Annotated in this window: 96 protein-coding genes (2 of these 96 cut by a window edge); 39 read left to right on the top strand and 57 right to left on the bottom strand. The window is 59.3% G+C overall.

Annotation, left to right across the window (positions count from 1 at the left end):
• The 9 genes from aauS to IEQ42_RS10225 all read right to left on the bottom strand — a co-directional run.
• On the bottom strand, positions 1–338 hold the 5' end (the start) of the coding sequence (gene aauS / locus IEQ42_RS10265; RefSeq protein WP_210703433.1) for a two-component sensor histidine kinase AauS. The gene continues 1,564 nt to the left of window position 1, outside the view; 338 of the gene's 1,902 nt are visible here — the first part of the coding sequence; its start codon is at positions 336–338; its stop codon lies off the left edge, out of view.
• A gap of 155 nt (positions 339–493) precedes the next feature.
• Positions 494–1,228: an amino acid ABC transporter ATP-binding protein gene (locus IEQ42_RS10260; RefSeq protein WP_042560754.1), complete on the bottom strand. Its 735-nt coding sequence runs from the start codon at positions 1,226–1,228 to the stop codon at positions 494–496.
• Positions 1,225–1,896 carry an amino acid ABC transporter permease gene (locus tag IEQ42_RS10255; protein WP_210703432.1) on the bottom strand — a complete coding sequence of 224 codons (672 nt, stop codon included), beginning with the start codon at positions 1,894–1,896 and terminating at the stop codon, positions 1,225–1,227. The genes IEQ42_RS10260 and IEQ42_RS10255 overlap by 4 nt, the downstream gene beginning before the upstream one ends.
• Positions 1,896–2,642: an amino acid ABC transporter permease gene (locus IEQ42_RS10250; RefSeq protein ID WP_210703431.1), complete on the bottom strand. Its 747-nt coding sequence runs from the start codon at positions 2,640–2,642 to the stop codon at positions 1,896–1,898. Before IEQ42_RS10250 ends, IEQ42_RS10255 begins: the two co-directional genes overlap by 1 nt.
• A 190-nt stretch (positions 2,643–2,832) precedes the next feature.
• Positions 2,833–3,747 carry a glutamate/aspartate ABC transporter substrate-binding protein gene (locus IEQ42_RS10245; RefSeq protein ID WP_210703430.1) on the bottom strand — a complete coding sequence of 305 codons (915 nt, stop codon included), beginning with the start codon at positions 3,745–3,747 and terminating at the stop codon, positions 2,833–2,835.
• A 500-nt stretch (positions 3,748–4,247) separates the two neighbouring features.
• Positions 4,248–5,783 (bottom strand): glycerol-3-phosphate dehydrogenase, encoded by a 1,536-nt coding sequence (glpD, locus tag IEQ42_RS10240; protein WP_210703429.1) that lies wholly within the window; start codon positions 5,781–5,783, stop codon positions 4,248–4,250.
• Between the two features lie 295 nt (positions 5,784–6,078).
• Positions 6,079–6,834: a DeoR/GlpR family transcriptional regulator gene (locus tag IEQ42_RS10235; RefSeq protein ID WP_007916700.1), complete on the bottom strand. Its 756-nt coding sequence runs from the start codon at positions 6,832–6,834 to the stop codon at positions 6,079–6,081.
• Between the two features lie 95 nt (positions 6,835–6,929).
• Positions 6,930–8,432 carry a glycerol kinase GlpK gene (gene glpK / locus IEQ42_RS10230; protein ID WP_210703428.1) on the bottom strand — a complete coding sequence of 501 codons (1,503 nt, stop codon included), beginning with the start codon at positions 8,430–8,432 and terminating at the stop codon, positions 6,930–6,932.
• Between the two features lie 77 nt (positions 8,433–8,509).
• Positions 8,510–9,361, bottom strand: a complete 852-nt coding sequence (locus tag IEQ42_RS10225; protein ID WP_210703427.1) for an MIP/aquaporin family protein — start codon at positions 9,359–9,361, stop codon at positions 8,510–8,512.
• A 362-nt stretch (positions 9,362–9,723) separates the two neighbouring features.
• Here IEQ42_RS10225 and ybaK point away from each other — a divergent pair, with 362 nt between their 5' ends.
• Positions 9,724–10,194, top strand: a complete 471-nt coding sequence (gene ybaK / locus IEQ42_RS10220) for a Cys-tRNA(Pro) deacylase (RefSeq protein ID WP_042560747.1) — start codon at positions 9,724–9,726, stop codon at positions 10,192–10,194.
• 98 nt (positions 10,195–10,292) lie between these two features.
• Positions 10,293–11,075, top strand: a complete 783-nt coding sequence (locus IEQ42_RS10215; protein ID WP_210703426.1) for a PhzF family phenazine biosynthesis protein — start codon at positions 10,293–10,295, stop codon at positions 11,073–11,075.
• A gap of 76 nt (positions 11,076–11,151) precedes the next feature.
• Here IEQ42_RS10215 and IEQ42_RS10210 read toward each other — a convergent pair whose 3' ends face one another.
• Both IEQ42_RS10210 and argF read right to left on the bottom strand, forming a co-directional pair.
• Positions 11,152–12,261 (bottom strand): ABC transporter ATP-binding protein, encoded by a 1,110-nt coding sequence (locus IEQ42_RS10210; protein WP_210703425.1) that lies wholly within the window; start codon positions 12,259–12,261, stop codon positions 11,152–11,154.
• Positions 12,258–13,178, bottom strand: coding sequence for an ornithine carbamoyltransferase (argF, locus tag IEQ42_RS10205; protein WP_042560744.1), 921 nt, complete (start codon positions 13,176–13,178; stop codon positions 12,258–12,260). The genes IEQ42_RS10210 and argF overlap by 4 nt, the downstream gene beginning before the upstream one ends.
• 404 nt (positions 13,179–13,582) lie before the next feature.
• Here argF and IEQ42_RS10200 point away from each other — a divergent pair, with 404 nt between their 5' ends.
• The 3 genes from IEQ42_RS10200 to grxD all read left to right on the top strand — a co-directional run bounded on the left by IEQ42_RS10200 (position 13,583) and on the right by grxD (position 16,552).
• Positions 13,583–13,873: a hypothetical protein gene (locus IEQ42_RS10200; protein WP_210703424.1), complete on the top strand. Its 291-nt coding sequence runs from the start codon at positions 13,583–13,585 to the stop codon at positions 13,871–13,873.
• Between the two features lie 134 nt (positions 13,874–14,007).
• Entirely contained in the window at positions 14,008–16,113 is a 2,106-nt protein-coding gene (locus IEQ42_RS10195) for a molybdopterin oxidoreductase family protein (protein ID WP_115147781.1), read from the top strand.
• Positions 16,114–16,210: 97 nt separating this feature from the next.
• A complete protein-coding gene (gene grxD / locus IEQ42_RS10190) occupies positions 16,211–16,552 on the top strand; it encodes a Grx4 family monothiol glutaredoxin (RefSeq protein WP_150592783.1) in 342 nt (113 codons plus the stop codon).
• Between the two features lie 171 nt (positions 16,553–16,723).
• Here the strand turns inward: grxD and bfr are convergent, their stop codons facing one another.
• On the bottom strand, positions 16,724–17,197 hold the full coding sequence (gene bfr / locus IEQ42_RS10185; RefSeq protein WP_042560739.1) for a bacterioferritin: 474 nt from the start codon (positions 17,195–17,197) through the stop codon (positions 16,724–16,726).
• Positions 17,198–17,397: 200 nt separating this feature from the next.
• Positions 17,398–17,616 carry a bacterioferritin-associated ferredoxin gene (locus IEQ42_RS10180; protein WP_003227725.1) on the bottom strand — a complete coding sequence of 73 codons (219 nt, stop codon included), beginning with the start codon at positions 17,614–17,616 and terminating at the stop codon, positions 17,398–17,400.
• Positions 17,617–17,929: 313 nt separating this feature from the next.
• Here IEQ42_RS10180 and IEQ42_RS10175 point away from each other — a divergent pair, with 313 nt between their 5' ends.
• Complete coding sequence (locus tag IEQ42_RS10175; RefSeq protein WP_003227723.1) at positions 17,930–18,532, top strand: peroxiredoxin; 603 nt, start codon at positions 17,930–17,932, stop codon at positions 18,530–18,532.
• A 73-nt stretch (positions 18,533–18,605) separates the two neighbouring features.
• On the opposite strand, the gene rnt is transcribed toward IEQ42_RS10175, so the two are convergent.
• On the bottom strand, positions 18,606–19,283 hold the full coding sequence (gene rnt, locus IEQ42_RS10170; protein WP_042560738.1) for a ribonuclease T: 678 nt from the start codon (positions 19,281–19,283) through the stop codon (positions 18,606–18,608).
• Complete coding sequence (pyrC, locus tag IEQ42_RS10165; protein WP_210703423.1) at positions 19,280–20,326, bottom strand: dihydroorotase; 1,047 nt, start codon at positions 20,324–20,326, stop codon at positions 19,280–19,282. The genes rnt and pyrC overlap by 4 nt, the downstream gene beginning before the upstream one ends.
• Positions 20,327–20,486: 160 nt before the next feature.
• On the opposite strand from pyrC, the gene IEQ42_RS10160 reads away from it, so the two are divergent.
• Together IEQ42_RS10160 and IEQ42_RS10155 are read left to right on the top strand one after the other, a co-directional pair.
• Entirely contained in the window at positions 20,487–21,395 is a 909-nt protein-coding gene (locus tag IEQ42_RS10160; protein WP_210703422.1) for a flagellar protein MotY, read from the top strand.
• 129 nt (positions 21,396–21,524) lie between these two features.
• Positions 21,525–22,742 carry an argininosuccinate synthase gene (locus IEQ42_RS10155; protein WP_042560735.1) on the top strand — a complete coding sequence of 406 codons (1,218 nt, stop codon included), beginning with the start codon at positions 21,525–21,527 and terminating at the stop codon, positions 22,740–22,742.
• 133 nt (positions 22,743–22,875) lie between these two features.
• On the opposite strand, the gene IEQ42_RS10150 is transcribed toward IEQ42_RS10155, so the two are convergent.
• On the bottom strand, positions 22,876–23,592 hold the full coding sequence (locus tag IEQ42_RS10150) for a hypothetical protein (RefSeq protein ID WP_210703421.1): 717 nt from the start codon (positions 23,590–23,592) through the stop codon (positions 22,876–22,878).
• 516 nt (positions 23,593–24,108) lie between these two features.
• Between IEQ42_RS10150 and IEQ42_RS10145 the strand changes: the two genes are divergently transcribed.
• Positions 24,109–24,735 carry a response regulator transcription factor gene (locus tag IEQ42_RS10145; protein WP_042560733.1) on the top strand — a complete coding sequence of 209 codons (627 nt, stop codon included), beginning with the start codon at positions 24,109–24,111 and terminating at the stop codon, positions 24,733–24,735.
• A gap of 90 nt (positions 24,736–24,825) precedes the next feature.
• Here the strand turns inward: IEQ42_RS10145 and IEQ42_RS10140 are convergent, their stop codons facing one another.
• The 8 genes from IEQ42_RS10140 to metG all read right to left on the bottom strand — a co-directional run bounded on the left by IEQ42_RS10140 (position 24,826) and on the right by metG (position 31,849).
• Entirely contained in the window at positions 24,826–24,999 is a 174-nt protein-coding gene (locus IEQ42_RS10140; RefSeq protein WP_115147783.1) for a PA3496 family putative envelope integrity protein, read from the bottom strand.
• A gap of 108 nt (positions 25,000–25,107) precedes the next feature.
• On the bottom strand, positions 25,108–25,746 hold the full coding sequence (gene nth, locus IEQ42_RS10135; protein WP_047302889.1) for an endonuclease III: 639 nt from the start codon (positions 25,744–25,746) through the stop codon (positions 25,108–25,110).
• A complete protein-coding gene (locus IEQ42_RS10130; protein WP_210703420.1) occupies positions 25,743–26,324 on the bottom strand; it encodes an Rnf-Nqr domain containing protein in 582 nt (193 codons plus the stop codon). Before IEQ42_RS10130 ends, nth begins: the two co-directional genes overlap by 4 nt.
• Positions 26,321–26,926: an RnfABCDGE type electron transport complex subunit G gene (locus IEQ42_RS10125; RefSeq protein ID WP_210703419.1), complete on the bottom strand. Its 606-nt coding sequence runs from the start codon at positions 26,924–26,926 to the stop codon at positions 26,321–26,323. The genes IEQ42_RS10130 and IEQ42_RS10125 overlap by 4 nt, the downstream gene beginning before the upstream one ends.
• Positions 26,923–27,906 (bottom strand): RnfABCDGE type electron transport complex subunit D, encoded by a 984-nt coding sequence (locus IEQ42_RS10120; RefSeq protein WP_210703418.1) that lies wholly within the window; start codon positions 27,904–27,906, stop codon positions 26,923–26,925. Before IEQ42_RS10120 ends, IEQ42_RS10125 begins: the two co-directional genes overlap by 4 nt.
• Positions 27,893–29,101, bottom strand: a complete 1,209-nt coding sequence (gene rsxB, locus IEQ42_RS10115; RefSeq protein WP_210703417.1) for an electron transport complex subunit RsxB — start codon at positions 29,099–29,101, stop codon at positions 27,893–27,895. Before rsxB ends, IEQ42_RS10120 begins: the two co-directional genes overlap by 14 nt.
• A complete protein-coding gene (locus tag IEQ42_RS10110) occupies positions 29,098–29,667 on the bottom strand; it encodes an electron transport complex protein RnfA (protein WP_210703416.1) in 570 nt (189 codons plus the stop codon). The genes rsxB and IEQ42_RS10110 overlap by 4 nt, the downstream gene beginning before the upstream one ends.
• Before the next feature lie 130 nt (positions 29,668–29,797).
• Positions 29,798–31,849, bottom strand: a complete 2,052-nt coding sequence (gene metG / locus IEQ42_RS10105; RefSeq protein ID WP_210703415.1) for a methionine--tRNA ligase — start codon at positions 31,847–31,849, stop codon at positions 29,798–29,800.
• A gap of 133 nt (positions 31,850–31,982) precedes the next feature.
• On the opposite strand from metG, the gene apbC reads away from it, so the two are divergent.
• The gene (apbC, locus tag IEQ42_RS10100) at positions 31,983–33,077 is read left to right on the top strand and encodes an iron-sulfur cluster carrier protein ApbC (protein WP_210703414.1); all 1,095 of its coding nucleotides are present in this window, start codon (positions 31,983–31,985) and stop codon (positions 33,075–33,077) included.
• A 131-nt stretch (positions 33,078–33,208) separates the two neighbouring features.
• On the opposite strand, the gene IEQ42_RS10095 is transcribed toward apbC, so the two are convergent.
• Entirely contained in the window at positions 33,209–33,967 is a 759-nt protein-coding gene (locus IEQ42_RS10095) for an SDR family oxidoreductase (RefSeq protein WP_150592793.1), read from the bottom strand.
• Positions 33,968–34,128: 161 nt separating this feature from the next.
• Between IEQ42_RS10095 and IEQ42_RS10090 the strand changes: the two genes are divergently transcribed.
• The 4 genes from IEQ42_RS10090 (at position 34,129) to groL (ending at position 37,648) form a co-directional block, all read left to right on the top strand.
• Entirely contained in the window at positions 34,129–34,860 is a 732-nt protein-coding gene (locus IEQ42_RS10090) for a HugZ family pyridoxamine 5'-phosphate oxidase (RefSeq protein ID WP_210703413.1), read from the top strand.
• Positions 34,861–34,925: 65 nt separating this feature from the next.
• Positions 34,926–35,402 (top strand): FxsA family protein, encoded by a 477-nt coding sequence (locus IEQ42_RS10085; RefSeq protein WP_042560720.1) that lies wholly within the window; start codon positions 34,926–34,928, stop codon positions 35,400–35,402.
• A 258-nt stretch (positions 35,403–35,660) separates the two neighbouring features.
• On the top strand, positions 35,661–35,954 hold the full coding sequence (locus IEQ42_RS10080; RefSeq protein WP_007916610.1) for a co-chaperone GroES: 294 nt from the start codon (positions 35,661–35,663) through the stop codon (positions 35,952–35,954).
• Between the two features lie 50 nt (positions 35,955–36,004).
• On the top strand, positions 36,005–37,648 hold the full coding sequence (gene groL, locus IEQ42_RS10075) for a chaperonin GroEL (protein ID WP_150592796.1): 1,644 nt from the start codon (positions 36,005–36,007) through the stop codon (positions 37,646–37,648).
• A gap of 200 nt (positions 37,649–37,848) precedes the next feature.
• Here the strand turns inward: groL and IEQ42_RS10070 are convergent, their stop codons facing one another.
• Complete coding sequence (locus IEQ42_RS10070) at positions 37,849–38,592, bottom strand: phosphatase PAP2 family protein (protein WP_210703412.1); 744 nt, start codon at positions 38,590–38,592, stop codon at positions 37,849–37,851.
• Positions 38,593–38,810: 218 nt separating this feature from the next.
• On the opposite strand from IEQ42_RS10070, the gene colR reads away from it, so the two are divergent.
• The 5 genes from colR to IEQ42_RS10045 all read left to right on the top strand — a co-directional run bounded on the left by colR (position 38,811) and on the right by IEQ42_RS10045 (position 42,538).
• Entirely contained in the window at positions 38,811–39,494 is a 684-nt protein-coding gene (gene colR / locus IEQ42_RS10065; protein WP_042560717.1) for a two-component system response regulator ColR, read from the top strand.
• Positions 39,484–40,767 (top strand): sensor histidine kinase, encoded by a 1,284-nt coding sequence (locus tag IEQ42_RS10060; RefSeq protein ID WP_210703411.1) that lies wholly within the window; start codon positions 39,484–39,486, stop codon positions 40,765–40,767. Before colR ends, IEQ42_RS10060 begins: the two co-directional genes overlap by 11 nt.
• 152 nt (positions 40,768–40,919) lie before the next feature.
• Positions 40,920–41,588 carry a class I SAM-dependent methyltransferase gene (locus IEQ42_RS10055; protein ID WP_210703410.1) on the top strand — a complete coding sequence of 223 codons (669 nt, stop codon included), beginning with the start codon at positions 40,920–40,922 and terminating at the stop codon, positions 41,586–41,588.
• A gap of 3 nt (positions 41,589–41,591) precedes the next feature.
• Positions 41,592–42,308, top strand: a complete 717-nt coding sequence (locus IEQ42_RS10050) for a lipopolysaccharide kinase InaA family protein (RefSeq protein WP_210703409.1) — start codon at positions 41,592–41,594, stop codon at positions 42,306–42,308.
• Between the two features lie 2 nt (positions 42,309–42,310).
• On the top strand, positions 42,311–42,538 hold the full coding sequence (locus IEQ42_RS10045; protein ID WP_042560713.1) for a hypothetical protein: 228 nt from the start codon (positions 42,311–42,313) through the stop codon (positions 42,536–42,538).
• Positions 42,539–42,710: 172 nt separating this feature from the next.
• On the opposite strand, the gene IEQ42_RS10040 is transcribed toward IEQ42_RS10045, so the two are convergent.
• The 10 genes from IEQ42_RS10040 to IEQ42_RS09995 all read right to left on the bottom strand — a co-directional run bounded on the left by IEQ42_RS10040 (position 42,711) and on the right by IEQ42_RS09995 (position 56,745).
• Entirely contained in the window at positions 42,711–45,746 is a 3,036-nt protein-coding gene (locus tag IEQ42_RS10040) for a multidrug efflux RND transporter permease subunit (RefSeq protein WP_210703408.1), read from the bottom strand.
• A 13-nt stretch (positions 45,747–45,759) separates the two neighbouring features.
• Complete coding sequence (locus IEQ42_RS10035) at positions 45,760–46,908, bottom strand: efflux RND transporter periplasmic adaptor subunit (RefSeq protein ID WP_210703407.1); 1,149 nt, start codon at positions 46,906–46,908, stop codon at positions 45,760–45,762.
• 180 nt (positions 46,909–47,088) lie between these two features.
• Positions 47,089–48,189 (bottom strand): DUF1513 domain-containing protein, encoded by a 1,101-nt coding sequence (locus IEQ42_RS10030; protein ID WP_210703406.1) that lies wholly within the window; start codon positions 48,187–48,189, stop codon positions 47,089–47,091.
• Between the two features lie 14 nt (positions 48,190–48,203).
• Positions 48,204–49,268 (bottom strand): imelysin family protein, encoded by a 1,065-nt coding sequence (locus tag IEQ42_RS10025; protein WP_210703405.1) that lies wholly within the window; start codon positions 49,266–49,268, stop codon positions 48,204–48,206.
• Between the two features lie 27 nt (positions 49,269–49,295).
• Positions 49,296–50,723 carry a di-heme oxidoreductase family protein gene (locus IEQ42_RS10020; RefSeq protein WP_210703404.1) on the bottom strand — a complete coding sequence of 476 codons (1,428 nt, stop codon included), beginning with the start codon at positions 50,721–50,723 and terminating at the stop codon, positions 49,296–49,298.
• A 224-nt stretch (positions 50,724–50,947) separates the two neighbouring features.
• On the bottom strand, positions 50,948–52,294 hold the full coding sequence (locus IEQ42_RS10015) for an imelysin family protein (RefSeq protein ID WP_210703403.1): 1,347 nt from the start codon (positions 52,292–52,294) through the stop codon (positions 50,948–50,950).
• A 234-nt stretch (positions 52,295–52,528) separates the two neighbouring features.
• A complete protein-coding gene (locus IEQ42_RS10010) occupies positions 52,529–54,580 on the bottom strand; it encodes a putative bifunctional diguanylate cyclase/phosphodiesterase (protein WP_210703402.1) in 2,052 nt (683 codons plus the stop codon).
• A 382-nt stretch (positions 54,581–54,962) separates the two neighbouring features.
• Complete coding sequence (locus tag IEQ42_RS10005; RefSeq protein ID WP_042560704.1) at positions 54,963–55,559, bottom strand: superoxide dismutase; 597 nt, start codon at positions 55,557–55,559, stop codon at positions 54,963–54,965.
• Between the two features lie 176 nt (positions 55,560–55,735).
• A complete protein-coding gene (locus IEQ42_RS10000; RefSeq protein ID WP_150601704.1) occupies positions 55,736–56,338 on the bottom strand; it encodes a LysE/ArgO family amino acid transporter in 603 nt (200 codons plus the stop codon).
• A gap of 5 nt (positions 56,339–56,343) precedes the next feature.
• Entirely contained in the window at positions 56,344–56,745 is a 402-nt protein-coding gene (locus IEQ42_RS09995) for an ACT domain-containing protein (protein WP_210703401.1), read from the bottom strand.
• Positions 56,746–56,841: 96 nt separating this feature from the next.
• Between IEQ42_RS09995 and IEQ42_RS09990 the strand changes: the two genes are divergently transcribed.
• The 4 genes from IEQ42_RS09990 (at position 56,842) to IEQ42_RS09975 (ending at position 60,811) form a co-directional block, all read left to right on the top strand.
• Complete coding sequence (locus tag IEQ42_RS09990) at positions 56,842–57,741, top strand: LysR family transcriptional regulator ArgP (RefSeq protein WP_047302841.1); 900 nt, start codon at positions 56,842–56,844, stop codon at positions 57,739–57,741.
• A gap of 94 nt (positions 57,742–57,835) precedes the next feature.
• The gene (locus IEQ42_RS09985; RefSeq protein WP_210703400.1) at positions 57,836–58,828 is read left to right on the top strand and encodes an NAD-dependent epimerase/dehydratase family protein; all 993 of its coding nucleotides are present in this window, start codon (positions 57,836–57,838) and stop codon (positions 58,826–58,828) included.
• Positions 58,829–58,953: 125 nt separating this feature from the next.
• Entirely contained in the window at positions 58,954–59,808 is an 855-nt protein-coding gene (locus tag IEQ42_RS09980) for an ATPase (protein WP_210703399.1), read from the top strand.
• Positions 59,809–59,962: 154 nt separating this feature from the next.
• Positions 59,963–60,811 (top strand): cache domain-containing protein, encoded by an 849-nt coding sequence (locus IEQ42_RS09975; RefSeq protein WP_210703398.1) that lies wholly within the window; start codon positions 59,963–59,965, stop codon positions 60,809–60,811.
• A gap of 122 nt (positions 60,812–60,933) precedes the next feature.
• On the opposite strand, the gene IEQ42_RS09970 is transcribed toward IEQ42_RS09975, so the two are convergent.
• Both IEQ42_RS09970 and pobA read right to left on the bottom strand, forming a co-directional pair.
• Entirely contained in the window at positions 60,934–62,451 is a 1,518-nt protein-coding gene (locus IEQ42_RS09970; RefSeq protein WP_210703397.1) for an MDR family MFS transporter, read from the bottom strand.
• A gap of 78 nt (positions 62,452–62,529) precedes the next feature.
• Positions 62,530–63,723 carry a 4-hydroxybenzoate 3-monooxygenase gene (gene pobA / locus IEQ42_RS09965; protein WP_210703396.1) on the bottom strand — a complete coding sequence of 398 codons (1,194 nt, stop codon included), beginning with the start codon at positions 63,721–63,723 and terminating at the stop codon, positions 62,530–62,532.
• 178 nt (positions 63,724–63,901) lie between these two features.
• Between pobA and IEQ42_RS09960 the strand changes: the two genes are divergently transcribed.
• Positions 63,902–64,786, top strand: a complete 885-nt coding sequence (locus tag IEQ42_RS09960; protein ID WP_210703395.1) for a helix-turn-helix domain-containing protein — start codon at positions 63,902–63,904, stop codon at positions 64,784–64,786.
• A 135-nt stretch (positions 64,787–64,921) separates the two neighbouring features.
• Here the strand turns inward: IEQ42_RS09960 and IEQ42_RS09955 are convergent, their stop codons facing one another.
• The gene (locus IEQ42_RS09955) at positions 64,922–65,098 is read right to left on the bottom strand and encodes a hypothetical protein (RefSeq protein WP_164488116.1); all 177 of its coding nucleotides are present in this window, start codon (positions 65,096–65,098) and stop codon (positions 64,922–64,924) included.
• Between the two features lie 158 nt (positions 65,099–65,256).
• On the bottom strand, positions 65,257–66,162 hold the full coding sequence (locus IEQ42_RS09950; RefSeq protein WP_210703394.1) for a LysR family transcriptional regulator: 906 nt from the start codon (positions 66,160–66,162) through the stop codon (positions 65,257–65,259).
• A gap of 115 nt (positions 66,163–66,277) precedes the next feature.
• On the opposite strand from IEQ42_RS09950, the gene IEQ42_RS09945 reads away from it, so the two are divergent.
• Positions 66,278–67,156, top strand: a complete 879-nt coding sequence (locus IEQ42_RS09945) for an MBL fold metallo-hydrolase (protein ID WP_210703393.1) — start codon at positions 66,278–66,280, stop codon at positions 67,154–67,156.
• A 45-nt stretch (positions 67,157–67,201) separates the two neighbouring features.
• A complete protein-coding gene (locus IEQ42_RS09940) occupies positions 67,202–67,816 on the top strand; it encodes an NAD(P)-dependent oxidoreductase (protein WP_210703392.1) in 615 nt (204 codons plus the stop codon).
• Between the two features lie 224 nt (positions 67,817–68,040).
• Here IEQ42_RS09940 and IEQ42_RS09935 read toward each other — a convergent pair whose 3' ends face one another.
• Positions 68,041–68,922, bottom strand: coding sequence for a LysR substrate-binding domain-containing protein (locus IEQ42_RS09935; RefSeq protein WP_210703391.1), 882 nt, complete (start codon positions 68,920–68,922; stop codon positions 68,041–68,043).
• A 227-nt stretch (positions 68,923–69,149) separates the two neighbouring features.
• Here IEQ42_RS09935 and IEQ42_RS09930 point away from each other — a divergent pair, with 227 nt between their 5' ends.
• Positions 69,150–70,787: a 5-guanidino-2-oxopentanoate decarboxylase gene (locus IEQ42_RS09930; RefSeq protein ID WP_210703390.1), complete on the top strand. Its 1,638-nt coding sequence runs from the start codon at positions 69,150–69,152 to the stop codon at positions 70,785–70,787.
• The gene (locus tag IEQ42_RS09925; RefSeq protein WP_210703479.1) at positions 70,787–72,235 is read left to right on the top strand and encodes an aldehyde dehydrogenase family protein; all 1,449 of its coding nucleotides are present in this window, start codon (positions 70,787–70,789) and stop codon (positions 72,233–72,235) included. Before IEQ42_RS09930 ends, IEQ42_RS09925 begins: the two co-directional genes overlap by 1 nt.
• A gap of 230 nt (positions 72,236–72,465) precedes the next feature.
• Here the strand turns inward: IEQ42_RS09925 and IEQ42_RS09920 are convergent, their stop codons facing one another.
• Complete coding sequence (locus IEQ42_RS09920) at positions 72,466–73,395, bottom strand: AraC family transcriptional regulator (protein ID WP_210703389.1); 930 nt, start codon at positions 73,393–73,395, stop codon at positions 72,466–72,468.
• A 368-nt stretch (positions 73,396–73,763) separates the two neighbouring features.
• Between IEQ42_RS09920 and IEQ42_RS09915 the strand changes: the two genes are divergently transcribed.
• Both IEQ42_RS09915 and IEQ42_RS09910 read left to right on the top strand, forming a co-directional pair.
• Complete coding sequence (locus tag IEQ42_RS09915; protein ID WP_210703388.1) at positions 73,764–74,117, top strand: putative quinol monooxygenase; 354 nt, start codon at positions 73,764–73,766, stop codon at positions 74,115–74,117.
• 43 nt (positions 74,118–74,160) lie between these two features.
• Positions 74,161–74,403 carry a hypothetical protein gene (locus IEQ42_RS09910; protein ID WP_042560686.1) on the top strand — a complete coding sequence of 81 codons (243 nt, stop codon included), beginning with the start codon at positions 74,161–74,163 and terminating at the stop codon, positions 74,401–74,403.
• Between the two features lie 4 nt (positions 74,404–74,407).
• Here IEQ42_RS09910 and IEQ42_RS09905 read toward each other — a convergent pair whose 3' ends face one another.
• From IEQ42_RS09905 to IEQ42_RS09870, 8 genes are all read right to left on the bottom strand, one after another.
• A complete protein-coding gene (locus tag IEQ42_RS09905) occupies positions 74,408–75,037 on the bottom strand; it encodes a flavin reductase family protein (protein WP_210703387.1) in 630 nt (209 codons plus the stop codon).
• 272 nt (positions 75,038–75,309) lie between these two features.
• Entirely contained in the window at positions 75,310–75,564 is a 255-nt protein-coding gene (locus IEQ42_RS09900) for a hypothetical protein (protein WP_210703386.1), read from the bottom strand.
• Between the two features lie 310 nt (positions 75,565–75,874).
• On the bottom strand, positions 75,875–77,194 hold the full coding sequence (locus tag IEQ42_RS09895; protein WP_042560683.1) for an MFS transporter: 1,320 nt from the start codon (positions 77,192–77,194) through the stop codon (positions 75,875–75,877).
• 381 nt (positions 77,195–77,575) lie between these two features.
• Positions 77,576–78,904, bottom strand: a complete 1,329-nt coding sequence (locus IEQ42_RS09890; RefSeq protein ID WP_210703385.1) for a sigma-54-dependent transcriptional regulator — start codon at positions 78,902–78,904, stop codon at positions 77,576–77,578.
• Positions 78,904–80,664, bottom strand: coding sequence for an ATP-binding protein (locus IEQ42_RS09885; RefSeq protein ID WP_210703384.1), 1,761 nt, complete (start codon positions 80,662–80,664; stop codon positions 78,904–78,906). Before IEQ42_RS09885 ends, IEQ42_RS09890 begins: the two co-directional genes overlap by 1 nt.
• Positions 80,665–80,750: 86 nt before the next feature.
• The gene (locus IEQ42_RS09880; RefSeq protein WP_210703383.1) at positions 80,751–81,008 is read right to left on the bottom strand and encodes a hypothetical protein; all 258 of its coding nucleotides are present in this window, start codon (positions 81,006–81,008) and stop codon (positions 80,751–80,753) included.
• Between the two features lie 20 nt (positions 81,009–81,028).
• Positions 81,029–85,537 (bottom strand): SpvB/TcaC N-terminal domain-containing protein, encoded by a 4,509-nt coding sequence (locus IEQ42_RS09875; protein ID WP_210703382.1) that lies wholly within the window; start codon positions 85,535–85,537, stop codon positions 81,029–81,031.
• A 320-nt stretch (positions 85,538–85,857) separates the two neighbouring features.
• Positions 85,858–87,381, bottom strand: coding sequence for a fumarate hydratase (locus tag IEQ42_RS09870; protein ID WP_042560679.1), 1,524 nt, complete (start codon positions 87,379–87,381; stop codon positions 85,858–85,860).
• A gap of 592 nt (positions 87,382–87,973) precedes the next feature.
• Here IEQ42_RS09870 and IEQ42_RS09865 point away from each other — a divergent pair.
• The 3 genes from IEQ42_RS09865 to IEQ42_RS09855 are packed head-to-tail and all read left to right on the top strand — an operon-like array spanning position 87,974 to position 90,785.
• On the top strand, positions 87,974–89,080 hold the full coding sequence (locus tag IEQ42_RS09865) for a GGDEF domain-containing protein (protein ID WP_210703381.1): 1,107 nt from the start codon (positions 87,974–87,976) through the stop codon (positions 89,078–89,080).
• Positions 89,073–90,008 carry an iron-sulfur-binding ferredoxin reductase gene (locus tag IEQ42_RS09860; RefSeq protein ID WP_210703380.1) on the top strand — a complete coding sequence of 312 codons (936 nt, stop codon included), beginning with the start codon at positions 89,073–89,075 and terminating at the stop codon, positions 90,006–90,008. Before IEQ42_RS09865 ends, IEQ42_RS09860 begins: the two co-directional genes overlap by 8 nt.
• A gap of 27 nt (positions 90,009–90,035) precedes the next feature.
• Complete coding sequence (locus tag IEQ42_RS09855) at positions 90,036–90,785, top strand: enoyl-CoA hydratase-related protein (RefSeq protein ID WP_210703379.1); 750 nt, start codon at positions 90,036–90,038, stop codon at positions 90,783–90,785.
• Positions 90,786–90,945: 160 nt separating this feature from the next.
• Here IEQ42_RS09855 and IEQ42_RS09850 read toward each other — a convergent pair whose 3' ends face one another.
• Both IEQ42_RS09850 and pyk read right to left on the bottom strand, forming a co-directional pair.
• A complete protein-coding gene (locus IEQ42_RS09850) occupies positions 90,946–92,244 on the bottom strand; it encodes an NHL repeat-containing protein (RefSeq protein WP_210703378.1) in 1,299 nt (432 codons plus the stop codon).
• Positions 92,245–92,513: 269 nt separating this feature from the next.
• On the bottom strand, positions 92,514–93,965 hold the full coding sequence (gene pyk, locus IEQ42_RS09845; RefSeq protein WP_210622674.1) for a pyruvate kinase: 1,452 nt from the start codon (positions 93,963–93,965) through the stop codon (positions 92,514–92,516).
• A 172-nt stretch (positions 93,966–94,137) separates the two neighbouring features.
• On the opposite strand from pyk, the gene IEQ42_RS09840 reads away from it, so the two are divergent.
• Complete coding sequence (locus IEQ42_RS09840; protein WP_042560673.1) at positions 94,138–94,524, top strand: tetratricopeptide repeat protein; 387 nt, start codon at positions 94,138–94,140, stop codon at positions 94,522–94,524.
• 240 nt (positions 94,525–94,764) lie between these two features.
• Positions 94,765–95,124, top strand: a complete 360-nt coding sequence (locus tag IEQ42_RS09835) for a PilZ domain-containing protein (RefSeq protein WP_210703377.1) — start codon at positions 94,765–94,767, stop codon at positions 95,122–95,124.
• 94 nt (positions 95,125–95,218) lie between these two features.
• Here IEQ42_RS09835 and IEQ42_RS09830 read toward each other — a convergent pair whose 3' ends face one another.
• Positions 95,219–95,596: a DUF6124 family protein gene (locus IEQ42_RS09830; RefSeq protein WP_047302805.1), complete on the bottom strand. Its 378-nt coding sequence runs from the start codon at positions 95,594–95,596 to the stop codon at positions 95,219–95,221.
• 457 nt (positions 95,597–96,053) lie between these two features.
• On the opposite strand from IEQ42_RS09830, the gene IEQ42_RS09825 reads away from it, so the two are divergent.
• From IEQ42_RS09825 to IEQ42_RS09810, 4 genes are all read left to right on the top strand, one after another.
• Positions 96,054–99,146: an Ig-like domain-containing protein gene (locus IEQ42_RS09825; protein WP_228731969.1), complete on the top strand. Its 3,093-nt coding sequence runs from the start codon at positions 96,054–96,056 to the stop codon at positions 99,144–99,146.
• A 148-nt stretch (positions 99,147–99,294) separates the two neighbouring features.
• Positions 99,295–102,981, top strand: a complete 3,687-nt coding sequence (locus tag IEQ42_RS09820; RefSeq protein WP_210703376.1) for a Tc toxin subunit A — start codon at positions 99,295–99,297, stop codon at positions 102,979–102,981.
• A gap of 30 nt (positions 102,982–103,011) precedes the next feature.
• Positions 103,012–107,094 carry a Tc toxin subunit A-related protein gene (locus IEQ42_RS09815; protein ID WP_210703375.1) on the top strand — a complete coding sequence of 1,361 codons (4,083 nt, stop codon included), beginning with the start codon at positions 103,012–103,014 and terminating at the stop codon, positions 107,092–107,094.
• Positions 107,087–111,790, top strand: coding sequence for an Ig-like domain-containing protein (locus IEQ42_RS09810; RefSeq protein WP_210703374.1), 4,704 nt, complete (start codon positions 107,087–107,089; stop codon positions 111,788–111,790). The genes IEQ42_RS09815 and IEQ42_RS09810 overlap by 8 nt, the downstream gene beginning before the upstream one ends.
• Before the next feature lie 61 nt (positions 111,791–111,851).
• On the opposite strand, the gene IEQ42_RS09805 is transcribed toward IEQ42_RS09810, so the two are convergent.
• The 4 genes in view from IEQ42_RS09805 to IEQ42_RS09790 are tightly spaced (each overlapping or abutting the next) and all read right to left on the bottom strand, a layout consistent with a single transcriptional unit that may run on beyond the window.
• On the bottom strand, positions 111,852–113,183 hold the full coding sequence (locus IEQ42_RS09805) for a DUF58 domain-containing protein (protein WP_210703373.1): 1,332 nt from the start codon (positions 113,181–113,183) through the stop codon (positions 111,852–111,854).
• The gene (locus IEQ42_RS09800; protein ID WP_210703372.1) at positions 113,180–114,181 is read right to left on the bottom strand and encodes an AAA family ATPase; all 1,002 of its coding nucleotides are present in this window, start codon (positions 114,179–114,181) and stop codon (positions 113,180–113,182) included. The genes IEQ42_RS09805 and IEQ42_RS09800 overlap by 4 nt, the downstream gene beginning before the upstream one ends.
• Entirely contained in the window at positions 114,178–115,341 is a 1,164-nt protein-coding gene (locus IEQ42_RS09795) for a DUF4350 domain-containing protein (RefSeq protein ID WP_210703371.1), read from the bottom strand. The genes IEQ42_RS09800 and IEQ42_RS09795 overlap by 4 nt, the downstream gene beginning before the upstream one ends.
• On the bottom strand, positions 115,338–115,343 hold the final stretch of the coding sequence (locus IEQ42_RS09790; RefSeq protein ID WP_210703370.1) for a DUF4129 domain-containing protein. Its footprint extends 1,542 nt past the window's final position; 6 of the gene's 1,548 nt are visible here — the last part of the coding sequence; its start codon lies off the right edge, out of view; it ends in the stop codon at positions 115,338–115,340. Before IEQ42_RS09790 ends, IEQ42_RS09795 begins: the two co-directional genes overlap by 4 nt.

Raw genomic sequence — 115,343 nt, 5'->3', positions numbered from 1 at the left:
CGGTTCAGGCCTTCAAGGTAATCGTTGACCGTTTTCCGGTGCTCCGGAGTCGGGTCGGCCAGCAATTGCGGGACACTGGTTTCCAGTTCCAGCAGGCTGGGGAGGTAGGTGTATTTGCTGATTTCGCTCTCGACGGCGCGGGCGTGCAGTTCCAGCTGACGCTGGCCGTTCTCGCCAAGGCTGCGGATGCCGAAATGTTCACTGGTCCAGAAGCCGATAAAACCCAGTCCGACCATCAGGGCGATGATCAGTGGCGGCAAGAACAGGTGACGAATCAGACGGGGCTTCACGGCAAGTGATGGCGTTGCTGCGCGATAGAGATTGGGGTCGCATTTCATCACAGATGCCTTGGGTCAACCAGCACACTTGCAGCAAGTACGCTGTCCCTGTGGGAGCTGGCTTGCCAGCGATAGCGGTCTATCAGTCGACATCATCTTCAACTGACAAGGCCCCATCGCGGGCAAGCCCGCTCCCACAGGTACTGCAGTGTTTTTTAGTGCTGCAAGATTTTCTCGAGGAAGTGCTGCGCGCGTTCGGAGCGGGCGCTGATATCGCCGAAGAACTCTTCTTTCGGGCAGTCTTCGATGATTTTGCCAGCGTCCATGAAGATCACGCGGTCAGCCACTTTGCGCGCGAAGCCCATTTCGTGGGTCACGCACATCATGGTCATGCCTTCCTGGGCCAGTTGCACCATCACGTCGAGCACTTCGTTGACCATTTCCGGGTCGAGTGCCGAGGTCGGTTCGTCGAACAGCATGACGATCGGGTCCATCGCCAGCGCACGGGCAATCGCCACGCGCTGTTGCTGACCGCCGGACAATTGGCCCGGATGCTTGTGGGCGTGAGCCGACAGGCCGACGCGCTCCAGCAGTTGCAGACCTTTTTTGGTCGCCTCTTCCTTGCTGCGGCCCAACACCTTGATCTGCGCGATAGTCAGGTTTTCGGTGATGGTCAGGTGCGGGAACAGTTCGAAATGCTGGAACACCATGCCCACGCGCGAGCGCAGTTTCGGCAGGTTGGTCTTCGGGTCGGCAATCGAAGTGCCGTCGACCACGATGTCGCCTTTCTGGAACGGTTCCAGCGCGTTGACGCATTTGATCAGGGTCGACTTGCCGGAACCCGACGGGCCGCAAACCACGATCACTTCGCCTTTTTTGACCTCGGTGCTGCAATCAGTCAGCACCTGGAAGTCCCCATACCACTTGTTGATGTTCTTGATAGAGATCATACGGCGAACCTTTTTTGCAGACGCTTGACCAGCAGCGAGGCGGCAAAGCTGATTGTGAAGTACACGAGACCTGCGAAGATCAGGAACTCATTGGAGCGGCCAATGATGTCGCCACTGGCGCGCGAGGCATTGAGGAAGTCCACCAGGCCCACGGTGTAAACCAGTGAGGTGTCCTGGAACAGAATGATGCTCTGTTGCAGCAACAGCGGGGTCATCTTGCGAAACGCTTGCGGCAGGATGATCAGACGCATCACCTGTCCGTAGCTCATGCCCAGCGCTTGCGCCGCGCCCATCTGACCTTTGGGAATCGACTGCACACCGGCGCGGACGATTTCGCAGAAGTAAGCCGCTTCAAACATCATGAACGCGACGATGCATGAGGTGAACGCACCGATCGGGGTGTCTTCGCCGGTGATCCAGCGCAGCACGAACGGCACCGCCAGATAGAACCAGGTGATCACCAGCAGCAGCGGGATCGAACGGAAATAGTTGACGTAGGCGCCGGCAACCCGCGACAGCAGTTTGCTCGAGGACAAACGCATCAGCGCCAGGATGGTGCCGAGAATGATCCCGCCCACCACGCCCATCGCCATCAGCTTGAGGGTCATCACCATGCCGTTCCACAAACCGGGAATGGCCGGGACGATGCCACTGAAATCAAATTCCATTATTTACCCCCCACGGAGATCAGGCCGGGCACGGCAACTTTCTTCTCGACCACGCGCATCAGCAGCATGAGGCTCATGTTCAGGGTGAAATAAATCAGGGTAGCGAGGGTGAACGCTTCAAACAGGTTGGCCGAGAACTCGGCGGTCTGTTTGGTCTGCGCGAGCAGCTCCATCAGCCCGATCAGCGAGGCCACGGAGGAGTTCTTGAAGACGTTCAAAAATTCCGAGGTAAGCGGCGGAATGATGATCCGGTAGGCCTGGGGCAGCAGCACGTTCCAGTAGATTTGCGGCAGCTTGAAGCCCATGGCACGGGCGGCCGATTCCTGGCCACGCGGCAACGCCTGGATGCCGGTACGCACTTGTTCGCAAACACGCGCGGCGGTGAACAGACCCAGGCACACGACCACGCTCAGGTAAGCCGAGGTAGTTGGGTTGAGGTCCTGTTTGTACCACTCTTGCAGATCGGCGGGCAGCAGGTCGGGCACCAGGAAGTACCAGATGAACAGCTGCACCAGCAGCGGCACGTTACGGAACAACTCGACATAGCAGGTCGCAATGCCCGCCACGATGCGGTTCGGTACGGTGCGCATGACGCCCAGTATCGAGCCCAGCAGCAGAGCGATGATCCAGGCCACGATGGCGATGGCGATGGTCCAGCCCAGACCGGAAATGAACCAGTCGAGATAGGTCTCGCTGCCCACGCCGGTGGACTTGAAGAACACGCTCCAGTCCCAGTTGTAATTCATTAGGGTCTCCCCTCGATTCGATCGATATACAAGTGCCCGCCTGGGAAACTCCGTTCCCTCTGATCGTGAAGATCAGGCACACGCGATCGGCTCGACAGCCACCGGTTCGAGTGTTTCCAGAATGTGCCAGCAGGGAGTGACAAACTCCTGAAAGGACCGAGCCCCTTCAGGAGATAAGGTTAGTCAGAAATCAGGATTTCTTGTCGTCAGCCGCTTTATCGGTCGGATTGGCGATCAGAGCCTTGAGCTCGTCGCTCATCGGGAAGTTCAGGTTCAGGCCTTTTGGTGGAATCGGCGCCATGAACCACTTGTCGTAGATCTTGGTGATCGCGCCCGATGCGTAGGTCGCCTTGATGGCGTCATCCACAGCCTTTTTGAACGGCTCGTCGCCTTTGCGCATCATGCAGCCGTAGATTTCGTAGGACTGTGGAGTACCGGTCACGGCCCAGTCGGTGGCTTTCTTGGCCTTGGCCGCTTCGCCGGCCAGCAGTGCGTCGTCCATCATGAACGCAACGGCACGACCCGATTCCAGCATCTGGAAGGATTCACCGTGGTCCTTGGCGGAGATGACGTTCATGCCCATCTGCTTGTCGGCATTCATCGCCTTGAGGATGCGCTCGGACGTGGTGCCGGCGGTGGTCACGACGTTCTTGCCCTTGAGGTCGTCGAAATCCTTGTACTTGGAGTCAGCCTTGGACAGCAGACGGGTACCGATTTCGAAGATGCCCACGGAGAAGTCAACCTGCTGCTGACGCTCGACGTTGTTGGTGGTGGAGCCGCACTCGACGTCCACGGTGCCGTTCTGCACCAGCGGGATACGGGTTTGCGAGGTCACCAGGTTGTATTTGACCTGCAGGTTTGGAAGGTCGAGGTCTTTCTTGATCGCTTCGACGATAGCCAGCTGGATATCGTGGGAGTAGCCGACCGGTTTGCCGGAGGCGTCAGCGATGTAGGAAAACGGGATGGAGGCATCGCGGTGGCCCAGGGTGATGACACCGGACTCTTTGATCTTCTTCAGGGTGCCGGTGAGTTCGGCAGCGAAAACTGGCGTGCTGATCAGAGCGGCAGCAATGGCTGCGCCCAGGATATGGGGAACGATGCGCATCAAATTTTCCTCGACATTGTTTTTTTTATGGAGCCAGTTTGTCGGCCCTTTTGTGCTTCGAATGCCTGACGGCTCCTGCAGTGTTGGCACAACAGGCATTCGTCGAGAGAGTGTAGAGCATGAGTCGTGCCATACCAGTCGATAACAGCTAAGGCTTTGATTTATAAAGCTATTAAACTTTTATGGCGGATTTTTGTGGCGTATCTGATCCGGTTAACCGAATCGACCGCAAAGTCGCGTTCGGAAAACCGAATGGATGGAGGCCCCTCACCCTGGCCCTCTCCCGGAGGGAGAGGGGACTGACCGAGTTGTCTGGATGAGTTACTTCGACTTTAGATACCGAGTCGAACTCAGGAGTTGAACCCCATAAAGATCTGCTCCCTTTCCCCTCTACCCCTTGGGGGAGAGGGCTGGGGTGAGGGGGAATGGGTCTTACTGACGCAAAAAAAGCCCCTGAATCTCACAATCCAGGGGCTTTCGTTCCAGCGCTAATCAGGTGATCAAGCGGCTTCAATCTTGCGATTCTGCTCGACCTTGCCCAGATACGCCGCCAGTTTCTCCTGCTCGGCAGGTGTGGTGAACAGCCCTAGCTTGCTGCGACGCCACAGAATATCGTGCGCGGTCGTTGCCCACTCTTCGCTGCACAGGTAGTCGACCTCACGGGTGTAGAGCCCGCCACCAATGTGTTCACCCATGTCCGCGAGGGTTTCCACGCCTTCGAGCATGCGCCATGTACGGCTGCCGTAGGTGGTAGACCAGCGGCGGGCGATCTCGGTTGGCACGAAGTCGAACTTGTCGCGGATCAATGCGCTCAAGGCCTGCGGGGTGGTCATGTCTTCGCCGCCTGGCAGGGTCGCCGAAGCAGTCCAGCTCGGGCGCATCTGGGTGAAATGCGGCATCAACTGCGCCATCGCCGACTCGGCGAGTTTGCGGTAGGTGGTCAGCTTGCCGCCGAATACCGACAGCAGCGGTGCTTCTTCACCGCCACCCGACAATGCCAAGGTGTAATCGCGAGTCACGGCCGACGGGTTATCGGACTCGTCGTTGCACAGCGGACGCACACCCGAGTAGCTGTGCTGGATGTCGTCGCGGCTGACTTGCTTCTTGAAGTGTGCGTTGACCACTTTCAGCAGGTAATCGGTTTCGCCGTCGGTGATCGCCACTTTGGCTGGATCGCCGGTGTACTCGCGGTCGGTGGTGCCGATCAAGGTGAAGTGGTTCAGGTATGGAATGGTGAAAACGATGCGCTGATCTTCGTTTTGCAGAATGTGCGCATGTTCGCCTTCGTACAGCTTCGGCACGATGACGTGGCTGCCCTGAATCAGACGGATGCCGTATGGCGATTCCATCTTCAGGTCGTCGCGAATGAACTTGGCAACCCATGGACCCGCGGCGTTGACCAGTGCTTTGGCGGTGATCGAGAACAGGCTGCCGTCGGCGCGCTCAAGATTCAGGTGCCACAAACCTTTGGCGCGGCGTGCGCTGACGCAACGGGTCTGGGTGTGCACATGGGCGCCTTTTTCCCGCGCAGCCATGGCGTTCAGTACCACGAGGCGGGCGTCGTCGACCCAGCAATCGGAGTATTCGAAGCCTTTGGTGATTTCGCTTTTCAGTGCGCTGTCGGCGCCGAACTTGAGACTGCGCGAACCGGCGAGTTTTTCGCGCTTGCCGAGGTTGTCGTACAGGAACAGGCCGGCACGAATCATCCACGCCGGACGCAGGTGCGGGCGGTGCGGCAGCACGAAGCGCATCGGCTTGACGATGTGCGGCGCCTTGGCAAGCAACACTTCGCGTTCAGCCAGCGCTTCACGCACCAGGCGGAACTCGTAATGTTCGAGATAGCGCAGACCACCGTGGATCAGCTTGCTGCTGGACGACGAGGTGTGGCTGGCCAAATCATCTTTTTCGCAAAGGAACACCGAGAGACCGCGACCGGCGGCATCCGCTGCGATCCCCACCCCATTGATCCCGCCACCGATGACGGCGATATCGTAGATCTCGGAGATAGGGGGCGTACGCAAGGTAGATGTAGACATCGGCTGGCCTCGGGCTCTTGTGATTTTCTATATTTGAATTCGAACATTAATGTTCATTTACGAAAATGGTAGCCCATAAACACGCGCACAGCCAGTCGCATTCGATTGAAAAAACTCATCGAAGGGCCGTTAAAGGAAAATTTCCGAACATTAAATGCGCGAAGGGGCGCTAGAGGCGTGCTTTTTACTCGATTGCATTCGCGAGCAGGTTCGCTCCCACAGTTTGAAATGCATTCCAGTGTGGGAGCGAGCCTGCTCGCGAAGGCGTCGGCGCAGCAAATGAAGATTAGGGGGGCTAAACGACTTCCAGGCGAATCTTGTGCTGGCTCAACAACTGCGCCAATGCCGGCACCGGTTGCTGGTCGGTCACCAGGCAATCAATCAGGCTGATTGGCCCGAGCCGGATCATCGCGTTACGCCCGAACTTGCTCGAGTCCGCCGCCAGAATCACCTGGCGTGCATTGGCAATGATCGCTTGCGAAACCCGGACTTCCTGATAATCGAAGTCGAGCAGACTGCCGTCCTCGTCGATACCACTGATACCGACCAGGGCAAAATCAACCTTGAACTGATTGATGAAATCCACACTCGCCTGACCCACCACACCGCCATCGCGACGGACATTGCCACCGGTCAGCAGCACATCGAAATCATCCTTGGCACTGAGCATCGACGCCACGTGCAGGTTATTGGTGATGATTTTCAGGTGGTTGTGGTTGAGCAGGGCGCGGGCAATCGATTCGGTGGTGGTGCCGATGTTGATAAACAGCGAGGCATGATCGGGAATCTGTGCGGCGATGGCTTCACCAATGCGTTGTTTTTCATCGCGCATCTGATCGGCGCGCATCGCATAGGCCGTGTTTTCGACGCTCGAATCGTAGGCAGCGCCGCCGTGGTAACGACGCAGCAGATTGGCTTCCGCGAGCTGATTGATGTCGCGGCGGATGGTTTGCGGGGTAACAACGAACAGCGTAGCCATTTCCTCGATGCTCACATAGCCGCGTTCGCGGACCAGCTCGAGGATTTGCTGCTGACGGGGAGGCAGATTCATGGGGCTTCCTTTGGGCTGCCGTGCAAAATTTGCCCATGATGCCGCAGGAATCTCCTCCCGACCAGTTTCCAGCTTTAGTCAGTCCTCAGACTGGCTTATTCGGCGTCCTCACGCGCCCAGTCACGGGTGCGGCTGACGGCTTTTTTCCAGCCTTTGTACAACTTCTCTTTCTCGACTTCGTCCAGGCTCGGCTCGAACTCACGCTCGATTACCGCTTTGCCACGCAGTTCATCCAGGCTGCCCCAGAAGCCGCATGCCAGACCGGCCAGATACGCCGCGCCCAGTGCCGTGGTTTCGCGCATTTGCGGGCGCTCTACCTGGGTGCCGAGGATGTCGGCCTGGAACTGCATGAGGAAGTTGTTCGCCACCGCGCCGCCGTCTACGCGCAGGGCTTTGAGGCGTTCGCCGGAGTCCTGTTGCATGGCGTCGAGGACGTCGCGGGTCTGGTAGGCGATCGATTCCAGCGCGGCGCGGATGATGTGATCCACGCGCACGCCGCGAGTCAGGCCGAACAGCGCGCCACGGGCATACGGGTCCCAGTAGGGAGCGCCGAGACCGGTAAAGGCCGGTACCAGGTACACGCCGTTGCTGTCCTTGACCTTGTTGGCGAAGTATTCGGTGTCGTGGGCGTCGTTGATGATTTTCAGCTCATCGCGCAGCCACTGCACAGTCGAACCACCGTTGAACACCGCACCTTCCAGCGCATAAGCAACTTCGCCGCGCGGGCCGCAAGCGATGGTGGTGAGCATGCCGTGCCTGGATTTCACTGCCTTGTCGCCGGTGTTCATCAGCAGGAAGCAGCCGGTGCCATAGGTGTTTTTCGCCTGGCCCGGCTCAACGCACATCTGGCCGAACAACGCCGCTTGCTGGTCACCGGCGATACCGCCGATGGCAATGCCGCTTTTGGTGCGGCCATAGATCTCGGACGAGGCTTTCACTTCCGGGAGCATTTCGCGCGGGATGTCGAGGATCTCCAGCATCTTCGCGTCCCACTCAAGCGAGTGAATGTTGAAGAGCATGGTGCGCGAGGCGTTGGTGTAGTCGGTGACGTGCACCTTGCCGCCAGTGAATTTCCAGATCAGCCAGCTATCGATGGTACCGAACAGCAATTCGCCGTTGCGCGCACGCTCGCGGCTGCCTTCGACGTTGTCGAGGATCCACTTCAATTTGGTGCCGGAGAAGTACGGGTCGGTGACCAGGCCCGTGGTGTCACGGATGTACTCTTCGTGGCCATCGCGCTTGAGCTGCTGGCAGATCTCGGTGCTGCGGCGGCACTGCCAGACGATGGCGTTGTAGACGGGACGGCCGGTGGTCTTGTCCCAGACTACGGTGGTTTCACGCTGGTTGGTGATGCCGATGGCGGCGACCTGATCGTGATGCAGACCGGCCTGGGCCAGCGCTTCGACCATCACTGCGCTCTGGGTGGCGAAGATTTCCATCGGGTCGTGTTCGACCCAACCGGCTTGCGGGTAATGCTGGGCGAATTCGCGCTGCGCGGTGCAAACCACGTTCGCATCGCGGTCGAAAATGATCGCGCGGGAGCTGGTTGTACCCTGATCGAGGGCAATGATGTAGTTCTTATTCTGAATGTCGGTCATGTCGATTGCCTTGGACGAAATAAGGGAGAGTGGGCCGTGGCGCAGGTTCTAAAGGGCAGGAACCTGCGCCGACTGTTTCAAGAAGTTCTTGGTTTGCCGTCAATGGCCGGTTCTGCATCCTTTGTAGCAGGTGTGGCGCCGGTCAGGTGACGGGCGATGAGCCCGCGATACCCGGCAGCGCCGAGGCAGGCACCGACAATCGGTGCAAAAATCGGAATCAGGAAATACGGAATATCACGGCCGCCAGTGAAGGAAATTTCACCCCAGCCCGCAAAGAAAGTCATCAGTTTCGGACCAAAATCACGCGCCGGGTTCATCGCAAAACCGGTCAGCGGGCCCATCGAGCTGCCGATCACCGCAATCAGCAAACCGATCAGCAACGGTGCCATCGGGCCGCGTGGCAGTCCGTTGTTGTCGTCGGTCAGGGCCATGATCACGCCCATCAGGATCGCGGTAATGATCATCTCGACCAGGAACGCCTGGGCGGTCGACAGCACCGGGTTCGGGAATGTCGAGAACACCGACGCCAATTCAAGGCTGGCGGCCGAGCCACGAACCATTTGATGGGTTTGTTCGAAATCGAAGAAAAGGTTGCTGTAAAGCGTGTAAACCAACAGTGCACCGCAGAAGGCGCCGGCAATTTGCGAGAGGATGTAGAACGGCAGTTTGCGCTTTTCGAAGTCGGCGAAGATTGTCAGGGCGATGCTCACGGCAGGGTTCAGGTGCGCGCCGGAAACACCGGCGGTGAGGTAGATCGCCATGCTCACGCCGACGCCCCAGATGATGCTGATTTCCCACAGGCCGAAGCTGGCGCCCGCGACTTTGAGCGCGGCGACACAACCGGTGCCGAAGAAGATCAGGAGTGCAGTACCCAGGAACTCGGCCATGCATTGGCCCGAGAGCGATGGTTGCTGTAAAGCAGTTGTCATTGAAAACCTCGATTTTTGTTGTTGTCTGGCGCGTTGCCAACAGGGCAAGGCGCGATCTTCTCCGAGGCAGGATCCCCATCCTGTTCCCGGTTTACTGCTGGGTGCTGTGGTGACCGCAATTCTTACATTATTCAGATTCGAAAAAATATAGACAAGAAACAAAGCTGTCAAAGGTCGAAAGTGAACTGTCGGTCACAATGTAACTATTCGTGGTGTGAATGATTGCGTGCCGTCGGCGCAGAGATACGTGCTCGGAATACCCGCAGGCCGCGAGAAACGTGGCCTGGAATAGAGCCTTTTGTGATGTGATGGCCTAGAATCCTGCGCAGGAATTTCCTGCCACTGCCGAGCCTGGAGTTGCCATGACCCCTGCGTTGGACCTGTTGAAAAAAGTTCGTGCCGAACATCGCGTGCACAGTTACGAACATGACCCGAAGGCCGCGTCCTATGGGCTGGAGGCCGCAGAGAAGCTTGGCCTCGAGCCTGCGCAGGTGTTCAAGACGCTGCTGGCGGCCAGTGAAAAAGGCGAATTGCTGGTGGCGGTGGTGCCGGTCGTCGGAAGCCTCGACCTCAAGGGCTTGGCCCATGCCGCTGGCGTGAAAAAAGCCGAGATGGCAGACCCGGCGGCGGCTCAGCGCTCCACTGGGTATTTGTTGGGTGGTATCAGCCCTTTGGGGCAGAAAAAGCGCCTGCGCACCTTTATTGATAATTCAGCCCAGGGTTTTGCTTCTATCTATGTCAGCGCCGGTCGGCGAGGGCTGGAGGTCGAACTGGCGCCGACAATACTTGCCGAACACACCCAGGCGAAATTTGCCGATATTGGCCGAGCGTGACATTCACCTGCGCTGTATGAAGAAATTTCGCCGGATCTGTCACTGGCGCCGATTTCATCGTGATTGCATGCTCTGCCGACTGACTTAGGGAGAAGGTTATGCAGCTCGAATTTCATCAGGTCGACGCGTTCAGTGATCGGCCGTTCAGTGGCAATCCGGCAATGGTCTATCGGCTCGATGCGTGGCTCGCCGATGAGTTGATGCAGAAAATCGCCGCCGAACACAATCTGGCGGAAACCGCGTTTATGGTGCGTGAAGGCCAGGCTTGGCATATCCGTTGGTTTACCCCGACCACCGAAGTGCCGTTGTGCGGTCACGCGACGCTGGCCAGCGCTTATGTTCTGTTCGAAATCTACAAGGAAAGTGCTGAACGTATCGACTTCACCTGCAAGTCCGGGCCGCTGAGCGTAAGCCGTGAGGAGGGCCGCCTGTGGCTGGATTTTCCCTCGATTGTGCCGTCGGAGATTGGTGTGACGCTGGATGTCGAGCGTGCGCTGGGTGTCGAGGCGGTGGATGTGCTGGGCTCCAACGAACTGTTCGTGGTGCTTGAATCGGAGCAGGCGGTGCTCGAGTGCACGCCGGACATGGTCGCGTTGGCCAAACTGCCGTGGCTGGGCGCTATCGTCACTGCGCGCGGCAATCAGCACGATTTCGTCTCGCGTTATTTCGCTCCGGCGATTGGCATCAATGAAGACCCGGTGACCGGTTCGACTCATTGCAGCCTGATCCCTTACTGGTCGAAGCGTCTGGGCAAATCGAGCCTGACCGCGTGTCAGCGTTCGGCACGAGGCGGGGAGTTGTTCTGTCGGTTCGAGGGGGAGCGGGTGAAGATTGGCGGGAATGCAACGCTGGTTGCGAGCGGCACATTACTGTTGGGTTGAGAAACGAAAAGATCGCAGCCTCGGCAGCCCTACACTGATCCTGTAGGAGCTGCCGAATGCTGCGATCTTTTAATCTTCAGAGAGCAGTGCTGTAGCGCCGAACGCCGTTTTCCACCGCGGGAATCTGCGCCACCGTGCTACCCGAGGCCTGGAACAACACCAGGTGTTCGGCCGCAACGCGAATGCCTACCTCAGCACCGACATGATGATCGGCGTGGCTCGGGAAAATAGACTCAAGTTGTGCACCGGTCGGCAGTTGCAGGCGATACAGCGTCGAGGCGCCCTGGAACGTCTTGCCGACAATCTGCGCCTTCAGCGCGCTATCCGGTGCATACACGATGTCATCCGGACGCAGCAACACATCCACCGCGCCGCCAATTGGCCAGGTATAAGCCCGATTGCCGCGCAATTCGCCGAGTTCGGTCTGCACCGATTCCGGGCTGGCGAGCTGGCCGCGAATGAAGTAGCCCTGACCGATAAAACTGGCCACAAACTGGGTTGCCGGTTCGTGATACAGGTTGTACGGCGTGTCCCATTGCTCCAGTCGACCTTCCTTGAAAACGCCGACGTGATCGCTCACCGCAAAGGCTTCTTCCTGGTCGTGGGTTACCAGAATTGCGCTGGTGCCACGAGCCTTGAGGATGTCGCGCACTTCGTGGCTGAGCTTGCGTCGCAGTTCGCCATCGAGGTTGGAGAATGGTTCATCAAGCAGCAGCAATTGCGGCTCTGGCGCCAAGGCGCGGGCGAGGGCTACGCGCTGTTGCTGGCCACCGGAGAGCTCGTGCGGGAAGCGCTTGCCGAGGTTTTTCAGGTTGACCAGCTCCAGCAGCTCTTCGGTGACGCGCGTTTTGTTCGGGTGCTTGCGAATGCCAAAGGCAATGTTGTCCGCAACACTCAGGTGCGGAAACAGCGCGTAGTCCTGAAACACCATGCCAATCCGGCGTTTCTCGGGCGCCAGGGTGAAACCGGCGCTGGAAATGGTCTCGCCGCCCAGGGTGATTTCGCCCTCGTGCACCGGTTCGAAACCGGCAATCGCGCGCAGGGTGGTGGTCTTGCCGCAGCCGGACGAGCCGAGCAGGCAACCGATGTCACCGGCGTTGAGGTGCAGATTAAGGTTCTGCACCACACGTTGGTCCTGATAGCCGCAAGCGAGGTTGCGCAGGTTTAGCAGTAATTCATGGCTCATGCGTGGTGATATGCCGGTTCGACGAGGAACTCGAGCAAGGCCTTCTGTGCGTGGAGACGGTTTTCTGCCTGATCCCAAGCGACGGAGCGCGGGTCATCCAGCAGGTCGAGACTGATTTCTTCGCCACGGTGCGCGGGCAGGCAATGCAGGAACAGCACGTCCTCGGCCGCGAGGTCGAGCAGGGCACGGTTGACCTGGAACGGTGCGAACAACTTGAGGCGCTTGGCGGTTTCCTCTTCCTGGCCCATGGAGGTCCAGACGTCGGTGCTCACCAGGTGTGCACCGCGCACGGCATCCTTTGGATCGCGGACAATGGTCACACGATCGCCGGCATTGGCGACGAATTCCGGGTTGGGCTCGTAGCCTTCCGGGCAGGCGATGCGCAACTGGAAGTCGAACTGGATCGCCGCTTCTATATAGCTGTTGCACATGTTGTTGCCGTCGCCGATCCAGGCCACGGTCTTGCCCTGGATCGAGCCACGATGTTCAAGAAAAGTCTGCATGTCGGCCAGCAACTGGCACGGGTGCAGGTCATCGGACAGGCCGTTGATCACCGGTACGCGCGAGTTGGCGGCAAATTCGGTGAGCGTGCTGTGCGCGAACGTACGGATCATCACCGCATCAAGCATGCTCGACATGACGATGGCGCAGTCGCCGATCGGCTCGCCACGGCCCAGTTGCGTGTCGCGCGGCGAAAGAAAGATCGCCTGACCGCCGAGCTGAATCATGCCGGCCTCGAACGAGATCCGGGTGCGGGTCGAGGATTTCTCGAAGATCATCCCCAGCACGCGGTTTTTCAGAGGCTCGAACAGTACGCCGCGGTTACGCAGGTCCTTGAGCTCAACGCCTCGACGGATCACGCTGACCAGCTCTTCGGGCGTGCAATCCATCAGGGAGAGAAAGTGCCTTGCGCTCATCATTGACTACCTTTTGCTACAAACCGCAGATGCTCAAAGCCTTGTTTAACGGAACAACGGGCGAGACCTGCGGCGTAAGCCGCACAGGGGCGACGAAATAGGGGGAGGCGCGATATTGACACTAAATGTCGCGTTTTTCCAATAGGCTACGGTTTTTGCGGGATTCGGAGGGCGGACGGCAAGTTGCAGTCGCGCATTTGAAGCCGGGTTCAGGACAGCAGCGAGCCTCTTTGTACACTGGCCTTGCCGGGCTTGGCAATCTGGCGTGGCGGGTATGGCGCCCCGCAGGTCGGTTTGATACCGGGTGATCGCGCAATCGCTTGGTCGGATGTTCGCGTTGAAACATTTGCTAAAGCAAAGTGCTGAGTTATAAATAGCTTTCGAGCGACGCAGGAAGCCTCCGCATGGAATCGAAAGAACAACTGTTAATGGATTTGCTGGGCCATACGGCTCGCTCCTTGACCCATCTCACCGCGTCAATGACCTCAATGTCCTTCGAACTGCTGCGCAGCGAGGATGAAGTGGTCAAGGCTGCCAGCCGTCAAATGATCGATCGCATGGCGACCATCAGTACCGTGCTCGACGAGCATTGGCGCCTGATCGGCGAACTCACCGGTGTGCACATCGCCCACGAGCAGATCGAAACCATTCAGGAAATCCAGTTGGCGCCGCCACCCACTCTGCCGATCAATTGATCGCGTCGGGCTATCGGCTCGCCTGATGGCCGCCGATTCACAAGACGAACGTCGGTGGCGCCGTTTCGGCACACGGGCCATAGTTTTGTTCCCGCAGGCGTTGTTGCCTGCCCAGAACAAAACAGAGACTGGCCATGACCAAGACTCTTCATCACCGTGCCTGCCACCTGTGTGAAGCCATTTGCGGCTTGACCATCGAGACCACCGAAACCGACGGCGCTGTCGCGATCACGTCGATCAAGGGTGATGCCCTCGACACCTTCAGCCGTGGGCACATCTGCCCCAAGGCCGTGGCCCTGCAAGACATTCAGAACGATCCGGATCGCCTGCGCCAGCCGATGCGGCGGGTTGGCAGCGAATGGCTGCCGATCGAGTGGGACGAGGCGTTTGCGCTGGTGGCCGAGCGTCTGGCGGCGATCCAGGAGCGGCATGGGCAGAATTCGGTGGCCGTGTATCAGGGCAACCCGAGCGTGCACAACTATGGGCTGATGACCCACAGCAATTACTTCCTCGGTCTGTTGAAAACCCGTAACCGGTATTCCGCGACATCGGTCGATCAACTACCCCATCACCTCAGCAGTTACCTGATGTACGGCCACGGCCTGCTGCTGCCGATCCCCGACATCGATCACACCGATTTCATGCTGATCCTGGGCGGCAATCCTCTCGCCTCGAACGGCAGCATCATGACGGTGCCCGACGTCGAAAAACGCCTTAAGGCGATTCAGGCACGCGGCGGCAAAGTGGTGGTGGTCGATCCGCGACGCAGTGAAACGGCGGCCATCGCCGATCAGCATTTGTTCGTGCGTCCCGGGGGCGATGCGGCGTTGTTGTTTGGGTTACTCAACACGTTGTTTAGCGAGGGATTGACCCGCGACAGCCATTTACCAGTGGATGGCCTGGACGAAGTGCGCGCGGCCGTTTCGACGTTTACCGCCGAAGCCATGAGCCCGCTGTGCGCGGTGCCCGCGGAGCAAATCCGCCAATTGGCCCGCGACTTCGCCGCCGCGCCGAGTGCGGTGTGTTATGGACGGATGGGCGTTTCCACCCAGGCGTTCGGCACGTTGTGCCACTGGGTGGTGCAGTTAATCAATCTGGTCACCGGCAATCTGGATCGCGTTGGCGGGGCCCTGTGCACAGAGCCCGCAGTGGATCTGGTGGCGTCGACCTCGGGCGGGCATTTCAACAAATGGCAAAGTCGTGTTTCCGGGCGTCCTGAATATGGCGGCGAATTGCCGGTGTCGGCGCTGGCTGAAGAAATGCTCACTGCAGGCGAAGGGCAGATTCGTGCGCTGATCACCGTGGCCGGCAATCCGGTGCTGTCGACGCCCAATGGACGGCAGCTCGAACAAGCGCTGGACGGTCTGGAGTTCATGGTCAGCATTGACCTGTACATCAACGAAACCACGCGCTATGCCGACCTGATTCTGCCGTCGACTTCGGCGCTGGAGAACGATCACTACGACACCACGTTCAACCTGTTCGCGGTGCGCAACGTCACCCGTTTCAATCGGGCGATCCTCGGCAAACCCGAGGGCGCATTGCATGACTGGGAAATCTTTGTCGGTCTGGCCAAGGCCTTCGCCGAGAAGACCGGCAAGGAACTGAAGCCGACCATGCCGCCGGCGAAGATGATCGACATGGGCCTGCGCATGGGGATGTACGGTGACGCCTCAGAGCAAAAGCTTTCCCTGGCCACTCTTTTCGATCATCCCCACGGTATTGATCTGGGCGCGTTGAAGCCTAACCTGGCCGCGCGCCTGAAAACGCCGAGTCAACGCGTACAGGCTGCGCCACCAGAAATCCTCGCTGACCTGGCACGGTTCGCCGCCTTGCAGGCACCGGCCGCCGATGAACTGTTGATGATCGGTCGCCGGCATGTGCGCAGCAACAATTCGTGGATGCACAACTATCACCGTCTGGTGAAGGGCAAGCCGCGTCACCAGTTACTGATGCACCCGGACGACCTCGCCAGCCGCGGGCTCAATGATGGGCAGCTTGTGCGGGTGAGTTCGCGGGTCGGTCAGATTGAAGTGGAAGTGCTCGGCAGCCTCGACATGATGAAAGGCGTGGTCAGCCTGCCGCACGGTTGGGGGCATGCGCGTCCGGGTGTGCAGATGGCGATTGCCAGCAGTCAACCGGGGTCGAGCGCCAATGACCTGACCGATGAATGTCAGCTCGACGAGTTGTCCGGGAACGCGGCGCTCAATGGTGTGCCGGTGACCGTGGCGGCGGCTTGAGCATGTCTGTCGGGGAGACCGAGCATGGCGCTCGGGATTCCGTTACAATGCGCCACCGTGCCGACCCGTGAGTCGGAAAGTTCAGCCGAGGTGCTCCATGGATATCATCGAAACGATTAAAGAGCAGATTGCCAACAACACCATTCTGCTTTACATGAAAGGCTCGCCGAATGCCCCACAATGTGGCTTTTCCGCGAAAGCTGCACAGGCTGTGATGGCGTGTGGTGAAAAGTTTGCGTACGTGGACATCCTGCAGAACCCGGAAATCCGCGCCAACCTGCCAAAGTACGCCAACTGGCCGACTTTCCCGCAACTGTGGGTCGGCGGTGAACTGGTCGGCGGTAGCGATATCATGACCGAGATGGCTGCAGACGGTTCGTTGCAAACCACCATCAAGACGGCTGTTGAAGCGGCTGCGGCGAACAAGTCCGAAGCCTGATGCCTTGGTTGTAGGAGCAGGGCTTGCTCGCGAAACCGATGACGCGGTGTTTCTGTAAAATCGCGGCGTCTGCATCGCTGGCAAGCCAGGCTCCCACATAGGGCAATAAAAAGCCCCGCACCTCGAAAGAGGGCGGGGCTTTTTAATGTCTTGAGTTTGGCGAGTGTTAAATCACTCTTCGCCCATCTGCGATTGCAGATAGTTCTCAAGACCGACTTTGCCGATCAGGCCCAGTTGGGTTTCCAGCCAGTCGATATGTTCTTCTTCGGATTCGAGGATATCTTCGAGCAGCTCACGGCTGCCAAAGTCGCCAACGGTTTCGCAATGGGCGATTGCGGCTTTCAGGTCAGCATGGCCGGTCTTCTCGATACGCAGGTCGCACTCCAGCATTTCCTGAGTGTGCTCACCGATGTGCAGCTTGCCCAGGTCCTGCACGTTTGGAAGACCTTCGAGGAACAGGATGCGCTTGATCAGCTTGTCGGCGTGCTTCATCTCGTCGATGGATTCTTTGTACTCGTGCTTGCCCAGCTTGTTCAGGCCCCAATCTTCATACATGCGCGCATGCAGGAAGTACTGATTGATCGCGACCAGCTCATTGGCAAGGATCTTGTTGAGATGCTGGATGACTGTAATGTCGCCTTTCATGATCGGAGTCCTGCCCTGTAATAGCTGTATATAAGGCGGAGTTTGAGCTTCGTACTTATAAGTGTCAAACCTAAGTTATTGAATAATATATGAAAATTAATCGGAATAAGAATGTTTGTGTTCCGCGTCTGGAGCCTAAGCGCTTGATTTACAGGCATAAAAAAACCGGACATAAGTCCGGTTCTTTAAAATAGGGGTAGTTATGCAGCAGTAAATTCTACTGGATAAGGAATCGCGGCCTGGGCGGTTTGCAGCTTGGTCAGGGTTTCGCGAACCACTTCCTTGGCAAGGCAGGCACATTTGCCGCACTGGCTGGCGACGCCGGTGGCCTGGCGGACTTCTTTATAGCTGCAGCAACCTTCATAGATCGCTTCGCGGATCTGTCCGTCGGTGACGCCAGTGCAGAGACAAACATACATAAGTGAGAACCGTCGCTGGTTGTGACTCAATTGCGATGGATCTTAATAATAACGAGAATGATTGTCAAAGTGCTTTGCGAGGCCTTTTCACCGAATTAGCCCATGACTGACGAACGGTGATTACTGGCAATCTGCCTGGCCCCGTAAATGCAGCCTTGTGATCGGCAACTGCGAAAAACCGTTAAGGACAGGCGAAAAACGCAGTGTATGATGGTCGGCCCTTGCGAAGGGGGTTCGTGTCACAGGGCTGTCGCCTGAGGGTGGCAGGCTGGCCCGGACCCTGAACTTCAAGTTTCTACACCAGGAGATATCAATGAGCGTACTCGTAGGCAAACAAGCCCCAGACTTCACCGTCCCGGCCGTACTCGGCAATGGCGAGATCGTTGACAGCTTCACCCTGTCCTCGGCCATCAAAGGCAAATACGGCCTGGTGTTCTTCTACCCACTGGACTTCACCTTCGTCTGCCCGTCCGAGCTGATCGCTCTGGACAACCGCATGGCTGACTTCAAGGCACGCAACGTTGAAGTGATCGCTGTGTCGATCGACTCGCACTTCACCCACAACGCCTGGCGCAACACCCCAGTGAACAATGGCGGCATCGGCCAGGTGAAATACACCATGGCTGCCGACATGAAGCACGACATCGCCAAGGCTTACGACGTTGAATCCGAAGGCGGCGTGGCTTTCCGTGGCGCATTCCTGATCGACGACAAAGGCGTTGTCCGCTCGCAGATCATCAACGACCTGCCACTGGGCCGTAACATGGAAGAGCTGATCCGTCTGGTCGACGCTCTGCAATTCCACGAAGAGCACGGCGAAGTCTGCCCTGCCAACTGGAAAAAAGGCGACAAAGGCATGAACGCTTCGCCAGAAGGCGTTGCTGCTTACCTGACCGAGAACGCTGCTGCCCTGTAAGGCGCAACGTTGCGGTACAAAAAAACCGGCCCATGTGGCCGGTTTTTTTCGCGCGGGAGAAAACCGACCAGGATCAGTCGTTGAAGTCTTCCCAGCCGCCCATCTGTTTCCAGCGATTGACGATGCCGCAGAACAGCTCGGCGGTTTTCTCGGTGTCGTAACGCGCGGAGTGCGCCTCACGACCGTCGAAATCGATGTCGGCCGCCTGACAGGCTTTCGCCAGTACGGTTTGGCCGTAAGCCAGACCGGCCAGCGTCGCCGTGTCGAAACTGGAGAACGGGTGGAACGGATTGCGCTTCATGTCCAGTCGCGCAACGGCGGCATTGAGGAAGCCAAGGTCGAAGCTGCTGTTGTGGCCGACCAGAATCGCGCGCTTGCAGCCGTTGGCCTTCAGCGCCTTGCGGATGCCACGGAAGATGTCGGTCAGTGCCGTCTCTTCGCTGACAGCCATGCGCAGCGGGTGGTCCAGCTTGATGCCAGTGAACTCCAGCGCAGCTGCTTCAATGTTGGCGCCTTCGAACGGCTCGACACGGAAGAAGTAGGTGTGATCCGGATAAACGAAACCCTTTTCATCCATGGCGATGGTGGTCGCGGCAATCTCCAGCAACGCATCGGTGGCCGAATTGAAGCCGCCGGTTTCTACGTCGACAACAACCGGCAGGTAGCCGCGAAAGCGTGCTGCCATTGGGTGACGGGAACCGCCGCCGCCACTTTGACCGTCCAGTTCGTCGTCGAAATGGTCTTCACTCACGCGTGTTCCTCCAGCAGGCGCCAGCGCAGTTTTTCACCGGCGCGCAGCGGGATAACGGTCAGCTCGCCAAAGGGCAGGCTGGTTGGGGCGGTCCATTCGTCACGAACCAGGGTGATGCGATTGGTGTTCACCGGCAGGCCATAGAAGCGCGGGCCGTTGAGGCTGGCGAACGCTTCGAGCTTGTCCAGTGCATTGCGTTGTTCAAAGGCTTCGGCATACATCTCGATGGCGGCGTACGCGGTGTAGCAGCCAGCACAGCCGCAAGCGGCTTCCTTGGCGTGCTGGGCGTGCGGCGCCGAGTCGGTGCCGAGGAAGAACTTCGCGTTGCCGCTGGTGGCAGCATCGAGAAGGGCTTCCTGATGAGTGTTGCGCTTGAGGATCGGCAGGCAGTAGAAGTGCGGCCGAATCCCGCCCACCAGCATGTGGTTGCGGTTGTACAGCAGGTGATGCGCGGTGATGGTCGCGCCAACGTTGGCCGGGGCCTCGTTGACGAACTGCACGGCATCGGCGGTGGTGATGTGTTCGAAAACAACCTTGAGCGTCGGGAAACGCTCGACCACGCGACGCATGTGCTCATCGATGAAGATTTTTTCGCGGTCGAACACGTCGACATCGCCACGGGTGACTTCGCCGTGAATCAACAACGGCATCCCGACTTCGGCCATGGCCTCGATTGCCGGGAAGATCTTGTCGATGCTGGTGACGCCAGAATCCGAATTGGTGGTGGCGCCGGCCGGGTACAGCTTGGCGGCGTGCACGAAACCGCTGGCCTTGGCCTCGCGAATTTCTTCAGGCTGGGTGCGGTCGGTAAGGTACAGCACCATCAACGGCTCAAAGCGACTGCCGGCCGGGCGGGCAGCGAGAATCCGCTGGCGATAGCCGTCGGCTTCAGCGGCGTTGCGCACCGGTGGTACCAGGTTGGGCATGATGATGGCGCGACCAAACGTGCGCGCAACATCGGCAACGGTATTGGTCAACACGGCACCATCGCGAAGATGAATATGCCAGTCGTCGGGACGCAGCAGGGTCAGGCGGTCGGACATGAGGGGATTCCAGGCGGGTCAAACTGAGGCGAATGCTACCGGAAAAGACTCTTGCAGGCACTCGCTATCAAGTTTTGCGGGAACCTTCCGATATCCCGTAGGTATGCCGTAAACGTAGTGTGAATCGGTCTTTGTGTTTCAGAAGCCAATGGAGCCTCCCGTGCGCCAGCGATATTTAGCCTTGCTCAGTGTGTTTGCCAGTTTTCCTGCGATGGCGCTTACGTACCAGACTCGCCTGGAGAACATTGAGTGGACGGTCGCCGGCGACAAGTTCGAGTGCCGTCTGACACAACCGATCACGGATTTCGGCTCGGGTGAGTTCGTGCGCAAGGCCGGCGAGCAGGCGATCTTCCGTCTGAATGCCTACAACGCCATGCTCGGCGGCGGTTCGGCGACGTTGCTCGCCGCCGCAGCACCCTGGCAGCCAGGGCGCGGCGACATCAACCTGGGCACCGTAAGACTGGGCAGCGGCAACGTCCTGTTCAACAGCTCGCAGTCTCAGGCCGGCGGCTTGATCAGTGGTCTGATGGATGGGCGCAGTCCGGTTGTCCGTCGCGCCTCGGGCGATGGTCGGGTCTCGGAAGTGCGTTTGTTGCCGGTCAGGTTCAGTAAGGCCTTCAACGATTACCAGAGCTGTGTGGCGAAATTGCTGCCGCAGAATTTCGAACAGGTCAAACGATCGCAGATCGGCTTCCCCGGCGAAGGTATCGAGCTCGATGCTGCCGCCAAGGCCAAGCTGCAAGTGATGCTCGAGTACATGAAGGCTGATCCGACGGTTAACCACATCGAACTCGATGGCCACTCGGACAACAGCGGCAATCGTCTGACCAATCGCGAACTGTCCCGTCGTCGGGCCTTGGCCGTGGTTGATTTCTTCAAGGCCAACGGCATTCAGGAATCGCAGATCACCGTGCGTTTCCATGGTGAGCGCTACCCATTGGTTCCTAACACCAATGCGAGCAACCGCGCGAAGAACCGTCGGGTCAACGTGCACCTTGCGCGAGTAGCCCCGACGACCGCACCTGCACCCACTACCAGCACGCCAGCGAACGCTGCGGCAACTTCCTGACCCGCCGGTCATCGTCGCGCCCTCGACAGATTCTGTCGCTTTGTCGTCTTAAGCTGTCGCGCCTCTGTAAATTATCGCGTTTGGGCGGTAGACTCCTCGGCTTTCCGTAGAACCCCGTGGAGTGATGGCATGGCGGACGTAAACAAGGTCGTTCTGGCGTATTCCGGCGGCCTGGACACTTCGGTGATCCTCAAGTGGCTGCAGGATACTTATAACTGTGAAGTGGTGACCTTCACCGCTGATCTCGGTCAAGGCGAAGAGGTCGAGCCGGCCCGCGCCAAGGCTCAGGCCATGGGCGTCAAAGAAATCTACATCGACGATCTGCGCGAAGAATTCGTGCGTGACTTCGTGTTCCCGATGTTCCGCGCCAACACCGTTTACGAGGGCGAGTACCTGCTGGGTACTTCCATCGCACGTCCACTGATCGCCAAGCGACTGATCGAAATCGCCAATGAAACCGGCGCTGACGCCATTTCCCATGGCGCCACCGGCAAGGGCAACGATCAGGTGCGTTTCGAACTGGGTGCTTACGCGCTCAAGCCAGGCGTGAAAGTGATCGCGCCGTGGCGTGAGTGGGACCTGCTGTCCCGCGAGAAGCTGATGGACTATGCCGAGAAGCACGCGATCCCGATCGAGCGCCACGGCAAAAAGAAATCCCCGTACTCGATGGACGCCAACCTGCTGCACATCTCCTATGAAGGCGGCGTGCTGGAAGACACCTGGACCGAGCACGAAGAGGACATGTGGCGTTGGACCGTCTCCCCGGAGAAGGCTCCCGACACCCCGCAGTACCTGGAACTGACCTACCGTAACGGCGACATCGTGGCGCTGGACGGCGTCGAAATGACCCCGGCCACCGTGCTGGCGACGCTGAACAAGATCGGTGGTGCGCACGGTATCGGCCGTCTCGACATCGTCGAAAACCGTTATGTCGGCATGAAGTCCCGCGGTTGCTACGAGACTCCGGGCGGCACGATCATGCTGCGTGCTCACCGCGCCATTGAATCGATCACCCTGGACCGCGAAGTCGCTCACCTGAAAGACGAGCTGATGCCAAAGTACGCCAGCCTGATCTACACCGGTTACTGGTGGAGCCCTGAGCGTCTGATGCTGCAACAGATGATCGACGCTTCCCAGACCAGCGTGAATGGTGTGGTTCGCCTGAAGTTGTACAAAGGCAACGTGATCGTGACGGGCCGCAAGTCCGACGATTCGCTGTTCGATGCCAACATCGCGACCTTCGAAGAGGATGGCGGTGCTTACAACCAGGCCGACGCGGCGGGCTTCATCAAGCTCAACGCGCTGCGCATGCGCATTGCTGCCAACAAGGGCCGCAAGCTGTTCTGATTTTTCGGACTGACGCGCAATAAAAGGGCGGCCCCGTCTTCGAGACGGGCCGCCCTTTTTTACAGAATTCTTTTGTCCAGCACTTAGCTGCAATATTCCTTGTCCATTTGCTTGCGGTGCAATGCCGCATTTTTCAAGCTCTTCCCACCAGCGTGACCGTCTGTGAACACAGATTGTAGATAATACAGAGTGTTGTGCCTGAGCCTTTCTTCGCATGCCTGATCCGCAGTAGCGCTCTTTTCGTCAGTGAAGCGTCCGACACATGGTTGGAAAGAAATATGATGACCCGCACCGTTTTCCTGTCGGCTCGCCGGATTCTTTCCAGAATTGTGGCGAGTTCTCTCGACGCATCAATATCTCGTGCATCAATGATGTGCAGGTTGCTGAAAGGCGCGGACAGCTTAAGGTTGTATTGAATCTTCAGGATCGACTTCGCACGGATGCCAGGCGGCGGGTCGGATGCATTATGGACTTTGCACGAGTCTCTGCGCCCTGCAGCAGAGGCTTCACTGGGGACGATATGACTTGATATGCCAAAAGTCGCCTGTGTATCAGGCTCATGCGATGGTGCGTTCCGTTTGCTGTCGCGGTCATCATTGTCGATGACTTTTAAAAAGCTTTTGTCCTTGCCGAAATCTGAGGGTGAATAAAGCTTACGGTGATTGAAGTTCAAAGTGATGAAGAAAAGAAATAACAAGTAAAAGGGGAAGCTAATAAGAAACCAGACGTAAATCTCTCGATCTTTGTTGTCAAGAAATGGCAAGGATACCGCGGCGGAGCCTTCTGAAATTGCGGCAAATATGGCGATAACCGTCATTGGATTAGTAATTTTATTTCTGATTTTTAACATGCTCTTGCTCTCCTGTTGAAGTGGCGCGTCATGAGCGGGTTGTATGGTTTTAGTTTGTGAGTAAGTTGGGTGTTGGTGTTTTCTATGTATAGCAAAAGTATTTGTTTGAATATAAATATCTTGTTTCAAGTGTTTATGATTTTCTGACTTGTACAAGAGGCTTGTAGGAGATTGCCGTCATTGCCTGATGTTTCTGATTTGCGCAATATTTCAGGTGTCATGCGGACATTGCGCACCGAGCTATCGATTGGCGGTCATGAAAACGGCTTTCGAGGCTGCTCTTGGGTGATATTGGTCGTGCACTGTTACAAGTGAAAATCGGAAGTTTTGCAGACTGGTGAAAGAGTTTTTTTGTCGGATGTTTATAGCGATACAGGTTTTTTGTAGGAATATTCCTCGATGGCTGTAGGGGACGTCTCTCGATGCAAGTGCATGAGAGACCTGACATGCCATAGAGCAAATGGCTGGGCTATTGTGCGTGTTCTAAAAATTCGAACAGCGAAACTGGACTTGCCCATGAATAAAGTGCTGATCGTGGATGACCACCCCGTCATTCGTCTTGCGGTACGTATGCTGATGGAACGTCATGGCTACGAAGTCATTGCAGAAACGGATAACGGCGTGGATGCATTACAACTGGCTCGCGAACAAATGCCGGATATTGTCATTCTGGATATTGGAATACCGAAACTTGATGGTCTGGAAGTAATTGCACGACTGACGTCGGTCGCAATGCCTATTAAAGTCCTGGTATTGACTTCCCAGGCGCCGGGTCATTTTTCAATGCGGTGCATGCAGTCGGGGGCGGCGGGTTATGTATGCAAACAGCAGGATTTGACTGAATTGCTAAGTGCGATCAAAGCTGTTTTATCTGGCTACAGTTACTTTCCCAATCAGGCGTTGCACACCGTACGTACCAGCCTGGGCAATGCCAGCGAAGCAGACATGGTGGATCGCCTTTCCGGGCGCGAGATGATGGTGCTGCAACAGTTGGCGCGGGGTAAGACCAACAAGGAAATCGCCGATGGAATGTTTTTGAGTAACAAGACAGTAAGTACCTACAAGACTCGCTTGTTGCTGAAACTCAATGCGCGTTCACTGGTTGATCTGATCGAGCTGGCCCAGCGCAACGGGCTTGTCTGAATACTTCAGTCGCTGACGGGGTCATGGGCCGATCGAATTCAGCTAGCCATCAAAAGCGAAAAAGCCTCCGTTTCGGGAGGCTTTCAAATATCAGAAATCAAAGTCGTAATCGGCCAACTTCTTTTGCAGTCGGCGCTCCTCCAGCAGGTTGTCGATCGTGCGGCGTTTGCTCAGGTTGGTCTTGGCGACTTCAACCACGGGTTCGGCGTCGTCCGTGGGGTCATCATCCACTTCCAGTTCCAGTTCCTCTTTATCAGTACTCATCAGATTAACTCCCACCCTAAGACTGCCGTTGACGCCCCTTATATCGACATTCCGGCGGCGGGTAAAAAAGATTTTTTCAATCGATCGCTCATTTATTTCTATAACTGATCAATCGTCCGATGTTTTTTGTTTGTATTCGCACAAGTCTTCGATTCGGCAACTGCCGCACCGCGGCTTGCGGGCCAGACACACGTAGCGTCCGTGAAGAATCAGCCAGTGGTGGGAATCGAGCAGGAATTGCTTTGGTACAAACTTCATAAGCTTGTTTTCCACCTCGACCACATTTTTGCCGGGAGCGATGCCCGTGCGGTTGCTGACCCGGAAGATGTGCGTGTCTACGGCCATCGTCAGCTGACGGAACGCCGTGTTGAGCACCACGTTGGCGGTCTTTCGGCCGACACCGGGCAACGCTTCGAGCTCCTCACGTGTTTGCGGCACTTCACCGTTGTGGCGTTCGACCAGCAAGCGGCACGTCTCGATGACGTTTTTGGCCTTGCTGTTATAGAGGCCGATGGTCTTGATGTATTCGGACAGCCCCTCTACGCCCAGCGCGTAGATCGCTGCCGGGGTGTTGGCGACCGGGTACAGCTTGGCCGTCGCCTTGTTTACGCCAACGTCGGTCGACTGCGCCGAAAGAATCACCGCAATCAGCAATTCGAAGGGCGAGGAGTAGGCCAGTTCGGTTTTCGGCTCGGGATTGTCTTCATGCAGTCGGCGGAAAATCTCAAGACGTTTTGCGGCATTCATGGGCGATGCGTTTCCTTGGGGATAGAGTTCAAGCGAGTCCAGGCCTGACGGGCCGCTAGCAGCAGCCCCAACATAATCAGCGCGCCGGGAACCAGGGTTGCCAGAGGCAGGCCCTCGCTGAATAAAACCAGACCTTGCCAGTGTTCTAACAGTCCTCGGCCCAAGCGACCCTGGCCTGCGAGCTCACGCACGACGGCGAGTATCACCATCAAGGCGCTGAACATACCGCTTAGCTTGAGGCGCTCGCTCGGTGTCTGGCGGAAAAACCCGTTGTGTTCGAGTACCAGGCACTGCAAGGCAATCAACCCCGCATACAGACCAAAAGCCTGATACCACGCAAGAAACCAGCGTTGCGCGAAGACCTCGGCACAACTGGTCAGCGTCGCGGCGAGCAGCAGGGCTGCTGACCATGTAGCCGCAGGCGTCAGGCGCGAGCGTAAAAAAGACATGCACAAGCCATAGGCGCCCACTACCACCGCGAACATCAAGATCGCGCCCAGCGCGCCAGCCAACGAACTCGTCGTCCCGAGCAAAAGCATGAGCATCAATGAATTCGCCACGTGCGCCGTGCGGTTCATGGTGGGCTCCCCAGCAATGCCACACGATGTTGGTCAAAGTAACGCAGAGCGTCATGGACAGCGTTGATCACCGCGCGGGAGGTGATGGTCGCACCGGCCATTTGATCGAATTGCCCCTGATCCTTTTTCAGCGCCCAACCGGCATCCGTCGGCTCACCACTCGATTTCCCGACAAACACCGACAGCCATGCATTCGGCCATTCGCCCAGATATCCGCCGAGCGAGGGCGTTTCATTTTGCTTGAGGGTTTTTACCCCCAGCAATTTTCCATGATCATCAATGGCAATCAGCAGTTCGATGCTGCCTGCATAACCCTTGCTGCGGCTGCGCAGCAACACTGCAACCGGTCGCCCGGCTTTGCTCGCGCGATAGCCACCGGTCAGCGTGCTGTGGCTCAAGGCAACATCCGCCAGGGCCAGCGGCTGTTCGAGTGGTTGATTGTCGTAGCTGTCCGGTGCGAGCACGTCGAGCAGTTTGCGACTGTCGAGCAGACGCTGTTCGGCGGCAATCTGCGGCGCATTGCTGTGTTGCACAAGATACGTCGCCGTGATGCCGACGAAGGCCAACAGCAGCAGCGTGAGTGCGCTCTTTGTGCGGTTCATGGGCGCACCGGTGTCTGTCGGCTCACGGCAAAACGCTCGAGTGCCGGTACGCAGAGATTCATTAACAGCACCGCGAACGCGACGCCGTCCGGGTAACCACCCCAGGTGCGGATCAGGTAAGTGAGCAGTCCGACTCCGGCGCCGAACAGCACGCGCGCCAGCGCATTTTTTGCTCCGGATACCGGTTCGGTGATGATGAAAAACGCGCCGAGCATGGTGGCACCGCTCAGCAGATGAAACAGCGGCGAGCCGTGGGAGTCCGAGCCCGATCCGTTCCAGCACAGCAGGCTGACTAAAAACAGGCTGGCGAGCATACCGACGGGCGCGTGCCAGCCGAATACTCGCCGTTGCAGCAGAAACAGCCCTCCGGCGAGAAACGCCAGATTGACCCATTCCATGCCTCGCCCGCCGAAGCGCCCGAAGGCCGGGTTGGCGGCGAACAATTCATCGATGGTCAGACTTTTATTGATGCGCAGGCTGTCCAGAGCCGTGGCCTGAACCCAGGCGTCCGGGACCTGCGCCGGATTGAATACCTGCTGCAAGGCGTCGAGCAGCGCCATGCCATGGGCCGGCCATTGGGTCATTGGCTGCGGGAACATCACGATGACCAGGGCAAAACCGAGCATGGCCGGATTGAACGGGTTTTTACCCACGCCGCCGTACAGATGTTTGCCAAATAGCAGACCTGCGGCGGTCGCTGTCATCGTCAGCCACCAAGGGCAATAGGGCGGCAGGGCGACGGCCAACAAAGTCGCGCTGACCAGTGCGCTGCCGTCACCGAGCAGCGGCTGTAACGCTTGCCCGCGCAGGCGTGCCACGCCTGCCTCGACCGCCAGTGCGCAGGCGACGCAAAGGATCAGATTGATCAATACGCCCCATCCGTAAAACCACAACAAGCCCAGCAGTCCCGGCAGCATGGCAAGCAGCACCAGTCTCATCGCCTGTTGCAGGCGATCGTCGGCTGTCTCAAGGGGCAACATGATCTTGCACCTGGCGCTCGGCGTCCTGCAGGCGGGCGCGGGCCTTGTCGAGGGTTTCGGCCGGAGTGTCAGCGCGTCGTTCGAGTTTGCTCAGGTCCGCGCGGGCGTAGGCTAATTCGGTTTTCAACTGGCGAAGTTGGCTGTCGATCGGGCGTTTTTCCACGCGCACCAGGTCAGGCGCAGGCTGATCGCTGGCGGCTTCGGCGGCGTGAAGGGCTTGCTCGGCGTCACGTAACGCCTGTTCCAGCGTGGCAATCTGCTCGGTCGGCGCTTCGGCGGTCTGGGCCTTTTTCAGTTCGGCGCGGCGCATGGCCAACTGAATTTTTGCCCGTTTCAGGTCTGCGTCTTTCGCCGGAACTGGCGCTGCCGGAGTGGCGGGTGCGCTGCTTTCGAGTTTGGCCAAAGCCTGTTCAGCCACTTCGAATTGCTGCTGCAACACGATCAATTGCGACTGTTGTTCAAAGGTCGGTGGATGACCAAAGGCTTTCAGCGATTTATGCAGTTGCGCACGGCTCATCGCGACATCGATCTTGGCTTTTTTCAGTGCGGCGTCGGCGCCTGCGGATTTTTGCGCGCGCACGCGTTCCAGTGCAGCTTGCACCGGGTCGAGCGTTGTCACTTCAGATTGAGCGGCGCGTTTGGCCCGCGCCTCGCGCTCAGCCTGTTTGTGTTGTTCTTCGCGTTGCAGGCGGGCATTGCGTCGTTCAAAGCGCTGGCGGGCGTGATCACGTTTGGCGGCACGCGCGCGCTGTTCTTCAAGACTGAACGCGAGGCCGCCGACCACCGGCAGTGTGCTCGGTGGCAGGGGATGCATTTCGATGCAGTCCACCGGGCAGGGCGCCACGCACAGATCGCAACCGGTGCATTCGTCGATCAGAACGGTGTGCATCAATTTCGCCGCGCCGACGATGGCATCAATCGGGCAGGCCTGAATGCACTTGGTGCAGCCGATGCATTCGGCTTCGCGGATGTAAGCCACCTGCGCTGGCGCCGACCCGCGACTGACGTCCAGTTCCAGCACCGGCACTTTCAACAGGTCGGCCAACGCCGCGATGGTTTCATTACCACCCGGGGGGCATTTGTTGATCGGCTCGCCGTCGACGATGCCCTGTGCGTAAGGTTTGCATCCTGGATGCCCGCACTTGCCGCACTGAGTCTGCGGCAGAAGGGCGTCGATGCGTTGAATCAGACTCATGTTTTGATCAGTCCACTGAATCCGAGAAAAATCACTGCGATCAGTCCGGCGCCGATCAGGTCGATCGGCAGGCCGCGAAAGGGCAGGGGAATATCGTTGTCGGTTGTACGCTCACGCAAATCGCTGAACAGACTCAGCACCAGCCAGAAACCCAGCCCGGCACCGAGGCTCATTGCTGTCGCGTGCAGCAGGCCTTGATCGCTCTGCGCATTGATCAGCGCCAGCCCAAGCACGCCGGCGTTGCCCAGCAACAGCGGCCACAAACTCTCGAACGGCAGGTTCGGCAACCCGCGCGCCAACAGTTTCAGCAACGGCGCGATCAGCAACACGCTCAATGGCAAAAACACGAACAGGCGCAGCGCTTGCAGTTGCAGGGGTACCAGCAGCCAGTGCCAGACTGTGTAGCCGACCACGCCGACGATCACCATCAGACACAACGTCGACAGCCCCAGTGCATGCACCTGCCGACGACTGTCCGCCAACAGCGGATCGACGCCCAGCGGCCAGTGCAACACGAAATTGTTGAGCAGCGCGGCACTGATAAGCGTAAGCACGAGTTCGGTCATGGGCCTGCCGGCGAAACGGGCGGATGTCTCATAAGGTTAGGCATTATCCGGCAGCGACGGTGAGTGGGCCAGATATGAAAAATCCCACAGGCATGCGCGCACGCCTGTGGGATCGATTTGCCGCAGAGTCTTACTTGATGCGCTGACCTGGTTTGGCGCCGCTGTCCGGGCTCAGCAGGTAGATTTCTTCACCGCCAGGACCTGCAGCCATCACCATGCCTTCGGAAATACCGAACTTCATTTTCCGCGGCTTGAGGTTGGCGATCATCATGGTCAGGCGACCGTCGAGCTTGGATGGGTCCGGATAAGCGCTCTTGATCCCGGAGAACACGTTGCGTTGCTCGTCACCGATATCCAGGGTCAGGCGCAACAGCTTATCGGCGCCTTCCACGGCTTCAGCCTTGATGATCAGCGCAACGCGCAGATCGATCGCAGCGAATGCGTCGAAGTCGATTTCCGGCGACAGCGGATCCTTGGCCAGCTCGCCGTTGCCCGCAGGGGCGGCTGCGCCGGTATCGGTCTGGCTGGCGGTCAGGTCTTCTTTCGAGGCGTCGCTCATGGCTTGTACTTTTACCGGGTCGATGCGGGTCATCAACGGCTTGAATTCGTTGAGCTGATGATTGGCCAGCAGGGTGGTGTGGTCGTTCCAGGTCAGCGGGGCGACGTTGAGGAACGCCTCGGCATCGGCGGCCAGCAGCGGCAGCACTGGCTTGAGGAAGATCACCAGTTGGCGGAACAGGTTGATGCCGGTGGCGCAGATCGCCTGGACTTCATCCTGTTTGCCTTCCTGCTTGTTCAGCGACCACGGTGCCTTGTCGGCGATCCAGGCGTTGGCGCGGTCGGCCAGGGCCATGGTTTCACGCATGGCACGGGCGAAGTCGCGGGCTTCATAAGCGTCGGCGATGCTTGGCGCGGCGGCGAGGAAAGCCTCGGTCAGCTCAGGCGCGGCATTGTTGTCGACCAGCAGGCCGGCATTGCCCTTTTGAATGAACCCGGCGCAACGGCTGGCGATGTTGACGACTTTGCCGACCAGGTCGGAGTTGACCTTCTGCACGAAGTCTTCGAGGTTCAGGTCGAGGTCGTCGACGCCACGGCCCAGTTTGGCCGCGTAGTAGTAGCGCAGGTATTCCGGCGACAGGTGATCCAGGTACGTGCGGGCCTTGATAAAGGTGCCGCGCGACTTGGACATCTTCTGGCCGTTGACGGTCAGGTAGCCGTGTACGTTGATTGCGGTCGGTTTGCGGTAACCGGCGCCTTCGAGCATGGCTGGCCAGAACAGGGCGTGGAAGTTGACGATGTCCTTGCCGATGAAGTGGTACAGCTCGGCAGTGGAATCCTTGGCCCAGAACGCGTCGAAGTCGAGCTCCGGCGTACGGTCGCACAGATTCTTGAAGCTGGCCATGTAGCCGATTGGCGCATCCAGCCATACGTAGAAATACTTGCCCGGCTCGCCCGGGATCTCGAAACCGAAGTACGGCGCATCGCGGGAGATGTCCCACTGCTGCAGGCCGGCGTCCAGCCATTCGGCGATCTTGTTGGCCACGGCGTCCTGCAAGGTGCCGCTGCGGGTCCAGCCTTGCAGCATTTCCTGGAAGTCCGGCAGTTTGAAGAAGAAGTGCTGGGAATCCTTGAGCACCGGGGTGGCGCCAGAGATTGCCGACTTCGGATCCTTCAGATCAGTCGGTGCGTAGGTCGCACCGCATTTTTCGCAGTTGTCGCCGTACTGGTCTTCAGTGCCGCATTTCGGGCAGGTGCCCTTGATGAAGCGGTCGGCCAGGAACATTTTCTTTTCCGGGTCGAAATACTGCGTGATCGAACGTTGGGCGATGTGCCCGGCGTCACGCAGCTTGAGGTAGATCTGGCTCGACAGCTCACGGTTTTCTTCGGCGTGAGTGGAGTGGAAGTTGTCGAAATCAACCAGGAACTCGGCAAAGTCGGCGCTGTGTTCAGCCTGCACGTTGGCGATCAGTTGTTCCGGGGTGATGCCTTCCTTTTCTGCGCGCAGCATGATCGCCGAACCGTGGGCGTCGTCGGCGCAGACATAGATGCATTGATTGCCGCGATGCTTCTGGAAGCGCACCCACATATCGGTCTGGATGTATTCCAGCATGTGGCCAAGGTGGATCGAACCGTTGGCGTAGGGCAGGGCGCTGGTGACGAGGATCTTGCGTGGCTCGGACATGTGGGGCTTCGCTACTTGATGAAACGGAGGTCGGCCACTATAAAGCGCTGGCGCATATTTTTCACCCTGTGCACCTGTTTCATTCAGGTACGATACCCGCCATCTTTTCCCAGTCTTGTTATCGGAGTTGCCCATGAGTGCCGTCACTCGCGCAGCGGTGGAAGCCGTCCTCAGCCAATACACCGACCCTTACCTGAACCAGGACCCGGTCAGCGCCGGTTGCGTGAAAAACATCGAGATCGTCGGTGACCGCGTCAATGTGCAGCTGGAAATCGGTTACGCCGCCGGCCTGTTCAAAAGCGGCTGGGCGCAATTGCTGCAACTGGCCATCGAAAACCTCGACGGCGTAGTGATTGCCAGAGTCGAGGTCAACACGGTGATCGCTGCGCACAAGGCTCAAGCGCAGATCCCGGGGCTGGCCAACGTCAAGAACGTGGTGGCCGTGGCGTCGGGCAAGGGCGGAGTCGGCAAGTCGACCACCGCTGCCAACCTCGCGTTGGCGCTGGCCCGTGAAGGCGCCAGGGTCGGGATTCTCGATGCCGATATCTATGGCCCGAGCCAGGGCATCATGTTCGGCATTCCGGAGCGCACCCGCCCTGAAATCAAGGATCAGAAGTGGTTCGTGCCGCTTAAGGCCCACGGCGTCGAAGTCATGTCGATGGCGTTCCTGACGGACGACAACACGCCAATGGTCTGGCGTGGGCCGATGGTCTCCGGCGCATTGCTGCAACTGGTTACGCAAACCGCGTGGGGCGATCTCGATTATCTGGTGATCGACATGCCGCCAGGCACCGGCGACATCCAGTTGACCCTGGCGCAGAAAGTCCCGGTGGCAGGCGCTGTGATCGTCACCACACCGCAGGATCTGGCCTTGCTCGACGCGCGCAAAGGCGTGGAAATGTTCCGCAAGGTCAACATTCCGGTGTTGGGCGTGGTGGAAAACATGGCCGTGCACATCTGCTCCAATTGCGGCCATGCCGAGCATCTGTTCGGTGAAGGTGGTGGTGAGAAGCTTGCGACGCAGTACGGCGTCGAGCTATTGGCCTCGCTGCCGTTGTCGATGCTGATCCGTGAACAGGCCGATGGCGGCAAGCCAACGGTGATCGCCGAGCCGGACAGCCAGATTGCCATGGTCTATCAGGAACTGGCCCGTCACGTTGGTGCGCGGATTGTGTTGCAGGAAGCGGCAACACCCGCGATGCCGAACATCACCATCAGCGACGATTGATAATTCAGCAGCGCTGATAAACCTGTGGGAGTGAGCCTGCTCGCGAAAAGGAAGTGTCAGTCAACGAAGATGTTGTCTGACACTGCGCTTTCGCGAGCAGGCTCGCTCCCACATTGTTTTTGTTGTGTGAGTCAGATACGCAACCCGCCATCCATCTCCAGAATCCGACCGGTGTAATAGTCGTTCTCGAAGATGTACGCCGCCGAATGGGCGATCTCTTGCGGTTTGCCCATGCGCTTGAGCGGAATTCCCGCGGTCATCTTCTCCAGCGCTTCCGGCTTCATGCCCAGGGTCATCTCGGTTTCGATGAACCCCGGCGCAATGCCCGCTACGCGAATGCCATAACGCGCCAGTTCCTTGGCCCACGTCACGGTCGCCGCCGCCACACCGGCCTTGGCCGCGGAATAGTTGGTCTGGCCAACGTTGCCTGCGCGGGATATCGACGAGATGTTGATGATTGCACCGCCGGTCTTCAGCTCGACCATTTTCGCCGCGACTTCGCGCGTGCAGAGGAATACGCCGGTCAGGTTGACGTCGATCACCGCCTGCCATTGGGCCAGGCTCATCTTGGTCATCTCGCCGTCCTTGACCTTCAGTAGCAGGCCGTCGCGCAGAATCCCGGCGTTGTTGATCAAACCATGGATCGCGCCGAAATCGGCGGCGACCTGCGCGACCATGTGCTCCACCTGCTCTTCATTGGCGACGTTGCACAGATAGCTGCGGGCCTCGACCCCTTTGGCTTTGCAGGCGGCGACTGCGTCGTCGAGCTTTTCCTGGTTCAAATCGACCAGCGCCAGCTTCGCGCCTTTGCCGGCGAAATACTCGGCCATCGAACGGCCCAAACCCTGGCAACCGCCAGTGATAATGATTACTTTGTCGTTGAGTTGCATTCGCATGCCCCGATAGCAGGTCAGAGTGGATTTCCTTTAGAGAGCCTCTCGATCTGCGCCCGACGTGGCCCGGCTGCACATGAGAATTGCCCGATGGTGAGCGGAACATATCCCGCGCACCTGTCCGTTTTTTCGACGGATTCTATTTAAGGAGTCATAAATTGAGCGTTGAAGTGGCGAAGAATGCCCGAGAATTGCTTCTCAAGGAATACCGTGGAGTGCTCTCGACCCACTCTAAATCCATGCCCGGTTTTCCCTTTGGCTCCGTCGTGCCGTATTGCCTGGACGAGCAGGGCCGGCCGTTGATCCTGATCAGCCGCATCGCCCAGCACACGCACAATCTGCAAAAAGACCCGAAATGCTCGATGCTGGTGGGGGAGCGCGAGGCAGATGACGTACAGGCCGTTGGTCGCCTGACGTATCTGGCCGAAGCGCAAAAGCTTGAGGACACCGCCATTATTGAAGCGGCGGCCGAGCGTTATTACCGCTACTTCCCCGACTCGCAGAACTACCACAAGGCTCACGATTTCGATTTCTGGGTGCTGAATCCGGTGCGCCATCGCTACATCGGTGGTTTCGGCGCCATTCACTGGGTCGATCACCTGACCTTGGCCAACCCGTTCGCCGGCAAAGCCGAGATCAGCATGGTCGAACACATGAACAGCGACCACGCCAAAGCCATCGCGCACTACGTCGATCTGGCCGGGCTGCCGAAAACCGTGCCGGCGCAACTGGCCGGGATCGACACCGAAGGCATGCACCTGCGCATCGGTCAGGCGCTGTACTGGTTGCCGTTTCAAGCACCATGTCATACGCCGATACAAGTGCGCGAAGCCTTGGTTTCTCTGGCTCACGCCGAGCATTGGCCAAAAAATGCAGTGGCCGACGCTTGAATTCACGAAAGGGCGACGTCATCTAAGGCTTACTGCAAGGCATTTCTTGCGTAGAGGAAAGTTAGATGCGCCCTTTTTTGTTGCTCTTTCTGCTGTTTCCGGTGCTGGAGCTGTTCGTATTCGTCAAAGTGGCAGGGGCTATCGGGTTCTTCCCGGCCCTGCTGCTGATCATTCTCGGCTCGATGTTCGGGGTATTCGTGCTGCGCGTCGCCGGTCTGGCCACTGCACTGCGTGCCCGTGAAAGCCTGAACCGCGGCGAACTGCCTGCGCAAACCATGCTTGAAGGTCTGATGCTGGCACTGGCCGGTGGTTTGTTGATTCTGCCGGGCTTCATCAGCGACGTGGTCGGTCTGGTGATGCTGCTGCCGTTCACGCGTCGACTGCTGGCCAATAAAATGCGCCAGCGCGCCGAAGATCAGGCGATGCGCCAGCGTGCGTTCGCTGACGATCTGCAACCACGCGGCGGGCCTGCCCCACGCGATACGGTGGGCCGTGAGCCCAATGTGATCGAAGGCGAGTTCGAACACCGCGACACCAAGTGATACCTGGATCGACACGGCACCTTCGGGTGCCGGGTTTTTATGTGGGCTGCATCCGGGCGCTGCGATGAAAAATTTTCTGCGTTCGCCCTTGTAATAAGCTTATGCGCCCTTATGTAACGGTCACCGAAAGGTTTCTGGCATTTGCGCCAGTCAGACTTGCGCGTCTCGCTCGACGAGGCGTACCCGGCGAAGGCCGGATTTGTTAAACCCGCCGGGAATACACCGGCCGATGAAAACCACAATTAGGAGAGATCGACAATGAAGCTTCGTCCTCTGCATGACCGCGTCGTAATCCGTCGCAGCGAAGAAGAAAAGAAAACCGCTGGCGGTATCGTCCTGCCAGGTTCGGCTGCTGAAAAAGCCAACCACGGTGTGATTCTCGCTGTAGGCCCGGGCAAAGCTCTGGAAAACGGCGAAGTGCGCGCACTGTCCGTTAAGGAAGGCGACAAGGTTGTGTTCGGTCCTTACTCCGGCAGCAACACTGTGAAAGTCGACGGCGAAGACCTGCTGGTAATGAGCGAGAACGAAATTCTCGCCGTTATCGAAGGCTGATTACCCCGTCCATTTTCCCGCTACTACAAAGTATTTAAGGAATATCGATCATGGCTGCTAAAGAAGTTCTGTTTGGCGATTCCGCCCGTAAGAAAATGCTCAAGGGCGTCAACGTCCTGGCTGACGCGGTAAAAGCGACCCTGGGCCCGAAAGGCCGTAACGTGATCATCGAGAAGAGCTTCGGCGCTCCGACCATCACCAAGGACGGCGTTTCCGTCGCCAAAGAAATCGAACTCGAAGACCGTTTCGAAAACATGGGCGCGCAGCTGGTCAAAGACGTTGCCTCCCGTGCCAACGATGACGCAGGCGACGGCACCACCACCGCTACCGTGCTGGCTCAGGCCATCGTCAACGAAGGCTACAAAGCCGTCGCTGCCGGCATGAACCCGATGGACCTCAAGCGCGGCATCGACAAGGCGACCATCGCCGTTGTTGCTGAGCTGAAAAACCTGTCCAAGCCATGCGCTGACACCAAGGCCATCGCTCAGGTCGGCACCATCTCGGCCAACTCCGACAGCTCCATCGGCGAAATCATTGCCGAAGCCATGGAAAAAGTCGGTAAAGAAGGCGTGATCACCGTTGAAGAAGGCACTGGCCTGGAAAACGAACTGTCGGTTGTAGAAGGCATGCAGTTCGACCGTGGCTACCTGTCCCCGTACTTCGTCAACAAGCCTGAGACCATGGTTGCCGAACTGGAGAGCCCGCTGGTTCTGCTGGTCGACAAAAAAATCTCGAACATCCGCGAAATGCTGCCAGTGCTGGAAGCCGTTGCCAAAGCCGGCCGTCCACTGCTGATCGTTTCCGAAGACGTTGAAGGCGAAGCCCTGGCGACTCTGGTTGTGAACAACATGCGTGGCATCGTCAAGGTTGCAGCCGTCAAGGCTCCAGGCTTCGGCGACCGTCGCAAGGCCATGCTGCAGGACATCGCTGTTCTGACCGGCGGTACCGTTATCTCCGAAGAGATCGGCCTGAGCCTGGAAAGCGCCACCCTGGAAAACCTCGGTAGCGCCAAGCGTGTGACCATTTCCAAGGAAAACACCATCATCGTTGACGGTGCTGGCGTAGCAGGCGACATCGAAGCCCGCATTGCTCAGATCCGTGCTCAGGTTGCCGAAACTTCCTCGGACTACGACCGTGAAAAACTGCAAGAGCGTCTGGCCAAGCTGTCCGGCGGCGTTGCAGTAATCAAGGTTGGCGCTGGTTCCGAAGTTGAAATGAAAGAGAAGAAAGCCCGCGTTGAAGACGCCCTGCACGCAACCCGCGCAGCCGTTGAAGAAGGCGTGGTACCTGGCGGTGGCGTTGCGCTGATCCGCGCTCTGGAAGCCCTGAGCAACCTGACCGGCGACAACGCTGACCAGAACGTTGGTATCGCTGTACTGCGTCGCGCTGTTGAAGCGCCGCTGCGTCAGATCGCTGCCAACTCCGGCGACGAGCCAAGCGTCGTGGTCAACGAGGTCAAGAACGGCAAAGGTAACTACGGTTACAACGCTGCAACTGGCGTGTACGGCGACATGATCGAAATGGGCATCCTGGACCCTACCAAGGTGACTCGTTCGGCATTGCAGGCAGCAGCTTCCATCGGTGGCCTGATCCTGACCACCGAAGCTGCAATCGCTGACAAAAAAGTAGACGCTCCGGCTGGCGGCGGTATGCCAGACATGGGCGGCATGGGTGGCATGGGCGGCATGATGTAACCCAGCCTTACCCCGTAACGCAAAAACCCCGCCTGCGATAAGCAGGCGGGGTTTTTTATTGCCGCTGATTTGAGGTTCACCTGAAACCTGGGCGCGGCCATCGCTGGCAGGCCAGACTCCCACAGGGATCTCCAGTGTTCACAGATGCCATGAGCAGCAGTGATCCCTGTGGGAGCTGGCTTGCCAGCGATGGCGTCAGTTCAGACGCTGACCGGTTGTGTGTTGACCACCGATTCGGCCTTCACCGCCGGGCGATACAGCACCCAGTAATACGATCCCAGACAAATCAGCCAGCAGAAAATCGCCGTCCACACGTTGTGCGAAAAGAAGTGCGCGCCCTGCATCATCCGGCTGATCGAGAACACCGAGCCCAGCGCAAAGGCAAAGATAAATGCCTGTCGCGCCAGACGCGGACGCCGGTCACGCAACACGAAGAACAGCGCAAACAACGTGAATCCCGTGGCCGCATGACCGCCGGGCCAGCAACGGCCGGGCTTGTCGGTCTGCGGGCGATGATCCATCAGTTTGCTGTAGGTTTCATGGCCGCCGAATTGCTCCAGGCTCCAGGGGCATTGCACGGCAGTCACCGCTTTGACCGGCGTCACGAACGAAGTCGCCAGCCCAAGGGACAGCACCAGACAGCCCAACTCGCGCTTGAACGGCTTGAGCCTGTTGATGAAGAACGCGCCGATGAAACCGAAAATGGCGAACACCGAAAATGCGATCACTACCTGCTTGGCGCGGTCGTGCAGGATGTCTTCGAGGAAGAAGCTGTGCCGGCCGATGAAGTCCCCCGCAACCGGATCGTAGAACAGCCTGGCCAGATCCATGTCCAGATCGGTCAGTTCGAGCAGCATCAGCACCAGTGCAGCCAAGGCGGGAATGCCCAGGCACAACCAGAAATTCAGAGGCCTTGAAACGGGACGGGCAGAGGTCGACACCATGGCAATTCCTTGGTCGGCAAGTGTTGTGAGGGGCGTAATCGCGAGCAGTCTGCGTCCGCGTGCGTGGGTGATTTGTTAATCGAAAGTGAAAAAATCGTTGGCCGGCACAAACAACCGGTTTATCGATAAACATCCCGCTACATGCCTAGCCCTGAGCCACCGTTGGCCGTAAGCTGCGCGAGCCATGACGGCGGTAACCGTGTACGCAAGAGGTGCCCATGCGAATTCTATTGGTCGAAGACAACCGCGACATCCTGGCCAATCTGGCCGATTACCTGGGGCTCAAGGGCTATACCGTCGATTGCGCCCAGGACGGTCTGTCGGGTCTGCATCTGGCGGCCACCGAGCACTACGACCTGATCGTGCTCGACATCATGCTGCCCGGCATCGACGGCTACACCCTGTGCAAACGCCTGCGCGAGGACGCCCGTCGTGACACTCCGGTGATCATGCTCACCGCTCGCGATCAGCTGGACGACCGCTTGCAGGGCTTCAAGTCCGGCGCCGACGATTACCTGATCAAGCCCTTCGCCTTGTCCGAGCTGGCGGCGCGGATCGAAGCGGTCATGCGCCGGGCGCAGGGCGGCGGCCGGCGTGCCTTGCAGGTCGCCGATCTGAGCTACGACCTCGACACCCTGGAAGTGACCCGCGAAGGCAAGCTGCTCAAGCTCAACCCGGTCGGCCTCAAACTGCTGGCGGTATTGATGCAGAAGAGCCCGCACGTGCTGCGTCGGGAAATTCTCGAGGAGGCGCTGTGGGGTGATGACTGCCCGGACAGCGACAGCTTGCGCAGCCACGTCCACCAATTGCGTCAGGTGATCGATAAACCGTTTGCCAAACCCTTGCTGCACACCGTGCACGGCGTCGGTTATCGCTTGGCCGAGGGGCGTGATGGAGTTTAAGCAAAGCCTTTCCCAACGGATCATCATCGCCTTTGCGCTGATGAGCGCACTGGTTGCCGGCGCTTTCGCCATGGGCATTGTCGCGACGGTGCATCTGGTCGAGGAAAAACTGATTTCGGCAGGGCTGGGCGGCGATCTGCAGCGCCTGTTGCTGATGGATAATGTCTCCGACTGGAGCCATCGCCCGGAGCCTGATCAACTGTTCTACTTCAGTGGTGGCCCCGGCGACTTCGATTTGCCCAAGGATCTGCGTCATCTGGATGCAGGTTTCCACGAAGTGTTCCGCGAGCAGCTGTCGTACCACGCGATGGTCGAAGTCGTGGATGGCCGGCGCTATGTGCTGCTGCAGGATCAAAGCGATTTCGAAGAGCGTGAGCGCGTGCTGTTTGCCGTGGTGCTGGTGGGCTTTGTGCTCAGCCTCGCATTAGCGGTATTCCTCGGCTGGGTGCTCGCGCGCAAGGTCATGGCGCCCGTGGTGCGCCTCGCACGCCAGGTGCGCCATCGGGATCAATTGCTGGGTCTGGCGCCGCCGCTGGCGCCGGACTACGCGGCCGATGAAGTCGGTGAACTGGCGGTGGCGTTCGATGCCACGCTGGGGCGCTTGCGCCAGGCTCTGACCCGCGAACGACTGTTCACCAGTGACGTCAGCCACGAGTTGCGCACGCCGTTGATGGTGCTGGCGAGCTCCTGCGAACTGCTGTTGGAAAACCCGGGGATCGACCAGCGCGGCCGTTCTCAGGTCGAGCGCATTGCCCGCGCCAGCGAGGAAATGCGCGAGTTGGTGCAGACCTTCCTGATGCTCGCCCGCGCACAGAATGAAGAAGCCGGGGCGGCACCGCAGCAAAACCTGACGCAAGTGGCAGAAAGTCTGGTGTGCCTGTGGCGCGAGCCGATCGAGCGCAAGGGACTGACCCTTACCCTCGATCCCGGTAACCCAGCGGATACCCGCTATAACGCAACCCTGCTGAACGCCGTGATGGGTAATTTGCTGCGCAACGCATTGCATTACACCGAGTACGGTTTCATTCGCCTGACGCTCACCGCCAACGGATTTGTCGTCGAAGACTCCGGCGTCGGCATTCCTGAAGAGAAACGTGAGGCCATGTTCGAGCCTTTCGTGCGTGGCAGCGAAAAGCGCGGGGAAGGTCTGGGGCTGGGCCTGTCACTGGTACAGCGCATCTGCGAAAACCAGGGCTGGACTGTCAGCCTGAGCACGATGGAACCCAATGGCTGCCGCTTCGAGGTAGATCTTGGCCATTTCGGACGCAAATAGTGGCTTCAGGCTACTCCCGTCAACCTGTCTAAATCCTGTATAACGTTGTAATAATTTGTCGGTATACCTGACATTTTTTTCACATTTGGATGACCTGCTGCTGACACGCTGCTCCCTAAGGTGGTGCCATCAGTAATTCAGGAGTCCTGATGATGAGCGGCCCGATCAAGCTCGATTTTTCCGAAAAGTACGACGATCAACACGCTAAGAAGTATCTGCGCAAACATAGAGAAAGCCTCGGACGTCGTCTTTCCCATCTGCGCGACGAGCAATTGGCGCGCAAGGCTCTGACACTGGCTGGCGAACCCGGTCTGGTGCTGGATTTGCCTTGCGGTGCCGGACGCTTCTGGCCGTTGCTGGCGGAAAAGCCCAATCGGGTGATTATCGGTGCGGACAACTCCGAGTCGATGATCAAGACCGCGTTGGAAGGACAACCGGCGGATGTGGTGAAACGGGTGCAACCTTTGCACACCTCCGCTTTCGATATTGCTCTGCCAGATAACGCCGTCGACAGCATTTTCTGCATGCGCTTGCTCCACCACATCGGAGAAGCCGAGCACCGTCTGGCGATTCTGCGCGAGTTCGAGCGCGTTACCCGTGACAGCGTGATCGTGTCGTTGTGGGTCGACGGCAATTTCAAGGCATGGAAACGCAAGCGTGCGGAGAAGGTTCGTCCCAACCGTGACTACCAGAATCGCTTTTTGATTCCGGCGGCTACGATCGAAAAAGAATTTGAAACCGCGGGTTTCCGCATTCAGGAACAACTCGACTTTATTCCGCTCTATGCGATGTGGCGAGTTTACGTATTACGCAAGAGGTAAAGGATGGCAGTGCAAATGGCAGCAGACGCGCAAGTGACGCCTCAGGAAAGTTTCGACTACTACTGGAGTCAGCGCGGTGAGTGGGTCGAAGAACCCAATGTGCGCCGTGGCGGCGAAAGTGGCGTGCAACGGATCGTTGGTCGCGATGGCCAGTTGCTGTATGCCAAACGCCAGACCGGTCACATTTATCGCAGTTGGCTGCATCCGTTCGGACGCCCGACTGTCCTGCGCGAGCTGGATGCCCTGACCGGTGTCACCAAACTCGGCGTGCGCGTGCCGCAAATCGTTTTCTGCGGTGCCCAGCCTGATCCCCAGCACAAGTGGCGCGCTCTGCTGGTGACCAAATCTCTGGACGGTTTCCAGGAACTGGAACACTGGCTGGCGTCTGCCGGTGGTCGTGATCAGTGCGGCGACGCGGTCTATGAGCGTGTGCTCAAGGATCTGGCCGAAAACCTGGCGCGTATGCACAAGGGCCGCTGGCAGCACAGCTGCATCTACATCAAGCACGTTTTTGTACGGGTGACGGGCGAAGGCGAGTCGGCCACCGTTGAAGTCGCTTTGATCGATCTTGAGAAATGTCGCCAGCGTCTGACCGCTTATCGCGCCGCTTCCCATGACATGAAGCAACTGCGTCGCCACTCGTCGTTCCGCGACGCGGACTGGAAAAAACTCGTCTACTTTTACGAGACGGCGTTTGGCAGCGCTATCAAAGGTTTATAGCGATGAAACTCGAAATTGCACGAGGTTTGTTTTTGGTAGGAGCCTTGGCAGTTGCTTCACTGGCGGTGGCTGCCTGGGAGCAGCCGCGCATGCAGGTTCTCGGCGCATCCACCACGGATGCGCACTGCGCAGTACCACGGGTGGCGAAAGCCTCCGTGGCAACTCAACCCGATCATGATTTGTTGTTGTTCATGTTCGGACTGACTCAAGGCATGAGGCCACAAAGTTGAACCGATTAAAGCCCAAATGAAAGGCCTCGCAGATGCGAGGCCTTTTTTATTGTGCTTTATCAAGGTTCACCCCGGCCCCTGTGGGAGCGAGCCTGCTCGCGAAGAGGGCGTGTCAGTCAACATCCATGTAATTTGACACACCCTATTCGCGAGCAGGCTCGCTCCCACATGGTTATTGGGTTTGTTTGGGATCAGGTTTCGCCAGCAGTGTGTAAATACACGGCAGCACAAACAGCGTAAACAACGTTCCGATCGACATCCCCGTCGCAATCACCATCCCGATATCAAACCGGCTGACGGCCCCTGCGCCGTTCGCCAGAATCAGCGGCACCATGCCGAACACCATCGCTGCCGTGGTCATCAACACCGGTCGTAGCCGAATCGCTGCGGCCTCTTCGACCGCTTCACGTGCCGACAGGCCCTTGTCCTTGCGTAACTGGTTGGCGAACTCGACGATCAGGATCCCGTGCTTGCTGATCAGCCCGATCAACGTCACCAGGCCGACCTGGGTGTAGATGTTCATGCTCGACCAGCCGAGGAACAGCGGGATCAGCGCTCCGCAGATCGACAGCGGCACCGTCACCAGAATCACCAAGGGATCACGGAAACTTTCGAACTGCGCCGCCAGCACCAGGAAAATGATCGCCAGCGCCAGCGCGAACGTCACCCACAAGGCACTGCCTTCCTGCACGAATTGCCTGGATGCGCCGCCATAGTCGAACGCGAACCCGGCCGGCGCCTCTTCCCGGGCGATCTGCAATACGGTGTCGATCGCCTCGCCCATGCTCACCAACGGGAAACCAGAGATCTTCGCCGCGTTGAGCTGTTGGAACTGGTTGAGTTGACGCGGTCGTGCGCGGTCGCTGACCTTGATCAGCGTCGACAGCGGCAGCAACTCGCCCTGGGTGTTTTTCACGTAGTAGTTATTCAGCCAGTCCGGGTTGTCACGGAAGGGGCGTTCGACCTGGGCGATGACCTTGTAGCTGCGCCCTTCGATGGTGAAGCGGTTGATTTCTGCCTCACCGAGCAACGTCGCCAGGGTGCCGCCCAGATCCTGCATCGACACGCCCATCTGCGCCGCTTTGGCGCGGTCGATGTCGACCACCACTTCCGGTTTGTCGAACGCCAGATCGAGGTCGACGAAGGCAAACTTGCCTGACTCCATGGCGCGTTTCTTGATCCGGTCGGCCACTTGCAGCAGCAGTTCGTAGTCGTTGGCCGTGTTGATCACAAACTCGAATGGCAAGCCTTCACCTGTGCCGGGCAGGGAGGGCAGGTTGAAGCCGAAAATCTGCAAGCCCGGAATGTTCTGCAGTTTGCCTTGCACCTCGGGCAGGATTTCCATCTGGGTACGGCTGCGCTCATTCCAGGGCTTGAGCAGGAACCCGCCAATGCCCGCCTGTACGCCGTTGTAGCCGTTGATCTGGAACGAGGAGTAGTACTCCGGAAACTCCTTGAAAATCTTGATGAATTCGTCGGTGTAGGTGCTCAGGTAATCGAGGTTGGTTGGCTGCGGGGCGGTGGCAATCATGAAAATGATGCCCTGGTCTTCGTCCGGCGCCAGTTCCGATTTGGTGAACTTGAGGAACACCGGGATCAGGCACAGCACAATCAAGGCGAACACCAGCACCACCGGGCGGGTGTTCAACGTGCCATGCAGGGTGCTCTGGTAGCGACGCTTGAGGCTGTCGAAGACGCGGTCGAGTCGATGCGCCAGGCCTGTGGGGTTTTCCTCGTGGCGCAGCAAAAACGCACACATCATCGGTGACAGTGTCAGGGCGACGACGCCGGAAATCACCACGGCGCCGGCCAGGGTCAGCGCGAACTCTTTGAACAGCGCTCCGGTCAGCCCGGTGAGGAAACCGATTGGCGCATACACCGCCGCCAGGGTGATGGTCATCGACACCACCGGCATGGCGATTTCACGCGCGCCCTCAAGCGCTGCGTCAAACGGGGTTTTTCCTTCCTCGATATGTCGGTGGATGTTCTCCACCACGACAATCGCATCGTCGACCACCAGGCCGATGGCCAGCACCATCGCCAACAGGGTCAGCAGGTTGATCGAGTAGCCCATCATCTGCATGAAGAACATCACGCCGATCATCGACAGTGGAATGGTCACCACCGGGATCACCACCGAACGCAGTGCGCCGAGGAACAGGAACACCACGACGATGACAATCAGCACCGCCTCGAACAGGGTTTTCACCACTTCATCGATGGAGGCCTGAATGAACAGCGTGGCGTCGTAGGCGATCTCGCTCTTGAGATTCGGCGGCAGCTGCGCCTCCAGCTCCGGCATGATCTTGCGCACTTCCTTGATCACATCCAGCGGGTTGGCCCCCGGCGTGGCCTTGATGCCGATATACACCGAGGGCGTGCCGCCGAACGAGCTGATCGAGTCGTAATTTTCCGCGCCCATTTCGACCCGCGCGACATCGCTGAGCAACACGCGGCTGTCGCCACTGACCTTCAGCGGAATCGCCGCGAAGGCTTCGGCGGACTTTAATTCAGTGTTGGCGTTGATGCTGGTGACCACGTACTCGCCTTTTACCTCGCCGGCGGCGGAGAGGAAGTTGTACTGGCGCACGGCGTTGGTCACGTCGCTGGCGCTGAGGCCGAAACCGGCGAGCTTCACCGGATCAAGCCACAGGCGCATGGCGAATACCTGATTGCCGAGGATCTCCGCCTCGGCCATGCCTGGCAGGGTTGCCAGTTTTGGCTGGATCACCCGTGACAGATAGTCGGTGATCTGCGGGTTGCTCAGATCCTTGCTGAAGAAGCTGATGTACATCAGCGCCGAGGCGTCGGCGGACTCCTTGCTCAGTACCGGGTCTTCGGCGTCTTGTGGCAGTTGGTTTTTGACTTCGTTGGCCTTGGCCAGCAACTCGGTGAACAGGCGGTCGGTGTTGGAACCGATGCGCGCGTAAATCGAAATCACCGAGAAGTTCTGGCGACTGACCGAGGTCATGTAGTCGATGCCCTCGGCGCTGGCCAGACTCTGCTGCATCGGCTGGGTGATATAGCCCTGAATGGTTTCGGCGTTGGCCCCGGGGTAGGCGGTGGTCACCGTGATCAGGGCGTTTTCCATTTGCGGGTATTGGCGCAGCGGCAGCTTGCTCCAGGCCTGGAAGCCCAGCAGCACAATCAGCAGGCTGACCACGGTGGCGAGCACCGGGCGGCGGATGAACGGGTCGGTAAAAGCCATGGGGATTCCTTGATCAGTCGGCGCGGGGCGGACTGTTCTGCTCGCCGAGGGTCTTGTCGTCGCTGATGGCAATGTGCGCGCCGTTGTCCAGTTTGATCTGGCCGGCCGTCACCACGTGTTCGCCGCTCTGCACGCCCTTGTTGATCATCACCAGCCCATCGCGGCGTTCACCGGTTTCGATGAAGCGCCGCTCGGCAATCAGCACTGGTTGGCCCTTGTCGTCTTTTTCGAGGCTGCCGTCCTCGGCTTTCTTCTGCCCGACCACGTAGATCGAGTTGCCGTAGAGGGTGTAGGTGATCGCGCTTTCCGGCACCACGATGTGTTTCTGCGGATCGGGCAGCAGCACTTCGAGGCTGGCGAACATGCCCGGCAACAGTTTGCCGTCGGGGTTGGCCAGGGTGGCGCGGACCAGCACGTTACGCGTGGTGCTTTCGACGAGCGGGTTGATCGCGCTGATCTTCCCTGAAAAAACCTGCCCGGGGTAAGCGGCGGCCGAGATATTCACCGGTTGGCCGATGGCCAGTTTCGGCACCGATTGTTCAGGCATATAGAAGTCGGCGTAGAGGCTGCTCAGGTCCTGCAAAGTGGCAATTTTGGTGCCGCTGGCGAGGTAGTCGCCGACGTCGACCTGACGGATGCCGATGGTGCCGCTGAACGGTGCGAGGATGCGTTTTTTCGCCAGCGCTGCGTTGAGCTGATTGACCGTGGCCCGCTCCTTTTGCAGAACCGCCGAGAGTCGGTCGTATTCACCTTTGGAAATGGCGCGACTGTCGATCAGTTGGCTGCCACGCCCGAAGTCCAGTTGCGCCAGGCCCAGGTCGGCTTTGGCGGTCTCCAGCAGAGCGGCTTCAACGGCGCTGTCGAGTTGCAGCAGCGGTTGCCCGGCCTTGACCTTCTGCCCTGATTCGAATTTGAGCTCGGTGACGGTGCCGGAGGATTCCAGGCTCAGGTCGACGCCTTGCAGGGCCTTGAGGCTGCCGACGGTGGGCAAACGCATCTGCCACGGGCGCTCGCTGGCGGTGGCCACGGCTACGCTGATCGGCGGTTTCGGCTTGGAGAAGCCTTGAACCATGGTGTAAATCGAAAAGGCTTTGTAACCGCCCAGCACCAGGACAATCAGCAAAACAACACCCAACATGATCAGCATGCGGCGACGCAGCATATTTCCAGTTCCTTGGATAAATCAGGTGAGACAGGCGGGCAACATTACTCCGAGTACAGGGGTGATTCCAACTGGCAGTTTTTACAGGGAATGGAAAAAGATCGCAGCCTGCGGCAGCTCCTACAGGGAGTTGCATTCCAATGTAGGAGCTGCCGCAGGCTGCGATCTTTTAAGGGCGTTTCACGCCATCAGGTGGAGATGGTTGTCCCAGAGCCCTGCCGGTAATTCCAGCGGCTTGGCCAGCAGTTCAGCCTGACGGCAATCGTAGTAGCGGCAACGCCCCTGACCCGAGGTCACGACAAAGCCGTCCTGCACCGCACCGACGCCGGCGCAATCGGGCAGCGGTGCGTCGAGGCGGACTTCGCCGCTGTCCAGATCCCAGATGAAAAAGCGGTTACCACGCGGGGCGGTCAGCGCCACCAGTCGCAGGTCGCTGTGCACCGCGACGCTGGCGGTGTAGTGACCCATCGACTGCAACTGATGCTCCGGCACCGGGAACGCCACGAACGGTTGCCCCGGACGTTTGATCGCCAGCAGCTCCGAGCGCTCGTGTGACGCGCCCATGAATTGCTGGCCGGCGACGATGGTGCCGTCGCTGGCAATCCCCAGGTGGCGCACGCTGTTCATCTGCTGGGCGAGGGTTTCCTTGCTCAGCAGGGTGCCGTCGCGTTGCATCAGGACCAGGCTCGGCTCCATGGCGCTGAGGTTCATGTCGACGCGGCTTTCCGCCTCGGTCCGAATCCCGCCGTTGGCCACCACCAGCGTCTCGCCGTCGGGCATCCACGACACCTGGTGCGGACCGAGACCATGGGTGGAAATCTCGCCGCTGTGCACCAGCCGCTCGCCTTCGAACCTGTACGCCCCGAGCAGGCCACGACCCGGATCGGTGGTGTCGTTCTCGGTGGCGTACAGGTATTCGCCGTCCTTGTGCACCACGGCGTGGCCGTAGAAGTGCCGGTTCGGCTGCGACGTCACGGTTTGCAGCAACGTGCCGTCACGCAGGTCGATCAGGTAGCTTTCGGTCCCCGGCCGGCGGGCGACGAACAGCGCAATCGCAAGCGTCGGATGATTGATGATGTCGTGGCAGCGCTGACCCACCTGGGTGGCGAACACGCGCGTGCCATCCAGCCGATAGCCGACGGCGTAGTGTTTGCCGTCGGTATCGTCGCGAGCCGACAGCAGCAGCGGGCTCTGATCCTTGCGTTTGAACAGCGTCCAGCCGCCCAGCGTCACTGCTCCCAGCAGCAAACTACCTAAAGTCAGAGCCTGGCGTCGCAGCATGGCACTTGCCCTCATCAGTCACCGTCGTTGGCGTTGAAGCCCAGTTGAATGCCCAGCGCCTTGGCCAGTTCGCCTTCGTGCAGGCGATGGACGACGTTGAGGCTGTCGTAGATATCGTTGAGTTGCTGACGACCCGCGTCGTCTTCAAGCATTTCGCCGAGCGAACGCTGGGTGCTGTCGAACAGTTTCAGCGACGCTGCGTAGGCAGCATCGATCTTGTCCGCCAGTGGCTTTTGCTCAGCCGGCAACAGACCGCGCAGGCCTTTGTTGTCGACGCCTTCCCAAACGGTTTTGGCGGCGGCGAGGCTGGCTTGCAGCGCGGTCATTGACGACTGGCTGCGCCACGCATCAGCCTGGAATGGCTGCGGCACACCTTTGCTCTGACGGCCCATCGGCGTGCCGAGTTTTTTCTTCAGGGTGTCGAGTGCGGTGACCTGCACACGCAGCAGATCGGCGATCGCTTCGTGGGAGTCGGCGTAGCGCTGGTTGGGGAACTTGCTCATCTGCGCGAGCATGCCGTCGGTGTTGTTCCAGCCTTGCAGAATTTCTTCGGCCAATTGCTTCTGGCGTTCGCCGATGGCGATCAGCAATGGGCAGTATTTGGCTTTCTGCTCCGCGTTGGCGACGTCTGGCTTGGCGTCGAACAGGATGTATTCGTACGCCGACAGGCCTTGCACCACGACGCTCGATTTGGCCAGTGCGGCGGCGTCGATCTGCGGTTGCGCGAGGACCAGTTGCTCGACCTGACGGCCGACGAGGTTTTTCTTGTCGGGCCAGAACTGCACCTGCCAGGAACGGTTGCCCTCGGCCAGTGGCCCGATCAGCAACGGTTGCAGCTCGGCCCAGGCTTTCTGGGCGTGGAGGAAGTCAGCGCGGGCGGTTTCCAGCGTCTCTTTGCCCTGGCAGTAGGCGAGGGCGCTGACGGCCAGTTGCTTGTCGGCCTCGGCCCAGCGCGTGTAGGTCGGCAGGATCACCGATTTGGCGATGGCCGCCGAGGTAACGGCTTGCGGATCCTGCGGCGAGCAGGCGCCTAGGGCGATGGCGGCAAGGCTGGTGAACAACAGCTTGGGACGGAACATGTCGGGCTCCCGGATCTTTATCTGTATTTAAAGTGAGTTCAAAAACGCCAGCAGCGCGGCACGCTGCTCGGCATTGAAAGCTAAAACCTGTTGCTGCGCAGCTTGTGCTTCGCCGCCGTGCCAGAGCACCGCTTCGAGCAGATTGCGTGCGCGGCCATCATGTAAAAACTGGGTGTGGCCACTGACCGCTTGCGTCAGGCCGATGCCCCACAACGGCGGCGTGCGCCAGTCGCGGCCGGAGGCCTGGAATTCGGTGCGGTTGTCGGCCAGACCGTCGCCCATGTCATGCAGCAGCAGATCGCTGTACGGGCGAATCACTTGACTGGCCAGTTCAGGTTCGGCCGCGTTGGCGGCGGTGGTGTATTTCGGTGTGTGACACGACTGGCAACCGGCCTGGAAAAACAGGTTTTTGCCGGCCAGCACTTGCTCGTCGTTAATGCCTCGGCGCGCGGGCACGGCCAGGTTGCGGCTGTAAAACAGCACCAGTCGCAGGATGTTATCGCTGACCTCCGGCTCGCCATTCGGGCCATTGCCGTTCGGTGCCTGTTTGCAGGCGGTTTGCGTGTCGGTGCAGTCATCGAACGGTCTCAGGCTGGTGGTGAGGCCCATATCACCTGAAAACGCGTGAACATTCTGTTGGTTGAGGTTGGGTTGCCCGGCTTTCCAGCCAAATCGACCGATGACGGTTTTTTGCAGTTCGTCGTCCCAAACGCGGTTCGGCCGGCCATTGATGCCGTTTTTGTCTCTGGCCTGCGCGGCGGCGTTGGCGAGGATCGTGTCTTCGGGGATCGCTTCGAGCAGGCCGAGGCCGATCATCGGCGGGGCGACACGCGCCGAGAAACGCGTGTCCGGGTGCATGGGGCCGTAGCCGAGCTGAGTGATCTGCAACACCGGTTTGCGCAGTTCGACTTCGGTGCCGTCCTTGAAACGCACCGGAACCGGCGTGTACTCGACCCGCACCTTGCCTTCCGGCACAACGCCCGGCACGGCCATGTCCTGGAACTGCCCGCCGTACACCGGCTCCGGCACCACGCCGAGCTGCTCGATGACTTTGGCGTACTGCGGCGCGTCGGGGATCGACAGGCGCACCAGCATCGACACCGAATTGGCCGCGTTCGGCAGTGGCGGATGACCGCGACCGTCCTTGATGTGGCAGTTCTGGCAGGCGTTGGTGTTGAACAGCGGGCCGAGGCCGTCGCGTGCGGTGGTGGTCGACGGCGCGGTCACCCATGGGCTGCGAAAGAAACTGTTGCCGACGCTGAAATCCACCCGCCTCGACGGCGGCAGGTTGGCCGAGGGCAGGGAGAATGCGTTCTGATCGGTCTTGCGCACGGTCGCCGCACCGCCCGAGCGTGCTTCACCGGGCTCGGCCTTGGTGAAACGCGGGGCGTCATCGCAGGCACTCAGGCCCAGGGCCAGAAACAGTGCGGACAAGCGAAGAGGCAGCGAGGGCATCAGACATCCTGCGAACGGGCAAAAACAAAGGCGCAAAGTCTAACAGGGCGAGGGAGTTTGAATAAGAGGAATTATCGTTTACTTGATGTGGCGCAGCTATTCGCCGGGGACCGAGGTGCTGCCATCGCTGGCTTGCCAGCGATGGGGCCATCAGCATCACCACAGAAAGCAGGTATGAAAAAGGCGACCCGAAGGTCGCCTTTTTTTGATGCAGACGCGCTTGATCAGAACTCGTGATCAGCGCTGTCCGGGTTCAGGTCACTGATGCCCAGTTTGCCGGCAGCGGCTTCGATCGAACCGGTCTGCTTGACCAGGGAGGCGATGGCGTCACGCACGACCTGATTGCCGGCCGTGTTGCCCGCCGCGATCAGCTGGTCGTAGTGCTCACCCTTGTTGGCGTGATCAACCATGACCTGGATCTTGGCTTCGGTATCGGCCAGATCGGCTTTCAGCGCAGTGTCGGCAGCCGGATCGGCCTTGGCCACCAGCGACGACAGGCTGGCGCCGGTCATCTTGGTGCCGTCAACACGGGTGTACTCGCCCAGGTAAACGTTACGAATGCCTTTGGCATCGTAGAAGTGCGAGTAGTGAGTGTTGTCGCTGAAGCAGTCCTGTTCGTCTTCCGGAGAGTTGGCTTCCAGAGAAACCTTCATGCGCTCGCCCGCCAGTTCGCCCAGGGACAGGCTGCCCATGCCGAAGAGCATTTTGCGCAGACCGGTTTCGCCCGACTCGGCTTCCAGCGTGGCGCGGTAGTTGTCAGCCACGTTCGGCTTCCAGTTACCCACCATTTCTTGCAGGTCGTTGACCAGCAATTGGGTCACGGACTTCAGGTAAGCGCGGCGACGATCATTGTGACCGCCAGTGGCACCGGCGCCTTCCAGATAGTCGGAAGCAGGACGGTTGCCAGCGCCAGGGCCGGTACCGTTGAGGTCCTGGCCCCACAGCAGGAATTCAATGGCGTGGTAGCCGGTGGCGACGTTGGCCTCGGAACCGCCCAGTTCATTCAGGCTGGCGAGTTTTTCCGGGGTGATGTCTTTGACGTCAACCTTGTCTTCGCCGACCTGTACTTCGGTGTTGGCGATGATGTTGGCAGCGGCACCCGGGTTACCCAGTGCGTGCTCGTAGGATTTGTCGACGTAGTCGATCAGACCCTCGTCCAGTGGCCAGGCGTTAACCTGACCTTCCCAATCGTCGATGATGGTGTTGCCGAAGCGGAACACTTCACTCTGCAGGTATGGAACGCGAGCGGCGACCCAGGCAGCCTTGGCGGCTTTCAGGGTGTCGGCATTCGGTTTGGCAAGGAAGGCGTCGATTGCAGTTTGCAGGGTTTTCGCGGTGGATTCGGCATCGCTGTAAACGGCGAAGACCATGTCGGCGTAGTGCGCAACCACAGCCTTGGCGGCGGCATCGTCAACTTTACCGGCAGCAGGAGCAGGCGCAGCGGCTGGAGCAGCGCTGCTGGAAGCCGGCGTCATTTCGGAGGCTTTGTCTTTGTCTTTGCCTTCGCCGCAACCGGCGAGAGAAATAGCGATGGCCAGCAAACTGGCGGTAGCCAGAGGCATACGAATCATGGCGAACATCCTGCTTCGGTAGTTGAGTGGACTCGCGCTGGAAGCGCAAAACTGCGACATAATGCAAATCTTTCGCATTATGTGTAAAGGGTAGTGCTTGGAAATATTTCTTATTTGCGCATCAAGATCAAAAGATCGTCCGATCGCGGCCCGAGCCTGCGGCAGCTCCTGCAGGAGAACGCAATTCAAATGCAGGAGCTGTCGAGTGAAACGAGACCGCGACCTTTTGACCTTCTAGAGGATTGCCGCGTTGCTGCGCTGCGCCTGCTTGAGATAAACGCTCAGCTCCCGCGCCGGCAGCGGTTTGCTGTAGTGATAGCCCTGACCTTCGTGGCAGCCTTCGGAGATGATGTAGCTCTCCTGCTCGGCGGTCTCCACGCCCTCGGCGATCACCTGCATGCCGAGACTTTTGCCCAGCTGGATGATCGCGCGAACGATGGTCGCATCGTCGTCGTCATCCAGCAGATCCTGGACGAAGCTCTTGTCGATCTTGATCTTGTCCAGCGGCAGGCTTTTCAGATAACTCAGCGACGAATAGCCGGTGCCGAAGTCGTCGATGGCGATCAACGCCCCCGAGCGACGCAGGCTCAGCAAGTGCTGGGCTGCGGTGCTGATGTCTTCCATCAGGCCGGTTTCGGTGACTTCCAGTTCCAGACTGCGCGGCGGCAGGCGGTACATCTGCATCAGGTTGTTGACCACCCGTGGCAGCTCGGCGTGGTGCAATTGCACGGTGGACAGATTGACCGCCATGCGCAGATCGGCGAAGCCTTGATCGTGCCATTCGCGCAATTGCTTGCAGGCCTGATCGAGTACCCATTCACCGATGGCGATGATCGTGCCGTTCTGTTCGGCCAGCGGGATGAACAGGTCCGGCGGCACCAGGCCGTGTTCCGGGTGCTGCCAGCGAATCAGCGCCTCGACACCGACCACGCGGTGATCGCGATAGCTGATCTGTGGCTGATAGACGAGGTAGAACTGGTCACGCAGCAACGCATCGCGCAGGTCTTTTTCCAGTTCACGGCGGCGGCGCATCTCGCTGTCGACACTGGCGATGTAGAACTGATAACGGTTGCGCGAGCGGGTCTTGGCCAGCGTCATGGTCTGTTCGGCCTTCTGCAACAGCTTCTCGGTGCTGTCGCCGTCCTCCGGGAACAGGGTGATGCCGATGGTCGCGCGCAGACGGATTTCCTGATGATCGAGGGCAAACGCTGCTTCCAGGTCATCGAGAATGCTTTGCGCCAGTTCCGCCGCTTCGTAGGGTTGTTCAATATCGGCTTGCACCAGGGCGAACTGATCGCCGCCCAAACGGGCGAGGGCGCCGAGGCGACCGCTGTGGGCGCGTAGTCGATCGGCCAACGCCAGCAACAATTGGTCGCCGGTCTGATAGCTGAACTGCTCGTTGATGCCTTTGAAATCGTCCAGCCCCACGCACAACACCGCGACCCGGCGTTGCAGTTTGCCGGCGTTCACCAGAATCTTGTCCAGTTGCTGCTGCAATTGCTGACGGTTCGGCAGACCGGTGAGGAAGTCGTACTGGGCCATGCGCAGCAGGCTGTTTTCCGCCTCGTGACGCAGATGCGTATTGCGCTCGATGGATTCGAGCAACTGGTTGGCGGTATTGATCCAGATGCCCAGCTCGTTTTTCTCGTGGCCCTTGAGCTGCGGGATCTTGTGCTCGCTGGGACGGTCCGGATTGATCTCGGTGAGGTGCTCGATGATCCGCGACAGCGGTTTGGTCAGCAGCCAGTGATAAACCAGATACAGCACCAGGCCCATGGCCAATGCACGCAGAACGCCGGAGATGAAGATGATCACGGAGCTGACGATAAAACCTTCGCCATAGGTGGCGGTGTCGAGGGTGATGCTCAGGTCGCCGTAATATTCGCTGTAGGGGCCGCGTCCCACCAATTGCGTGGTGAACGTGCGCTCCTGACCCAGGATCAGGTCGGTCAGCCAGCGGCTGCTGGAATGCTGCAATTCGCGGGACTTTTGCGCAAGCATGGCTTCGTTGGGATGGCCGATGGACGCCTGGCGCACGGCCTCATCCTGGAACAGGCCTTCGATTACCTGCATGCCCATTTCCCGATCAAGGCTGTAAACGGCCTGAGTCGACGGATCGCGGAACATGTCGAGGATCCGTTCGGCGTCACCAGCCACCGCCTGACGGGTCTTGTAGGCATCGAAAACAATCTGCGCGCAGCTCAAGACAACGCCGACGATCAATGCTGACAGGAGCACGACCCGGAGCAACTTCACCGACAAGCTGTTCTTGAGTTCCAGCTTCAAAGGGTTATTCCTTGTTCCGTGCGGGTAGCGTCAATTTGCCATGAGTATTGGCAATCCCGTGTTTGCAGTCAAAGGGACAATCGGGCACAGGATAATCTGCCTGAAGGCTTGGCCTGCACGCTGCCATCTGGAGTATTAGCCCTATTTGCACTATGTCGGTAGTTTTAGCCCTCAACTTGAGCGATGCGGGACAAATTTTCCTGTGTTGGATGTTAGCCCTCTGCGGCACGGCGGCAAGCGGCGCGTGGCGGCTTTGAGTGTGAGAACAACGCTATCCGCCTGTAGGCGCTGCTGAAGGCCGCCCGAACCTGCGGCGGCTTCTACCTAAAACGCAGGCATAAAAAAACCCGGCCATGGCCGGGTTTTTTATCTGGCGCGCAGCTTAAGCAGTGAAGGTTTTGCCTTCGAACTGCTCAGCAACAAACTTCCAGTTGACCAGGTTCCAGAACGCTTCGACATACTTCGGACGAACGTTGCGGTAGTCGATGTAGTAAGCGTGTTCCCAGACGTCGCAGGTCAGCAGCGGGGTGTCGCCGCTGGTCAGCGGGTTGCCGGCGCCGATGGTGCTGGCCAGAGCCAGGGAACCGTCAGCCTTTTTCACCAGCCAGCCCCAGCCGGAACCGAAGGTGCCGATCGAGGTTTTGCTGAACTCTTCCTTGAACTTGTCGAACGAACCGAAGGCTGCGTTGATGGCTTCAGCCAGTGCGCCGGTTGGTTGACCGCCAGCGTTTGGCGCCAGGCAGTTCCAGTAGAAAGTGTGGTTCCAGACCTGAGCGGCGTTGTTGAAGATGCCGCCCGAGGAAGTCTTGACGATTTCTTCCAGGGTCTTGCCTTCGAACTCGGTGCCTGGCACCAGGTTGTTCAGGTTCACGACGTAGGTGTTGTGGTGCTTGTCGTGGTGAAATTCCAGGGTTTCCTTGGAAATGTGCGGCTGCAGGGCATCGTGTGCGTAAGGCAGCGGCGGCAATTCGAAAGCCATGATGATTCTCCTAATCAGGTCTGTTGCGGTGAGCGCAAGGCCGATCACGGGCGGCCAGAAATGCACCGACGAGTTTTTACTCTTTGCGGCGCAGGGTTCGGATCATAGCACCGGGGTTGCGGCTTAACCACGCAACAACTGTGTGGGATAGAGGTTCCAGAGCCTTTTGGAATAAATCAGCCAGCGATAATTAATTGACCCGCGACGGCGAACATCATCAACGCCACGACCAGATCGAGAATCCGCCATGTGCTTGGCCGAGCCAGCCAGGGCGCCAACCACGCAGCACCCAGCGCCAAAGTGAAAAACCACAGCAGTGACGCACTCGCCGCACCCACCACGTAGGCTCCCGGCACCGACTGCTGAGCACCGAGCGAGCCGATCAGCAACACCGTATCCAGATAAACATGCGGGTTGAGCAACGTCACCGCCAGCGCACTGAGCATCACCGCTCGCAGCGAACGCACGGTCTGGTTTCCGCCCTGATCCAGGCTTTGCTTCGAGAACGCCCGGCGCAGTGCCTGGCTGCCGTACCAGATCAGGAAGGTCGCGCCGCCCCAACGGGCGATCGCCAGCAGCGTTGGACTCTGCGCCAGAATCGTCGCCAGACCGAAAACCCCGGCCGCCACCAGCAGCGCATCGCACACCACGCACAGCGCCGCCACCGGGAGGTGGTGTTCACGTCGCAGGCTTTGCGCCAGGACAAAAGCGTTTTGCGTGCCGATTGCCATGATCAGCCCCAACGCCACCAGCAAACCGTTCACATAGCTTTGCCACATAAGATTTACTCCGCGTTGGCTGCGAGATCGCGCAGCACTTGCATGGCGCGTTCGGCGTCGGCCTGGCCGACAAACAAATGATCGTGGTAGTAACCGGCGATCACGTTGCAACTGATGCCGGCCTTGCCCAGTGCGGTGGCGAACGCGGCGGTGAGACCGACGGCTTCCAGCGCCGAATGCACGTTGAGGGTGATCCATGCGGCCACGTAGTCGAAGCTGAAACCGGCCTGCTCGGCGTGGGAACGTTCGAGAATCACGGTCAGCCCTTCCTGTTCACGAAAGCTGCCGACAATCTCCAGACCACTCGGCAACTGGCTTTCGCGCAGGGTGCAGAACACGTATTCGCCGGCATTGAGTTGCGGACTCATGCTGCGCAGCAAGGTCGTGAGTGAAGTTTCGCCAGCCATTGGGGTAGTCCTTGATAAAGAGTGCTTGCTGGCTATTGTCCGGTCGAAAGCTTTATAAGAAAAACCAATAATGCTGATCGCTCATTAGGAAAACTGATGTTCGACTATAAATTGCTTTCCGCTCTGGCCGCCGTGGTCGAGCAGGCTGGATTCGAACGCGCAGCGCAGGTGCTGGGTTTGTCGCAATCGGCGATCTCGCAGCGCATCAAACTGCTGGAAGCGCGGGTCGGCCAACCGGTGCTGGTGCGCGGCACACCGCCGGCGCCCACCGAGATAGGCCGGCGTTTGCTCAACCACGTGCAGCAGGTGCGTTTGCTTGAGCGCGACTTGCAGACCCTTGTGCCTGCCTTGGATGAAGAAGGGCTGCCGGAACGCCTGCGTATTGCCCTCAACGCCGACAGCCTCGCCACGTGGTGGGCGTCAGCGGTGGGGGATTTCTGTGCCGAACAACATCTGTTGCTCGATCTGATCGTCGAAGACCAGACCGTCGGCCTCAAACGCATGCGCGCCGGTGAAGTGGCCGCTTGCCTATGCGCCAGCGAACGTCCGGTAGCAGGCGCGCGCAGTGTCTTGCTTGGCGCCATGCGCTATCGCGCACTGGCCAGCCCGGCGTTCATCGAGCGGCATTTCCCCGATGGCGTGCGCGCTGAACAACTGCCGCGCACCCCGGCGCTGGTGTTTGGCCCGGACGATTTCCTTCAACATCGCTATCTGGCATCGCTGGGTGTGGATGGCGGCTTCGAGCACCATTTGTGCCCGTCCTCCGAAGGTTTTATCCGGCTGACCGAGGCCGGTCTGGGCTGGGGCTTGGTGCCGGAACTGCAAGTGCGCGAGCAATTGCAACGCGGCGTATTGCGCGAACTGTTGCCAGATAAACCGATCGATGTGCCGTTGTACTGGCATCATTGGCGCAATGGCGGTCAACTGCTGGGCTTGCTGACCGAGCAATTGGTACGTTCTTCAGCGCAATGGCTGGTGCCCTTGAAGCAGCTGTAAGCGTCAAGCTGCAAGCGACAAGTGAAGCTTGCGCACTGTTTTTATCTTGCAGCTCGAAGCTTGAAGCTCGCAGCTGGTTTTGTTGGAGCTCTACATGAAAATTCTGGTCACCGGCGCAAGCGGCTTCATTGGCGGGCGCTTTGCGCGTTTCGCCCTGGAGCAGGGCCTGGATGTGCGGGTCAACGGTCGCCGGGCCGAAAGCGTCGAGCATCTGGTGCGTCGTGGCGCCGAGTTCGTCCCGGGTGATTTGACGGATCCGCAACTGGTGCGCGACCTCTGCGCCGACGTCGAGGCCGTGGTGCATTGTGCTGGCGCCGTCGGATTATGGGGCCGTTATCAAGACTTCCATCAGGGCAATGTGCAGGTCACCGAAAACGTTGTCGAAGCGTGCTTGAAACAACGGGTCCGCCGTCTCGTGCACTTGTCCTCGCCATCGATTTATTTCGATGGTCGCGATCACCTGGGCCTGACTGAAGAGCAGGTGCCCAAACGCTTCAAGCATCCCTATGCCGCGACCAAGTACCTGGCCGAGCAAAAGGTTTTCGGCGCACAGGAATTCGGCCTGGAAACCATCGCCCTGCGCCCGCGCTTCGTGACTGGCGCCGGCGACATGAGCATTTTTCCGCGCCTGCTGAACATGCAGCGCAAGGGCCGTCTGGCGATCATCGGCAACGGCCTGAACAAGGTCGATTTCACCAGCGTGCACAACCTCAACGAAGCGCTGCTCAGCAGTCTGCTGGCGGCCGGCTCTGCGCTGGGCAAGGCCTACAACATCAGCAACGGCGCGCCAGTGCCGTTGTGGGATGTGGTCAATTACGTGATGCGCAAAATGGACGTTGCACAGGTCACCAGATACCGGTCCTACGCTCTGGCCTACAGCGCTGCAGCGCTGAATGAAGGTGCCTGCAAACTCTGGCCGGGGCGTCCCGAGCCGACGCTGTCGCGCTTGGGGATGCAGGTCATGAAGAAAAACTTCACCCTCGACATCAGCCGCGCACGGCATTATCTGGACTACGATCCGAAAGTCAGCCTGTGGACGGCCCTCGACGAGTTCTGCGGTTGGTGGAAAGCCCAGGACATTCGCTGAAACGCGTTGATACCAATCGGCCGGCCGGCAATGAACCGCATCGCCGCTTGAGGGTCAATCCCAGCGGCTGCGCGGTTATACTTCGCAGCATTTAGCCATCACCGCGATTCACAAAGGTTGCCTCAATGTCCATGCGTAATGATGCCCACGACGATTTCGATGATGTACCGAGCTTGCGTGCCGATACCTTCGACGACGATGACATTCCGACCACTTCCCGCACCACCGTGCACTCGCGTACACCGCCGGTGGTCAAGGTCAAGGCCGCCAGCACCGGGCCGCTGTGGGCGTTGGTCGGCGCACTGTTCTTCGCGTTCATCGGTTTGGCATGGTGGAGTTTTCAGCAGATCTCGCTGATGGAACAGCAACTGGTGGCCACCCAGGAAAGTTTCGCGCGGATCAGCGAGGAAGCGGCGGGGCGCTTGCAGGATATTTCCGGCAAGGTCGTCGCCAGCCAGACCAACGTCAGCACCGACAGCGAAGCCTTGAAGCTGCAGATCAAACAGCTGGAAAGCAAGCTGCTCGATCAAGGCAGGCAGCAGCAGGGTGTGGCGGGGCAGGCCAGTGATCTGGACAAGCGTCTGGCGCAGATGAGTGCCCAGACCACCCAGCAGCAGGCTGCCAATACTCAACTGCAAGCGCAGGTAAAAGCCCTGGGCGCAGAGCTGGCAACCATTAAAAGCACTCCGGCCGACACCAGTAAGGTCGACGCTCAGCTCAAGGCTTTCGATGCGCAGTTCAAGAGCCTTGGCGCGGATATCGCGGCGTTGAAGAAGCAGGGTAACCCGAGCGCCGAGATTGATCGTCTGGCGCAGGAAATCGTCGTCCTCAAAAGCATGCAGGACAACCGTCCGGCCACGCCACAGGGTGGCGGCAACACGGCCGAGTTCGATGCGTTTCGTGGCCAGATGACCCGCAACCTCAACACGCTGTCGGCGCAGATCCAGAACCTGCAGCAGCAGATCAATGCGCGGCCGTAACGCTTGATCAAATGCCGCGAAGAGCCCTTGCGGTGATGGAGTTCATTCCCCTCACCGCACTGGGCTCTGCAATCCCCTGCATCATTCTGAATATCCATACATCACCCCAACCCGTCTACGCTCTTGTAACACCAACAAGAACGAGGGATGCGTCATGGGGTTTTTGCATAAAGTGGCCTGGCTCGGCGTGATGCTGTTAGTGGGGTTGGGACAAGCCAGCGCCGCAACGACGGAGAAGGAGGACAGCAAGGCCGCTATTGCCCTGCTGGAAAAAGCACTGGCCTATTACCACGACAACGGTGACAAGGCGTTCGCCGCGTTCAGTCGCCAAGGCGAGTTTGTCGACAAGGACCGCTACGTGTTTGTGCTCGACACCCAAGGCGTGATGCTTGCCAGTGGCGGCCCGTCATCGGCGTTGATCGGCCGCAACGTCAGTGAAGTGCTCGGTCCTGATCTGCAAAAAGCCTTCAAGGAAGCGTTGCGGGTACCGGAAGGCAACGGCATTCAGCAGGCCGAATACCGTTGGCAGAACTGGTCCGACGGCAAGGTCGAACGCAAGCACGTGTTTTATCAGCGCATCGGCCAGCGCATCCTCGCGGTCGGTTACTACCTGCCCCGTGCGTCGGCAGAACAAGCCAAGGCGTTGCTCGACAAAGCCGCCACCGATCTTGGCAAAGACGAAAAAGGCACGCTGACGGCGATCAATTCGCTCAAGGGCGGCTATCTGCAGGATGATCTGTATGTGTTCGTGGTCGATCTGAATACCCAGCGCTATGTCGCCCACGGCACCAATCTGCGCCTGATCAATACCGACTTCGGCAAGATCAAGGACCCGGAGGGCAAGCCGGTGGGCGAGCCGATTCTGGCGCTGATTGGCAAACAGGATGACGGCGAATACGAATACCGCTGGAAGAACCCGGTGACCGGCAAGATCGAAGACAAGCATGCGTACCTGAAGAAGGTCGGGCATTTTCTGGTGGCGGTCGGTTACTACAGCCCCTGAGCCCACCACATAACCCTGTGGGAGCGAGCCTGCTCGCGAATGCGTGGTGTCCGACATCAATGTTGAATGACATACCGCATTCGCGAGCAGGCTCGCTCCCACCGTTTTTTGTGGTATTTGTGCTATTTCGCGCCGTGCTCACGTCCGCGCAGCAGGTTGTTCGGCATCGCAATCGCCGCCGCCAGCCCCAGTAGCGACACCGCCGCGCTGACCCACAACAAATGCCGGAAGGTCACCGCAAGCTCCGCGCGCAAAGCGTTCTGTGCATCACCCGGCGCCGCGTTCAAACCGTCCAGCAGCACGTTGCCGGAATGTCCCTCGTTGATCAGCGAACTGCTCGCCAAATGGGCGAAATTCGAATCCTGCAGCAATGCAAGCAACAGCGCCGACATCAACGCCACGCCCACCGCGCCGCCCAGCGAACGGAACAGGTTGGTGGTGCTGGTGGCGACGCCAATGTCGCGTTGCTCCACCGAGTTCTGCGTGCCGACCAATGAAGTCGGGAACTGCATGCCGCCGGCAATACCGCTGAGTACCATGAACAACCCGCTCATCAGCGTCGCCTCGGGCGGGCTGAACGCCATGCCGACAATCGAGATCGGCATCAGGATCGCACCCGTCAGAATCTGTGGTTTGTAGCGCCCGGTGATGGACGTGCGACGGCCGGCAAAAAACGCCCCGATCGGTAAACCCATGGCCAGCGGCAGCAGGTGCAGCGCGGCGCTGTCGGCGCCGGCCCCGGTGACGGTTTGAAAGCGCAGCGGCATCAACACGATCAGCGAAATCGCCTGGAAGCTGGTGAAGAAAATCGTGCACCAGCACAGCAACGCATTGCGGTTGGCGAACAGATGCATCGGCAACAACGGCTCCCGTGCACGACGTTCGTGCCAGACGAAAATTGCCAACACAACGACCGCACAAGCGAACAACCCCAGCACTTCGCTGCTGCGCCACGAATGGCCCTGACCGACCTCCGTGATGCCGAGCAGCAACGCCGTCAGGCCAATGATCATCAGCAGTGTGCCGAGGTAATCGATGATCGGTTTGCGCTGCGGAATCGGCAGTCCGCGCAGATTGCGATTGGCCACCCACCAGGCCCCGAGGCCAAGTGGCAGGTTGATCAGAAACACCCAGCGCCACGACAGGTACTCGGTCATGTAGCCGCCTAGCACCGGGCCGGCGACGCTTGCGACGGCGTACATACTGCTGAAGTAACCCTGATAGCGACCGCGTTCGCGTGGCGGCACGATGTCGCCGATGATCGCCTGGCTGACCGAGATCATCCCGCCCGCACCGATCCCCTGAAGGATCCGCGCCAGCACCAGTTGCTCCATGCTTTGCGCCATGCCGCAGAACAGCGAGGCCAACGTAAACAGGCCCATGCCGAACAGCATCAGTTTGCGTCGCCCGTACAAATCGCCGAGCTTGCCGTAGATCGGCACCGCCACGGTCATCGCCACCATGTACCCGGAAATCACCCAGGCCAGCAGGCTGACGTCCTTGAACTGTGCGGAGATGGCCGGCATCGACACGGCAACGATGGTCTGATCCAGCGCACCCAGAAAAATCGCCATCATCAGCGCAACCAGCACGCTGCGAATGGCCGGTTTGGGCGTTTCGGGGTGATTGAGATGGGTCACGGGCAAAACCTGCGGGCAGTGGAAGTCCCGCAGATCGTCAGGCGAGCGGGGGGCTCGCCAGTGTAAGTCGGTAGCAGGCTATTCGATAGCCTCGTACGGAAGTCCGACGTAATTTTCTGCAATGGTTTTTCGACCGGCTTCTGAATTGACGAAGTAGTCCAGTTCCGAGGCGCTGATGCGTTGGCTGAACGCATCGTGATCGTCGAAGCGATGCAGCATCGAGGTCATCCACCAGGAAAAACGCTCGGCCTTCCACACCCGGCGCAGGCAGATCTCGGAATATTTCTCCAGTAGCTCTGTGCGTCCGTCGCGATAGACCTTCAGCAGAATGTTGAACAGTGTGCTGACGTCGCTGGCCGCCAGATTCAAACCCTTGGCACCGGTGGGCGGGACGATGTGCGCTGCATCGCCCACCAGAAACATCCTCCCGTACTGCATCGGCTCGACGACAAAACTGCGCAGCGGCGCGATGCTTTTTTCAATCGACGGACCGGTGACCAGTTTCTCTGCAAGCTCTAAGGGCAAGCGACGTTTCAGTTCATCCCAGAAGCGCTGATCGGACCAGTCGTCGACGTTTTCGTCTGCGGGCACTTGCAGGTAATACCGGGTGCGAGTCGCCGAGCGCATGCTGCACAGGGCAAAACCCCGCTCGTGGCGGGCGTAGACCAGTTCGTCATGCACGGGCGGGGTGTCGGCAAGAATCCCCAGCCAGCCGAATGGATACACCCGCTCGAACACCTTCAGGCAATCAGCCGGAATCGACTGGCGGGCGACGCCGTGGAAACCGTCGCAACCGGCGATGTAATCGCAATCGACACGCCAGGTTTCGCCATCCTTTTCGAAGGTGACAAAAGCTTCGTCGCTTTTCATGCCGTGAGGAACGACATCGCTCGCTGCGTAAATCGTCGTTGCCCCCGCCTCCCGACGAGCGGCCATCAGGTCGCGGGTGACTTCGGTCTGGCCATAGATCATCACGTTCTGGCCACCGGTCAAAGCATGCAGATCGATGTGCACCTGGCTCCCGTTCAAAGCCAGATCGAACCCTCCGTGCACCAACCCTTCGGCATCCATTCGCTGACCGACGCCCGCCTCACGCAACAGCTCTACCATGCCTTGTTCAAGCACACCGGCGCGGATCCGCCCGAGCACATAGTCAGGTGTCTGACGCTCGATGATGAGGGTATCGATGCCGGCGTTATGCAGCAGCTGGCCGAGGAGCAATCCGGACGGACCGGCGCCGATGATGGCGACTTGGGTTTTTAGCGTTTTCATTGTTTTTATGACTCGCAAGCTTCACGGGACATTCGTCGGTGAATGATTTTTATGGATCGAGTGCTTGCATTTTTCCCTTGCGGGTCTGTCAATTGAAGGTGAAAACTGAGCCGATACCTGTACATTCTGCCAATCGGGGCGATTATCGCCCGCAATACTAGAGGCCTGGATTGAAGTGATGAACAAGCCCGAGCTGCCTTCGATTCCGGTGTTCAAGCTCTACGGTGAAAGCCTGGACTGGCCAACCCCTGACTTGCTGCACTGTGAAACCATTTCCTCACGCAGTCGCGAACATCAATGGGAAATCAAACCCCACCGCCACGCCGATTTGTGTCAGTTGCTTTTCGTATTCAAAGGTCAGGCAGAGCTTGAAATCGAAGGCCAGCGCACCCGCCTCGAAACACCCGCGATTCAAGTCCTGCCGCCGCTGTCGGTGCATGGCTTTCGCTTTTCCGAGGACGTTGAAGGGTTCATCGTTACTCTCGCAACGCCGCTGATCCATCACTTGCAGGCGCAACTGGGCGACGCGGTGCACGCGTTGGCGCAGGCGCATGCCTATTCGGCGGGCAACGACGGCGATTATCTGAACAGCCTGTTTTCAGCGTTGCAGGCTGAGTACAACGGTCATCAACCGGCGCGGGAAATGCTCATGCATGCGCTGGTCAGCGTGATCATGGTTTGGGTCAGTCGTCAGGCCATTGTTCGCCACAAGGCCAGCCAGCGGCCACAGCGCCAGCGCGAATACCTCAATGGCTTTATCCAACTGGTGGAAGAGACTTATCGCCAGCATGTGAAGGTTGAGGATCTGGCGCATCGGCTAGGCATTTCGGTGTCGCACCTCAACGGCACATGCCGTGAGCTGGCGGGGCAACCGGCGTTGCAGATCATGCACGAGCGCCAGTTACTGGAAGCCAAGCGCTTGCTGACCTACACCAGCATGACGATTTATGAGATGTCGGAATTGTTGGGGTTTTCCGATCCGACCAACTTCACGCGTTTGTTCAGGCGTCGGGTGGGGATATCGCCAAAGGCGTTTCGCGACCGGTTGAAGGCCGAGCAGTAGCCTCATAAACGCTGCAAAAACCTGTAGGAGCTGGCTTGCCAGCGATGGCGGTGCCTCAGTCGACATCAATGTTGAATGTGAGTCCGCAATCGCTGGCAAGCCAGCTCCCACAGCATCGCATTCCAGTCAGCTGAATCAGCGCAACGCGTTCAGCGTGGCATTGTGCGGAATGCAGCGCTCGAAGTTGCAACTCGCGTATTCACGGGGCAGTTGTCGCTGCTGCTCGACCCGCCAGGCCGCAGTGCCATACAGCGCGAGCGTGGCGGCGCAGGTGATGAAAATCGCGCAGTACCTTCTTGTTTTGATGTTCATGGTGTTCGACCTCTGAACGAATACTCTGCGGTATTACTTTCAGCATAGAACAAGATCAAAAGATCGTCCGATCGCGGCCCGAGCCTTCGGCAACTCCTACATTTATCCGTGTAGGAGCTTCCGAAGGCTCGGGCCGCGATCGGACGATCTTTTGATCTTTACAGGCCCACATCCCATTCAGGATTCTCGGGAAACCTCACCACCAGAAAATCCAGCAGACTGCGCAACGCCGTCGGCATGTGCTTGCGTGAGGCGTACACCGCGTAGATGTTCATCTGTCGCGGCTCGGCATCAGGCAGCAGCCGAATCAATTCACCCGCATGAATATGCCCCCCGGCCTGATACGTCGGCAGCATCGCCACCCCGGCGCCGGCCAGGGTCGCGCGTAGCAGCGTGCTGGCCTCGTTGGCGCTGATGTTGCCCTGCACCGGCACGGACACCTGCTCGCCGTCCTCCTCAAAGTGCCACAGACTCTTGCCAAAATACGAGTGGGTCAGGCAGTTGTGCCGGCTGAGGTCTTCGACGCGCTGTGGCGGCGGATTTTCGCGCAGATACGCCGGGGCCGCGCAGACCACCGAGCGGCACACCGTCAGGCGCCGGGCAATCAGGTTGGGGTCCAGATCGTTGCTGGTGCGAATCGCCAGGTCGATCCGCTCATCCACCAGATTCACCGTGCGATCGAGCATCTGCAGGTCAATGCTCACGCCCGGATAGCGCTTGACGTAAGCCGCCATCGCATCGGCCAGTTGCGCCTGGCCGAACGAGGTGCTGACGCTGATCCGCAGCAACCCGCGCGGCGCATCGTCGGGTTCGGCGACGGCGGCTTGCATGTCGCTGGACAGTTCGATCATCTGTCGGCAACGCGGCAGGATTTCACTGCCGGCAGCCGTCAGGCTCAATTTGCGCGTGGTGCGGTGCATCAGGCGTGCACCCACCCAGTCTTCCAGTTCCGCCAGATAACGCGAGACCACCGGGCGCGACAGGTCCAGATGGTCGGCGGCGGCCGACTGGCTGCCCAGATCCACCACCGTGACGAATACTCGCATTGCTTGGAGACGATCCATGATTTGCCCGCTTTCAGAAACAAACTATGTCCAAGCATCGCATTTTTTGTACTGAGTCAGGCAACTAAGCTCTGTCCCATCGCCAGACACGGCATTTCGGACACTGGAGCAACAGATGATCGGCTTCACTACAATCAAACGCGTTTTACTCGCCACGGCCTCTCTCGGCTTCGCCGCCCATGCGGCCGCTGCCAACCTGACCCTCGATGTCTATAACCCGGGCACCCAGGCAATCTTCCCGGTGACCTCTGTGCTGGTCAGCGGTGAAAAAGACGCCATTCTGGTCGACGCGCAGTTCGGCAAATCCCAGGCTGAACAGGTGGTGGAAAAGGTCCGCGCCAGCGGCAAGCACCTGACCACCATTTACATCAGCCACGGTGACCCGGATTACTACTTCGGCCTCGATACTCTGACCAAAGCCTTCCCTGACGCCAAGGTGCTGGCCTCGCAGCCGACCGTGGATCACATCAACAAAACCGTCGAAGGAAAACTCGCGTTCTGGGGCCCGAAAATGGGCGCCGACGTCCCTGCAAAAACCATCGTGCCGAGCGTCCTCAAGGGCGACAGCCTGATGCTCGAAGGGCAGAAGTTGCAGGTGATCGGGCTGGACGGCAAACAACCGGATCGCAGCTTCGTATGGATTCCGTCGCTCAAGGCCGTGGTCGGTGGCGTGGTCGTCGCCGAGAACATCCACGTCTGGATGGCCGACACCCAGACCGCGCAATCCCACGCCGATTGGCTGGCAACTTTGCAGTCGATCGAAACCCTGAAACCGAAAACCGTGGTGCCGGGACATTACCTGGGTGATGGCAGCCGTTCGCTGGCGAGCGTTAAATTCACCGCCGACTACATTAGAGCGTTCGACGCAGAAACCGCCAAAGCCAAGGACTCCGCTGCACTGATCGCCGCGATGAAAAAGCGCTACCCGACGCTGGGCGAGGAAAGCTCGCTGGAACTGAGCGCGAAAGTCGCCAAGGGCGAGATGCAGTGGTAACCCGATTCTGAACAAGCAGCACTCTCAAGCCAACTGGAGAATGTCATGAGCAAAATCGCAATCATTGGTGCCACCGGTCGTGCCGGTAGCCAACTGCTGGAAGAAGCCCTGCGTCGCGGTCATAGCGTCACTGCCATTGCCCGCGATACTTCGAAGATCGGTTCGCGTGCCGGTGTGGTCAGCAAGAATGTCGATGTGCTGGATTCAGCAGCGCTGCAAGACGCCGTGGCGGGACACGACGTGGTGATCACCGCCGCGCATTTCGCCACGGTGCCGGCCAGCGCCATTGTCGGGCCGGTCAAGCAGGCGGGTGTGAAACGCTTGTTGGTGGTCGGCGGTGCCGGCTCGCTGTTGCTGCCGGACAACACTCGGGTGATCGACAGTGCAGGTTTCCCGGCGGAGTACAAAACCGAAGCCAGTGCCGGTGCTGCGTTTCTTGATGCGTTGCGCCAGGAGCAGGATCTGGACTGGACCTTCCTGTCACCATCGGCGGAGTTTGTCGAAGGTGAGCGCAGCGGCAAGTTCCGCGTCGGCCAGGATCACTTGCTGGTGGGTGAAGAAGGGCGGAGCTGGATCACTTTTGCCGATTACGCGATTGCGCTGATCGACGAGGTGGAAACGCCGAAGCATTCGCGTCAGCGGTTTACTGTTGGGTATTGAGGCGTTTTCCCCTCACCCCAGCCCTCTCCCGGGGGGAGAGGGAGCCGACCGAGGTGTCTTGCGTGCTACATCGACCTGAAAGATTGAGCCGATTATTGATTCGGTAAAGCAACCTGAAAGTCGATTACGGATTCGGTAAAGCACTGTCAGATCGGCGTCTCTCTTAAACATTCCACGGTCAGTCCCCTCTCCCTTGGGAGAGGGTTAGGGTGAGGGGAAAGGCCTCACCGCAAATGCGCCTGCTCAACCAGCCACAGCATCAGCTCTTCAAGTGGCGGCGAAGTTTCCCCGCCCTGCGGCACCACCAGGTAGTAAGCCAGCCCGGTCTTGACCTTTAGCTCAAACGGCATCACCAGTCTTTCCGCGTGCAGGTCATCACCGATGAGTGACCAATCACCGATTGCCACCCCCGTCCCGTGGGACGCCATCGACATGGCCTGATCCAGCGTTTCGAAATGCTGACCGCTGCTGACATTGTTCAATTGGAGCGCAGCGGCGCTCAGCCACACCGACCAGTCCTGCACATCGTGCGTCGGATGCAGCAGCAGATGTTGCTGCAGGTCGGCGGGTGTCTTCAGCGCCGGCGAGCCTTTGAGCAGCAGTGGCGAACAGACCGGCGTCAGTTGTTCATCGAACAGATGCAACGCCCCCGGCGAGTTGTCTGGCGTTGCTCCATAAATCACCGCCGCGTCGAACTGCTCACGTTGAAAGTCGACGCCATGTTGCAAAGACGCGGTCAGTTTCACCGGCACGTCCGGGCGCTCCTTCTGCCATTGCAGCAACCGCGGCAAAAGCCAGCGCATCACACAACTCGGCGCCTTGAGTTGCAGGGTCTGACGGCGCACGCCGATCTGCTCCACGGCCTCGCCAAGCAGACCGAACATCTGTTGCACGCGCAACATCCATTCCCGACCTTCGGCTGTCAGCTTCAACCCTCGGGCCAGGCGAATGAACAGCGGATAACCCAAATGCTCTTCCAGCCCGGCGATCTGTCGGCTGACTGCACCCTGCGTGATGTGCAACTGCTCGGCAGCCCGGGTGAAGTTGCAGCACTGGGCGGTGATCCAGAACGTGTGCAGGGCGGGCAAGGGCGGCAGTCGTTTCATGTGGATCCAAGCTATGACCTGAGGACATGGCTAGTATGACTTTTAATCGATTGTTGCCGCTACCTGCCGACCGTTCAATGAGCCCATTCCCCGAATCAATGTGGGAGCGAGCCTGCTCGCGAATACGGTTTCACATTCAGTAACCCTGTGACTGAAACACCGCTTTCGCGAGCAGGCTCGCTCCCACATTCAGTTCGGCGTATCGATCAAACAAGAAGGGCAAAGACATGGCGACGTGTGGCGAAGTACTGGTCAAGTTACTCGAAGGTTATGGGGTCGAACAGGTGTTCGGCATTCCCGGGGTGCACACCGTGGAACTGTATCGCGGGCTGGCCCGTTCGAGCATCAACCACGTCACCCCTCGGCATGAGCAGGGTGCCGGTTTCATGGCTGACGGCTATGCGCGCACCAGCGGCAAACCGGGTGTGTGCTTCATCATTACCGGCCCGGGCATGACCAACATCACCACCGCCATGGGCCAGGCCTATGCGGACTCGATCCCGATGCTGGTGATCTCCAGCGTGCAGTCGCGCAGCCAGTTGGGCGGCGGTCGCGGCAAACTCCACGAACTGCCGAACCAGAGCGCACTGGTCGGCGGCGTTGCTGCGTTCTCCCATACGCTGATGTCGGCGTCGGAATTGCCCGGCGTCCTGGCTCGCGCCTTCGCGCTGTTCCAGGCCGGCCGTCCGCGTCCGGTGCACATCGAAATTCCATTGGATGTGCTGGTAGAAGAGGCCGATGAACTGCTTGCCAGCGTCCCGGTCAGCATCGACCGCGCGGGTGCTGCCCCGGCGGCCGTGAGCCGCATGACCGAGCTGCTGGCCGGCGCCAGACGTCCGCTGATTCTTGCCGGCGGTGGCGCTATCGATGCCGCCGCCGAGCTCACCGAATTGGCCGAACTGCTCGATGCTCCGGTAGCGCTGACCATCAACGCCAAAGGCATGCTGGCGTCCCGTCACCCTCTGCTGATCGGCTCGACGCAAAGCCTGGTCGCCACCCGCGCATTGGTCGCCGATGCCGATGTGGTTCTGGCGATCGGCACCGAACTGGCGGAGACCGATTACGACGTCACTTTCGCCGGTGGTTTCGAGATTCCCGGCAAGCTGCTGCGCATCGATATCGACGCCGACCAGACCGTGCGCAACTATCCGCCGCATGTCGCACTGGTCGCCGACTCGCGCAATGCTGCACAAGCATTGCTGAGTGCGCTGTCGCACAAACCACTGGCCGAGCGCAGCAGCGATTGGGGTCAGGTTCGTGCTGCGCGTCTGCGCGATGATCTGGCCGCCACCTGGGACGCACCGACGCGGGCCCAGACGCGTTTCCTCGAAACCGTGCTGCACGAATTACCGGACGCGGTGTTTGTCGGCGACTCCACGCAACCGGTGTACACCGGCAACCTCACGTTCAACCCGGAGCGCCCGCGTCGCTGGTTCAACTCGTCGACCGGTTACGGCACCCTCGGTTACGCACTGCCTGCGGCTATCGGTGCGTGGCTCGGCGGCAGCACCGAGAGCGGGGCCCGCCCGCCAGTGGTGTGCCTGATTGGCGACGGAGGTCTGCAATTCACTTTGCCGGAACTGGCCAGCGCCGTTGAAGCGCGCACACCGGTGATCGTGCTGCTGTGGAATAACCAGGGCTACGAGGAGATCAAGAAGTACATGGTCAATCGCGCCATCGAACCGGTTGGCGTAGACATCTACACCCCGGACTTCATCGGTGTGGCCAAGGCCCTGGGATGTGCGGCCGAAGCGATCAGCTCGGTTGAACAGTTGCGTGGCGCACTCAGGGCTGCAACCGATCGCCAAGGCCCGACCGTGATTGAAATCGACCAGAGCCAATGGATGCAGGCGGTGGCGCAATGATTAATTTCCCCACCACACTCGACGGCCTCTACATCAACGGCCACTGGGCGGCTGGCCGCGAGCATTTGCGCGTGATCAATCCCGCCACCGAAGCGCTGCTGACCACGGTTATCGGCGGTGACGAGCGCGCAGTCGATCAAGCCGTCAGCGCGGCGACTGAAGCTTTCAAGAGCTGGTCGAAAACCACGGGCGCCGAGCGCGGCGCGATCCTGCGCAACATCGCCACCGGGGTGCGCGACGGTCGCGAGCACTTGATGAAATTGCAGTCGAGCAACAACGGCAAACCGCTATTCGAAGCGGCCATCGACGTCGATGACGTGATCGCCACGTTCGAGTACTACGCCGGACTCGCCGAAGGCCTCGATGCGCAACAGGACAGCAACGTGCCGCTGCCCAGCGATGATTTCAGCGCACGTCTGCGCCGCGAGCCGTGCGGTGTGGTCGGGCTGATCGTGCCGTGGAATTTCCCGATGGTCACCACGGCATGGAAACTTGCGCCAGCCTTGGCCGCCGGTTGCTGCGTGGTGCTCAAACCGTCGGAAGTCACGCCGTTGCCGGAGCTGGAACTGGCGGCGATCATTGCTGAGTCCGGGTTGCCGAACGGTGTGTTCAATTTGGTCTGCGGCACCGGTCTGGCGGTGGGGGCACCGCTGTCGGCAGATCCGCGAATCGCCAAAATCTCCTTTACCGGCAGCAATGCGGTTGGTGTGCAGGTGATGCAGAGGGCCGCCGAAACCGTGAAGGGCGTGAGCCTGGAGTTGGGCGGTAAATCCTCGCTGCTGGTGTTGGCGGATGCGGACATCGATCTGGCAGTTGAACTGGCCTGCGGCGGCGCGTTCTTCAACGCCGGGCAAATGTGCTCGGCCACCAGTCGCGTGCTGGTCGCCGAAGAGTTGGAGGAACAATTCCTCGTCCGCCTGCAAAAACGTGCACAAGCGATTCGCGTGGCCGATCCGTTCGACCCGGAAGTAGAAATGGGCGCACTGGTCAATCAGGCGCAATACCAGCGAGTGCTTGGGCATATTGATCGTGGGCTGAGTGCTGGCGCGAAGTTGCTCTGCGGCGGCAATCGTCCTGAGCATTTGCCGCGTGGATATTTCTTGCAGCCGACCGTGTTCACTGACGTGCCGCTGGACAGTGCGCTGTGGTGCGAAGAGATTTTCGGGCCGGTGCTTTGTGTGCGCAGTTTCAGCAGCGAAGCCGAGGCGATTGCATTGGCCAATGACAGTCAGTTCGGTCTGGTCGCCAGTGTGGTGAGCCGTGATGTCGAGACCGCCGATCGTGTCGCCAACGCCCTGCAGGCGGGTCTTGTGTGGCTGAACGCGCCGCAAGTGATTTTCCCGCAAGCTGCGTGGGGCGGTTACAAGCAGAGCAGCATCGGTCGTGAACTGGGGCCTTGGGGGCTGGCGGCGTTTCAGGAGATCAAGCATGTGATTCGGGCGGTTTGAAAGCAAACCCTCACCCCAGCCCTCTCCCAGAGGGATAGGGGGCCGACCGAGGTGTATGGCGTTTCCGATCGACCTGAAAGACCGCGTCGATTATGAATTCAAAGCCAGTTTGAACATGGGGAACGGTTATGGATTCGGCGAAGCACTTTCAGGTCGGTGTAGTTCTGAAATATCCCCCATTCAGTCCCCTCTCCCTCCGGGAGAGGGCTAGGGTGAGGGGCTTGTGACGGTCACACCGAAAGCCGCAACCGCGCCAGATCCCGCAACGGCGGTGCCCCAAACAATCGGCTGTACTCACGGCTGAACTGCGACGGACTTTCATACCCCACCCGATACCCCGCCGCCGAAGCCTCCAGCCCCTCGGCCAGCATCAAGCGCCGCGCCTCTTGCAGGCGCAACTGCTTCTGATACTGCAGCGGACTCATCGCTGTCATCGCTTTAAAACGGTGATGCAAGGTCGAGACGCTGAGGTTCACTTCTTTGGCCAGATCATCAATACGCAGCGGCTGTTCAAAGTTGCCGTTGAGCCACTTGATCGCCTGGCTGATGCGATGGCTCTGGCTGTTGGCAATCGCGATCTCATACAAGCGATGACCCTGCGGGCTGCGCAACAGGCGATAGAGAATCTCCCGGCGAATCAGCGGCGCGAGCATGGCGATGTCTTTCGGTGTATCGAGCAAACGCGCCAGACGCAGCACCGCATCGAGCATCGCACTGTCGATATTCTCGACATACAAGCCGCGCCCGGTCGGCCGGGTCGGCACGGCCATGGGGCCGGCGTCGGCGATCAGTGCGGTGATTTCCGCCGGGTCGATATCCAGGCGTACGGCCAGGATCGGCTCTTCAGGCGACACGTTAACCACTCGCCCGCTCAACGGCATCGAAACCGAGACCACCAGGTAATTCAGCGGGTCGTAATTGAAGAACTCATCGGCCAGCCGCACCTCTTTACGCCCTTGCGCCATGATGCACAGCGCCGGTTGCGCGAGCACCGGGGCGAAGTCGTGGGATCGGGTGTGGCGCGACATGAACAGCGAACCGACAGCGGTCTGATAGCTGCCATCGTCGGTGGTGTTGCGGCGGATGATCGCCGCCAGTTCCGCACGCTGCTTTTCCATGTCAGCACTGGGTTCGGCTTGAAAACGATCGAATGACGTCATGCACGGCATCCTCGGCAAGGGAGGGGGAATGGAGCAGAGCATATGTTTGTGCAAGCGCCAGCGGTAGACACATCCTGCCAAATGCTTGCCTGATTCTGCACCGCGATATTCACGTCACACGCTTCGCCCCTTGCTTGTAGGAGCTGCCGAAGGCTGCGATCTTTTGATTTTTGTTTATAAGATCAAAAGATCGCAGCCTTCGGCAGCTCCTACAGGGTACGTGCGTGGTTTGATGTTCAGGCAAGTCTCGCAGGATTGTGCAACAGGGCGGCAGGAATCGACTAACGGCACCTCGCGCCCGCGCCTTAACCTTGGATCCTGTCGCAGCCTCCCCCCGGCTGCCACGCAACTCCCTGGGAGGGTTGAACATGTCCAAGCAGATTCCCGTCAGTCATATGGCCTTCGTACGAGCGCGCAGCGGACGCTCGGCCGAACTCGGTGTGCGCCTGAGCGCGTTGATCGATCCTTCTCGTGCCGCCCCCGGTTGCCTGAGCTTTGCCTTGCAGCATTCGCAGTGTGATCCCGAGTTGTGGCTGGTTTCCGGTTTCTGGAGCAATCAGCAGATGATGACCGCTTACTTCAACAGTCCGGCGATGGAAATCTTCGCTGAGCTGGTGCAGGAGCTGGTGGTCAACAGTCTGGATTTCCACACCTTCAAGGATGTCTCGGCGGCACAGGCGCTCGGCCAGTGTTCAGCACCGATACACAAACTCGTCGGTTGAGGGTTTAATGTCCGGCTTAATTGACTGAGCCAGGACTTGCGACATGGCACGTAAAGAGTTCGAACACTTCGAAGCAGTATCCGCAGTTGTCCCCGTCGAGCTGGGTGGCAACAAGGGCTATTACGCGGCAATCGCGGTCAAGGCCCTGGTCGACGGCGGTGCGCCACGCTTTCACAAACTGCTGGAAGATCAGGTGTTCCCCGGCGCCATCGCGGCCGATGAGGCCGCCATCAATGAGCTGGACCGCCTCAAGGGCGTCACCGAAGACGCCGAGTTGATCTGGTAATTCGTTACTTCGCCGCGCCCGGACGCCACATCTTGAACAGGGCTTCAGGCCCCAACTGGAAATAATCCGCCGGCCCGCCGCCGCGCAGAATCGGTTCTGCCGCGGCGGTGTCGTAGACCCCGTCTTTCAACAGCCACTTGGCGATGTGCACGGCGACCACTTCGCCGAGGATCAGCCAGCTCGGTACTGTCTCGCCATCAGCGCGCTGCAATTGAATGATCTGCGTGACCTTGCACTCGAAGGACACCGGGCTTTCGGCGACGCGTGGCACTGAAATCACTCTCGACGCCACCGTCGTCAGGCCTGCCAGTTCAAATTCGTTGACCTCTGGCGCGACCATCGCGCAGCTCTGGTTCATCTGTTCGGCCAGCGGGCGAGTGGCGAGGTTCCAGACGAATTCACCGGTCTGCTCGATGTTGTTGAGGCTGTCTTTGCGCCCGACGCTTGAGAAGCCGATGATCGGCGGAATGTAGTTGAAGGCGTTGAAGAAGCTGTACGGCGCCAGGTTCAACTGGCCGTTGGCATCCTGCGAGGAAATCCAGCCGATGGGACGCGGGCCGACGATGGCGTTGAACGGATCGTGCGGCAGGCCGTGGCCGTTGGCGGGTTCGTAGAAGTGGATGTCATCGGGCATGGCGTGTGTTCCTGAGGGGCTGGGGCTGGCGGCTAATAGTGCAAGCACATTGAGGCAATTTCCAGTCAGCCACAGATATTCCATTTAATGAGCAATCTGTGGGAGCTGGCTTGCCAGCGATGGCATTTTTTCATGCGGCGTTAATGTCGGCTGACAGTCCGCCATCGCTGGCAAGCCAGCTCCCACAGGTTCTCCAGTGATTTCATAAAATTGCCATCCTCCAGAAATGACTAAGCCCGGCCGAAGCCGGGCTGTGCGCTGTACAGCGGCGTTTAACTGATGGAAGCGGATTGAGTCCGGTCATAGCCATCTTCAGCAACAGTGGCGGAACCGGTACGGTCATAACCGTCAGCAGCAAGAGTGGCGGAACCAGTGCGGTCGTAACCGTCAGCAGCAACAGTGGCGGAGCCTGTGCGGTCGTAGCCATCGGCGGCAACGGCCGAGCCAGTGCGATCAAAACCGTCGGCAGCAAAGGTGTTGGCGGCCAGTACGGACAGGGTCAGGGCGAGGATCAGTTTGGTTTTCATGTTCGTTACTCCAGATTCGTTGGCGGGTGTGTCTTGCATGGGTTTCATGCTACGCCAACTAAATTGATTAAAAAGCGCAAAATAATGCTAAAAACTATCGATTAACTTGATGTTAAGGGCGACGCATTTAATGGCTTCCATCATCAGGAGCGAACGTCGCGCAGGTAATCGATCAGGTAGGCACAGGATGCCGAGGCAGAATTAACCGGTGATTAATCGCCGGTAACAAAAAATCGCAGCCTCCGACAACCCCTGTAGGAGCTGCCGAAGGCTGCGATCTTTTGATCTTGCGTGACGTTCAGTCAGTCAATCAGTCAGTGACGATCCGCGAATGCTTCTGGGTGTCCTTCATGGTGATGTACACCAGCAACGACACAGCGATGCACGCCGTCACATACCAGTAGTAACCGGTTTCCATGCCGATGCTCTTGAACCACAGCGCGATGTATTCGGCGGTGCCGCCGAAGATCGACACGGTCAGTGCGTATGGCAGGCCGACGCCCAGGGCGCGGATTTCAGTCGGGAACAGCTCGGCTTTGACCACCGCGTTGATCGAGGTGTACCCGCTGACGATGATCAGCGCCGCCATGATCAGGAAGAACGCGCCCCACCAGCTCTGGATGGTGTGCAGAGTCATCAGGATCGGCACGGTGAAAATCGTGCCCAGCACACCGAAGGCGATCAGGATCGGACGACGACCGATCTTGTCCGACAGGCCACCGATGATCGGTTGCAGGCACATGAACAAAAACAGCGTGGCGGCAGAAATGGTTGTCGAGTCGGAGATGCTCATGCCGACCGTGTTCACCAGGTACTTCTGCATGTAGGTGGTGTAGGTGTAGAACGCCAGCGTACCGCCCATGGTCAGGCCAACCACGGTGGCCAGCTCCTTGGGGTGACGCATCAAGGTGCGCATTGCGCTTTCCTTGGACTTCTCTTTCTTGGTGAACGACTCGGTTTCTTCCATGCCGCGACGCAGGTACAGCGCGACCACTGCACACAGCGCACCGATGGCAAACGGAATGCGCCAGCCCCATGCGTACAACTGCTCGGTGGTGAGCGTCTGTTGCAGCACGATCAACACGCCGAGGGCGATGAGCTGGCCGGAAATCAGGGTCACGTACTGGAAGCTGGAGAAGAAGCCGCGACGGTCCTTGGTCGCCATTTCCGACAGGTACGTTGCGGAGGTGCCGTACTCGCCGCCGACCGACAGGCCTTGCAACAGACGGGCGAAGATCAGCAGGATCGGCGCGCCGATGCCGATGGTGGCGTAGTTGGGGCTCAACGCGATGATCAGCGAGCCGAAGCACATCAGGTACACCGAGGCCATCAACGCTTTCTTGCGCCCGACTTTGTCAGCGTACAGGCCCATCAGCCAGCCACCGATCGGGCGCATCAGAAAGCCCACGGCGAAGATCGCAGCGGTGTTCATCAATTGTGCGGTGGAGGAACCAGCAGGGAAAAAGCTCTTGGCGAAGTACAGCGAGAAGGCGGCATAGACGTACCAGTCGTACCACTCGACCATGTTGCCAACGGAACCGCTGAAGATCGATTTGATCCGGCTGGCGGTGGTTCTTTCTTTGGCCGGCGCGGCAGCCGACCCAAGTGGCAGGGCGTTGGAGTTATCCATTGAAGGATCCTTCGTTTAATTGTTTTTGTGGAGCGCGTTAAAACGCAGCCTGCGGGGGCTATAGCAGGAGCTGTGCCAACGGGGAGAGGGGCGGTTTAGAAGGGTTGGCGGGGTTGGGTGCGCGGATTGTTGCTTATGGTGTGGAGCGCTTGAGCGGATTTCCGCTTACTGCAGCGAAGATCACAAGCCCCTCACCCTAACCCTCTCCCGGAGGGAGAGGGGACTGAACGAGGTGTTTGTGCGACCAACGCCGACCTGAAATTTCGAAGATGAATGCAGATTCCCAATCAACACAAATCTGCTCCCTTTTCCCCTCTCCCATTGGGAGAGGGCGGGGGTGAGGGGCTGGTTTTCAGCCACACCGAAAATCCCAAGCCGCATTCACTCCAGCAAAAACATCTCCCGGCTCAACCCATGCCGCTGCATCTTTTCATTGAACGTACGCCGCGGCAGTTGCAGCTCTTCAAGCACCGCTTTTACATCACCCTTGTGCCGCGTCAGTGCCGCGCGCAAGCACTGCGCCTCGAACGCTTCCTGCTGCGCCGCCAGCGACTGCCCCGGATCAATCCCCGGTGCCGGTTCATCCAGACCCAATACCTGCCGCTCGGCGACGTTCGCCAGTTCGCGCACATTGCCCGGCCAGTCATGGCAGAGCAGATGACTCAACTGCGCAGCCGTCAACGGTGGGAAGCTGCGGCCCAGGCGCTGCGCCGCACTCTGGGCAAATGATTCGAACAGCAACGGAATGTCTTCGCGGCGTTCGCGCAGCGGTGGCAAACGCAGCTCGGCAACGTTGAGGCGATACGCGAGGTCTTCGCGGAAACGCCCGGCACGCGCCTCGTCGAGCAAGTCGGGTTTGGTCGCCGCGACAATCCGCAAATCCACGCGAATGCTCTGGTTCGACCCCAGTCGTTCAAGCTTCTGCTCTTGCAATACGCGCAACAATTTCACTTGCTGGGCCAGCGGCATGCTTTCGATTTCATCGAGAAACAGCGTGCCGCCATCGGCATATTCCAGCTTGCCGATGCGCTTGCCGGAGGCCCCGGTAAACGCGCCGCTCTCATGGCCGAACAGCTCGGCTTCGAAGAGCTGTTCAGGGATCGCCGCGCAGTTGAGCGCCACGAACGGTTTGTCCGCCCGCGGGCCGAAGTCATGCAGGCAACGCGCAACCAGTTCCTTGCCGCTGCCGGTCTCGCCACGGATCAACACATTGACCGGCAACGCTGCCAGATCCAATACCTGCCGGCGCAACGTCTGCAAGCCACGGGACACGCCGAGCAACGTCGAATCGAGTTTGGCGCGGTTATCGGCCTGCTCGTGCAGGGCGCGGTTTTCCAGGACCAGCCTGCGTTTCTCCAGCGCCCGGCGCAGGCTGCCGAGCAAGGTCTCCGGGCTGAACGGTTTTTCCAGAAAGTCGTAGGCACCGTCGCGCATCGCTTCGACCGCCATCGGCACATCGCCATGCCCGGTGAGCAGAATCACCGGCAGGTCGGCGTCGCGGCGCTGCACCTCGGCCAGCAGTTCCAGGCCACTAAGGCCGGGCATGCGCACGTCGCTGAGGATCACCCCGGGAAAATGCGCGGGCAGGGCGGCGAGGCATTCTTCGGCGCGGCTGAACAGTTGCACCTCGAATCCCGACAGGCTCAGCCACTGCTCGACGGCACTGCGAATGCTGCTTTCGTCATCGACCACCATCACCGAGTTGAGCATCAGTTGTGTGCCTCCAGATCAATCGGCAAAGTCAGGATGAACGTTGCACCGCTGTCGCCATTCTCGACGCTCAGACGGCCGCCGGATTCGTGCACGATGGCAAAGGATACCGCCAGCCCCAGACCGAGGCCGTCCCCTACAGGTTTAGTGGTGAAGAACGGGTCGAACACCTGGCCCAGATGCTCTTCGGCAATGCCGCCGCCATTATCGATGACGCTCAGACGCCACAATTGCTCGTCGGCTTGCAGACGAATTTCCAGGCGCTTGCACGGTTTGCCCTGCATGGCATCGAGGGCGTTGCGCAGCAGGTTGATCAACACCTGTTCGAGACGGATCGCATCACCGCGCACCCACGCCGGGCGGGTCAGGTGCAGCACCAGGCTGACCTGTTCGTCGCGCAGGCGCGCGTCGAGCAATTGCAGGGATTGATCGACCACCGTCGCCAGATCCAGACGCTCGCGCAACCCCCCGGGGCTCTTGCGTGCGAAGGTTTTCAGGTGACCGGTGAGGGCGGCCATGCGCGTGAGCATCTCGTCCACCGGCTTCAGGGCCTTGTAGGCGTCATCGACGCGGCCATGGTCGAGCAGCAGGCGCAAAGTCGCCAGTTGCATGCGCTGAGCGGTCAGCGGCTGGTTGATTTCATGGGCCAAAGCGGCGGACATCTGGCCGAGGGCGGCGAGTTTTGCTGACTGCACCAGGCCTTCTTGCGCAGTGCGCAGCTCGCGGGTGCGTTCTTCGACCAGTTGCTCGAGTTCTTCGCGGTTGCGTTGACGGACCTTCGACAGGCGCCAGCGCTGATTGAGGAACAGCAACAAAAACACCAGCGCCAGCCATACGCCGGCAGCCGCGAGGCCGGCGTTGCGCAGGTCTTCGAAAGCCACTTGCGGGTGGCGCAGCAGATGCAGGGTCCAGCCTTCGGTGGTCAGTGGCAGCGACTCCCACAGATAGTCCGCCGTCCCTTGCGGGCCTTCGACGCGGCGCAGGTCGCTGTTGTCATCGAAGCGGCGCAACGACAGATGAGTCAGTGGCGTCAGCGACTGTTTGTCGTACTGACGCGTCGTCTTGATTTCGGCCTGATCGCTGGCACTCAAGGGGCGCAACGAGCGATAGCGCCAGCCAGGCTGGTTGGCGATAAAAATGATTCCGCGCGCATCGCTGACCAGCAAGGTGTCGTTGCCCTGGCTCCATTCCCGCTCAAGTTCGGGAAACTCCAGTTTAACCACCATCGCCCCGAGGAACTGGTCGTTGTCGCCCAGCACCGCACTGGAGAGAAAGTAACCGGGAATTCCGCTGGTCACGCCCACCGCGTAAAAACGCCCGGTGCCTTGGGTGCGGGTCTGGCTGAAGTACGGTCGAAAGCCATAATTGTGGCCCACATAGCTGCTGGGCAGACGCCAGTTGCTGGCGGCGACGGCGAGGCCGGTGTGATCGAGCAGTTCAAGGGTCGAGGACTGCGCCGCGCCGTTGATCTTTTCCAGTTTCAGATTCAGCGCCGTTTGTAACTCGGCATCAACGGGGCCGGCCAGTGCCGAGCGCAATTGCGGGTCCAGGGCCAGGACGGCGGGGAGGGCGCGATAGCGGTCGATCAGGGTGTGCAGCGAATTGGCATAGAGCGCCAGTTGCTGGTTGGCCCGGGCCGCGTCTTCTTCCAGCGCCTGACGTTCGGCATGGCGGATGGCAAGCGTTGCGGCAAGCGCCGCACCGGCGATGATCAGCAGGGTATACAACGACAGACGCAGGGTACGGGAAGTCGGCGGCATACGGGGGCGAGCAAGGTAGGAGTCGGGCGGGCACCATAGCATGGCGCCCGTCGCAAGAAACAAGAACACTGAAACTTCTGTAACCCTCAGTGCCTGGCTGATTTGCGCGCTTTCATCGGGACGCGAAAACGTACTCGTTGTTCAAAGGCTACGGTTTGCGTGGACACGTCGACAGCGCTCTCCAGAGGTCGTAATCGGCCTGTTTTTTCCAGCTGATTCATGGAGTCCCAGGTAATCCGCGTCAGCTCTTCAACTTCCAGCAACTGGCCGCCCAACCCGTAAGCCGTCACAAGGTTCGGCACGATCAAGCGCGGGTCCTGTTGCGTCACGTTGCGCCCGGTCACGTCGTAACCCTGGCGGGTGATCAGCGCGGTTGCAGGCTCCCCGTTGCTGCTTCAGCGGTGTCGTTGAAGTCCAGGCTGGTGCGGTACCACGGATGATACATCTCGCAAGAGAAGTCGCCCTTCGCGTCGATCAGTTTGATCATGCGTCCCAACGGGTCGTAGCACAGTTGATCGAAATAGCCCCGTTCGTGCAGTGACTCGTCGTTGACGTAGCCATGGGTATCGACAAAAAGCGGTCGATACTCGCGGACCGTCAAGCCCTTGTTGTTGTATTCGACCCGAGCGCTGATACGCCACCTCGGGTCGGCGTATACCTCGACATATTTGCCATCCTCAATGACGAGCGCACCATTCACCACTTTATATGCCATGCCCGGGTCAACCAGTTGCTGGGTTTGCAGGGCTCGGCCGAAGCCGTCGACACAAGTCTTGATGATCTGGATTTGCGCCTTCACCTCGTCGTAGGGGTAGCGGTCGGCGCTGAGCACGACGCTGTGCACAGGCTCGCGCCAGGCCGATGTGATCGCTTCTAGCAACGCCTGTTCTGCCGCGTTCAGCGTGCTGCGACGCGCGAGCCGCTGGCGTGCGCTGGCCCGAATATGGCCGCTGGGCAGTAGATAGCCGCTGGCGATCCATTCGCTGCTGGAGCTGTCGTTGAGGGAAATCTGCCCCATCCAGCTGAACAAGTCTTTGCGCAGGGTGCTGGCGGCTTTTTGCACCGCGCCCTCCGGATCGGCTATGGCCGTGTCCGGCCGCAGATCCTCGGGACGTTGGTATTCACTCAGCGGGCAGAACCCTGCCCGTTCACCGTTTTCAGTGCCGCAGAAACTGGTCGCCAGCGGCTGGCCAGAAGGTTCGTAAATGGCCTCTTGAGTGTTCTCGTTGGCGTCGATGATTTTCTGCGGTTGCAGGGCGTGGTAGTCGTAGACGATGCGCGTGGTACAGCCATCGGGCAACACGACGCTGGTGATAGCGAGGTTGTAGTCGTCGTATCGGGCCTCGGTGTGGCCGTGGCTGGGGGTTTCGCTGTAGCGCAGGACTTTGTAGAAACCATCGAGGCCGGCGTACTCGGCAAAGCCGAAATGCGCGGAGTAAAGTGCAGGTTCGGCCCCGGCCGGGGGAGGCGGCTCAAACAGAAACCGCATCGCCGTATAACCGATGCTGGTCAGTTCCGTATGGATGTTGAACGGTGGCGGCAGGACGTCGTAGGCATCCAGTGCCGTCTGGTCCAGTTGCGCCATTTCCAGAGGGCCTGCCAGTGCTTCGAATTCGGCAATGCCATCGGCCAGTGGTGTGCCGTCGGTTTTCACGTAACGCTGCACGGACTGGGTGGTCAACACCCGCCCGGTATTCCAGTGCGGCGAATCCTGGTGGCGCCCCAGCTCTTCAAAAGATACCTGCGCAGGCGAAAGGCCGGTCGGCAGTGTGCCTTTGGGCAACACCAGTGCATTACCGCGTTGCAGATACGGCAAGCCCAGGCGCCAGTGCTGAGAATCAATCAGGTCAATGTACTGCGCACGGGTTTCGCTCAGGTAATACGACTGCTGAGCTTCGTCATGGGCGTCGCGCCACCACTGTTGCTCATCTGGATCGCTGAAGGGTGGGGGGCTTTTGTCTGTCAGGCGGCGCGCATAGCTCACGGTCAGGGCCTGGGTTGGCGAGCCGTATTCGTTCCAGCGCAGGCCGACCTCGTGACGGCACAGCGGATCGTCGATAAACCGATCGTACTGGTAGCTGATTTTTTCCAGCGTCAACGGCAGTAAAACGGCAGCGGCGTACTGACCCTGAGGGCGGACTTCGCGTACCAGATAGCGCAGCTCTTGCACCGCAAAAGGTGTGGCGATTCCTGGCTTATCCACGTCTGCGTCGGCATAGGTTTCGATACGCGAGATCGAACCGACCAGCGCTCGGGAAATCTGGTAGTCGGTATCAGCGTCATGCGGGGCAATCGGTTGATCGAACTCTTCCTTGGGCGGCGTGAGACTGAACAACGTCTCGCCCAGCGCAATGGCGTCCTTGTCTTGATTGAAATAGCGCTCGCGGGAGCGATTCATCGATTGCCCGGTGTGAAACCAGGTGAACACCCGCACCGGCTCGCTGAAACCGACATCGTCAGTGCCAATGGCGCTTTCGCTGTCGGTTTGCTGCAACAGACCGAAACCACGAAATTCGCGCGCCTTGCCGTCATAAACGCCTTCACGCCAGGCAAACAGCTGTGTCAGGCAGTTGCCGGTGATCTCATCCAGTTGCTGTTGCCTGACGACCACCGGAACCGGGAACGGCAAATGCGAAACCGGCAGGCGTTTGCGCTTGAGGATGTGCTGTTTTTCATCCAGCCATTCCTGAGCGGAGCTGCGGTAGACCACGCGGGTGTTACAACCCATGTTGTTGTTGCTGGCGCTCAACAGATAGGGTTTGGCCGAAACGAAATCGTAACGCCAGTGCTGCGGTGTGGTGTGCGGCACTGTCAGGATCAAACTGGCACAGCCCAGACCTTGCAGGTCGGCGAAGCTCACCTGGCACAAACGGTCATAACGCACGCCTTCGGGCCAAGGCACGGTGACGGGAATCTGCTCCAGGCCATTGCCACCGCGATTCAGATAAATCTCGAACGAATCGGACTTCAGATAGATCAACGCCGTTGCACCGGAGCCATCGAGGTCGGCCAGACGTACCCGCGATGCGTCGAATTGCTCATACGTGAAGGGCAGGGCGCTGATCTTGCGACCCTCGCCAAACCTGCCATGACCCAGGTTGGGCCAGCAGCGGATTTCGTCATGGCGGATGCGGCACAGCTCCGGCATGTCGCTGCCCATCAGGTTGCCGAGCAGCACCAGTTCAGTCGGTGAGTGACTGAACAAGGGCAAACGATCATCGGCCGGTACATGCGGTACGTCCTGTGCTGCTGCGAAGCCTTCTTCGCGGCGGTTGGCGTACAGGCGCACCGAATTCGGGCCGATCAGGGCAATCGAACTCAGACCATTACCGCACAAGTCGCCCAGCGTCGACAGCGTATTGAAAAACTCCTGCGGGAACCGGTTGAACGGGAGGAAATCGGCGAAGTCGCGCTGCGCATTCAGCGTACGGAAACCGCTGCTGCCCGGCTGCGCGGTAACCCAGTCGAGACGCCCGTCACCGGTCAGGTCGGTGAGCAGTTGCTGGACCGCACGGTGACGATCGCTCACCGGAATCTGCGTCAGCGCCGTCCAGGGGCCGTAGTCGATTTCATCACCTCCCGCCGTTGCCCGCAGCGGTTCGCGGTAGTACCAGGCCTGGTCATAACGGCAGATAAACCCCGGCAGGCCTTCGCCGTGCAGGTCGACGCACTGGTAAAACCCGCCATCTTCGACGCCCGGCTGGTGGTCTGCCTCAAGCAAACGCTGAGGGGTTTTGTTGATCTCGAAGGTTGAATAGTCGAACTCCACAGGTGGCGTGTGTTCGACCTTGCCGCTGGCATCGAAAGCCTGATAGTGCGCGGCGTTGATCTGACTGTAGGCCCATTGAGTGACGTTCTGCGGGGTTTGGTATTCCAGCAGCAGACGTCGCGCCAGCAGAGGTTTTGCACTGAGGTTGGCGGGGTTTTGATGAAACATCAGCACTTGCCGACAGAGTCGACGAGTGCCGATCTCAAAACCTTGTCCGTATGTCGAAAAGGGGTCCGGACGAACAGGCCATGGCCGGAGTGTGTCGGCGTCATACGCCGGAGCTTCGCTCAGTGACGTCGTGCGCTCGCCATAGTCGAAAATCAGCTGAAACTGCCAATCCAGATCGGTCGGGTCTTCCACGGTCCAGGCGAACAGATACGTGCTCGCCTTGAAATTGCCGTAACACACTCGTTCCAGATAGCGCTGGGCGCGGTAGTCATGAATCGGGTCGGGATCGTGATCATCGGTTTTGTAAACGAAACAAATGTGTTGGCCATGGGGTGTCATGCTCTCGCAGAGCAACCAGGCGCCTACGCGAAGAGGGTCATCCGGGTCGGCGCGACGTGAGGCGGCGGTTTTGCCGTAAACGTGCAGCGAGCCGTCGGCGCCATGAATCAGCCAAAACGCGGGCGCCGCGACGTCCTTCGCAGAGGGCATGCGCTGCCAGTGTTCGCGCAGGGCGAAGTCGCTTTCAACCCGTGGCCAATAACGCACCACGCGGTGCGGGCCGATGTCGTTACCGTCGTAGGTCGATTCAAGTCGCGACTTGATCGTGCCATCGGCTTCCAGCTCTGGCATCCACACTTCACCCTCGTGGCCGATGATCTCGTCGTGCTCGGTATAGCGTGGCACGCCATGATGGGTGCGCCGGCTGATCTGGTTGAGTTTCAGACTCCAGCCGATACCGAACGGCCCGTTACCGCTCTGGCTGCTGTACGTCAGGGACAATTGCGGAGCGGCCCCCCATCCGCTCGACAGAGGAATGGGCAGCTCGAACGACGCTGCACCGGTCGGACCCACGGAGCCCCAACTCTTGCCGATGGTGGCGATCGTCGCGCTTTTGGCGATGGACGGAGTAACGATGCTCAGTTCTTGGTCAGCCATGATTGCGTCCGGTGCAGTTTCAGTTGCAGGGGCGTGGTTGAATCGACGCTACCAACAATGGCTCGGGGCGTAACCTGTCAGATCTGACAGGTGCACAAGATCAATTTGTGTGCTTTGCATCGGTTTTTATCGCGATACCACATTCGCAACGTGTAGGAGCTGCCGAAGGCTGCGATCTTTTGACCTGATTTTTTTCAGGCAAGATCAAAAGATCGCAGCCTTCGGCAGCTCCTACAGGGGGGAGGCGGATACAGGCGCGGACACAAAAAAGGCCGGCCCGTCGTATGACGGGCCGGCCTCTCTTTACAGCGGTAAAGCGCTTACTGCACTTCTACTGCCAGGCTCTCGCTGATCTTCTTTTGCCAGATCGCAGGACCGGTGATGTGTACCGATTCACCCTGGCTGTCCACCGCAACGGTGACAGGCATGTCCTTGACCTCGAACTCGTAGATCGCTTCCATGCCCAGCTCGGCGAATGCCAACACCTTGGATTTCTTGATCGCCTGAGCGACCAGGTAAGCGGCCCCGCCGACAGCCATCAGGTACACGGCTTTGTTGTCCTTGATCGCTTCGATCGCGGTAGGACCACGCTCGGACTTGCCGATCATGCCCAACAGGCCGGTCTGCTCAAGGATCTGACGGGTGAACTTGTCCATCCGCGTTGCAGTGGTCGGGCCAGCCGGGCCAACCACTTCGTCACCGACCGGATCAACCGGGCCGACGTAGTAGATGAAACGACCTTTGAGGTCTACCGGCAGGGTTTCGCCCTTGTTCAGCATCTCGACCATGCGCTTGTGCGCAGCATCGCGACCGGTGAGCATCTTGCCGTTGAGCAGGACGGTTTCGCCCGGCTTCCAGCTCTGCACGTCTTCCGGGGTCAGCGTGTCGAGGTTGACGCGGCGAGCCGAAGGACCGGCTTCCCAGACGATTTCCGGGTAGGCGTCCAGCGGCGGCGCTTCCAGCGAGGCCGGGCCGGAACCGTCGAGCACGAAATGCGCGTGACGGGTGGCGGCGCAGTTCGGGATCATGCACACCGGCAGCGAGGCGGCGTGGGTCGGGTAGTCCATGATCTTCACGTCGAGCACGGTGGTCAGGCCACCCAGGCCCTGGGCGCCGATGCCCAACTGGTTGACCTTCTCGAACAGCTCCAGACGCATTTCTTCAATGCGGTTGGACGGGCCACGCTTGATCAGCTCGTGAATGTCGATGGACTCCATCAACACTTCCTTGGCCATCACCGCCGCTTTCTCGGCGGTGCCGCCGATACCGATGCCCAGCATGCCCGGCGGGCACCAGCCGGCCCCCATGGTCGGAACGGTCTTCAGCACCCAGTCAACGATCGAGTCGGACGGGTTGAGCATGGCCATTTTCGACTTGTTCTCGGAACCGCCGCCCTTGGCCGCCACGTCCACTTCCACGGTGTTACCCGGGACGATGGAGTAGTGAATGACGGCCGGGGTGTTGTCCTTGGTGTTTCTGCGAGCGCCCGCCGGGTCGGCGAGGATCGAGGCACGCAGAACGTTTTCCGGCAGATTGTAAGCCTGGCGCACGCCTTGGTTGATCATGTCGTCCAGGCTCATGGTGGCGCCATCCCAGCGCACGTCCATGCCTACACGCACAAACACGGTGACGATACCGGTGTCCTGGCAGATCGGGCGGTGGCCAGTGGCGCACATGCGCGAGTTGATCAGGATCTGCGCCATCGAATCACGGGCCGCTGGCGATTCTTCGCGCAGGTAGGCTTCGTGCATCGCCTGGATGAAATCCACCGGGTGGTAATAGGAAATGAACTGCAGGGCGTCGGCAACGCTCTGAATCAGGTCGTCTTGCTTGATCACGGTCATGAGTCGCGCTCCTCTAAAAGACGGGAACATTCTATGGGGCAGCTACAAGCCTCAAGTTTCAAGCTGCAAGTTCAAAGCAGTACGCGGACTGCTTCAGCTTGCGGCTTGAAGCTTGCAACTTGAAGCTGGCCCTTCGGGCCGGGCACGCCGGGGCTGCTGGCGCGACGCTAAAAAGGCGCGGCAGTATACCGCGCCTGCGTGGGGCATACACGCGCCGGCAGTCATTCGTTGGTCGCATGTGTTGGCGCGTTGAGGGGGATTGTATTTGCAACTTGAAATCCGCTCCCCCTCACCCCAACCCTCTCCCCCAAGGGGGCGAGGGGGAAGGGAGCCGATCCATGCGGGTTTCAAAGTTTGAGCTCGGCTCGGTATTTCCGGTCGATGCAGCTTGTGAGAGCAACGCGGTCAGTCCCCTCTCCCTCCGGGAGAGGGCTAGGGTGAGGGGCTTGTGGCGAGACATGCGGGCCACACTTTTGACGTCAAATTTCGGGCCCGAAAATCGGTGGTCATTTATCGACTACGCCTCTAAAGTGGCAGCCGGTCTGTAGGGTAGGACACTCGGTCAGCCTCCAATCGCACGGTGAGTCAACGATTGACCCATAACGCCATTCAACGTCTTTTGCTCAAACGCTTTGCCCTCGCTGCAGCCACCTATGGATTGGCTTTACTGCTGCTGTGGCTGGCGTTTTTCACCGGGCATTACGACCAATCCTTGGGCACCATTGCCGTCGGCAGTGCGCTCGTAGTCATCAGCCAAGCCATCCTGTTTAGCCTGTTCTGGTCGGGTTGCAACCAGCGTTTTGACGATCCAAGCCTGACCGAAACGCAAGTGTTGCTCGGACTCGGCTGGCAGACCTGGCTGATCGCTCATCTGGACGAAGCGCGTGGCGCCTTTCTGGTGTTCTACGTGCTGATCCTGCTGTTTGGACTGTTTCACCTGAGCCGGCGGGCGTTCATCCGCTGTGCGTTGCTGGTGTTCTTCAGTTTCTGTGCGATTACCCTGTGGGACGCTTACCACATGCGCTTGCCGGAGCCTGCGCTCGCGGCATTGCAGGTGTGCATCCTGGCGATGGTGCTGGCGTGGCTGGTGCTTTACGCGCGATTTGTTCAGGTGTCGCGTCAACGCATGCGCCAGCGCCGGTTTGCCTTGCAAGCGCATCAGGACACCCTGCGCGGCATGATGCGTCAGCTCGAAGACCTTGTGGCCACCGACGAACTGACTGGCCTGTTCAACCGTCGACACTTCCTGCGTCTGGCCTCGCGTGAACTGAACGCGATGGACAATGATGCCGTGCACGGTCTGGCGCTGATCGATCTCGACCACTTTAAACGCATCAACGACTTCCACGGTCACGCCGCTGGCGATCAGGTATTGCAGGCGTTTGCCGGTGTCGCCCAGGCGTGCCTGCGCGACGGCGACGTACTGGCGCGCTATGGGGGCGAGGAATTCGTCGTCTTGCTGCCTGACTGCGATGCCGAGCGTCTGACTGCCTGCTGTGAACGTCTGCGCATTGCGTTCACCGATGTTGAACTGGTCGGCCTGAACGTGCGTAATCTCAGTCTCTCGGCTGGCATGACGCTGCTGGCCTTGGGTGATGACCTCGATGACGCCCTGCAACGCGCCGATCAGGCGCTTTATCGGGCCAAGCGTGACGGGCGCAATCGCTGTGCGGCCGCGTGGGAGAACGTTGATGCCTGAACTTCGCGTCGGTGACCGGCAATGGTCGGTGGCGGCGGGTGGCAATTTGCTCGACGCCCTTAATCAGAACGGTGTGGCCGTGCCCTACAGTTGTCGCGCCGGCAGTTGCCATGCGTGCCTGGTGCAGTGCGTGCAAGGCTTGCCGGCGGATAATCGGCCGGACGCCCTGAGCGCCGAGCAGCGTCAGCAGGGTTGGCGTCTGGCGTGCCAGTGTCAGGTAATCGAAGATCTGCAGGTGCACACGTTCGACCCGATCGAGGACGGCCACCCGGCCATCGTCGAAGCGCTGGACTGGCTCAGCGACAGCGTCCTGCGTTTGCGCCTGAGTGTGCAACGGCCGCTGCGTTACAGCGCCGGACAGCATCTGGTGCTGTGGATCAGCCACATCGCGCGGCCCTATTCGCTGGCCAGCCTGCCGCAAGAGGATCGTTTTCTGGAATTCCACCTCGATTGTCGCCAACCCGGCGAATTCTGCGATGCGGCGCGACGCTTGCAAATCGGCGACCCGATCCGCCTCGGCGAATTGCGCGGCGGTGCGCTGCATTACGACCCCGACTGGCACACCCGACCGTTGTGGCTGCTGGCTGCCGGTACGGGGCTCGGCCCGTTGTTTGGTGTGTTGCGCGAAGCCTTGCGCCAGGATCACCAGGGCGCCATCCGCGTCATTCACCTGGCCCATGACGCCAGCGAACACTATCTGGCCAAACCCCTTGTTGCACTGGCTGCCCAGCGTGAAAACCTCACGATCGACCTGTGGACGGCGGCCGAGTCAGCCGCCGCTTTGGCGCAACTGCGCCTTGTTTCCCGGCAAACCCTGGCCTTAGTCTGCGGCTCAACAGCCAGCGTCGACGCCTTTGCCAAGCGTTTGTACCTGGCCGGACTGCCGCGTAATCAACTGCTGGCCGATGTATTTCTCAGCCGTGGTTGAGCGCTTGTTTTCGTAGCGAGACATGCCATGACCGAAACCATCCTGCTGGAACGCGAACGCGGTCTGCTGACCCTGCGCCTGAACCGTCCCGACAAGAAAAACGCCCTCACCCGTGCGATGTACAGCCGTCTCGCCGAGGCGTTGAAGCAGGCCGACAGCGACCCCGAAATCAACGCCGTGCTGATCACCGGCAGCGCCGAGTGCTTCACGGCCGGCAACGACATCGCGGACTTCATCCAGCAGCCGCCTGGCGATCTCGACAGCCCTGTCTTCCACTTCATGCTCAACCTGCTTGAATGCCGCAAACCGGTGATCGCGGCTGTGGCGGGGGCGGCGGTGGGGATTGGCACGACCCTGTTGCTGCATTGCGATCTGGTTTACGTCAGCCGCGATGCGCGACTGCGCATGCCGTTCGTCAACCTTGGTTTATGCCCCGAGTTCGGTTCCAGCCTGATTTTGCCGCGCATGCTTGGGCACGCCAAAGCGTGCGAACTGCTGTTGCTCGGCGAAGGATTCAGCGGTGAACAGGCCGCCAACTGGGGCATCGCGACAGAGGCGCTGGGCAGCGGCGAAGCGGTACTGGCCAGGGCCCGCGAGATGGCGCTGCGCTTTGATGAACTGCCCGCCGAAGCCGTGCGCATCAGCAAGCAACTGATGAAAGCACCGGATCGCGAGTTGATCCGCAAAGTGATCGAGGAGGAGGGCGCCTTGTTCACCCAGCGGCTGCGCTCGCCGGAAGCGCTGGCGGCGTTGACCGGGTTTATCAAACGACACTGAAATTTCGCTGCTCTGGACGGCGCCATCGCTGGCAAGCCAGCTGCCATAGGCTGGCACGAGCTTGCTCGCGAAAGGGGCGGATCAGTCAATCATCAGGTCCGTCCAGGTATTGAAAAACCCCGCCGTCAAACAGCGAGGCTTTTGCAATGACGCGGGATGATCAGCCGTGGTAGCGCAACAGCGCCCCCGTTTTGTTGGGCATGCCTGCGCAGATCAGAATCTTGCCGTCGTCCTGTAAAACCATGTCAGTTGCCACCTCCACGCCACTCTCCAGGTGAGTGGTTACCCAACCCTGACCGTCATTGAAAGTCGGATCCAGCTTGCCATCAATCGTGCGCATCAAGGCGATGTCAACTTCTCCATTCGGCTTGCCGACCCCCCCGACCGTGACTGCCTTCCCGTCTTTCTGGATACCCGCCCCCAACCAGGCTGTAACAAGTTCTTCGGCCAGCTCGGTATAAAGTGGCTTGCCACGGTTGAACTGAATATTCGGGCTGCCATCAGGTTCGAGGCTGTACATCACGGCGGCGCTAGCACCGTTATCTTTTGTAGACGTTTCGCCTACGCCGAGAATTCGCTGATTGGGCTGCTGGACCATGACGTTGAACATGGGCGACTGAGCGTCCTCCACCTGGACAAACCCGCCTTTACCGAATGTCGGGTCAAGTTTCCCCGTGGTGTCGTAGCGCACGAACATGCCAGCTTTTTTTGCACCGTCAAACACATTCCCGCAGCCGAGATACTTGCCATCGGCCTGGACCATGATGCTTCGCAAAATCGTGGCCCTTGTAAGGTAGTCGGGATGAGCGACGGTGACGTAGCCAATCTGATTGAAATCCAGGTCAAGAGCGCCGTTTTTGTCGAGCCGGACTATCAGCCCGACCAATTTCTGGAGGTTGAACCAGTAGGATTTGCATACAAGAATTTTTCCGTCAGGCAGCACCTGGATGCCACTGGAACTGCCCCCGCTGCCGCCAATTGCGCGCTTCTCTTCTGGCGGTGCTTCTGCGGCCGGCGGCGACAGTTGAATATCGATCAGCGTACGACCGTTGGTACCGAACTCCCGGTCGAGTTGGCCTGAGATGTCGTGCCTGGCAACGCCTATCCCTTCTAAGACCCGATCGCTTGATAAACGGTAAGCGATCAGTATTTTTCCATCCGCTTGAAAAGCGAAACCATCGCAATAAAAAACGTCAAAACCGTCAACAGCACCCGTGACAAAACCCTCATTACCAAACTCACTGTCCATGCTGCCGTCTGAATTGCACCGGCCGAGGAGGTATAGGCGCTCCCCTTGGAAGGGGGTGGTGGTGCCGGCGAAATAGATTTTCCCGTCCGGTCCGATTCCTACACTTGAAATGTAGATCTCTGGATAACCCGGCACTTCAATTCGCATAACGCCGTTTTTACCAAAGTCCAGATCGAGCTTCCCTGCATTATTCAAATGTTGCATGTTCATGAGCGATTCCTTCTGCATAAAGAGGATTCTATGGCCTCGACGAAAATCGTCGCGGGAACATGCAGTGGATACCTAAAAACAGGTTGTTTCTACTGTCAGACATGACAGTTGACAGGGGCGAATTCCAAAGAGTGAAGCCAGTTTGAATGCAACAGAAAACCGAGCTTCACCCACATCGTGCAGTCGCGCCCGCAACACTTTGACTGCCATGCAAGGCCAAAAAAAAACCCGTCATTCTCATGACGGGTGTTTTGTTCGGCAGTTGACACTCAGACCTGCGGGTCGCCCACGTGCAGGATCTTCATGCCGTTGGTGCCACCGGTGGTGTGGTAGCTGTCGCCCTTGGTCAGGATGACCCAGTCGCCTTTTTCCACAACGCCGCGCTTGACCAGCTCGTCGATCGCCTTCTGGCTCACTTCGTGCGGCTCAAGCGATGCAGGGTCGAACGGCACGGTGTACACGCCACGGAACATCGCTGCGCGCGCCTGAGTCTCGCGGTGCGGCGAGAACGCGTAGATCGGCACCGAAGAACGGATGCGCGACATGATCAGCGGGGTGTAGCCACTCTCGGTCAGCGCGATGATCGCTTTGACGCCCGGGAAGTGGTTGGCGGTGTACATGGTCGCCAGCGCAATGCTCTCGTCGCAGCGGGTGAATTCCTTGCCGATGCGGTGGCTGGAGGTCTTGCCGGTCGGGTGCTTTTCAGCGCCGACGCAGATACGCGCCATTGCTTGCACAGCTTCCAGCGGATACAGACCGGCAGCCGATTCTGCGGACAACATCACGGCGTCGGTGTAGTCGAGCACGGCGTTGGCCACGTCGGACACTTCGGCACGGGTCGGCATCGGGTTCTGGATCATCGACTCCATCATCTGGGTCGCTACGATCACAGCCTTGTTGTGGCGGCGTGCGTGCAGAATGATTTTCTTCTGAATGCCTACCAGCTCGGCGTCGCCGATTTCCACACCCAGGTCACCACGGGCAACCATCACCGCGTCGGACGCCTGGATCAGACCGTCGAGGGTTTCGTCGTCGGCCACGGCTTCGGCGCGTTCGATCTTCGCCACCAGCCAGGCAGTGCCGCCGGCCTCGTCGCGCAGTTGACGGGCGTAGTTCATGTCGGCGGCGTCACGCGGGAAGGACACCGCGAGGTAGTCGACTTCCATTTCAGCGGCGAGCTTGATGTCGGCCTTGTCTTTTTCAGTCAGGGCCGGTGCGGTCAGGCCGCCACCGCGACGGTTGATGCCTTTGTGATCGGACAGCGGGCCGCCGATGGTCACGGTGCAGTGCAGTTCGGTGGCCGTGGCAGTATCAACGCGCATCACCACGCGGCCGTCGTCGAGCAGCAGCTCGTCGCCCACGCCGCAGTCCTTGACCAGATCCGGGTAGTCGATACCGACTACTTGCTGGTTGCCTTCGGTCAACGGATGGCTGGTGGAGAAGGTGAACGTGTCACCGATCTTCAGCTCGATCTTCTTGTTGGCGAATTTGGCGATACGGATTTTCGGGCCTTGCAGGTCACCCAGCAGGGCAACGAAGCGGCCGTGCTTGGCAGCGAGGTCACGCACCAGCTTCGCGCGAGCCTTGTGCTCGTCGGGGGTGCCGTGGGAGAAGTTCAGACGGGCGACGTCCAGACCAGCCAGAATCAGCTGTTCGAGAACTTCCGGCGAGTTACTGGCCGGGCCAAGGGTAGCGACGATTTTGGTACGACGGACGGACATGCAAAGACTCCTGAGTTCAAGCGCAGGCAGAGGCTACTATGCTCCGAGGGTGTAGTCATTGTTCGTTTGCACTACTTATTGTTTTCTTTATTGAACCCGGCAACTTTGGGACAAACGCACCTGAAGATTTCCGACCATGGGTCGATACAGAGCTCAAGACAGGAGAACCCCCATGCGATTGTTGCCCATTGCCGCCCTTGCCCTCAGCGTCCTCGCCGTGACGGGCTGCACCCGTTGGTCGATGAACCATCATTTGAACAACGCCTACAGCGCCTATGACCGGGGCAATTGCGAGCAGGTGATGCTCGAGCTGTCCAAGGTCGAACGCGCCAGCCGCGCCCGCCCGTACGTGTGGCCGGAAGTGTCGATGATGCGCGGCCAGTGCCTGGAACGGCAAAAGATGTTTGTCGACGCGGCGCAGACCTATCAGTTCATCATCGCCTCGTACCCCAACAGCGAATACGCCTACCGCGCCCGTGCGCGCTTGGAAACCCTGCAGAGCCTGGGCCACTACCCGACGCGCAGTGCGGCAGCCGTGGTGCGACCAACCCGTTTCTGATGGCAGTTGTCATACAAAATCTGGCCGGTTGTACAGCCTGAGCTATAGTCGAATGATCCGGTTTTAGAGCCGAGTCTCTAATCCGGGGCAACACCTGCGACTGGTCAGTTGTAAGGTGACGGCGATGTAGCGACCGTCACACCGGAAGCGGGGAGAGCGTGCCGGTGTCATATCTGTCGTACAGCACGTTCCGAAGCAAAAGCGCGGCTCTGTGATGGAGCCTTGCATGGCGAACTGCGCATGTTTACCGACCGCCGCATCGAACGGCATCAGTTGCCGTATTTCCTCAGAGTGTTCAATAGCGTCACCGACAAACCCATCGGTTTTCTCGGCAATGTGTCCGCAGACGGGCTGATGTTGATCAGCCAGTTGCCGATGATGATCGGTGTGGATTTCAATCTGCGCCTGAAAATTCCAGGCGACGATGGCTGTTATCAGGTGATCGACTTCACCGCGTGTTGCCTGTGGTGCCACGAAGACGCAACGCCACTGCACTACGATGCCGGCTTCATCCTGCAACGACCGCCCCCGGAATACGGGCAACTGGTCGAGGCGTTGCGCCAGTACTTCAGCTTTCAGTCGTTGCCGGCCTCTGCCTGAACCTCAACAGCAAAAGATCGCAGCCAGCGGCAGCTCCTGCAGGGGATTGATGTTCATCCAGCAGGAGCTGCCGCAGGCTGCGATCTTTTGATCTTCAGCCAGAAATACTGATAGCCCGCTCGTTATCCAGCGTCTTCTCCGCCAGCAACAAACCCATCTCGCTCAACTGATAAATCGCCATCGCCAGATGACGCGGTTTGTCTTCAAGGCTGTCTGCCAGATCGAGCAACAGAATGCTCACCGACGAAAACGTTTCGTACGTCTGAATGGCCACGGCTTCGGGATTGAGATCGGGGGCGATCATGAACATCTGCATGCCGCGATCCACGGAATTGCGCGAGGGCGGCGCTGCGGGTTTGAGGTAATGGTCGAGGGCTTTTTCGGCAGCCTCGTGGAGTTTTTTTGAATCGGCGGATTCGTAGGGGGAAACCGAGTCGCCGGTTTCGGGGGGATTTGGGGTGTCTTTGAACATGATCATTTCTCCAAGGTAGGCCGCCACCATTTCGCGACTAAACGAATGGGGTGGCGGCTGAACGCAGGTTAGTCGACCGGTGGAGAAATGAAGCCCGGCGCGCCCGGAGGCGCCCTGCGAACAGCCACCATCGAGTGCGGGGATAGGGAATACCCGACTGGATGACGCTTATACGCATCATTTCAACCACCGGGCGACTAAACCCGACCACTGATTGGCAGCGGCACGGATCAAGTTACGGGGCATCAGCAAAGCGCACAAGCCGGCGGATTCTGAGGGATGTGTAGGCAAAGGCGCAAGGCAACGTAGCCGCGTGTGGGTAGCTGAAGGACGCGACCGGATTGCGTTGTGGGAATAATTACCGTTAGTCGGGACTGTCAGATTTTACAGGTGCCCAGGAAATGATCGCGCTGTAGATAAGTTTGATCGTTAGAACGACTACAAAAGGAGCGCGGTCATGTCCGAGGATAAAGAGACAGTTTCCAATATGCCAAGTGAATCCACTGGTTATGAACTACTTCCCCCGCTCCAGGATTTTGGTGATAAAGACCCTGATAAACGCTACTGGAAACCTATCCAGTTTCCATACCCCAATCATAAATTACTGTTCGCCCCTAAATCGTCGGACCTGACGTTCAACATTCCAGCGTACGCAGGAGAACAACATCAGGTATGGATGAATTTTGTCAGTTCAAACTTTGAGAGAAAGCTCTTTGACGGGAGTTGGTTTTATGCAGTGGCCTGGAACACCGTCCAGATCAAGGATCTCCCGGAAGGGCCTGCGTACATTGACGCGCAGTGGAGGAAAGGTTCGGAATGGGCTCCCGAAACCACAATACTTGTGGAGGTGAGAACACCTGCTGCTTTTGATGCCGTCAGTGTGGCTCACACGACGGTTTCAGGTACTGCAAGGCAAGGCAGTTCCATCAGCCTTTTTCGCCCTGGCAATGGCTCCGCGGCATTGAGTGACACGGCTACGGCTGGCCCAAACGGGCGCTGGACCGTCAACCTGCTCCCGTCTGTGCCCAAAGGTCCACAGGGCTTTATCATCCGTGAGAACGTTCCCGGGACGTTGGGCCGATGGGCTGAGGCGACGATGATTACCGTTGTTTCAGCTGCTATCCACGAACCACCGATCGACGGGCTGTTGGGTGATTTTAGAGGTGATGGCATGCCGGGCATGACACTCATGGTGTTGGCTGCAGATGACCACAGTTTCGAATTGTCTGGACGCGTTCTGTCCGATCGCGCGGATTGGTACCTGCAGCTAAAACCCAACAGGCCACTGGTTGCAGGTCCTTTGAAAATCCAGTTGCAGTTTCAGTACGAAGGGCTGCCGGGATTACATTACACGACGCCAAGGACCGTGAAGGTGGACGTGCACCCTCGCATAACGGTGCCTGCAGCCAATTCGACTCAACCCGCGTCATTCACGATAGAGGGGATTCTCGGACACTTCGGCGCAGTAGTGGAAATACTGCTGGATACGGGCGATGTGGTTGGTAAAAGCGGGGTGCTGACGAATGGTGAATGGAGTGTTGATCTCAACGGGTTGGAACCAGGCAACAAATCTTTTGTGACTGAGCTGGTTTTCAAAGGTGTCCGCTACGGTCGCGGGGCACCTGTGGCCTTCAAAATCCGCCCAGCCAGAACTGACGATATCAAAGTCGAAATTATCGACAAATCGATAACCTTCTCTGGCACTGGCTACCCCGGTGCAACGGTCGTTATCACCGTTCCCGGTTCGCCGGTCAGCCTGCCACAGCCGGTTGTTGCTGCGGATGGCAAATGGGAAATCAAGGCGACTGACTTGCCGCTCGGCAAGCTCGCTGCAAGCATTTTGCAAAAGGTATCCGACAATGCCAGCGGCTGGATCGAGTCGCTGCCATACAACTTCGAAATCAACAATTCACTGCCCGACGTGTATGCCGTGAGTTCCACTGATGATTATCAGCCAACCTTCAGCGGCAAGGGTTTCACCGGTGCCACCGTGAAGATTTTCAACCCCGGCGGCGGCAGTCAGGCTGCCCCCGAGGTGGTCGTGCGCAATGGAGAATGGCAGAGCAAAGCCAGTCAACAGTGGGGGCCGACGCTCAAACGGGAAGTGCATATCAAGCAGTATCTGGACAGGCATCAGTCGCTTAATTGGGTCAAGCATCCCGTCACCATCGCGCCGCAGGCACCGACTATCGAGTTGCCAGTCGAGGAGGGTCTGTCACCCACCTTTAGTGGCACGTGCTGGCCGGGTGCCGTGGTGACAGTCAGCTTCAGCGACGACGCCACGACCTACCCAGCGACCGAGAACGCAGGCACCTGGGCCTTCCGCCGTCCCACCAGTTTCGTCCCCGATGTCACTCATGCCATCACCGTCACTCAAACCGTCGTCACCCTCACTTCGCCACCCGCGACGGAAGACTTTACGGTCCTGCAACCGATGCTCCAACCGCTGATCACGCACCCTGCCAAGGGCAGTAGTGTTGGTCGCGACATCACGGTGATGGGTAGCAAGGGTATGAAGGGCGCCACGATGCAGTTGTTCAATGAGCAGTTCGGTCGGCCCATCGGGGATGCGAAAGTGTTGGTGGCAGACGGGGAGTGGTCGATTGACCTCATGGCCCTCGACTTCGGTCTGTGCACCCTCTCTGCACAGCAGACGCTGAATAACCGGCCTTCGCTCAAGAGTGATCCGCACGCCTTCACCGTCGTTCTATTGCCGCCGCTGATCGAGGTACCCATGGAAAACGGTGATCTGCCGCGCATCTCCAGGCTGTCCGGGCTGGCGACGGCGGGTGCGAAGGTGCAGGTTTTACTGCAAGGCAGCGCCGAGCCTTTGCTAAGTAATGTGACGGTGGATGCAGAGGGGCATTGGGAGGGCGAGGTTACGCTGCCGGTGGGCGCCAAAGTCATTCGCGCCCGGCAATTTTTTGCGGGTAAGACGTCCGAAGACAGTCGCCCGTTGAGCTACAACGTCGTGCCTGCCGCGCCCTACATCGAAACCCCGGTGATCGGCGAGCATGTCGGCCGGCGAGTGGTGGTGTCGGGCTTCGGCATTGCGGGAGATACCGTCACCGTAAGGTGCGCAGACACGCCGCAGAGTACTGTGGTGCTGAGCGACCGCAGCTGGTCCGTGACGTACGATTTCGGTTCGCTCATAGCCGGGCAACAGGTGCTGCTGGTCGAGGCGTCGCTCGATATTTACACATCGGCGGCAGCACAAAGACCGTTCGAGTTGCGGACTTTCAAGCCCACCATCGACGAGCCTGAAGCGGGCCGTTGGGTCAGCCATCCGGTGGCGTTTGCCGGCCAGGGACGTGCGGGCAGCGGTGAGGTGGTGAGCTGGTACAACCCCGACATCACGTTGGTCAAGGCTGTGCCCGTGGTTGATGGAAAATGGCGCGGCGAGTCAACTCAACCGTTACCCGAAACGGCTAGCTGGTGCCGATTCCGCCAAACCCTCATCGACAGTTCAGATGGCGCAACGTCATCCGACTGGACCGACAGCTCGCGCTACGAGGTCGAGCCCGCACCCCTGTCGCGAAAACGGGAATGACCGGTCAAATCCGATGAATGGTCTGCAAACCTGTCAGATCTGACAGTAGACGCAAGTGTCGTTGAAGCGCCAAATCCCATTAACTGAATGTGTTGCCTGACAAGTCGTCAGGCAACACGGGTTTGTTGTGCTCTCAAGGAACCTGATCATGCCTGATCTGCGCCGCCCGGCCTTGCAACTGTTTGATCAGTTGTTTGAAGACGGACAGAAAGTACAAGACGTCGGCCTGCAAAACCTCGGTGCTTACCTCGAAGAGGGCGGCTCGATTTTTCCATTGGTGGAGCTGGGCGTCGAAGGTCTGGTCAGGACGCATCAGATGGGCGCCGAAGACGCTCGACGGTTTCTGCGCCGAGCCAACAGCATGGCGACTTACGTGCGACGCAGATTTATCGAGCATAAGCCGGGTGATGAGCAACAGGCGCAACCGGTGTCTAACGGCTTGCTGGCGATGGTTCAGGGACCGAGATTCGAGCATATTTTCAGGCCCCCTTTCGACCAGATGTGCCGCCCGGATGCACTGGAATCGCAGGCCTCACCCGTAGCCTACCTGGTTGACTTGCTGTGCTGGATACAGCAGAAAATCGAGCCGTATTGCGGTGAATTGCCACTGTATGGACTCCATCAGCGTCGGGCCGATCTCAAGTCGATACTGGTGGACTTCAATGCGGTTTACCGGTCGGTGCCTTCGATCGACATTATCGTGTCGGTGCTCGAAAAATTCATCGCCGCGCATCCGATTGAATCTGATCCCCAATCACCCGTGTCTATCGAGGATGCACTGATTGCCGCGCGTTATCCCAATGGCCTGCCTTACTACCAGCACTGGGTAACGATCGATGGTATCGCCCGTCTCAATGAACGGTCGGTTGGCGACTTTGCGCACACGGTCGATTTGTCCTACCCCTATTTTTCAGAATTTCTGGCATGGGATGGGCGCCCCGAAAGGGCGCTGACGCATGCTTCGCGGCTTGGGCCTTATCAGCGTCAGTTGCTGACCGAGCCTGCTGCCGACTTGGAGAAGCGGGACGCGTTTTACCTGGCTAACTACGGTGCAGAGGGGGTGGGTTGGCAAAACCTGAATCAGGTTGCGTATTTCGCCGACCGCACAAAACTCGACACACCCGGGGTCGAAAGGCTGCTATCGATTGACGATTTTGCACCTGTGCGTTCGGCCAATGTGCAATGGCCGGATGACGCCCCTGTTCCCGCGGAAAGTGGCCGTTCAGGGTCGGTATATATCAATGCCAACGGGCATCCAGGCATACATATCGAAAAAAGGCTCGGCGGGTCGGTATTTTTGAGTCGGCTCTCGGTCAACCCCGTCAATCAAGAGGGGCTGTCTGCCTTCGACCGCATGAACCGCATGGTGCGGCTGTGCAACTGGCTGGCACTGCCCAGTGACGAAGTTGACGTCATGCTCGCCGCCGCGATCAGGGCTGAAATGCGCGGCGGTGCGGATAAAGATGACTGGTGGATATCCAGCAATGTGGTGCATGCCCTTGGTCTGTTTCAGACGCTGCGCGAGCGCTACAACTGCACGGCGCCGGACTTTGCGGCACTGGTCGATCATTTGTCGATTTACGGGCGCGGTGAAGCCCTGTCGCAATTCGATCAGGTATTCAACAGGCAGGGTGGCTACCGCGAACCGCTGGTGCTGGATGACGGCACATTCCCGGTGACGCCGGCACCCGGTGAAGCCAACTTGACCATCAGTCAACTGTGCAGCGGCCTGGGCGTGGATACCCAGACGTATCAGTATCTGGCATTGACGGTGGCTCGGGCTCATGGCATTGCCGGCAACACGTTCAAGCGCAGCCTGCCGATTGTCTCGAGCTTCTATCGATTGGTGAAGCTGGCCCGTTTGCTCAACATCACGCCGGTCGAAGGCGTACTGATGCTGTCCTTGCTGGGCGGCGACGGTTGGCTCAACGGCGTGGCGGGTGATCCGATAATCAACTCGAAGTTGAGCGTTACGCCGGATGTGCTGAACATCATCGACGCTCTATTGGGCTGTGTGCAGTGGTGCCGCGACAACGACCTGCCGGTGTTGTGGGTGGTGCAACACGCCGCCGAACCGGCACCGGTCGGTGAAGCGTCAGATCAGGATCGGCAACTGTTTGATCAGATACGCAATCTGCTGCCGATGGCGAAGTTCTCCAACGCAACGGTATTGATGGCGGGTTTGCCTGCGGCCGGATCGGCGGACTGGCTGGACTTCCTGACCTCGAATGCCGACGGGATGGCGCCTGTGGTCGATGTCGATGGTCTGGTGCTGGCGGGCGAAGGCGCCCCGGAACAGTACCTGATTGACGTGCGCAAGCGACTCGAATGGGCGGTCGACAATGCCTTGGGCCTCCAGGCGCCGGAGCTGCGTGAATCATTTGTCGACGCGCTGTTCGGCGTTTTTCTGGACGCCAGGGACGCTCAAATCTCACTGGTGCAGGAAGTCCTGGCCGTGTATGCCGGCATTGCAGTGGAGCAGGCGATTCCCGTGCTAAACTGGTCAAACGCGACCGTTTACCAGTTCCTGCAACAGGTGAACGGACTACTCCAGTCGGACATAGAGTCATTCGGCCGTGGCCGCAGTCGCATCCCTGTACCCGATGCGTTACTCGGCCTGCTGGCCGATGTGCGGCGGCGCAGTGACGTAGTTACGCGGCTGGGGCTCAGTGCTGCGCTGCTGCTGGATTATCTCGATTACGGCTATCAGGCCTGGCTGGGACAGGTCAGCAAACATGAGTTCTCGATACGCACTCTTTATCACCTGACGACCCTGACCCGGGCATTTGACTTGAGCGAGCAGCCGCAACTGGAATTGCTCGACTATCTGCGTGACGTCAATTCACTGCCCGATCCATTGGGAAAGGACGCCATGACACTGGCGCAACAAGCTGCGGCGATTCGGCTGGCGGAATTTTTCGACTGGAGCGTACAAGAGGTGCGCGAATGCTTCAGCCGTGTTGATCCTGAGCTGCGCATTCTGAAAAACCTCAGCCAATTGGCGCTGTTGCTGCGCGTGCGCGAACTGTCTTTCAGCAGCGGGATGGATGCGTTGACGATTTTCCTTGTCGGCAATCTGCCCGAGACAGTCGACAAGGACGCGTATGCCGAGGCCGCGGAGCTGGCTCTGCTGAGCGAGTCCGGCGCGCATGCGCCACTGGCGCAGGTACCAGGGGATCTGGCGCAACTGGTGACGACTACCTGCACCCTGGAACCAACGGAAATTGTCGCCGGCTCCGGCGCCAAAACCATCTTCACGGTCACGGTGAAGGATGCTGCCGGGAAACCGTTGAGCGGTGTCCGGGTTAATTTCCGCGCAAGCCTGGGCAGCATCGAATCGGGCTTCACCCAGCCAGACGGGACCTTGAAGGCCACCTACACCGCCGGCAAAGAACTGGGCGCGGACACGCCGATTTACTGGCTGGATCTGTTCGAGCCGCAAAACGCCCCGACCATCAACCTCATTGTCGACCCAAAAACCCTCGAATTCACCGCGCGATTACTGTCGCCGGTGCCGCTGGACATTGTGCCGTCGGGGCAGGAGGTCGAGCTATACGCGACGCTGAAAGACCGCTACAACAACCTGGGCAAAGACGAGCTGGTGGACTGGGCGGTTGAAAGTGATGCGCCGGACAAGCGTGCTCAGGCAACGATCCGGCCTCGCCACGGATTCACCAATCAGGAAGGCCTTACGCGGGTGTTTGTCAGCAGCATTACCGGTGGGTCTTTCAGGTTCAGCGTGCTGTGCCACAAGGCCGAAAGCAAAGCGATCTTCGATGAAATTACATTTGCGAGTGAAGACCAGCGCAGTGAGACATCCCCTGCCCAGCGTTAACCCGGGATCTTCCCGCAAGGAGCAATCATCATGGCATTGAACGACTTTGGCGGCCTGCTGGAGAAACGCCGCGACGCGCTGCTTGAATACTGTATCGGCCAGGCAAGCCGGGCGGATTACCCGTTTGTGCAAAGCCCTGCCGACCTGTTCGAACTGTTGCGCATGGATCCACTGGACTCCTTTGCGGTGAAAACCTCTGCGGTGGCCGAAGCGACCAGTGCTGCGCAGCAATACATTCATGCGGTGTATCGCAAGCTGGAGCCCGGTTTTGCCCAGCATCAGTTCCCGAGTGAGGATCTTGAGCTGTGGCAGATCTACAACAATTATCCCGACTGGGCCGCGGCGCAGTTGATCACGCTGTACCCGGAAAACTATCTCAATCCATTCGTCCGTCAACGCAAGACCAGCCTGTTCCGAACGCTGGAAAACGACCTCAATCAGACGCGCCTGACCACCGATTCGGTGCAGGCGGCTTTGCGCAATTACTTGCAGGCATTCGAGCAGATCTGCGACCTGGATGTCATCAGCGCCTACATGGATGGCGCCACGCCGGACAAGGCCGTTTACTACTTCGTCGGTCGGCAGCGGGTGCAACCTTTCCAGTATTTCACGCGCAAGGCCGATATTGAGCTCACGCCCTCCAGCCTGACCGTCAATCCGGCGGCCTGGGGTGAATGGCAGGCTGCGGACATTCAACCGGTCGGCACGGTGCTGGATATCCGCCCGGTGTTGTGGAACGGTCGCGTGTGCCTGGTGTGGGCCGAGCTGGTCAAGGGGGCAGACGCGTCGGATCCGCCGGCCTCGTCCATAACGGACAAATTAAGCGTCAACCTGGCTTTCATGACACAGGGCGGTCAGTGGTCGGCGCCGTTGAATGTGTACAGTGCGGACGCCGGCCCTGCCGATGCCGATGATTTTCGCCTGATTGCAACGGTGTATATCGACCACCGCCATCCCAAGGGCAAGCTGGGGATCCTGATCGATGACGGCAAACAGGAGGGAAGCGAACCTGCGCCGCCGGAGAAGCGTTTGATCTACGACGTGCTGATGCGCCGCGATTTCACCGATGCGGGGGGCTGGCTGGATTCCGCAAGATTACGATTCGCCACGCCCGAGACGGTTCAGCATGCGCTGGGAAGCCACGTAACAGTGGTCAGCGAAGTCGCATCACCGGGCTCCATGTCCGAGTTTCTGGACCTGCAGGTTGCGGCTATGCGGGTGGGGACTGACGATGTAGTGACAGTCAATGGCCTTTGCTGGCCCACGGGGATGGCCGCTGGCGTTGATCCTGTGTTCGTTTTGAAGCTGGTCAATCCTGCGGAAGGGGATGCAGAGCCGATCAGTAAACCCTTTTCCCGCGCCGGTGACTGGGCGACCGAACCACTGACATTCAGGCGCCACGCGGGCTCCTGGCCAATACCGACAAAGTTCACATTGAAGGCAGAAATGCTCGAATACGGAGGCAAGGAATTCAGCCTTACAATTGTCGACCTCCCCAACTTCATACCGCCAGTCTTGTTGAAAAACACCCGAGACGCCGCACAGTTTCTATCGTTTCAACTGCCTTCACCGTACCTTGACTGCGTGCGCGCGAACACGCTGTTCGGCCCCGAACTTGTGCAGCGCTCGGCAGTTTCCACCGCCGCTGTGCTGAATTGGGATACCCAGTTCATTGAAGAACCGCCGCCCTACGGCAAGAGCATTTACGAACCCAATGGCGCCTTTGACGGGGCCAACGGTCTGTACTTCTGGGAGCTGTTTTTCTACTTGGCGATGCTGGTGGCCACGCGGTTGTCTGTAGAAGAGCGGTTTGCCGAAGCGCAGCAATGGCTGCATTACGAGTTTGATCCGCAAGCGACTGCCGATCTTTCCGGGGCCGCGCCGAAACCGGACTACTGGCGTTGCCGACCCTTGACCAATGACCTCGGCAATCCGGGCAGTGAAGCCTTGTCGCCCCTCGACCCGGATGCCATCGGCTTTGCTGCGCCCAGGCATTTCAGGATTTATGTGTTTATTTTTTACGTGAAAAACCTGATGGCCTGGGGCGATTGGTACTACCGTCAACTGACCCGTGACGCGTTGGTCGCGGCCAAGTTGTGTTACGTGCAAGCCGGATTTCTGATGGGCAAGGCGCCCTTGGCGCGCGCTGTCACGCGTTGGGAGACTGACACCCTCGGCAACCTTCTGGAGAAGAGTTGCACTCATCCTCAGCTTGAGCAATTCGAGCAAACGCTGGACTTCAGCCTGGCGGATGTCGGGCCCGGCTCCGATGTCCCCCCCCAGCTTGGGCTGTTAGGTAGCGAACCTTTCAGAAAACCCATCAATCAACCCTTGCTCGACCTGTTTACGGCGCCGGAGGAGCGGCTCAATACCTTGCGCAACGGCATGACCATTGACGGCAAACTGATGGACGTTCCGTTGTTCAGTCCGCCGACAGATCCCAATCAGTTGCTGCGTGATCTCGCCGCGGGTGGGGGCGGCGCGCCGCGCCCGATGGGGGGGCGGCTGGTGGTCAACGCTTACCGTTGGCGGGTGACGTATGAGGTGGCCTTGCGTGCGGTGCAGGCGCTGCAGGATTGGGGCGGGCAGGTGCTTAATCTGCTTGAACGACGTGATCGCGCTCAGCAGGAAGAATTGCAGCAGACGCACATGATGGAACTGGGTGACTTCGCCCAGCAGATGCAGGAGGAAGCTATCGCGCAGTCGCAAGCCAGCGTGAGGGCGCTTGAACAGAGTCGGGCCGTGGCGCAACAGCGCGCGGAGGCCTACGCACAACGTTACGAGGAAAATGTTTCGACGGTCGAATATGAGGTGATGACGGACCTGAAGCATTCCAAATCCTTGTCGTTGCAGGCCAAAATCCTCAAGCCCACCGGGGCCGTGATCGCGGCGTTACCGAAAATCTTTGGCATGTCCAACGGTGGCATGAAACCCGAAAATTCAATCGATGCGCTATGTTTCGGTCTGGAAATCGCCTCGTCGATTTTGCAGAACGAGGCCGACGTCAAGTCGACGACCGAAAGCTATCGACGTCGCCGTGATGAGTGGGGCTTGCAACGCGACCAGGCGCTGGCCGAAGTGGCGGCGATTGATGCGCAGATCGAGGCGCAGCGCCATGCGGTTGATGCAGCCAGAATCAATCTTGCGCAGACGACGCGGGCCAACGCGCAGGCGTTGGTCCTGTTCAACTTTCTGAAGAAGCGTGCGACCAATAGCGAGTTGTTCGGCTGGATGCTTGGCCAACTCAAGGCCCTGCATTACCAGGCCTACGATGCCGTGGTCAGTCTTTGTCTCAGTGCCCAGGCCTCGATGAATGCCGATACCGGCGATTACGATTCGCAGATACCCTTGCCGCAGGTGTGGCTGGATCAACGTCACGGCTTGACCGCCGGCGAGCATTTGCGTGCACATCTGCTGCGCATGGAGCGCGAACACTTGCAGCGCTATGAGCGGCGGCTGGAATTGGTGAAAACCGTTTCCCTGCGCAAGTTGTTCGATGACCCGATCGAGCGGCAGGTCGGTGTCGATAGTTGGGCGGACGCGCTCAAGCAATTGCAGAACACCGGCGAGCTGGAGTTCCAGCTGACCCAGTTGCTGTTTGATCGCGATCACCCGGGCCACTATTGCCGACAGATCAATTCGGTGGAAGTCGACCTGCCTGTTCTTACCGGGCCGTACGAGAACGTGCGGGCCACCCTGGTGCAGCTCGAAAGCAAGACCGCGACCCGAGCGACCACGCAATCGGTGCAGTACCTGCACAATCCCGTGACTGCGGCGCCTTCGGATGTGGTGATCAATCTGCGTAGTGGCCAGCAGATTGCCCTGTCAGCCGGGATTGCCGATAACGGCCTGTCGGCGATGCGACCTGAAGAAGGCTTGCTCAACCCTTTCGAACACACCGGCGCGGTATCGCGCTGGCTGTTGAGGTTTCCGTGGTGGGATAAAGAGCCGCAAGTGAGCATGTTGCAGTCTATTACCGACGCCATCATCACAATCAGGCTCACCGCCAAGGTCGGCGAGCCGACCTTCACCCAAAAAGTTGTGGACCTGATGACCCTGGCGGAAAGCGACGCGCAGAACAACATCGCTAAAGGAGCTGGTAATCATGAGTGAGCCGATCATTCAAGCAAACCGCAGCCTGGTCATCAACGGCGATTTCATCCAGGGTAAGGACAACTGGATACAGAAGGGGTTGGTGACTACCGGGGAGGAAAACTATGAGGGCGACAGAATCAAGTTGGTCAATATCACGAATGGCGCTTCACTCAGCCAGGACCTCGTAATCCCCAAAACACCCGGCACCGAGGCGCAATACAAACTGAGCTTTCTGGCGGAGACAGTGCACGAGGAACCGGCTTTGCTGATCATCTCCAAGGGCACGCTCACGCTGGCCGAGATCGAGCTCAAGCCTGCGCCGACGTTCAACCTTGAATACGCCCGGGAGCAAAGGGATGCCGGGCAACCACTGGACTTTCGACCGATTGAAAGCAAGCTGTCGCTCGATTATGAAGGGCTGGAAGGCGGCGATACCCTGAGCATCGAATTCAGAAGTCCGAAGAACCAGCAGGGCGACGATTACTCGAAACTCCGTATCGCCCGGGTCAACCTGCAATTGCATCTGGCTGCGCTGGAGCTGCAATCGGTGCAACTGGATGAACAGACCCTCGACCCTGGCAGCACGGTGTACCTGTGTCTGGGCGCTTCTCTCGGTGGAGAGCAGGGCGACGGTACGCGCTACGTGCCGCATCAGTTGTCCGTCAAACCATTGGACGACAATGCCTGGCTCGGCACCCGAATGGCCCTGACCAGCGTCGGCAACCCACTGGACGCGGTCAAGGCCAGGCCTGATTGGGGCGTCGAGCAGTCGGTCACGTCTGCGTGGTTGCTCGATTGCCCCGTGCCCGGTGAAGACAGAAGCTACAACTTCTCGATCAATCTGATCAACGAGTACAACGTTGCGCCCTGGTCGATCAATGTGTCCCTGGGACATCACCGCGTGGCCATTCGCGAGGTCCACGAAGCCGCGTATTACCCGGTGCTTGAGTATGCGCAGAGTGTGCGACTGGGTCTGCAAGTCACTTCCTTCTATACCGGTCAGCCGTTGCCTGGCCGGACCGTGACCTGGATGGTGCCCGGTCTTGACGAGCCATTTATTGGCACAAGCAATGAGCAAGGCTGGGCTTACTTCGATTTCACCCCGAAGACAGCGGGCGACGTGGTCATCAAGGCGTCGGTCGACAGTCCCTATTACGCCGCGGGTGTTGCAACGAGCAATTTTGACGTGAAGGTTTTGGCGACAGACCCCTGGAAGGATTTGCGCGCCGTTGTCGACGGAGGCGAAACACCGTGGGAGGCGTGCGGCTATCCCAATCGCGGTTCCGATTATTCATTGGGCGTGCGCTTGCCCGCCGACAGTCCCATGGCGGGAGCTGATCTGTCGTTGCACTGGAGCGGCGACGGGCATGAGCAACTTGGTGTCACGGTTAATCCGGCCCTCACGGAGCCGGTGCCTTTCGATGGCAATGACATGATCTGGACGCTGGGCTGCGAGGATCGGCTCAACGGTCGTTTCGCTGTGGCCCTGGTCTGTTCGAAGCTGCTTTTGCCGTCCCCCGACAAACCGATGTCGCTGGCACGCAACCGGATTCGGGTAGGGAAAGTGCAAGAGGCCAACAAGTTTCCGATAGTGGACGAAACGGAGAGTGTGTTACTGCGAGTACAGGCGGTGCATGAACTGGATCTCGGCGATGGTGATTCGGTGATCGGTGCGCTGGTGGACTGGATGATCCCCGACGGTGAGTCGGTGCGCAACGTGACCGGGGCGGACGGTTGGGCCAGTTTGCTGTATGCGCCGCAGACCGCCGGTGACCTGACCGTTACGGCGAGGGTTCGGGCGCATCAGGATGCTGTCTCGGTCGAGCGTGATTTTGCCGTCAAGGCCTATGCCACGAGCCCATGGCAAGGCGAAGTGGACATCCTGCTGGACGGCGAAGAAGTTGACCGCAAACAGCTCGGCGTGCTTTGCCGGCGTGGCAAGACTCATACCCTGAAAGTCTTGCCGCGCGTTGACAGTGAATGGGCGGGCAAATACGTCAGCCTGCAGTGGCGCGACGCCGATCCTGAGATTGGCCTGATACCGGCGGACCTTGGAACACCCAAGCCGTTGGTGGCCAGCGGAGTGGAGTGGGTACTGACCTCGGACAAAGCCAACAGTGTCAGCAGTCTGTTCGAACTGGAGCTGCGCCTGGAGGGGGTGGACAGGGTTCGGGAGTTGTCGGGGCGGCTGGTGTCTGATGATCTGACCGAAGACGTGGCGTTGATGCTCGATCAGGTCCACGCGAATCTGGATGACCAGCCGCTGCATCCGTGCCTCGGCGCTGCTCATACCTTCAATGTGATACCCGGCCAACTGAGCGCGCTGATCGGACTTGATGCGACTTTGTCCTGGTCAGGAACACCGCCCGAGTCGCTGGGCGCTACTGTCGAACCACCTCTGGATCATCCGCAACAACTGAGCGATGGCGGAGCGAGCTGGGTGGTGAATTTCACGCAAAGCCGGGAGCCGGGCGCGTTTTTTCTGAAGGTGCAAATGCCTCAGCTGGCGTTCAGCGCCGTCGCCAAACCCATGTCGCTGGCACACAACAAGCTGCGGATCGAGGCATGGCGCGAGTCGGCAGTTGATCCGGTGCTGAATCAGGCGCCTGCGAAGATGTGGGTCCAGGCGTTCTCGCAAGTCCTCGACTGTCCCGTCGCTGAGGCCAAGGTGAGCTGGACGACCGAGGAAGGCGTCCAGCACATCGACAGCGGTGCCGATGGCTGGAGCGGTTTTGACTTTGCGCCAGACGCTCCCGGGCCGCATACCGTTACCGCATCGCTGGTCAGTCCATTTGATGGTTATGAAGAACGTCAGCTGATGACGATCAATGCGCTGGACCGCGATCCGTGGTCAGATTTGATGCTTATATTTGATGGCCAGCCACCGGAGGCGTGGGGGGAGAAAACCTGTTTTCCCCGTCGTAAGGGCACTCACCGGTTGACGGTGATGGCGCCTCGGGGCAGCCCTTTGCTGGATCGCCAACTGACACTCGGCATGACCGGAACCGGCCCCGCAGCGTTGGCGATCCAGTTCACACCGCCAGTGCTCGGCGTTCCCAAGCTGTTCAGTTCTGCGGGCTACAGCTACGACTTTTCAGTGGGGGATTTGGCTGACGGCAGTTTTGCGTTCTGCCTGGCGTCCGAGCGCTTGGCCAGTCTGTCGCCGGCCAATGCGATGTCTGTGGGTCAAGGCGAGCAGGTGATGAAGATTGCTGAGCGCGAGCGCATCAATCGGACGCTGCTGTGGGGGGAGCAAGTATCGGAGCAAATCACCGTGGTCTCGACGATCACCGGCAGGCCGATGTCGGGCGTAGCCGTGACCTGGCGCAGTCCTGATTTTGGGGAGATGACGTCGACCACTGATTTTTACGGCGATGCGCGAATTCGCTTTGTGCCCGTCACACCCGGAGCCTTTGAGCTGACGGCCACGGTAGGCGGCACACTGCATGCGGATTCGATTTCGTTGCAGTTTAATCTCAATGAACCTCGGGAAATTCAGTCGTTGCAAAGCGATGAACCCAGCGGGCATCCGGGCCAGGAGGTTTCAGCATGGCTGATCGTGATTTCCGCGAGAACGGGTGAGCCGTTGGTTGACGTTGAAGTGGAATGGGAATACCCGGGCATCAAAATTGCGCCATCGACAACGGATCACGCCGGCAAGGCAGTGGTTAGGTTCAGAATTCCACCGATCAGGGAAGGGTGGTTGTCTGCCACTGTGAAGGGCGGCTATGCCGGGTCGCAGGTTCAAAGCATGGGGTTCATCGCCAAACCAAATCTGGACACCTGGCTGCAGGAGTTCACGCTTTTACTCAATGGCCAGGAAGTGGATTTTGACGGTGAACCGTTGGAGGTTGTGCGCGGGGTTGCCAATAAACTTGAGTTACGTGTCAGAAGTTACAGTTGGTTGATCCCTTGGGAGCAAGTAGCGCTTGAGGATCATGACGGGGCAGTGGCATCGGGACTTCAATTCTCCCCTGACCTGGAGGTCTTGCGCCCAGTGGACGGGAATCCTCTGTGTTGGTCCATGGCTACCGGTCTTCCCGGTACAAACCAGGAGTTCTCCTTGAAACTGACCAGCCCTGATATTCCGGATAAAGTGTTGGCGGCGAAAATAGTGGATGCCAGTCAACAATTTGAAGTGCTGTTCGACACGTTTTCCCACGAGCTTGGCGCTGCCACTGCGTACCCTTGTCACGGCGCAATTCATACCGTGCGCCTGCGGTTAATACCCGGCAGTCCGCTATCAGGCAGCCATGTGCAACTGAATTGGCAAGGGGAGAGTGCAGAAAGCCTCGGTGTGGTGGTGACACCTGGACTGGACGTCAAGCATCAACTTGACGGGGAATGGCTGACCTGGACGCTCGACTGTAAAAACAGTACCAGAGACGCCAAGTTCTCTTTGGCGCTGACGGCGAGCGATAGCAACTGGACGGCATCACCGTTAGCCATGTCGTTGGGGCATAACCTGGTCACCACTGAGCGGTGGCATAAAAATTATGATGGGCCGATACATTACTACGACGAGTACGGAATCAGAGCAACCTCCAGCTTTTTGAATACGCCTGCAGAAGGTGTTGAAGTCGTTGCTTCCCGAAGCCATGTACCCTCACCAGAAATCACGCTCACTGATCAAAAAGGAGAAGTCATTCGTCCGGTCGTGGATGCAGTCGTTTACTTCAGTATTAAAAATCGATACGACGGTACTGATGTGTAGCCATGGTTTTGGCGCGTGATATGAATGCCTCTTTCACTCGAAAGGGGCGTTTTGCTATCAATCAAAAGCCTCCCGCCCCTTTCAGTGCGAAGTACCCACTCACCAGTTCGGCCCCCAATTCTGTGGGCCTTACATCCACCACCGGAACGCCATGAGCGAGCAACCGCTCATGGAGTTCTGCCCGTTCATTCAAGTAGCTCACCGTCCCGCAATAGGCCAGTGCTTGCGGCAGGGTTTGCACCGGGGAATGACGCAACGTGTCGAGATTTTCCTCGCGCAGACTCGCCACCAGCACGCGGTGTTGCTTGCCCAGGCGCTTGACCGCATTGAGCAGTTCTTCATCGTCTTCATCGCGCAGGTTGGTGACCAGCACCACCAGCGCCCGGCGCTTCTGTTGCGCCAATAATTGATTGGCCGCGACCTGATAATCGGCAGGGCGTTGCGTGCTGTCCAGATCATAGACGGCGTTGAGCAACACGTTCAGTTGACCGCTGCCTTTGACTGGCGCCAGATGGCGCGGCTGATCAGCGGCGAAAGTGCTCAGGCCCACCGCATCGCCTTGGCGTAGCGCGACGTAAGCGAGCAGCAGACAGGCATTGAGCGCGTGATCGAAGTGCGACAGCTCATCGTCCTGACTGCGCATGCGTCGGCCACAGTCGAGCATGAAGATGATCTGCTGATCGCGCTCGTCCTGATATTCGCGGGCAATCGGTGTGCGTTGGCGGGCGGTGGCCTTCCAGTCGATCTGACGCAGACTGTCGCCCTCACGAAATTCACGCAACTGGTGAAACTCCAGCCCTTGGCCGCGACGCTGCCGTTGGCGCACGCCGAGCTGGCTGAGCCAGTTGTCTACCGCCAGTAACTGGCCGCCGTAGAGTCGCGCGAAATCCGGATAAACCCGGGTGTTGTCGATCACGCCGAGCAGGCGTTTGCCCGACCATAAACCCAGTGGGCTCGGCAGGCTGATTTCGCACTGTTCGAAGCTGAAATGCCCGCGCTTGAGCGGGCGCAGACGATAGCTGATCTGGCTGTGCTGACCCGGTTGCAGCGCAACATTCAACGGCAGGTTTTCGAAACTCAGGCCATCGGGTACATGGTCGAAAATCTGAATGTTCAATGGCTCGGCGAAATCGTGTTCAACCTTGAGCTGCACCTCACCCCAGCGTCCCAATGCGAGGCTGCCGGGCATCTGTCGCTTGATCCGCACGGTGGGCAAACGCTTGAGGCGCACTGCGTCGAGTGTCGCCAACGCCAACAGTGCCAGCAGCAGTCCCCAGTTGATCGACAGCAGACTGGCCGGGAGCTCGATTTGCAAGGCCTGCAAAGTGCCGAGCACGATGCCGATGGCCAGCAGCACGGCGACCCAGCTCAATAACAGTTTGGAGGGTTTCACAGACGCGGTGCCGGGACTTGGTCGAGCAGTTGTTGCAACACCTGATCGACTTGCAGGCCTTCGATGTCCAGCTCCGGGGCAATGCGCACACGATGGCGCAACACCGCCAGCGCGCAGCCCTTGAGGTCATCCGGAATCACGAATTCACCGCCGCGTAACAAGGCTCTGGCGCGGGCGCACCGCACCAGCGCAATCGTGGCGCGTGGCCCGGCGCCGAGGCTCAGGCCTGGCCAGGTGCGGGTGCTGCGCGCCAGGCGCACGGCATAATCGAGCACCTGATCATCCAGCGGTAAATCACTGGCGATGCGTTGCAGGGCCTGCACGTCCTTGGCTTGCAGCACGGTGCGCAGCGGCTGCACATCAAGCATGTCGGCGCGGGTCGAGCGACTGACCTGACGCACCATGTTCAGTTCCTGTTCCGCATCCGGGTAGTCCATGCGCACCTTGAGCATGAAGCGGTCTAGTTCGGCTTCGGGCAGTGGGTAGGTGCCTTCCTGTTCGATCGGGTTTTGCGTCGCCAGTACCATGAATGGCTGAGCGATCGGCAGGGCGCGTCCCTCCAGCGTGACCTGGCGCTCCTGCATCGCTTCGAGCAGCGCCGCCTGGGTTTTCGCCGGGGCGCGGTTGATCTCGTCGGCCAGCAGCAGATTGGTGAACAACGGGCCTTTGCGCAGCTTGAATTGCTCGGTGTGCAGGTCATACACGGCATGGCCGGTGACGTCGCTGGGCATCAGGTCGGGCGTGAATTGAATGCGTGCGAACTCGCCGCCAAAGCAACGCGCCAATGCCCGCACCAGCAAGGTCTTGCCCAGTCCGGGAACGCCTTCGAGCAGCACGTGGCCGCCAGCGATCAACGCCGTCAGCACGTCATCAATCACCGGGTCCTGGCCGATGACCGCTTTGCGCAATTCGCTGCGCACCGCTTGCGCCAGTTGACTGGCGCGCTGGCGTTGCTGGGCGGCGTGGCTGGCGCTGCCGGGCTCGATCTGTTCAGTCATAGCGTGTTCCTCAAGGTTTGCAGGTGGGCGACCTGGCGGCAGAAATCGGCGCTGGGCAGCCGCCGGTTCGGCACCGGGCTCAAGGCCTGGCTGATGGCGCGGGTGGGTTGTCGGGTCAGACGCGACAACGCCAGCCATTGTTCGGCAACATTCAATTGATCAAAACCAGGATGGCGGCGGCGGGCACGGCGCAACACGTCTTGTTGCAGTGCCTGCAACAGCGCTTGCTGACCGTTGTGCCGAAGCATGAAATCGGCACTGGCGCGCAAGTGTTCCTGCAACTGCCGGCGGCCATTCGGGGCTGGCGCCTGAAGCGGGCCGTGGCGCACGCCGGCCTGCCAGAGCCACAAACCGATCAGCGCAAGCAGGGCGACGATGGCTTGCGGGAAATAGCGCCAGAGCAGCGTCAGCAAGCCATCGTGTTCGGTGTTGTAGATCAGCGTGACATCGGTGTCGGCACTCAGATACCACAGCAGCCAGGCGTTGTCGTACTGGGCGATCGCCGTGGTTTTCCACAACTCGGCATCGGTGACCACTGTGATCGAACCGAGGCTGTAGGCCAGTTGCATCATGTGTGTGGCCTTGGCGCTGTTGGCCCAGGCTTGCGCAAGATTCTTCGGGTCGTCGAGGTGGAAGTCGGTGTCGAACCCGGCGTAGGCCGGGGCGTCTTCGTCCTCCAGATACAACTTGGTCAATTTCGGGTACGGATCTTTTTCCTGATCGGCGGGCGAATCCTTCAGATCCTTGCTCAGGGATTGATGCAGTTGCACCCGATCAAGCAACAGGTCGTTGCTCTGTTTTGTCTGTTCATCCCACAACGATTCGGCGACGAACACCAGCCGCCCGCCAGCCCGCGTCCAGTTCAAGACTTGATCGACCTGACGCGGGGTCATCCGCGAGCGGTCGTTGAACAGCAGCAGGGTGTGCCCGTGCGGTTCGATATCCGGCAGCACAGCAAGGCTTTCGGCATGGCTGACGTTGATGCCGCGCTCACGCAAGAACATTTCCGCCGCCAGATAAGGGTTGGCCTGGGCGGCGGGCGATGGGCCGTGATCGATCTGTTCCTGATAAGGCTTGGCCACAAGGTAGAGAAAAATGCCCAGCACACTCAGCAGCGCGACGAGCAATGCGCCGACCCACCACAACGCGCGCCGATTCAACG

The organism is Pseudomonas iridis, from assembly GCF_017980685.1.
Lineage (GTDB): Bacteria > Pseudomonadota > Gammaproteobacteria > Pseudomonadales > Pseudomonadaceae > Aquipseudomonas > Aquipseudomonas iridis.
Note: the sequence above shows the minus strand (reverse complement) of the source record. Positions and strands in the feature narration are given on the sequence as shown.

What these genes read in the sequence shown, in the direction of transcription:
- apbC (WP_210703414.1), top strand. Translation starts at nt 31,983, where the DNA reads ATGAGTGCCGTCACTCGCGCAGCGGTGGAAGCCGTCCTCAGCCAATAC.
- IEQ42_RS10250 (WP_210703431.1), bottom strand. Translation starts at nt 2,642, where the DNA reads ATGAATTACAACTGGGACTGGAGCGTGTTCTTCAAGTCCACCGGCGTG.
- IEQ42_RS10140 (WP_115147783.1), bottom strand. Translation starts at nt 24,999, where the DNA reads ATGAGTACTGATAAAGAGGAACTGGAACTGGAAGTGGATGATGACCCC.
- IEQ42_RS09875 (WP_210703382.1), bottom strand. Translation starts at nt 85,537, where the DNA reads ATGGCTGACCAAGAACTGAGCATCGTTACTCCGTCCATCGCCAAAAGC.
- IEQ42_RS10080 (WP_007916610.1), top strand. Translation starts at nt 35,661, where the DNA reads ATGAAGCTTCGTCCTCTGCATGACCGCGTCGTAATCCGTCGCAGCGAA.
- IEQ42_RS10130 (WP_210703420.1), bottom strand. Translation starts at nt 26,324, where the DNA reads ATGAACCGCACGGCGCACGTGGCGAATTCATTGATGCTCATGCTTTTG.
- IEQ42_RS10030 (WP_210703406.1), bottom strand. Translation starts at nt 48,189, where the DNA reads ATGCTGCGACGCCAGGCTCTGACTTTAGGTAGTTTGCTGCTGGGAGCA.
- IEQ42_RS09815 (WP_210703375.1), top strand. Translation starts at nt 103,012, where the DNA reads ATGGCATTGAACGACTTTGGCGGCCTGCTGGAGAAACGCCGCGACGCG.
- IEQ42_RS10215 (WP_210703426.1), top strand. Translation starts at nt 10,293, where the DNA reads ATGCAGCTCGAATTTCATCAGGTCGACGCGTTCAGTGATCGGCCGTTC.
- IEQ42_RS10035 (WP_210703407.1), bottom strand. Translation starts at nt 46,908, where the DNA reads ATGCTGCGTCGCCGCATGCTGATCATGTTGGGTGTTGTTTTGCTGATT.
- IEQ42_RS09820 (WP_210703376.1), top strand. Translation starts at nt 99,295, where the DNA reads ATGCCTGATCTGCGCCGCCCGGCCTTGCAACTGTTTGATCAGTTGTTT.
- IEQ42_RS10000 (WP_150601704.1), bottom strand. Translation starts at nt 56,338, where the DNA reads ATGTGGCAAAGCTATGTGAACGGTTTGCTGGTGGCGTTGGGGCTGATC.
- IEQ42_RS10210 (WP_210703425.1), bottom strand. Translation starts at nt 12,261, where the DNA reads ATGAGCCATGAATTACTGCTAAACCTGCGCAACCTCGCTTGCGGCTAT.
- IEQ42_RS09950 (WP_210703394.1), bottom strand. Translation starts at nt 66,162, where the DNA reads ATGGATCGTCTCCAAGCAATGCGAGTATTCGTCACGGTGGTGGATCTG.
- IEQ42_RS09940 (WP_210703392.1), top strand. Translation starts at nt 67,202, where the DNA reads ATGAGCAAAATCGCAATCATTGGTGCCACCGGTCGTGCCGGTAGCCAA.
- IEQ42_RS09835 (WP_210703377.1), top strand. Translation starts at nt 94,765, where the DNA reads ATGTTTACCGACCGCCGCATCGAACGGCATCAGTTGCCGTATTTCCTC.
- IEQ42_RS09850 (WP_210703378.1), bottom strand. Translation starts at nt 92,244, where the DNA reads ATGAACATGCAACATTTGAATAATGCAGGGAAGCTCGATCTGGACTTT.
- IEQ42_RS10055 (WP_210703410.1), top strand. Translation starts at nt 40,920, where the DNA reads ATGAGCGGCCCGATCAAGCTCGATTTTTCCGAAAAGTACGACGATCAA.
- IEQ42_RS10085 (WP_042560720.1), top strand. Translation starts at nt 34,926, where the DNA reads ATGCGCCCTTTTTTGTTGCTCTTTCTGCTGTTTCCGGTGCTGGAGCTG.
- IEQ42_RS09825 (WP_228731969.1), top strand. Translation starts at nt 96,054, where the DNA reads ATGTCCGAGGATAAAGAGACAGTTTCCAATATGCCAAGTGAATCCACT.
- IEQ42_RS10005 (WP_042560704.1), bottom strand. Translation starts at nt 55,559, where the DNA reads ATGGCTTTCGAATTGCCGCCGCTGCCTTACGCACACGATGCCCTGCAG.
- IEQ42_RS10255 (WP_210703432.1), bottom strand. Translation starts at nt 1,896, where the DNA reads ATGGAATTTGATTTCAGTGGCATCGTCCCGGCCATTCCCGGTTTGTGG.
- IEQ42_RS10225 (WP_210703427.1), bottom strand. Translation starts at nt 9,361, where the DNA reads ATGACAACTGCTTTACAGCAACCATCGCTCTCGGGCCAATGCATGGCC.
- IEQ42_RS09935 (WP_210703391.1), bottom strand. Translation starts at nt 68,922, where the DNA reads ATGAAACGACTGCCGCCCTTGCCCGCCCTGCACACGTTCTGGATCACC.
- IEQ42_RS10050 (WP_210703409.1), top strand. Translation starts at nt 41,592, where the DNA reads ATGGCAGTGCAAATGGCAGCAGACGCGCAAGTGACGCCTCAGGAAAGT.
- IEQ42_RS10020 (WP_210703404.1), bottom strand. Translation starts at nt 50,723, where the DNA reads ATGCCCTCGCTGCCTCTTCGCTTGTCCGCACTGTTTCTGGCCCTGGGC.
- IEQ42_RS09840 (WP_042560673.1), top strand. Translation starts at nt 94,138, where the DNA reads ATGCGATTGTTGCCCATTGCCGCCCTTGCCCTCAGCGTCCTCGCCGTG.
- IEQ42_RS09890 (WP_210703385.1), bottom strand. Translation starts at nt 78,904, where the DNA reads ATGCTCAACTCGGTGATGGTGGTCGATGACGAAAGCAGCATTCGCAGT.
- pyk (WP_210622674.1), bottom strand. Translation starts at nt 93,965, where the DNA reads ATGTCCGTCCGTCGTACCAAAATCGTCGCTACCCTTGGCCCGGCCAGT.
- IEQ42_RS09830 (WP_047302805.1), bottom strand. Translation starts at nt 95,596, where the DNA reads ATGTTCAAAGACACCCCAAATCCCCCCGAAACCGGCGACTCGGTTTCC.
- IEQ42_RS09800 (WP_210703372.1), bottom strand. Translation starts at nt 114,181, where the DNA reads ATGACTGAACAGATCGAGCCCGGCAGCGCCAGCCACGCCGCCCAGCAA.
- IEQ42_RS10260 (WP_042560754.1), bottom strand. Translation starts at nt 1,228, where the DNA reads ATGATCTCTATCAAGAACATCAACAAGTGGTATGGGGACTTCCAGGTG.
- colR (WP_042560717.1), top strand. Translation starts at nt 38,811, where the DNA reads ATGCGAATTCTATTGGTCGAAGACAACCGCGACATCCTGGCCAATCTG.
- nth (WP_047302889.1), bottom strand. Translation starts at nt 25,746, where the DNA reads ATGAATGCCGCAAAACGTCTTGAGATTTTCCGCCGACTGCATGAAGAC.
- IEQ42_RS10120 (WP_210703418.1), bottom strand. Translation starts at nt 27,906, where the DNA reads ATGTTGCCCCTTGAGACAGCCGACGATCGCCTGCAACAGGCGATGAGA.
- IEQ42_RS09960 (WP_210703395.1), top strand. Translation starts at nt 63,902, where the DNA reads ATGAACAAGCCCGAGCTGCCTTCGATTCCGGTGTTCAAGCTCTACGGT.
- IEQ42_RS10040 (WP_210703408.1), bottom strand. Translation starts at nt 45,746, where the DNA reads ATGGCTTTTACCGACCCGTTCATCCGCCGCCCGGTGCTCGCCACCGTG.
- IEQ42_RS10195 (WP_115147781.1), top strand. Translation starts at nt 14,008, where the DNA reads ATGACCAAGACTCTTCATCACCGTGCCTGCCACCTGTGTGAAGCCATT.
- IEQ42_RS09855 (WP_210703379.1), top strand. Translation starts at nt 90,036, where the DNA reads ATGACCGAAACCATCCTGCTGGAACGCGAACGCGGTCTGCTGACCCTG.
- IEQ42_RS09945 (WP_210703393.1), top strand. Translation starts at nt 66,278, where the DNA reads ATGATCGGCTTCACTACAATCAAACGCGTTTTACTCGCCACGGCCTCT.
- glpK (WP_210703428.1), bottom strand. Translation starts at nt 8,432, where the DNA reads ATGACCGACATTCAGAATAAGAACTACATCATTGCCCTCGATCAGGGT.
- IEQ42_RS10180 (WP_003227725.1), bottom strand. Translation starts at nt 17,616, where the DNA reads ATGTATGTTTGTCTCTGCACTGGCGTCACCGACGGACAGATCCGCGAA.
- IEQ42_RS10200 (WP_210703424.1), top strand. Translation starts at nt 13,583, where the DNA reads ATGGAATCGAAAGAACAACTGTTAATGGATTTGCTGGGCCATACGGCT.
- IEQ42_RS09900 (WP_210703386.1), bottom strand. Translation starts at nt 75,564, where the DNA reads ATGAAAACCAAACTGATCCTCGCCCTGACCCTGTCCGTACTGGCCGCC.
- IEQ42_RS10095 (WP_150592793.1), bottom strand. Translation starts at nt 33,967, where the DNA reads ATGCAACTCAACGACAAAGTAATCATTATCACTGGCGGTTGCCAGGGT.
- IEQ42_RS09930 (WP_210703390.1), top strand. Translation starts at nt 69,150, where the DNA reads ATGGCGACGTGTGGCGAAGTACTGGTCAAGTTACTCGAAGGTTATGGG.
- IEQ42_RS10175 (WP_003227723.1), top strand. Translation starts at nt 17,930, where the DNA reads ATGAGCGTACTCGTAGGCAAACAAGCCCCAGACTTCACCGTCCCGGCC.
- IEQ42_RS09810 (WP_210703374.1), top strand. Translation starts at nt 107,087, where the DNA reads ATGAGTGAGCCGATCATTCAAGCAAACCGCAGCCTGGTCATCAACGGC.
- glpD (WP_210703429.1), bottom strand. Translation starts at nt 5,783, where the DNA reads ATGTCTACATCTACCTTGCGTACGCCCCCTATCTCCGAGATCTACGAT.
- IEQ42_RS09955 (WP_164488116.1), bottom strand. Translation starts at nt 65,098, where the DNA reads ATGAACATCAAAACAAGAAGGTACTGCGCGATTTTCATCACCTGCGCC.
- IEQ42_RS09985 (WP_210703400.1), top strand. Translation starts at nt 57,836, where the DNA reads ATGAAAATTCTGGTCACCGGCGCAAGCGGCTTCATTGGCGGGCGCTTT.
- IEQ42_RS10015 (WP_210703403.1), bottom strand. Translation starts at nt 52,294, where the DNA reads ATGATTCGTATGCCTCTGGCTACCGCCAGTTTGCTGGCCATCGCTATT.
- IEQ42_RS09915 (WP_210703388.1), top strand. Translation starts at nt 73,764, where the DNA reads ATGTCCAAGCAGATTCCCGTCAGTCATATGGCCTTCGTACGAGCGCGC.
- IEQ42_RS09920 (WP_210703389.1), bottom strand. Translation starts at nt 73,395, where the DNA reads ATGACGTCATTCGATCGTTTTCAAGCCGAACCCAGTGCTGACATGGAA.
- IEQ42_RS09990 (WP_047302841.1), top strand. Translation starts at nt 56,842, where the DNA reads ATGTTCGACTATAAATTGCTTTCCGCTCTGGCCGCCGTGGTCGAGCAG.
- IEQ42_RS09860 (WP_210703380.1), top strand. Translation starts at nt 89,073, where the DNA reads ATGCCTGAACTTCGCGTCGGTGACCGGCAATGGTCGGTGGCGGCGGGT.
- IEQ42_RS10155 (WP_042560735.1), top strand. Translation starts at nt 21,525, where the DNA reads ATGGCGGACGTAAACAAGGTCGTTCTGGCGTATTCCGGCGGCCTGGAC.
- IEQ42_RS09905 (WP_210703387.1), bottom strand. Translation starts at nt 75,037, where the DNA reads ATGCCCGATGACATCCACTTCTACGAACCCGCCAACGGCCACGGCCTG.
- metG (WP_210703415.1), bottom strand. Translation starts at nt 31,849, where the DNA reads ATGTCCGAGCCACGCAAGATCCTCGTCACCAGCGCCCTGCCCTACGCC.
- grxD (WP_150592783.1), top strand. Translation starts at nt 16,211, where the DNA reads ATGGATATCATCGAAACGATTAAAGAGCAGATTGCCAACAACACCATT.
- IEQ42_RS09980 (WP_210703399.1), top strand. Translation starts at nt 58,954, where the DNA reads ATGTCCATGCGTAATGATGCCCACGACGATTTCGATGATGTACCGAGC.
- IEQ42_RS10145 (WP_042560733.1), top strand. Translation starts at nt 24,109, where the DNA reads ATGAATAAAGTGCTGATCGTGGATGACCACCCCGTCATTCGTCTTGCG.
- IEQ42_RS10060 (WP_210703411.1), top strand. Translation starts at nt 39,484, where the DNA reads ATGGAGTTTAAGCAAAGCCTTTCCCAACGGATCATCATCGCCTTTGCG.
- IEQ42_RS10150 (WP_210703421.1), bottom strand. Translation starts at nt 23,592, where the DNA reads ATGTTAAAAATCAGAAATAAAATTACTAATCCAATGACGGTTATCGCC.
- bfr (WP_042560739.1), bottom strand. Translation starts at nt 17,197, where the DNA reads ATGAAAGGCGACATTACAGTCATCCAGCATCTCAACAAGATCCTTGCC.
- rsxB (WP_210703417.1), bottom strand. Translation starts at nt 29,101, where the DNA reads ATGAGTCTGATTCAACGCATCGACGCCCTTCTGCCGCAGACTCAGTGC.
- IEQ42_RS10235 (WP_007916700.1), bottom strand. Translation starts at nt 6,834, where the DNA reads ATGAATCTGCCTCCCCGTCAGCAGCAAATCCTCGAGCTGGTCCGCGAA.
- argF (WP_042560744.1), bottom strand. Translation starts at nt 13,178, where the DNA reads ATGAGCGCAAGGCACTTTCTCTCCCTGATGGATTGCACGCCCGAAGAG.
- IEQ42_RS10110 (WP_210703416.1), bottom strand. Translation starts at nt 29,667, where the DNA reads ATGACCGAACTCGTGCTTACGCTTATCAGTGCCGCGCTGCTCAACAAT.
- pyrC (WP_210703423.1), bottom strand. Translation starts at nt 20,326, where the DNA reads ATGTCCGACCGCCTGACCCTGCTGCGTCCCGACGACTGGCATATTCAT.
- IEQ42_RS10025 (WP_210703405.1), bottom strand. Translation starts at nt 49,268, where the DNA reads ATGTTCCGTCCCAAGCTGTTGTTCACCAGCCTTGCCGCCATCGCCCTA.
- pobA (WP_210703396.1), bottom strand. Translation starts at nt 63,723, where the DNA reads ATGAAAACGCTAAAAACCCAAGTCGCCATCATCGGCGCCGGTCCGTCC.
- IEQ42_RS09910 (WP_042560686.1), top strand. Translation starts at nt 74,161, where the DNA reads ATGGCACGTAAAGAGTTCGAACACTTCGAAGCAGTATCCGCAGTTGTC.
- IEQ42_RS09995 (WP_210703401.1), bottom strand. Translation starts at nt 56,745, where the DNA reads ATGGCTGGCGAAACTTCACTCACGACCTTGCTGCGCAGCATGAGTCCG.
- IEQ42_RS10245 (WP_210703430.1), bottom strand. Translation starts at nt 3,747, where the DNA reads ATGCGCATCGTTCCCCATATCCTGGGCGCAGCCATTGCTGCCGCTCTG.
- IEQ42_RS09975 (WP_210703398.1), top strand. Translation starts at nt 59,963, where the DNA reads ATGGGGTTTTTGCATAAAGTGGCCTGGCTCGGCGTGATGCTGTTAGTG.
- IEQ42_RS09885 (WP_210703384.1), bottom strand. Translation starts at nt 80,664, where the DNA reads ATGCCGCCGACTTCCCGTACCCTGCGTCTGTCGTTGTATACCCTGCTG.
- IEQ42_RS10045 (WP_042560713.1), top strand. Translation starts at nt 42,311, where the DNA reads ATGAAACTCGAAATTGCACGAGGTTTGTTTTTGGTAGGAGCCTTGGCA.
- IEQ42_RS09870 (WP_042560679.1), bottom strand. Translation starts at nt 87,381, where the DNA reads ATGACCGTGATCAAGCAAGACGACCTGATTCAGAGCGTTGCCGACGCC.
- IEQ42_RS10125 (WP_210703419.1), bottom strand. Translation starts at nt 26,926, where the DNA reads ATGAACCGCACAAAGAGCGCACTCACGCTGCTGCTGTTGGCCTTCGTC.
- IEQ42_RS09895 (WP_042560683.1), bottom strand. Translation starts at nt 77,194, where the DNA reads ATGGATAACTCCAACGCCCTGCCACTTGGGTCGGCTGCCGCGCCGGCC.
- ybaK (WP_042560747.1), top strand. Translation starts at nt 9,724, where the DNA reads ATGACCCCTGCGTTGGACCTGTTGAAAAAAGTTCGTGCCGAACATCGC.
- IEQ42_RS10070 (WP_210703412.1), bottom strand. Translation starts at nt 38,592, where the DNA reads ATGGTGTCGACCTCTGCCCGTCCCGTTTCAAGGCCTCTGAATTTCTGG.
- groL (WP_150592796.1), top strand. Translation starts at nt 36,005, where the DNA reads ATGGCTGCTAAAGAAGTTCTGTTTGGCGATTCCGCCCGTAAGAAAATG.